84 protein-coding genes, 3 tRNA genes and 3 pseudogenes are annotated in these 98,621 nt (G+C 71.2%); 47 read left to right on the forward strand and 43 right to left on the reverse strand.

The genetic code is table 11. The features are described from left to right. The first annotated feature begins 58 nt into the window (after positions 1-58). From ACZ4V1_RS10635 to ACZ4V1_RS10650, 4 genes are all read left to right on the forward strand, one after another. A complete protein-coding gene (locus tag ACZ4V1_RS10635; protein WP_468332512.1) occupies positions 59-235 on the forward strand; it encodes a hypothetical protein in 177 nt (58 codons plus the stop codon). After that, the gene (locus tag ACZ4V1_RS10640; RefSeq protein WP_468332515.1) at positions 235-528 is read left to right on the forward strand and encodes a Dabb family protein; all 294 of its coding nucleotides are present in this window, start codon (positions 235-237) and stop codon (positions 526-528) included. Before ACZ4V1_RS10635 ends, ACZ4V1_RS10640 begins: the two co-directional genes overlap by 1 nt. A 216-nt stretch (positions 529-744) precedes the next feature. Continuing rightward, positions 745-1,614 carry an RNA polymerase sigma factor SigF gene (locus tag ACZ4V1_RS10645; protein ID WP_468332518.1) on the forward strand — a complete coding sequence of 290 codons (870 nt, stop codon included), beginning with the start codon at positions 745-747 and terminating at the stop codon, positions 1,612-1,614. A 293-nt stretch (positions 1,615-1,907) separates the two neighbouring features. Next, complete coding sequence (locus ACZ4V1_RS10650; protein WP_468332521.1) at positions 1,908-2,828, forward strand: RNA polymerase sigma factor SigF; 921 nt, start codon at positions 1,908-1,910, stop codon at positions 2,826-2,828. Positions 2,829-3,027: 199 nt separating this feature from the next. Here ACZ4V1_RS10650 and ACZ4V1_RS10655 read toward each other — a convergent pair whose 3' ends face one another. Beyond that, complete coding sequence (locus tag ACZ4V1_RS10655; RefSeq protein WP_468332524.1) at positions 3,028-3,225, reverse strand: hypothetical protein; 198 nt, start codon at positions 3,223-3,225, stop codon at positions 3,028-3,030. Between the two features lie 274 nt (positions 3,226-3,499). Here ACZ4V1_RS10655 and ACZ4V1_RS10660 point away from each other — a divergent pair, with 274 nt between their 5' ends. The 3 genes from ACZ4V1_RS10660 (at position 3,500) to ACZ4V1_RS10670 (ending at position 7,581) form a co-directional block, all read left to right on the forward strand. Continuing rightward, on the forward strand, positions 3,500-4,042 hold the full coding sequence (locus tag ACZ4V1_RS10660; RefSeq protein WP_468332527.1) for a MarR family winged helix-turn-helix transcriptional regulator: 543 nt from the start codon (positions 3,500-3,502) through the stop codon (positions 4,040-4,042). Positions 4,043-4,127: 85 nt separating this feature from the next. Further along, positions 4,128-6,650, forward strand: coding sequence for an MFS transporter (locus ACZ4V1_RS10665; protein WP_468332531.1), 2,523 nt, complete (start codon positions 4,128-4,130; stop codon positions 6,648-6,650). A gap of 109 nt (positions 6,651-6,759) precedes the next feature. Beyond that, entirely contained in the window at positions 6,760-7,581 is an 822-nt protein-coding gene (locus ACZ4V1_RS10670; protein ID WP_468332534.1) for a YceI family protein, read from the forward strand. On the opposite strand, the gene ACZ4V1_RS10675 is transcribed toward ACZ4V1_RS10670, so the two are convergent. Together ACZ4V1_RS10675 and ACZ4V1_RS10680 are read right to left on the reverse strand one after the other, a co-directional pair. After that, positions 7,564-8,265, reverse strand: coding sequence for a GAF and ANTAR domain-containing protein (locus ACZ4V1_RS10675; protein ID WP_468332537.1), 702 nt, complete (start codon positions 8,263-8,265; stop codon positions 7,564-7,566). The two genes, ACZ4V1_RS10670 and ACZ4V1_RS10675, sit on opposite strands and share 18 nt — an antisense overlap. A 57-nt stretch (positions 8,266-8,322) precedes the next feature. Continuing rightward, on the reverse strand, positions 8,323-9,057 hold the full coding sequence (locus tag ACZ4V1_RS10680; protein ID WP_468333506.1) for an ANTAR domain-containing protein: 735 nt from the start codon (positions 9,055-9,057) through the stop codon (positions 8,323-8,325). 217 nt (positions 9,058-9,274) lie between these two features. Here ACZ4V1_RS10680 and ACZ4V1_RS10685 point away from each other — a divergent pair, with 217 nt between their 5' ends. After that, positions 9,275-9,718 (forward strand): STAS domain-containing protein, encoded by a 444-nt coding sequence (locus ACZ4V1_RS10685; RefSeq protein WP_468332540.1) that lies wholly within the window; start codon positions 9,275-9,277, stop codon positions 9,716-9,718. Between the two features lie 9 nt (positions 9,719-9,727). Further along, positions 9,728-10,198 carry a PPOX class F420-dependent oxidoreductase gene (locus ACZ4V1_RS10690; RefSeq protein WP_468332543.1) on the forward strand — a complete coding sequence of 157 codons (471 nt, stop codon included), beginning with the start codon at positions 9,728-9,730 and terminating at the stop codon, positions 10,196-10,198. 127 nt (positions 10,199-10,325) lie between these two features. Here ACZ4V1_RS10690 and ACZ4V1_RS10695 read toward each other — a convergent pair whose 3' ends face one another. The 8 genes from ACZ4V1_RS10695 to ACZ4V1_RS10730 all read right to left on the reverse strand — a co-directional run bounded on the left by ACZ4V1_RS10695 (position 10,326) and on the right by ACZ4V1_RS10730 (position 20,882). After that, positions 10,326-11,084 (reverse strand): TetR/AcrR family transcriptional regulator, encoded by a 759-nt coding sequence (locus tag ACZ4V1_RS10695; RefSeq protein ID WP_468332546.1) that lies wholly within the window; start codon positions 11,082-11,084, stop codon positions 10,326-10,328. A 144-nt stretch (positions 11,085-11,228) separates the two neighbouring features. Then, positions 11,229-12,719 (reverse strand): MFS transporter, encoded by a 1,491-nt coding sequence (locus tag ACZ4V1_RS10700; protein WP_468332551.1) that lies wholly within the window; start codon positions 12,717-12,719, stop codon positions 11,229-11,231. 55 nt (positions 12,720-12,774) lie between these two features. Then, on the reverse strand, positions 12,775-14,970 hold the full coding sequence (locus ACZ4V1_RS10705) for an ArnT family glycosyltransferase (protein ID WP_468332554.1): 2,196 nt from the start codon (positions 14,968-14,970) through the stop codon (positions 12,775-12,777). After that, on the reverse strand, positions 14,967-16,403 hold the full coding sequence (locus ACZ4V1_RS10710) for a bifunctional glycosyltransferase family 2/GtrA family protein (protein ID WP_468332557.1): 1,437 nt from the start codon (positions 16,401-16,403) through the stop codon (positions 14,967-14,969). The genes ACZ4V1_RS10705 and ACZ4V1_RS10710 overlap by 4 nt, the downstream gene beginning before the upstream one ends. A 14-nt stretch (positions 16,404-16,417) precedes the next feature. Continuing rightward, positions 16,418-17,989, reverse strand: a complete 1,572-nt coding sequence (locus ACZ4V1_RS10715) for an ATP-binding protein (protein ID WP_468332560.1) — start codon at positions 17,987-17,989, stop codon at positions 16,418-16,420. Next, positions 17,986-18,723 carry a response regulator transcription factor gene (locus ACZ4V1_RS10720; RefSeq protein WP_468332563.1) on the reverse strand — a complete coding sequence of 246 codons (738 nt, stop codon included), beginning with the start codon at positions 18,721-18,723 and terminating at the stop codon, positions 17,986-17,988. Before ACZ4V1_RS10720 ends, ACZ4V1_RS10715 begins: the two co-directional genes overlap by 4 nt. A 144-nt stretch (positions 18,724-18,867) precedes the next feature. Further along, positions 18,868-19,773: an amidohydrolase family protein gene (locus tag ACZ4V1_RS10725; protein WP_468332565.1), complete on the reverse strand. Its 906-nt coding sequence runs from the start codon at positions 19,771-19,773 to the stop codon at positions 18,868-18,870. Positions 19,774-20,000: 227 nt separating this feature from the next. After that, positions 20,001-20,882, reverse strand: coding sequence for a DUF2797 domain-containing protein (locus tag ACZ4V1_RS10730; protein WP_468332567.1), 882 nt, complete (start codon positions 20,880-20,882; stop codon positions 20,001-20,003). An 80-nt stretch (positions 20,883-20,962) separates the two neighbouring features. On the opposite strand from ACZ4V1_RS10730, the gene ACZ4V1_RS10735 reads away from it, so the two are divergent. Beyond that, on the forward strand, positions 20,963-21,322 hold the full coding sequence (locus tag ACZ4V1_RS10735) for a winged helix-turn-helix transcriptional regulator (protein WP_468332570.1): 360 nt from the start codon (positions 20,963-20,965) through the stop codon (positions 21,320-21,322). 82 nt (positions 21,323-21,404) lie between these two features. Here the strand turns inward: ACZ4V1_RS10735 and ACZ4V1_RS10740 are convergent, their stop codons facing one another. The 3 genes from ACZ4V1_RS10740 to ACZ4V1_RS10750 all read right to left on the reverse strand — a co-directional run bounded on the left by ACZ4V1_RS10740 (position 21,405) and on the right by ACZ4V1_RS10750 (position 23,468). Further along, positions 21,405-22,892, reverse strand: a complete 1,488-nt coding sequence (locus ACZ4V1_RS10740; RefSeq protein ID WP_468332572.1) for a peptidoglycan D,D-transpeptidase FtsI family protein — start codon at positions 22,890-22,892, stop codon at positions 21,405-21,407. A gap of 162 nt (positions 22,893-23,054) precedes the next feature. Next, positions 23,055-23,127, reverse strand: a tRNA-Arg gene (locus ACZ4V1_RS10745). 250 nt (positions 23,128-23,377) lie between these two features. Continuing rightward, a tRNA-Ser gene (locus tag ACZ4V1_RS10750) sits at positions 23,378-23,468 on the reverse strand. A 168-nt stretch (positions 23,469-23,636) separates the two neighbouring features. Between ACZ4V1_RS10750 and ACZ4V1_RS10755 the strand changes: the two genes are divergently transcribed. Together ACZ4V1_RS10755 and ACZ4V1_RS10760 are read left to right on the forward strand one after the other, a co-directional pair. Next, positions 23,637-24,116, forward strand: a complete 480-nt coding sequence (locus tag ACZ4V1_RS10755) for an SSI family serine proteinase inhibitor (protein WP_468332574.1) — start codon at positions 23,637-23,639, stop codon at positions 24,114-24,116. Between the two features lie 248 nt (positions 24,117-24,364). Next, the gene (locus ACZ4V1_RS10760; RefSeq protein WP_468332577.1) at positions 24,365-29,023 is read left to right on the forward strand and encodes a response regulator; all 4,659 of its coding nucleotides are present in this window, start codon (positions 24,365-24,367) and stop codon (positions 29,021-29,023) included. 108 nt (positions 29,024-29,131) lie between these two features. Here ACZ4V1_RS10760 and ACZ4V1_RS10765 read toward each other — a convergent pair whose 3' ends face one another. Next, on the reverse strand, positions 29,132-29,716 hold the full coding sequence (locus ACZ4V1_RS10765) for a TetR/AcrR family transcriptional regulator (RefSeq protein WP_468332579.1): 585 nt from the start codon (positions 29,714-29,716) through the stop codon (positions 29,132-29,134). Between the two features lie 148 nt (positions 29,717-29,864). Between ACZ4V1_RS10765 and ACZ4V1_RS10770 the strand changes: the two genes are divergently transcribed. Further along, entirely contained in the window at positions 29,865-31,109 is a 1,245-nt protein-coding gene (locus ACZ4V1_RS10770) for an MFS transporter (RefSeq protein WP_468332582.1), read from the forward strand. A 184-nt stretch (positions 31,110-31,293) separates the two neighbouring features. Here ACZ4V1_RS10770 and ACZ4V1_RS10775 read toward each other — a convergent pair whose 3' ends face one another. From ACZ4V1_RS10775 to ACZ4V1_RS10785, 3 genes are all read right to left on the reverse strand, one after another. Beyond that, a complete protein-coding gene (locus tag ACZ4V1_RS10775) occupies positions 31,294-32,970 on the reverse strand; it encodes a long-chain fatty acid--CoA ligase (protein WP_468332585.1) in 1,677 nt (558 codons plus the stop codon). 140 nt (positions 32,971-33,110) lie between these two features. Beyond that, positions 33,111-33,683, reverse strand: coding sequence for a SigE family RNA polymerase sigma factor (locus ACZ4V1_RS10780; protein ID WP_468332588.1), 573 nt, complete (start codon positions 33,681-33,683; stop codon positions 33,111-33,113). A 399-nt stretch (positions 33,684-34,082) separates the two neighbouring features. Further along, positions 34,083-34,409, reverse strand: coding sequence for a hypothetical protein (locus tag ACZ4V1_RS10785; protein WP_468332591.1), 327 nt, complete (start codon positions 34,407-34,409; stop codon positions 34,083-34,085). A 384-nt stretch (positions 34,410-34,793) separates the two neighbouring features. Here ACZ4V1_RS10785 and ACZ4V1_RS10790 point away from each other — a divergent pair, with 384 nt between their 5' ends. Continuing rightward, positions 34,794-35,660: a bifunctional DNA primase/polymerase gene (locus ACZ4V1_RS10790; RefSeq protein WP_468332594.1), complete on the forward strand. Its 867-nt coding sequence runs from the start codon at positions 34,794-34,796 to the stop codon at positions 35,658-35,660. Between the two features lie 409 nt (positions 35,661-36,069). Here the strand turns inward: ACZ4V1_RS10790 and ACZ4V1_RS10795 are convergent, their stop codons facing one another. From ACZ4V1_RS10795 to ACZ4V1_RS10805, 3 genes are all read right to left on the reverse strand, one after another. Beyond that, the gene (locus ACZ4V1_RS10795) at positions 36,070-36,621 is read right to left on the reverse strand and encodes a hypothetical protein (RefSeq protein WP_468332597.1); all 552 of its coding nucleotides are present in this window, start codon (positions 36,619-36,621) and stop codon (positions 36,070-36,072) included. Positions 36,622-37,219: 598 nt separating this feature from the next. Next, a tRNA-Ser gene (locus ACZ4V1_RS10800) sits at positions 37,220-37,304 on the reverse strand. Positions 37,305-37,374: 70 nt separating this feature from the next. Then, positions 37,375-38,886 carry a S1C family serine protease gene (locus tag ACZ4V1_RS10805; protein ID WP_468332599.1) on the reverse strand — a complete coding sequence of 504 codons (1,512 nt, stop codon included), beginning with the start codon at positions 38,884-38,886 and terminating at the stop codon, positions 37,375-37,377. Between the two features lie 268 nt (positions 38,887-39,154). Here ACZ4V1_RS10805 and ACZ4V1_RS10810 point away from each other — a divergent pair, with 268 nt between their 5' ends. The 3 genes from ACZ4V1_RS10810 (at position 39,155) to ACZ4V1_RS10820 (ending at position 42,250) form a co-directional block, all read left to right on the forward strand. Continuing rightward, on the forward strand, positions 39,155-39,982 hold the full coding sequence (locus tag ACZ4V1_RS10810) for a glycerophosphodiester phosphodiesterase (RefSeq protein WP_468332602.1): 828 nt from the start codon (positions 39,155-39,157) through the stop codon (positions 39,980-39,982). A 327-nt stretch (positions 39,983-40,309) separates the two neighbouring features. Beyond that, a complete protein-coding gene (locus tag ACZ4V1_RS10815) occupies positions 40,310-40,861 on the forward strand; it encodes an ATP-binding protein (RefSeq protein WP_310872454.1) in 552 nt (183 codons plus the stop codon). 399 nt (positions 40,862-41,260) lie between these two features. Beyond that, a complete protein-coding gene (locus tag ACZ4V1_RS10820; protein WP_468332605.1) occupies positions 41,261-42,250 on the forward strand; it encodes a DUF5926 family protein in 990 nt (329 codons plus the stop codon). 150 nt (positions 42,251-42,400) lie between these two features. Here the strand turns inward: ACZ4V1_RS10820 and ACZ4V1_RS10825 are convergent, their stop codons facing one another. Further along, entirely contained in the window at positions 42,401-43,486 is a 1,086-nt protein-coding gene (locus ACZ4V1_RS10825) for a hypothetical protein (protein WP_468332608.1), read from the reverse strand. Between the two features lie 55 nt (positions 43,487-43,541). Next, positions 43,542-44,207 carry a bifunctional DNA primase/polymerase gene (locus ACZ4V1_RS10830; RefSeq protein ID WP_468332611.1) on the reverse strand — a complete coding sequence of 222 codons (666 nt, stop codon included), beginning with the start codon at positions 44,205-44,207 and terminating at the stop codon, positions 43,542-43,544. 680 nt (positions 44,208-44,887) lie between these two features. On the opposite strand from ACZ4V1_RS10830, the gene ACZ4V1_RS10835 reads away from it, so the two are divergent. After that, complete coding sequence (locus ACZ4V1_RS10835) at positions 44,888-46,333, forward strand: PP2C family protein-serine/threonine phosphatase (protein WP_468332614.1); 1,446 nt, start codon at positions 44,888-44,890, stop codon at positions 46,331-46,333. A 132-nt stretch (positions 46,334-46,465) separates the two neighbouring features. Beyond that, positions 46,466-47,953: an aminopeptidase P family protein gene (locus tag ACZ4V1_RS10840; protein WP_468332617.1), complete on the forward strand. Its 1,488-nt coding sequence runs from the start codon at positions 46,466-46,468 to the stop codon at positions 47,951-47,953. A gap of 147 nt (positions 47,954-48,100) precedes the next feature. On the opposite strand, the gene ACZ4V1_RS10845 is transcribed toward ACZ4V1_RS10840, so the two are convergent. After that, positions 48,101-48,565 carry an ATP-binding protein gene (locus ACZ4V1_RS10845; RefSeq protein WP_468332620.1) on the reverse strand — a complete coding sequence of 155 codons (465 nt, stop codon included), beginning with the start codon at positions 48,563-48,565 and terminating at the stop codon, positions 48,101-48,103. A gap of 425 nt (positions 48,566-48,990) precedes the next feature. On the opposite strand from ACZ4V1_RS10845, the gene ACZ4V1_RS10850 reads away from it, so the two are divergent. The 9 genes from ACZ4V1_RS10850 (at position 48,991) to ACZ4V1_RS10890 (ending at position 59,116) form a co-directional block, all read left to right on the forward strand. Further along, a complete protein-coding gene (locus ACZ4V1_RS10850; protein ID WP_468332623.1) occupies positions 48,991-49,839 on the forward strand; it encodes a hypothetical protein in 849 nt (282 codons plus the stop codon). Between the two features lie 153 nt (positions 49,840-49,992). Further along, positions 49,993-50,745 carry a YcnI family copper-binding membrane protein gene (locus ACZ4V1_RS10855; RefSeq protein WP_468332627.1) on the forward strand — a complete coding sequence of 251 codons (753 nt, stop codon included), beginning with the start codon at positions 49,993-49,995 and terminating at the stop codon, positions 50,743-50,745. A 129-nt stretch (positions 50,746-50,874) separates the two neighbouring features. Further along, the gene (locus tag ACZ4V1_RS10860) at positions 50,875-51,525 is read left to right on the forward strand and encodes an SCO family protein (RefSeq protein ID WP_468332629.1); all 651 of its coding nucleotides are present in this window, start codon (positions 50,875-50,877) and stop codon (positions 51,523-51,525) included. After that, on the forward strand, positions 51,522-52,028 hold the full coding sequence (locus ACZ4V1_RS10865) for a copper chaperone PCu(A)C (RefSeq protein ID WP_468332632.1): 507 nt from the start codon (positions 51,522-51,524) through the stop codon (positions 52,026-52,028). Before ACZ4V1_RS10860 ends, ACZ4V1_RS10865 begins: the two co-directional genes overlap by 4 nt. Positions 52,029-52,041: 13 nt before the next feature. After that, entirely contained in the window at positions 52,042-54,075 is a 2,034-nt protein-coding gene (locus ACZ4V1_RS10870; protein ID WP_468332635.1) for a copper resistance CopC/CopD family protein, read from the forward strand. Positions 54,076-54,083: 8 nt separating this feature from the next. Then, the gene (gene efeB, locus ACZ4V1_RS10875) at positions 54,084-55,415 is read left to right on the forward strand and encodes an iron uptake transporter deferrochelatase/peroxidase subunit (protein ID WP_468332638.1); all 1,332 of its coding nucleotides are present in this window, start codon (positions 54,084-54,086) and stop codon (positions 55,413-55,415) included. Between the two features lie 79 nt (positions 55,416-55,494). Continuing rightward, positions 55,495-56,427, forward strand: coding sequence for a prephenate dehydratase (gene pheA, locus ACZ4V1_RS10880; RefSeq protein ID WP_468332641.1), 933 nt, complete (start codon positions 55,495-55,497; stop codon positions 56,425-56,427). A gap of 572 nt (positions 56,428-56,999) precedes the next feature. After that, positions 57,000-58,277, forward strand: coding sequence for a serine--tRNA ligase (gene serS, locus ACZ4V1_RS10885; RefSeq protein WP_468332644.1), 1,278 nt, complete (start codon positions 57,000-57,002; stop codon positions 58,275-58,277). Beyond that, entirely contained in the window at positions 58,274-59,116 is an 843-nt protein-coding gene (locus ACZ4V1_RS10890; RefSeq protein WP_468332647.1) for an HAD family hydrolase, read from the forward strand. The genes serS and ACZ4V1_RS10890 overlap by 4 nt, the downstream gene beginning before the upstream one ends. Positions 59,117-59,340: 224 nt before the next feature. On the opposite strand, the pseudogene ACZ4V1_RS10895 reads toward ACZ4V1_RS10890, so the two are convergent. The 5 genes and pseudogenes from ACZ4V1_RS10895 to ACZ4V1_RS10915 all read right to left on the reverse strand — a co-directional run. Beyond that, a pseudogene (locus ACZ4V1_RS10895) lies at positions 59,341-59,544 on the reverse strand (SGM_3592 family protein); the annotation flags it as partial. Positions 59,545-59,787: 243 nt separating this feature from the next. Further along, on the reverse strand, positions 59,788-60,507 hold the full coding sequence (locus ACZ4V1_RS10900; RefSeq protein WP_055422078.1) for an ABC transporter permease subunit: 720 nt from the start codon (positions 60,505-60,507) through the stop codon (positions 59,788-59,790). Between the two features lie 11 nt (positions 60,508-60,518). Next, complete coding sequence (locus tag ACZ4V1_RS10905) at positions 60,519-61,430, reverse strand: ABC transporter ATP-binding protein (protein WP_468332651.1); 912 nt, start codon at positions 61,428-61,430, stop codon at positions 60,519-60,521. After that, the gene (locus tag ACZ4V1_RS10910; protein ID WP_468332654.1) at positions 61,427-62,335 is read right to left on the reverse strand and encodes an ABC transporter permease; all 909 of its coding nucleotides are present in this window, start codon (positions 62,333-62,335) and stop codon (positions 61,427-61,429) included. Before ACZ4V1_RS10910 ends, ACZ4V1_RS10905 begins: the two co-directional genes overlap by 4 nt. Beyond that, positions 62,325-63,299 carry an ABC transporter ATP-binding protein gene (locus tag ACZ4V1_RS10915; RefSeq protein WP_468332656.1) on the reverse strand — a complete coding sequence of 325 codons (975 nt, stop codon included), beginning with the start codon at positions 63,297-63,299 and terminating at the stop codon, positions 62,325-62,327. Before ACZ4V1_RS10915 ends, ACZ4V1_RS10910 begins: the two co-directional genes overlap by 11 nt. A gap of 296 nt (positions 63,300-63,595) precedes the next feature. Here ACZ4V1_RS10915 and ACZ4V1_RS10920 point away from each other — a divergent pair, with 296 nt between their 5' ends. The 6 genes and pseudogenes from ACZ4V1_RS10920 to ACZ4V1_RS10945 all read left to right on the forward strand — a co-directional run bounded on the left by ACZ4V1_RS10920 (position 63,596) and on the right by ACZ4V1_RS10945 (position 68,844). Then, positions 63,596-64,438 (forward strand): M24 family metallopeptidase, encoded by an 843-nt coding sequence (locus tag ACZ4V1_RS10920; protein ID WP_468332659.1) that lies wholly within the window; start codon positions 63,596-63,598, stop codon positions 64,436-64,438. Next, positions 64,435-66,192, forward strand: coding sequence for an SDR family oxidoreductase (locus ACZ4V1_RS10925; RefSeq protein ID WP_468332662.1), 1,758 nt, complete (start codon positions 64,435-64,437; stop codon positions 66,190-66,192). Before ACZ4V1_RS10920 ends, ACZ4V1_RS10925 begins: the two co-directional genes overlap by 4 nt. Positions 66,193-66,354: 162 nt before the next feature. Further along, positions 66,355-66,447, forward strand: a pseudogene (locus ACZ4V1_RS10930) (RNA 2'-phosphotransferase); the annotation flags it as partial. Between the two features lie 44 nt (positions 66,448-66,491). Continuing rightward, a complete protein-coding gene (locus ACZ4V1_RS10935) occupies positions 66,492-66,950 on the forward strand; it encodes a hypothetical protein (RefSeq protein WP_468332665.1) in 459 nt (152 codons plus the stop codon). 52 nt (positions 66,951-67,002) lie between these two features. Continuing rightward, the gene (locus ACZ4V1_RS10940) at positions 67,003-67,908 is read left to right on the forward strand and encodes an LLM class flavin-dependent oxidoreductase (RefSeq protein ID WP_468332668.1); all 906 of its coding nucleotides are present in this window, start codon (positions 67,003-67,005) and stop codon (positions 67,906-67,908) included. A gap of 48 nt (positions 67,909-67,956) precedes the next feature. After that, the gene (locus ACZ4V1_RS10945) at positions 67,957-68,844 is read left to right on the forward strand and encodes an HAD family hydrolase (protein ID WP_468332671.1); all 888 of its coding nucleotides are present in this window, start codon (positions 67,957-67,959) and stop codon (positions 68,842-68,844) included. A 74-nt stretch (positions 68,845-68,918) separates the two neighbouring features. Here ACZ4V1_RS10945 and ACZ4V1_RS10950 read toward each other — a convergent pair whose 3' ends face one another. The 5 genes and pseudogenes from ACZ4V1_RS10950 to ACZ4V1_RS10970 all read right to left on the reverse strand — a co-directional run bounded on the left by ACZ4V1_RS10950 (position 68,919) and on the right by ACZ4V1_RS10970 (position 77,344). Further along, entirely contained in the window at positions 68,919-69,968 is a 1,050-nt protein-coding gene (locus ACZ4V1_RS10950) for a M23 family metallopeptidase (RefSeq protein ID WP_468332674.1), read from the reverse strand. Positions 69,969-70,179: 211 nt separating this feature from the next. Next, positions 70,180-71,152 (reverse strand): annotated as a pseudogene (locus ACZ4V1_RS10955) (GAF domain-containing protein); the annotation flags it as partial. A gap of 82 nt (positions 71,153-71,234) precedes the next feature. Next, positions 71,235-74,732: a thiol reductant ABC exporter subunit CydD gene (cydD, locus tag ACZ4V1_RS10960; protein WP_468333509.1), complete on the reverse strand. Its 3,498-nt coding sequence runs from the start codon at positions 74,730-74,732 to the stop codon at positions 71,235-71,237. 81 nt (positions 74,733-74,813) lie between these two features. Continuing rightward, positions 74,814-75,818, reverse strand: coding sequence for a cytochrome d ubiquinol oxidase subunit II (cydB, locus tag ACZ4V1_RS10965; protein WP_468332677.1), 1,005 nt, complete (start codon positions 75,816-75,818; stop codon positions 74,814-74,816). Between the two features lie 20 nt (positions 75,819-75,838). Next, on the reverse strand, positions 75,839-77,344 hold the full coding sequence (locus ACZ4V1_RS10970) for a cytochrome ubiquinol oxidase subunit I (protein WP_468332680.1): 1,506 nt from the start codon (positions 77,342-77,344) through the stop codon (positions 75,839-75,841). Between the two features lie 210 nt (positions 77,345-77,554). Between ACZ4V1_RS10970 and ACZ4V1_RS10975 the strand changes: the two genes are divergently transcribed. Further along, complete coding sequence (locus ACZ4V1_RS10975) at positions 77,555-77,929, forward strand: cyclophilin-like fold protein (protein WP_468332683.1); 375 nt, start codon at positions 77,555-77,557, stop codon at positions 77,927-77,929. Between the two features lie 25 nt (positions 77,930-77,954). On the opposite strand, the gene hisC is transcribed toward ACZ4V1_RS10975, so the two are convergent. Next, positions 77,955-79,034 (reverse strand): histidinol-phosphate transaminase, encoded by a 1,080-nt coding sequence (hisC, locus tag ACZ4V1_RS10980; RefSeq protein WP_468332686.1) that lies wholly within the window; start codon positions 79,032-79,034, stop codon positions 77,955-77,957. Between the two features lie 401 nt (positions 79,035-79,435). Between hisC and ACZ4V1_RS10985 the strand changes: the two genes are divergently transcribed. From ACZ4V1_RS10985 to ACZ4V1_RS10995, 3 genes are all read left to right on the forward strand, one after another. Then, entirely contained in the window at positions 79,436-80,551 is a 1,116-nt protein-coding gene (locus ACZ4V1_RS10985) for a LacI family DNA-binding transcriptional regulator (protein ID WP_468332689.1), read from the forward strand. 501 nt (positions 80,552-81,052) lie between these two features. After that, positions 81,053-82,159, forward strand: a complete 1,107-nt coding sequence (locus ACZ4V1_RS10990; protein ID WP_468332692.1) for a metallophosphoesterase family protein — start codon at positions 81,053-81,055, stop codon at positions 82,157-82,159. 181 nt (positions 82,160-82,340) lie between these two features. Then, on the forward strand, positions 82,341-83,210 hold the full coding sequence (locus ACZ4V1_RS10995) for a hypothetical protein (RefSeq protein WP_468332695.1): 870 nt from the start codon (positions 82,341-82,343) through the stop codon (positions 83,208-83,210). A gap of 24 nt (positions 83,211-83,234) precedes the next feature. Here ACZ4V1_RS10995 and ACZ4V1_RS11000 read toward each other — a convergent pair whose 3' ends face one another. Next, a complete protein-coding gene (locus tag ACZ4V1_RS11000; RefSeq protein WP_468332698.1) occupies positions 83,235-84,761 on the reverse strand; it encodes a VWA domain-containing protein in 1,527 nt (508 codons plus the stop codon). Positions 84,762-84,891: 130 nt separating this feature from the next. Next, positions 84,892-86,685: a phosphomethylpyrimidine synthase ThiC gene (gene thiC, locus ACZ4V1_RS11005; protein WP_468332701.1), complete on the reverse strand. Its 1,794-nt coding sequence runs from the start codon at positions 86,683-86,685 to the stop codon at positions 84,892-84,894. A gap of 253 nt (positions 86,686-86,938) precedes the next feature. On the opposite strand from thiC, the gene ACZ4V1_RS11010 reads away from it, so the two are divergent. Continuing rightward, a complete protein-coding gene (locus ACZ4V1_RS11010; protein WP_468332704.1) occupies positions 86,939-88,465 on the forward strand; it encodes a YibE/F family protein in 1,527 nt (508 codons plus the stop codon). A 59-nt stretch (positions 88,466-88,524) separates the two neighbouring features. Here ACZ4V1_RS11010 and ACZ4V1_RS11015 read toward each other — a convergent pair whose 3' ends face one another. The 4 genes from ACZ4V1_RS11015 to ACZ4V1_RS11030 all read right to left on the reverse strand — a co-directional run bounded on the left by ACZ4V1_RS11015 (position 88,525) and on the right by ACZ4V1_RS11030 (position 90,798). Continuing rightward, complete coding sequence (locus tag ACZ4V1_RS11015) at positions 88,525-88,962, reverse strand: SsgA family sporulation/cell division regulator (RefSeq protein WP_055422101.1); 438 nt, start codon at positions 88,960-88,962, stop codon at positions 88,525-88,527. A gap of 99 nt (positions 88,963-89,061) precedes the next feature. Next, positions 89,062-89,775: an IclR family transcriptional regulator gene (locus ACZ4V1_RS11020; RefSeq protein ID WP_468333512.1), complete on the reverse strand. Its 714-nt coding sequence runs from the start codon at positions 89,773-89,775 to the stop codon at positions 89,062-89,064. Between the two features lie 318 nt (positions 89,776-90,093). Continuing rightward, positions 90,094-90,306, reverse strand: coding sequence for a DUF5326 family protein (locus ACZ4V1_RS11025; RefSeq protein ID WP_104633763.1), 213 nt, complete (start codon positions 90,304-90,306; stop codon positions 90,094-90,096). Positions 90,307-90,480: 174 nt separating this feature from the next. Then, entirely contained in the window at positions 90,481-90,798 is a 318-nt protein-coding gene (locus ACZ4V1_RS11030) for a cupin domain-containing protein (protein WP_053133839.1), read from the reverse strand. A 59-nt stretch (positions 90,799-90,857) separates the two neighbouring features. Between ACZ4V1_RS11030 and ACZ4V1_RS11035 the strand changes: the two genes are divergently transcribed. The 6 genes from ACZ4V1_RS11035 to ACZ4V1_RS11060 all read left to right on the forward strand — a co-directional run bounded on the left by ACZ4V1_RS11035 (position 90,858) and on the right by ACZ4V1_RS11060 (position 95,592). After that, on the forward strand, positions 90,858-91,235 hold the full coding sequence (locus ACZ4V1_RS11035) for a phage holin family protein (RefSeq protein ID WP_468332709.1): 378 nt from the start codon (positions 90,858-90,860) through the stop codon (positions 91,233-91,235). Positions 91,236-91,240: 5 nt separating this feature from the next. Then, positions 91,241-91,738 carry a low molecular weight protein-tyrosine-phosphatase gene (locus tag ACZ4V1_RS11040; protein ID WP_468332712.1) on the forward strand — a complete coding sequence of 166 codons (498 nt, stop codon included), beginning with the start codon at positions 91,241-91,243 and terminating at the stop codon, positions 91,736-91,738. After that, positions 91,735-92,913 (forward strand): cystathionine gamma-lyase, encoded by a 1,179-nt coding sequence (locus ACZ4V1_RS11045; protein WP_468332715.1) that lies wholly within the window; start codon positions 91,735-91,737, stop codon positions 92,911-92,913. Before ACZ4V1_RS11040 ends, ACZ4V1_RS11045 begins: the two co-directional genes overlap by 4 nt. A 212-nt stretch (positions 92,914-93,125) precedes the next feature. Continuing rightward, on the forward strand, positions 93,126-94,031 hold the full coding sequence (locus ACZ4V1_RS11050) for a LysR family transcriptional regulator (RefSeq protein ID WP_468332718.1): 906 nt from the start codon (positions 93,126-93,128) through the stop codon (positions 94,029-94,031). 67 nt (positions 94,032-94,098) lie between these two features. Next, positions 94,099-94,581 (forward strand): NUDIX hydrolase, encoded by a 483-nt coding sequence (locus tag ACZ4V1_RS11055; protein ID WP_468332721.1) that lies wholly within the window; start codon positions 94,099-94,101, stop codon positions 94,579-94,581. A gap of 144 nt (positions 94,582-94,725) precedes the next feature. After that, on the forward strand, positions 94,726-95,592 hold the full coding sequence (locus tag ACZ4V1_RS11060; RefSeq protein WP_468332724.1) for a GNAT family N-acetyltransferase: 867 nt from the start codon (positions 94,726-94,728) through the stop codon (positions 95,590-95,592). A 102-nt stretch (positions 95,593-95,694) separates the two neighbouring features. Here the strand turns inward: ACZ4V1_RS11060 and ACZ4V1_RS11065 are convergent, their stop codons facing one another. Further along, complete coding sequence (locus ACZ4V1_RS11065) at positions 95,695-96,114, reverse strand: GlcG/HbpS family heme-binding protein (protein ID WP_468332727.1); 420 nt, start codon at positions 96,112-96,114, stop codon at positions 95,695-95,697. A gap of 117 nt (positions 96,115-96,231) precedes the next feature. Further along, positions 96,232-97,443: an MFS transporter gene (locus ACZ4V1_RS11070; RefSeq protein WP_468332730.1), complete on the reverse strand. Its 1,212-nt coding sequence runs from the start codon at positions 97,441-97,443 to the stop codon at positions 96,232-96,234. 139 nt (positions 97,444-97,582) lie between these two features. Here ACZ4V1_RS11070 and ACZ4V1_RS11075 point away from each other — a divergent pair, with 139 nt between their 5' ends. After that, on the forward strand, positions 97,583-98,047 hold the full coding sequence (locus ACZ4V1_RS11075) for a MarR family winged helix-turn-helix transcriptional regulator (protein ID WP_468332733.1): 465 nt from the start codon (positions 97,583-97,585) through the stop codon (positions 98,045-98,047). 57 nt (positions 98,048-98,104) lie between these two features. Then, positions 98,105-98,557: a GNAT family N-acetyltransferase gene (locus ACZ4V1_RS11080; protein ID WP_468332736.1), complete on the forward strand. Its 453-nt coding sequence runs from the start codon at positions 98,105-98,107 to the stop codon at positions 98,555-98,557. Positions 98,558-98,621: the final 64 nt, after the last annotated feature.

Below are 98,621 nucleotides of genomic sequence, written 5' to 3' on the forward strand. Positions count from 1 at the left end.
CCTTCGTGCGATCATGAGCGACCGAAAGGCGTGCATCGGAGGGACAGGGGAGGCCGCGGTGGCGGTGAATGCGAAGAAGATCGCCGTCTACGTACTCGTGGTCTTCGTGCTGTACGTGATCATCACCGATCCGGCGAAGGCCGCCGACTACGTCCAGATAGGGTTCCAGGGCATCTCCGACGCCGCGAGCGCCGTCGGCGACTTCATGACCTGGGCCGCCAACGGAGGAGAGTGATGATCCGCCACCTGGTGCTGTTCAAGCTGAACGAGGGCGTGCGGCGCGACGACCCGCGCGTCGTGGAGGGCGTCGAGGCCTTCCGCGCGCTCGGCGACCGGATCGAGGAACTGCGCTTCTGGGAATGCGCCTGGAACATCAGCGACCGGCCCATCGCCTACGACTTCGCCATCAACTCGGCCGTGGACGACACCGACGCCCTCAGGCGCTACGTGGACCACCCGGCACACCAGGCGGGCGTCGCGCTGTGGCGTGAGTTCGCCACCTGGGTGATCGCCGACTACGAGTTCTAGCCCGGCCACGCCGCTCCGGCCACCTGTCCGGCCACCCTTCCGGCCCCGCACCCGCACGGTGCGGGGCCGCTTCGCGTTCGCGTCCGGACCCCTCCTTCATTCACTCAACACGACGTTATGAGGTGCTTGCACACAGTGCACATGTCTTGTGATGCTATGACCGCTTTTGACGGATGAGTTACGGAAGAGTTGACGGATCACGAGGTGGAGTTGACCGTGCCGGCCAGTACTGCGCCTCAAGCACCGCCCGCACAGCCCGCACAGCCCGTACCGCCCGCACAGGCCCAGGAGCCGCCCGCGCGGGAACAGACGCCGCAGCGGAGCCGGGGCGCCGACACCCGGGCCCTGACCCAGGTGCTCTTCGGCGAACTGAAGGGCCTCACGCCGGGCACACCGGAGCACGACCGGGTACGCGCGGCGCTCATCGAGGCCAACCTCCCGCTGGTGCGCTACGCCGCCGCCCGCTTCCGCTCCCGCAACGAGCCGATGGAGGACGTCGTCCAGGTCGGCACCATCGGACTCATCAACGCCATCGACCGGTTCGACCCGGAGCGCGGCGTGCAGTTCCCGACGTTCGCGATGCCGACCGTCGTCGGCGAGATCAAGCGCTACTTCCGCGACAACGTCCGCACGGTGCACGTACCGCGCCGGCTGCACGAGCTGTGGGTGCAGGTCAACAGCGCGACCGAGGACCTGACCACCGCCTTCGGACGCTCCCCGACGACCGCCGAGATCGCCGAGCGGCTGCGCATCTCCGAGGAGGAGGTGCTGTCCTGCATCGAGGCGGGACGGTCGTACCACGCCACCTCGCTGGAGGCCGCCCAGGAGGGAGACGGGCTCCCCGGGCTGCTCGACCGGCTCGGCTACGAGGACCCCGCCCTGGACGGCGTCGAGCACCGCGACCTGGTCCGGCACCTGCTCGTCCAGCTCCCGGAACGGGAACAGCGCATCCTGCTGCTGCGCTACTACAGCAACCTCACCCAGTCGCAGATCAGTGCGGAACTCGGCGTCTCCCAGATGCACGTCTCCCGGCTACTGGCCCGTAGCTTCCAGCGATTGAGGTCCTCGAACCGGATCGACGCGTAGTCTCTGCACACGGCCCCTCCGCATATCGAAAGCGCGTGCCAGGTATCACCGGGGCGAGCGAATCGCTCACCAGGGCCGTTGCGGGCGGAATCGGGCCGATAGACCGTCAGACCGCCTTTTTCCAGGGGGAATTCGCGTCTCGGATGTCGACATGTCACTACAGCGCGTTGCCGACATGTGACATTCTGCCGGAGACGCGTTTGCCGGAGCTTCGGCTCCGGTATTCAGGTGGAGGCTGCGTTCCCGGCATGGGAGCGTGCGCCGTGACCGTCCCGCGACCCAAAGGGGGTGGCATGTCCGCAGACCAGGGCAGCTCGAAGGTGCTCGCGCTCGCGGAGAGCGAGACCGCGCCCGACACGCTCGAGGCGCTCGGCCCCGTCGATGACGTCCAGGCCATCGAAGCCGTACCGACCCTCGACGCCGTGCCGGCCCAGGCCGTTCCGGCCACGGAGGCCATCGACACCCGCACCCTGTCCCGCTCCCTGTTCCTGCGGCTCGCCGCCCTCGACCAGGACAGCCCCGAGCGTGCCTACGTCCGGGACACCCTGATCGAGCTCAATCTCCCGCTGGTGCGCTACGCCGCCGCGCGCTTCCGCTCCCGCAACGAGCCGATGGAGGACATCGTCCAGGTCGGCACCATCGGCCTGATCAAGGCGATCGACCGCTTCGACTGCGAACGGGGCGTGGAGTTCCCGACGTTCGCGATGCCGACGGTGGTCGGGGAGATCAAGCGGTTCTTCCGCGACACCTCGTGGTCGGTGCGCGTCCCGCGCCGGCTCCAGGAGCTGCGCCTGGCCCTGACGAAGGCCAGCGACGAGCTCTCCCAGAAGCTGGACCGCTCCCCGACGGTCGGCGAGCTGGCCGCCGTGCTGGGCGTCTCCGAGGAGGACGTCGTCGACGGCCTCGCGGTCGGCAACGCGTACACCGCCTCCTCGCTGGACTCCCCGGCCCCGGAGGACGACGGCGGCGAGGGCTCCCTGGCGGACCGCCTGGGCTACGAGGACACGGCGCTGGAAGGTGTGGAGTACCGCGAGTCCCTCAAGCCGCTGCTGGCCAAACTGCCGCCCCGGGAGCGGCGGATCATCATGCTGCGCTTCTTCGCCAACATGACCCAGTCGCAGATCGGCGAGGAGGTCGGCATCTCGCAGATGCACGTCTCCCGGCTGCTGACCCGGACGCTGTCGCAGCTGCGCGAGGGCCTCATCTCCGACTAGGTCCCGCCACGGCAGACCGGCGGATCCGGCCTGCGGACCGGCCTACGGACAGACCCGCGGACCGGCCTACGGACCGGCCTACGGACCGGCCTACGGACAGACCCGCGGACCGGCCTACGACCGCCGCGGTACCTCGGGGGTGCCGCGGCGGTCGCCGTCGTATGCGCCTGTGCGGTGCCGGTCCCGTCCGGCGCCGGTGCTACTTCAGTGCCAGCCAGGCCACGGCCGCGACGATCACCACGGCGGCCACGATGCCGACGATCAGGCCGATACGGGGACCGGAGGAGGCGGCGGGGGCCGCCTGCCGGGACTGGGGGGCGTCGTCGACGAACGCGCGGAACATCTGGGTGCTGCCTGCGGGGTCGTGATTGCCCTGGGGACCCTGGTTGTTAGCCATGGGCCGAGACACTAGCGAATCCGCGGGAGCGGCCCAAGTGCGGGGCTCCCCAGCACCTTTGCCGCGGCTCGCCGCCCACCCGTCGCCCACCCGTCGCCCACCCGTCACCCAACCCGTCACCCACTCACCGCCGACCCCACGGCCATCACCTGCACGTTTACTATCGCAATACTTGCCTTTGCCAACTTTTTATGACCTGATGCCCGTTTTTATTTGCCTGTAGCAACCAACCGATCCTATGGTTGCCCTAAGCAACGAAAAACGGGAGGTGCGCATGGCCGAGAAGGCTCAGTACGAGGAGCTGATCCGCCAGTTCAGCGCCTTCGGCGCCGTGAAGCGGGAGATGGGACGGCTGCTGCCGGCCGACTGCCCCGGCGGATCCGCCGCCGTACTGACGCTGCTCGGCCGCCACGGGGACATGCGCATGAGCAAGCTCGCGGAGCTGCTCGCCGTGGACATGTCGGTGACCAGCCGCCACGTCGCACACGTCGCCGAGCGGGGCTGGATCGAACGCTCCCCCGACCCCGCGGACAAGCGCTCGCGCATCCTGCGCCTGACGTCCCGGGGCCAGGGCCGGCTCGACGAGATCGCCGAACGGACCACCCAGTTGCTCGCCCACCGGCTGAGCGACTGGTCCGACGACGAGGTCGGCCAGCTCTCCCGGCTCATGGCCCGCCTCAGGGCCAGCTTCGACGACTGCCGGGCCCCGGCGGCCCGGCCACCCGCACCGTCCGGGGACGAACGGCACCCGTCCGGGGACGAACGGCTCCCCTCCGGGGACGAACAGTCCACCCGTACACCCGCGATCACCACGTAAGCAAAGGAAGTCCATGGCAACGACCACACCAGCCGGTGTGCGGGCTCATGCCAAGCACGGGGGAGGCTCCAACGGAGACGCTCCGATGACGCACCGGCAGATCATGGAAGCGCTGTCCGGGCTGCTGCTCGGCATGTTCTGCGCCATCCTGTCCTCGACCATCGTCACCAACGCCCTGCCCGAGATCATCGGCGACCTCGGGGGCGGCCAGAGCGCCTACACCTGGGTCGTCACCGCCTCGCTGCTGACGATGACCGCCTCCACCCCCCTGTGGGGCAAGCTCGCGGACTTGGTCAGCAAGAAGGCCCTGGTTCAGATAGCCCTGGTCGTCTTCGTCATCGGCTCCGTCGTGGCCGGTCTGTCGCAGAACCCCGGGATGCTGATCACCGCGCGCGGCATCCAGGGCCTGGGCGCCGGCGGTCTGGCCGCTCTGGCGCAGATCATCATGGCCGCGATGATCTCCCCGCGTGAGCGCGGTCGCTACTCCGGCTACCTCGGCGCCACCTTTGCCGTCGCGACCGTCGGCGGTCCGCTGCTCGGCGGTGTCATCACCGACACCAGCTGGCTCGGCTGGCGCTGGTGCCTCTACGTCGGCGTTCCCTTCGCGCTCCTGGCGCTGGTCGTGCTGCAGAAGACGCTGCACCTGCCCGTGGTGAAGCGGAAGGTCAAGGTCGACTGGGCCGGCGCCTTCTTCGTCACCGCGGCCGTCTCCCTGCTGCTCGTATGGGTCACCTTCGCCGACGACAAGTACGCGTGGATGTCCTGGCAGACCGGCGCCATGGTCGGCGGCGCGATCGTGCTGACGCTGATCTTCCTCTTCGTCGAGTCGAAGGCCAGCGAGCCGATCATCCCGCTGCGCCTGTTCAGGAACCGCACCATCACGCTGGCCTCGCTGGCCTCGCTGTTCGTCGGTATCGCGATGTTCGCGGGCACCGTCTACTTCAGCCAGTACTTCCAGCTCGCCCGGGACAAGTCCCCCACCATGTCGGGCGTCATGACCATCCCGATGATCGGCGGCCTGTTCGTCTCGTCGACGGTCTCCGGCATCATCATCACCAAGACCGGCAGGTGGAAGCGCTGGCTGCTGGCCGGCGGCGTGCTGCTGACGGCGGGCCTGGGCCTGCTCGGCACGATGCGGTACGACACCCCGTACTGGCATGTCGGCATCTTCATGGCGCTGATGGGCCTCGGCGTCGGCATGATGATGCAGAACCTGGTCCTGTGCACGCAGAACCAGGTGGCGCCCAGCGACCTGGGCGCGGCCTCCTCCGTCGTGACCTTCTTCCGGTCCCTCGGCGGCGCGGTGGGCGTCTCGGTGCTCGGCTCCGTGATGTCCAGCCGGATCAGCCACTACGCCACCGACACCGTCGGGCAGCTCGCCCCCCAGGACCGGGCGGCGGCCGGCCAGGCCATGGGCTCCGGGCAGATCCCCGACATGGATCTGCTGCCCGCGCCCATCCGCACCTGGCTGGAGAGCGCGTACGGGCACGGCATCGCCGACATCTTCCTGTACGTCGCGCCGATCGCCCTGCTCGGCTTCCTGGTGACGCTGTTCATCAAGGAGGTCCCGCTGCGCACCTCGGGCGCCCTGGCCCAGGCGGCGGAGGCCGCCTCCGAGACCGCCTCCCCGGTGGCTCCGGCCCCGGCCGAGGCCACCCGGGTCGCCCCCGAGCCGGTTCCCGCCGGTGGGTCGGCGGCCGCGTCGGCGGCGCCCTCGGCCGGCTCGGCCACGTCGGCCGGCTCGGCCACCTCGGTCGCCGAGCCGGGTCCGCGGCCCGAGGCCACGCAGCGGCTCGCCGCCGTCGCCACGGCGACCGGCTCCGGTGGGCCGGGGGCGCCCGCCCCCGCCGGCATCGCGGTCCGCGGCTTCGTCCGCGGCGCCGAGTCCGCCCCGGTCCCGCAGGCCGCGGTCACGCTGATCTCGCTGGGCGGCCGGCAGCTGGGCCGCTCGGTCGCCCAGGCCGACGGCTCCTACGTCCTCGACGCGCCGAGCGCGGGATCGTACGTGCTGATCGCCTCCGCCGACGGCTTCCAGCCGCAGGCCTCGACGATCGTCGTCAACGACGAGCCGGTCGCGTACGACATCCTGCTCAGCGGCACCAGCGGGCTGAACGGCCTGGTCCGGGCCGTGGAGAGCGGGCTGCCGGTCAAGGACGCGATGGTGATCGTGACCGATGTGCGCGGGGACCTGCTGGCCACCGCCGCCACCGGCGAGGCGGGCGAGTTCTCCTTCGCCGAACTGGTGCCGGGCACGGTGACCGTCGCGGTCAACGCCGCCGGCTACCGGCCGCGCGCCCTGCCCGTCGAGGTCGGCGGCACCGGGACCACCCGCGTGGAGGTCGACCTCCAGGCCGGGGCACAGGTCCAGGGCGTCGTGCGGGCACCGCACGGTCCGCTGGCCGACGCCCGCGTCACGCTGGTCGACGCGGCGGGCAACGTGGTCGGCACGGCCACGACCGGCGCGGACGGGGCGTACGCCTTCACCGACCTGGACGCCGGTGAGTACACCGTCATCGCGACCGGCTACCCGCCGGTGGCGACTTCCCTGACGGTCGCCGGCCCGGGTGCCGACGGCCACGACATCGAGCTCGCCCACCCCGGCGAGTAGCGAGTCCCCGGCCCGTGGTGGCGTGCGCGCTCTGAGCGGAGGTGCGCCCGCCCACCACGGGCCGGCTTCTTCACGACCACTTTCTGAGCCTTTGCAGGGAGAAAACGGGATGGGACTGACCGCGAGGATCCGGACGCGGGACGGATGGGCCGTGTCGCACGCGGTCGTCACGGTGACCGACATGACCGGCACCCAGGTGCTGCGCGCCGAGGCGGACCCCGAGGGCGCCGTGCGGGATACCACCCCGCTGACGCCGGGGGCGTACACCGTCATCGTCGCGGCCGTCGGCTACGCGCCCGCGGCGTCCAGTGCGATCGTCACCGCGAGCGGCCGGGCCGAGGTCGGCACCGTGACGCTGGCCCGCCAGGGCGGCACCGAGCTGCCGCCGCCGGGGCCCTGGACGGTCGACCCGGCGCACTCCAGCGTGGCGGCCGTCGCCCAGCACCTGGGCATCTCCAGCGTGCACGGCCGGTTCACGGAGTTCTCCGGCACCGTCGAGATCGCGCCGGACGACGTCACCAAGTCCCGGGTGGAGGCGGTGATCCGGGCGGCCTCCATCGACACCGGCAACGGCATGCGCGACACCCACCTGCGCTCCGCCGACTTCCTGGACGTCGAACGGTTCCCGGAGATCACCTACCGCTCCACCGGCGTGACGCAGGCCGGCCAAGACCGCTGGACCGTCCACGGCGAGCTGGGCCTGCACGGTGTCGTCCGCCAGGTCGACCTGGACCTGGCCTACCTCGGCACCGGCGCCGACCCGTGGGGCGGCACCCGGGCGGCGTTCCGCGCGACGACGGAGCTGCGCCGCGAGGACTTCGCCATGAACTACAACCAGGTCCTCCAGGCGGGCATCGCCGCCATCGGTACGACGCTCAGGGTCGAGCTGGACATCCAGGCGGTCCAGGGCGAGTCACTGCCGGCCGCCTGAATCGCCGCCGGACACCCGGGCCACCAGCTCGCCGCACAGGTCCCGGAGCTTGACGTTCCGGTGCTGCGAGGCCCGGCGCAGCCGCTCGAGGGCCCGGTGCGCGTCGATCCGCTCCCGAGCCATGAGCATGCCGACCGCCTGGTCGATGACGCTGCGGGAGAGCAGGGCGGTGCGCACGTCGGCCGCCGACGCCTGCTGCCGCTCCAGGCGCAGGGCCTCGTTCACGGCGTCCGCGGCCCGCTCCGCGAAGGCGCGGGCCGCCTCGCGTCCCGCGGCCAGCGAATCCGGTTCGACGCCGTAGAAGTTGAGCGCGGCGCCGGTCTCGCCCGCGACGGCCAGCGGCAGCGCCAGCACACAGCGCACGCCGGTGGCCAGCGCGTACTCCGTGTACGCGGGCCAGCGGGTCTCCGTGGCCAGGTCCGGGGAGTACCGGGGGCTCTCCGTCTCGGCGGCGTCCACACAGGGGCCCGAGCCGTTCTCGTACTGCCGCAGATCCAGGCCGCTGGGCAGACCGGAGCTGCCCGCCAGGGTCATCAGCCGGTCGGCGCGGCGCACCGTGACCGAGCAGGCGACGGCCCCCGGCACCTGGCCGACCGCGCGGTCGGTCAGGTCGCGCAGCAGGGTGTCGAGGCCCTGGCTGCGCGCTATCGCACGATCGAGCGTGTCAGGTGTCTCCGAGGTCATGCCCGTACGGATATCCCGTCACCGCTCGCCCAAGCCTCGTCACTCCGCGGCCGGTGTTCACGACCCCGCGCCGGTGTTCGCGGCGACGATGCGGCGGGCGAGGTCGCGCAGCTTCACGTTCTCCCGCTGCGAGGCCTTCACCAGGGAGTCGAAGGCGCCGGCCGCGTCGATGTCCAGCCGCTCCATGAGGATGCCGGTGGCCTGGCCGATCAGGTCACGGGTGCGCATGGCCTCGGTGAGCTGCTCGCGCACGGTCGCCGAGTTCAGGGCGAGGGAGACGTGCGCGGTGAACAGCCGGCCGATACGGGTGGCGTCCTCGCCGAAGGCCTGCGGCTTGCGGGCGTACGCCGTCAGCACGGTCAGGCGGCGCCGGTCGGCGCGCAGCCGCAGAGACAGCGCGGAACGCAGACCGAGGTCGGAGAAGACGTTGCCGCCGCCGTCGGCCTCGCTGTCGTCTATCCGCACCACGGGCGTGCTCCACAGGCGCTCCCAGTCCGGGTGCGGTTCACGGCCGCCGCCGTGCCGGGACTCGGCGGGGAACCGTACGGCGTCGTCGGTCCAGGCCAGGGTGCGGAGCCGGCCGCCGCGCTGGATCTCCGAGATACCCGCGTGCTCCGCGCCGGGCAGCAGACGCACCGCCAGCTCGACCGCGGCGTTCATGGTGTCGTCCGCAGTGCCCGTCCCGTGCAGTTGCCGAGCCGCCGACGTCAGGGCTTCGGCCAGCTCGAAGCCCGCCGGAAAACGCGGCAAATCAGTAAATTCGGACGCAGCCACCACGAACCTCTTCGGCATGCGCGGCCAAACGGCCGTGCGCAGGAGAGCTCCGCAGCACATTCCCGACTGCGAGCACAGGACGAACAGCACTTTAGCTGCTTGGTTGCGAGCCGGTGACGCCCGGCCGAAGGACCGGCGGGCGCCTTCCCCACGCCGTCGGAGGCGTGGTGGAATGGGTGGCGGGTCAGGAAGCGGCCTCGACCGGAAGCCGGCTGACGTCTGTCAGGTGAGTGACGTGACCTTCCTCCCACAACCGTGCGAACCGTGCGATCCGCCCGGCTACGCCGTACTCGCGCTGCCCTGCGAGATCGACTTCTGCAACGCCGAGGGCCTGCTGCCCCTGATCATGGCCGCGGTGGACCACCACTCCGACGGCCTGCGCGTTCTCGTCCTCGACCTGACCGCGACCCGCTTCATGGACTCCCAGGGCGTCCGCCTCATCGACGAGGTACGCCGCCACGCCCACCGGCACACCCGTCTGCGGTTGGTGGCCGCCCCGGAGGGCGTACCGAGCCGCGTCCTGGAACTCTCCGGACTGCGCCGGGACGTGCCCGTGTACGACAACCTCGCGGAGGCGCTGGGTCCGGAGTGCGGGCCGGACGACGGGCCGGACAGCGGGCCGGACAGCGGGCCAGGCGAGGGGCCGGACAGCGGGCCGGACGACGAACGCGCCTCCTAGGCTGGTGGCATGACACCGAACATCGCGACGAACACCCGTGTGTCCCTGGCCGATCTGCTGGACTTCGTGCGCCCCCGGCACCGGGCGATCCTGCTGACCCGGCGAGCCGACGGCGGCCCACAGGGTTCGCCGCTGACCTGCGGGGTCGACGACTCCGGCCGGATCGTGGTCTCCACGTACCCCGAACGGGCCAAGACCCGCAACGCACACCGCGACCCGCGGGTCAGCCTCATCGTGCTCAGCGACGAGTGGAACGGCCCCTGGGTCCAGATCGACGGCACCGCGGAGGTCATCGGCTCCCCCGACTCCGTGGAGCCGCTCGTGGAGTACTACCGCAACATCGCGGGCGAGCACCCCGACTGGGACGAGTACCGGCGGGCCATGGTGGAGCAGGGCAAATCGATCATTCGAGTGACACCGGAGAAGTGGGGGCCGGTGGCGACAGGGGGCTTCCCGGCGCGACTGACGGCGGACGACTGACCCGGGAACTCTGGACCGGCCACAGGGCCAGGCACGGGACGCGGCACAGGACCGGCCACAGAACCAGGCACAGGACCGGCCACGAGACCACGCGCAGGACCGGCCACGGGCCCCGCCGCAGGACCGGTCACCCTCGCTCGACCATCGCCTCGATGCCCGCCACGAGCAGGTCCAGCGCGAACTCGAAGTCCCGGTCCAGCATCTCCCCGACCGTGTCGCCGCCGCGGGCCGACATGATCTCCCGGGACTCCTGGATCACGTCCGCGGTGTCCGGCGACTCGGCCACCGCGCTCATGGCGGCCTGGAAGTAGTCGTCCACGCTCAGGCCGCTGTCCGCCGCCCGGGCCAGGAAGTGGCCCTCGATGGTGCCGTAGCCGTAGACGAACTGGAAGACGGCGGAGATGGCTCCGGTCAATCGGTGCGCGGGCAGACCGCTGCGGCGCATGACGCCCTGCACCGCCCGGGAGAAGGCCAGCGAGTGGGGCCCGATGTTGAGGTAGGTGCCGGTCAGCTGGGACAGCCAGGGGTGGCGCACCAGCAGCCTGCGGTTCTCCCGGGCCAGCGTGCGCAGCTGCCCGCGCCAGTCCTCGCCGGTCTCCGGGGCGGGGTGGCGCAGCTCGCCGAAGACGGCGTCCAGGGCGAGTTCGAGCAGCTCGTCCTTGGTGTCGACGTACCAGTAGACGGACATCGCGGTGACGTCCAGCTCGGCGGCCAGACGGCGCATGGAGAACCCGGCCAGGCCCTCCGCGTCCAGCAGCCGGACGGTGGCCTCGGTGATCCGCTCCCGGTCCAGCCCGGACGGCTGCCCACCGCGCCGCCCGCTCCGACGGCCCTCGCCCGCCAGCCAAACACTGGCCCGCGGCCCCTGCCGCCCCTCCTTCGCCATGCGCACCTACCTCGGTATCTCGATTGCCGGTCATGCCTGACGCCCCCGAAAGGGGCACGGGCCGCATCGACGTGCGCTCCGCCGCCGGGGCGCGACCAGCCACGGACGGCACGCACTCACGCGGCGGCGCGATCCCTGCGGGCTTCAGCCGCCCGCCTTCTCCGCTCTGCGCAACAACACCGCCGCGACGACTCCGCCGAGCAGCACGGCCACCGCTCCCACCAACTGACTGCTCTCCAGACCGGAGGAGAACGCGTCGATCACCCGATCCCGCTCCGCCTCACCCTCCGCCGAAGCCAGCGCCGCCGGCAACGAGGCCGCCGACACCGGCACCAGCGCCGCGAACCGGGAGTTCAGCACCGCGCCCAGCACGGCCACGCCCAGCCCGTTGCCGAACTCCGCCAACGTACCGTTGATGCCCGCGCCGACCCCCGCCTTGGCCGGCGGAATCGCGCTCATGATCGCGTGTGCCATGGCCGGGTTGCCGAGCGCGCAGCCCACGCCGATCAGCAGCAGGCCCAGCAGCGTGCCGGCGTAGCCCCCGCCGGTGAGCGTGGCGATGGCCACCAGGCCCGCCGACATCAGCACCATGCTGAGCAGCACCGCCACCGGCGTGCCCAGCCTGTCCAGCCACTTCGCCGCCACCCCGGAGAAGTTCAGCACCACCACCGTCATGGCCAGGGGCGCGGTCGCCACCCCCGCCTCCAGCGGGCCGTACCCGAGCACGAACTGCAGGTGCTGGGTGAGCAGGAAGAGCGCACCGCCCATGCCGAAGGTGATCAGCGTGAGTCCGGCGACCGCTCCCGTGAACCGCTGGTTGCGGAAGAAGGCGAGGTCGAGCATGGGATACGGGATACGGCTCTCCCAGTACGCGAAGAGGGCGAGCACGCCGACCGCCACGGCCGCCGTGGCCGTCACCCGGGCGGACGTCCAGCCGTACTCGGGGCCGGAGATGATCGCGTAGACCAGCGCGGTCATGCCTATCGTGGAGAGTACGGCGCCGAGCAGGTCGGGGCGGTCGCCCTGGCGGTTCTTCGACTCCGGGACCAGGGTCACGACCGCGACCAGACCGAGCGCCACGACCGGCAGGTTGATCAGGAAGATCGCGCCCCACCAGAAGTGGTCCAGCACGAAACCGCCGATCAACGGCCCGCAGGCGAAGCCGAGTGCGCTCACCGCGCTCCAGATGCCGATCGCCTTCGCGTGTTCCGCGGGCGCGAAGATCTGCATGACCACGGCGAGCGTGGTGGTCAGCAGCAGCGCGCCGCCGACGCCCATCCCGGCCCGCGCCGCGATCAACTGCCCGGTGCTCTCCGCGAGACCCGCCGCCAGCGAGCCCAGGCCGAACAGGGCGAGGCCCGCGGTCAGCATCTTCTTGCGGCCGTACCGGTCGGCCGCGCTGCCCGCGGTGAGCAGCAGGCCGGACTGCACCAGCGAGTATGCGTTGATCATCCACTGGATGTCCGAGGTGGCCGCGCCCAGCTCGTCGGTGAGCGAGGGGATGGCCACGTTCAGCACGGTGTTGTCCAGCACCACGGTCAGCTGGGCGAGGCTGATGACGCCGAGGATCAGCCAGCGCTGCGGGTGGCCCTGGACCGTGGGGGCGGCTTTCCGTTCCCGGGAGGACGTCGTCATGCTGTACAGCGTATAGGGGCCCTATACGCTGTACAGCGCGGGGGCGTGCGGCCGGTCAGTCCGTCGGCTGCGTGAGGTCGTAGAGGGTGGCCGAACCGGCCGTGACCTCCTTGAAGTTGGCCTCGACCCACGACGTGATCTGCGACGAGGTGCCGGAGTCGCCGCCCATGCCGCCCGTGCCCGCGCCCCCGACGAAGTAGTGGATCCTTCCGTCCGCCACGTACTCCTTGAACTGGGCCAGGGTCGGTGACGGGTCGGTGCCGTTGAAGCCGCCGATCGCCATCACCGGCTCGCCGGTGCCGAGCTGGTAGCTCGCGGCGTTCTGCGCGCCGATCGCGGCGCCGGCCCAGGTGTACCGGTCGGCGTCGGCCTCCAGCAGCTTCTTGGCCTCGGCGCCGACCTGGGCGCCGTTGAGCAGACCGCCCATGCCGGCGCCTCCGCCCGCGCGACCGCCGCCCTCGCCGGTCTGGCCGTTCGGGGCCGTCTGGCCGTTCGGGGCCGTCTGGCCGTTCCGGCCCGGTGCGCCCTGGGGGAATCCGCCGGTGCCGGGCCCGCCCTGCCCCTGGCTCTGGCCCTGGCCCTGGCCCTGGCCGGGTGCGTTCCCGCCGCCGGGGAAGCCGCCGCCCCCGGGGCCACCGCCTTGGCCGCCGCCTCCCGGGCCGCCCATCACGCTCGCGCCGGACGGACCGGCCGTGACGATGGAACCGCTGTGCCCCTCTCGCAAGGTGCTCACCGTGTACGCGGTGGGCGCGGCCAGCGACGCGGCGAGGCCCAGCCCCGCCACCGCGAGCGCGGTCCGGCGCCCCAGCCGCCCGGCGAAGACGAAGCCGAGCGCGGCGGCCAGGCCGCCGACGAGGACCAGCCACTTCAGCCAGGGCAGGTAATCGGGCGTGCGGTTGAGCAGGACGTACCCCCAGGCCGCGGTCGCCGTGACGGCGGCGGCGAGGGCGAGGGACGCCCAGATCCGCTCGCGCCGCTCCCACAGCGTCGCCGCTCCCATGCCGACCACGGCGGCCAGGTAGGGCGCGAGGGCCACCGTGTAGTACTGGTGGAAGATGCCCGCCATGTAGCTGAAGACGGCCATCGTCATCAGCAGCGAGCCGCCCCAGACGAGGAGGGACGCGCGAGCCGTGTCGGTACGCCCGCCGCGCCGCGTGGCGACCAGTCCCGCGACGAGCAGGACGAGAGCGGCCGGGAGCAGCCAGGAGATCTGGCCGCCGATCTCGGAGTTGAACATCCGGTCCCAGCCGGTCTCGCCCCACTGCCCGCCACCACCGCCCATGCCACCGCCCATGCCACCGCCACCGCCACCGCCGCCTCCGACGCTGCCGGTCTCCTCGCCGTTGAGGCGGCCGAGGCCGTTGTAGCCGAAGGTGAGCTCCAGGAAGCTGTTGTTCTGCGAACCGCCGATGTACGGGCGCGACGACGCCGGCCACAGCTCCACGACCGCGACCCACCAGCCGCCGGAGACGACGATCGCGGCGGTCGCCAGTGCCAGCTGCCCCAGCCGCCTCTTCAGCCGCACCGGCGCGCAGACGCCGTAGACGAGGGCCAGGGCGGGCAGGATCAGGAAGGCCTGGAGGGTCTTCGCCAGGAAGGCGAGGCCGATCGCGACGCCCGCCCACACCAGCCACTTGGTCCGGCCGTCCTCGAGCGCGCGGACGACGAGGTAGCAGGCTACGGACATCAGCAGCGCCAGCAGCGCGTCCGGGTTGTTGAAGCGGAACATCAGCGCCGCGACCGGCGTCAGAGCCAGCACGGCACCGGCGATCAGCCCGGCCGCCGGATGGAACCGTCGGCGTACGGCCGCGTACACGACGGCGACCGTCGCGACGCCCATCAGCACCTCGGGGACGAGGACCGACCACGAGTTCAGCCCGAAGATCCGCACCGCCAGCGCCATCGGCCACAGCGCGGCCGGGGGCTTGTCGACGGTGATGGCATTGGCGGCGTCGAGCGAGCCGAAGAAGAACGCCTTCCAGGACTGACTGCCCGCCTGCGCGGCGGCCGAGTAGAAGGAGTTGGCGTAGCCCGAGGCGCTCAGGTTGCAGAGGTAGAGCAGGGCGGTGGCCGGCAGCAGACCGAGGAAGGCCGGGCGCGCCCAGCGGGGGTCCTCGGGCCGGCCCCGCCACAGTCCGCGCAGGCGGGACTGCCGTGTCCGCGCGGGCACGGGCGCGGGCGGCGGCGGTCCCCCGTCCTTCGGGGGACGTGTGTCCCCCGCTTGCGTCGGCCGGTCGTCATACGTCGTCATCGTCCGTCCCTCGGGTCGGTGTCGGCGTGTGGCACCGGTGGCACCGGCTGCAGGCGCAACGTGGCGGGATCGCGGGTGCGGTCGGGATACGGGAGCCGTGGCTCAGCCGTGTACGCGGTGGGCGGCATGTCCGCTGCGGGCGACGCGTCCGCAGCGGGCGACGCGTCCGCAGCGGGCGGCGCGTCCGCTGCGGGCGGCGCGTCCGGGAACACCCAGGCGCGGAAGAGCAGGAAGCGCAGCACGGTGGCCGCGAGGTTGGCGGCGATCAGCACCGCCAGCTCGGTCGAGTGGTCCGGGTCCGCGCTCGCCGCGTGCAGGGCGGCGAGCGAGCCGCTGGTCAGCGCGAGACCGATGCCGAAGACGACCAGCCCCTGCGCCTGGTGCCGCACGGCACCGCCCCGGCCTCGCACGGCGAAGGTCAGCCGCCGGTTGGCGGCGGTGTTGGCGACCGCCGAGACCAGCAGGGCGAGCGCGTTGGCGAGCTGCGCGCCGGCGAGGACGCGGAAGCCGCTGTAGAGCAGCAGGTAGCAGAGGGTGGACAGGGCTCCGACGACGCAGAAGCCGACGAGCTGCCGGGCCAGCCCCTGCGGTACGCCGGCCAGGTCCCGGTCGCGCGGGTCGTCACCGAAGGGCCGGGCCAGCCGGTCCAGCGGCAGCGAACCGGTGGCCAGGGCCTTGCCCACCCGCCACACGCCCTTGAGGTCGTCGGTCGCCGTCCGCACGATGTGCACGGTCGAGTCCGGGTCGTCGACCCAGTCGACCGGCACCTCGTGGATCCGGCACCCGGCGCGTTCGGCGAGCACCAGCATCTCGGTGTCGAAGAACCAGCCGGTGTCCTCCACCAGCGGCAGCAGCACCTGGGCCACGTCCCGGCGGATCGCCTTGAAGCCGCACTGGGCGTCGGAGAAGCGGGCCTGGAGGGAGCCGCGCAGGATGAGGTTGTAGGAGCGGGAGAAGAACTCCCGCTTGGCGCCGCGCACCACCCGGGAGCTACGGTCGAGCCGGGAGCCGATCGCGAGGTCCGAGTGACCGGATATCAGCGGGGCCACCAGTGGCAGCAGCGCGTTCAGGTCGGTGGACAGGTCGACGTCCATGTAGGCGAGGACGGGGGCGTCGGAGGCCGACCAGACGGCCCGCAGGGCCCGGCCGCGCCCCTTCTGCTCCAGCCGGAAGGACGTGACCTCGGCGATCTCCGCCGCCAGGCGTGCCGCGACGTGCGGGGTGGCGTCCGTGGAGGCGTTGTCCGCGACCGTGATGCGGAAGGCGTACGGAAACGTCCGCGTCAGGTGATCGTGCAGTCTCAGGACGCACGGCCGGAGGTCCTTCTCCTCGTTGTAGACGGGGATCACTACGTCCAGGACAGGCGTACCGGCTCCTGCGGCCGGGAGATGCTCCCGCGCCGGCAGGGAGCCGGGAGAAGAGTCGGTTCGCATGGGACCGACTCTTCTCAAGTCCCCTGTCGCGTCCGTGTGGTGACGCTGTGCCGTGCCTGTGAGTGCGGTTGCCACCGCGCCTCGCCGGCCGGGAGCGCCGGCAGGTGCAGCGTGAAGACCGTGCGCCCCGGCACACTGTCGACGGTCACGGCACCGCCGTGCGCGGTCGCCACCGCCTGCACGATGGCGAGCCCGAGCCCCGTCGAACCGGTCGTGCGGGACCGCGCGGAGTCGCCGCGCGCGAACCGTTCGAAGACGTGCGGCAGCAACCCGGCCGGGACGCCCGGGCCGTTGTCCTCGACGTCCACGCACAGCTGCGGCCCGCTGAGCCGCACGCGCGCGGTGACGGTCGTGCCGGGCGGGGTGTGGGTGCGGGCGTTGCCCAGCAGGTTGACCAGCACCTGCTGGAGCCGCGCGGCGTCCGCCGACACCAGCGCCGGTTCCTCGGGCAGGTCGAGCCGCCAGTTGTGGTCGAGCCCGGCCGCGCGGGCGTCGCTGACGGTGTCCACGACGAGCGGTACGAGGTCGGTCCGTTCGAACCGCAACGGCCGCCCGGCGTCCAGGCGCGCGAGCAGCAGCAGGTCCTCGACCAGCAGCGTCATCCGACCGGCCTCGGACTCGATGCGGCCCAGCGCGTGCCGGGTGTCGGGGCCCACCTGTTCCCGGCCCCTGCGGGTGAGTTCGGCGTAGCCGCGGATGGAGGCGAGCGGCGTACGCAGTTCATGGCTGGCGTCCGCGACGAACTGCCGGACCCGCGTCTCGCTCGCCTGCCGTGCGTGCAGCGCCCCGTGCACGTGGTTCAGCATCCGGTTGAGCGCGGCACCGACCCGGCCGACCTCGGTGTGCGGGTCGCACTCGGACTCCGGGACCCGTTCGTCGAGATTCACCTCGCCCGCGTGCAGGGGCAGTTCGGACACCCGGGTGGCGGTGGCGGCGACCCTGCGCAGGGGGCGGGTGGCGACGCCGACGATGACGGTCCCGGCGAGGGAGGCGGCGATGAGACCGGCGGCGGTGACGCTCACCTCGATGAGGATCAGCGTGTTGAGGGTGCCGTCCACGTCCTCGGTCGGTACGGCCACGTAGTAGTCGCCGTCGTCACCGGAGGCGTACTGGACGCGGTACTCGCCCAGGCCGGGCAGGTCCACGGTGTGCCGGTGACCGTCCCGGGCGACGGCCTCCAGCGCCGACACCTGCGCGCCGGTGAGCGACTTGGCGTCCACCAGGAAGTCCTCGTCGGACTTGTCCCCGACCTTGGCCTCCGTGACGGTGCCGTCCTCGACCTTCGCGGCGAGGGTGCCGACCGGCTGCGGTCCCTTGGTGACGAACTCGGTGAGGTCGATGGCCCTGGCCCGCTGCTGCTCCGGCGGCACCGCGTCGTCCTTGCCCGCGCCGGGCGGCCCGAACTGCCCCGAGGCACGGGCCGCGACCTCCCCCAACTGCCCGTCCAGCTGCTCGTACAGGTGCGACCGCAACGCCACCGTCGTCACCGTCCCGATCACCGCGCACACCACCGCGATCAGCGCCACCGACGCGACGACGAGCCGTGTCCGCAGGGTCCGCGGTCGCGGTCGTCGCCGTCCGTTCATGCCGCGGGCTTGATCAGGTAACCGGCGCCGCGCCGGGTGTGGATCATCGGCTCGCGACCGGCGTCGATCTTCCGGCGCAGGTAGGAGATGTACAGCTCGACGACGTTGGCCTGTCCGCCGAAGTCGTACGACCACACGCGGTCGAGGATCTGCGCCTTGCTCAGCACGCGCCGGGGATTGCGCATCAGGAAGCGCAGCAGCTCGAACTCGGTGGCGGTGAGGTGGATGCCGTCGCCGCCCCGGGTGACCTCGTGGCTGTCCTCGTCGAGGGTGAGGTCGCCGACGACGAGGACGGACTCGGAGCGCCGGTCGGCGGCGCCGGTACGCCGGATCAGACCGCGCAGCCGGGCGACGACCTCCTCCAGGCTGAACGGCTTGGTGACGTAGTCGTCCCCGCCGGCGGTCAGCCCGGCGATACGGTCCTCGACCGCGTCCTTGGCGGTCAGGAACAGCACCGGCACGTCCGGCAGATCGCGGCGCAGCCGCCCCAGCGCGCTCAGCCCGTCCATGTCGGGCAGCATCATGTCCAGCACGACGGCGTCGGGCCGGAACTCGCGCGCGGCCTGAACGGCACCCTGTCCGTCCCCGGCACTGCGGATCTGCCAGCCCTCGTAGCGCAGGGCCATGGACAGCAGCTCGGTGATGGACAGCTCGTCGTCCACCACGAGCACCCGGACGGGGCTCCCGTCCGGCCTCAGCAGTTCGGTGCGCCCCTGGGGCGAGGTCGTGGTCATACCGGACACGATGTCGGGGCGCTCTGAGAACACCCTTTCCCCAAGCTGTGATTTCTCTGAGAAACCCACAGTGGGCCTCTCGGGACCGCCCTCAGGAACCGCCCTCAGGGACCCGCCCTCAGGGACCCGCCCTCGGGACCGCCCTCAGGAACCGCCCTCAGTACTGCCCGGCAGTCCGAACAACCGGGCCGCGTTGTCGTGGCACACGCCCCGCAGCCACGCGTCACCCAGCTCCAGCCGCTCCAGCGCGCGCAACTGATGCAGGTAGGGATACGGGATGTTGGGGAAGTCCGACCCGAGCAGGACGCGGTCGCCGAGGCCGGCCAGCCGGGGCAGCGCCCGCCGGGGGAAGGGGGCGAGACGCTCGCTGAAGTCGGTGAACGCCATCGTCGTGTCCAGCCGTACCTCGCCGTACCGGTCGGCGAGGTCCAGGAAGTCCTCGTACTCGGGCATCCCGAGGTGCGCGACGACCAGCCGCAGCCGGGGGTGCCGCGCCAGCACCCGAGCGATCGGCTCGGGCCCGGTGTGCTTGCCGGGTGCGGGCCCGGACCCGCAGTGGATGACGACCGGCACCCCCGCCTCCGCGAGCACCCCCCAGGCCGCGTCGAGCAGCTCGTCGGCCGGATCGTACGCCCCCACCTGCACATGCGCCTTGAAGACCCGGGCCCCCGCCTCGACCGCCTCGCGGACGTACGTCTCGACGCCCGGCTCCGGGAAGAGGGTGGAGGTGTGCAGGCAGTCGGGGGTCCGGCGGGCGAAGTCCACCGCCCAGCCGTTCAGCCACCGGGCCATGCCCGCCTTGTGCGGATAGAGCATGGCCGTGAAGGCGCGCACTCCGAACCGCCGTAGCAGCGCCGCGCGTTCGCCCTCCTGGTGCCGATAGGTGATCGGCCATTCCACTCCGCCGGTCAGCGGCCCGAGGGCGTCGAAGTAGCCCCAGACCTTGCGCAGTACCCGCTCGGGCATGAAGTGCGTGTGCACGTCGACCAGTCCGGGCAGCCCGAGTCCCTCCCAGAACCGGCGGACCTGCCCGGCCTCGTGATCACTCATGCGGCCACGATCGCGCCCAATGCGCCCGCGGACAAGGGGGCGGGGCGCCGGGGCGGGGATGAGGTGGAGGCGGGGAGGAGGAAGGGGATGGGGAAGGAGCAGAGGGGAAAGGGGAAAGGAGAAAGCGGAGGCAGCGGGGGGGGCAGCGGAGGCCGCGGAGGCGGAGGGGCTGCGGAGGCCGATGGGCAGAGTGGGGGCAGCGGGAGCAGGAGGGGGCCGCGGCCAGGTCAGAACAGCCCGTCCTGTACTCCGGCCGCTCGTTTGAGCTGTCGCACGGGCACGGCGCACGGCTCGCCCTCGGCGGGCACCAGCTCCCAGCCCGTCATCAGCCGCGTATCCAGCACGACGACCCCGCGCTCCGTCGCCAGGTGCAGATCCGGCCCGGCGACCGCCACCAACTCGCCCCCGATCGCCCCGCCCGCCACCAGCTCGGCCACCTCGCCCACGGCGGCCGGCCCGCGGCCCGCTCCCTCGATCCCGAAGACGCCCGCGTGGTCCACGCCCCGGAACGGCTCCGGCGCCAGCGATTCCGGCCAGCCGCCGAGCGCCACCGCCCGCGCGTGCAACTCCGCGATCTCGGCCGCCCGCGCCGCCTCCGAGCCCGGCAACCCGGCCCGCACCGCGCGCTTGTGGGCGTACGGAATCCGGTCGGGCACACCCAGGGCGGCCCGCAGCAGCTCCTCGGTCCGGCGCGCGGCCATCAGGGGCCCGCAGCCCAGCCAGCTGAAACAGACGGCGCCCTGCTCCAGCAGCCGGGCGGCTCCCCGCTCGTGTGCGGTGATCCCCACCTTGACGAGCCCGGGCCCGAACCACGCCAGATAGACGCGGTACGGCCGCGGATCGTCCGCGATCGTGTCGGCGGCCACGGAGTGCGCCCGGTCCAGCCGCGCGCACTCCTCGCACCGCGCCCCCGTACTCCGCCCCGTCACACCGGCCCGCACCGGGCAGGCGGTCCCCCGCGCTCCCACGCATGTCCGCACACCTCCCCCGGCGACCCCGAAGGCCACCCGCCTTCCCCGGGCCAGCGCGCTGCGCCGTCCCCCGACCCATGTCAGCACGGGACCGTCCGCCGCCCACCGCAGCCCCGAGCACTTCCACGCCTGTGCCATCGCTCTCGAGAGTAGAGGGCACCACTGACAACGCCGGGGCGTGCACTAACTCGCAGTTAGTGCACGCCCCGGCGTACGGTATGCGTATGAAGGCGAGCGAGTCGATGTGCCCGGAACGGCTGGTCATGGAACACATCACCAGCCGCTGGGGCACCCTGGCCCTGGTCGCGCTGCTGGACCGTTCGTACCGCTTCAGCGAACTGCGCCGCGAGATCGGCGCCGTCAGCGAGAAGATGCTGGCCCAGACCCTGCGGACGCTGGAGCGCGACGGCCTGGTCCGGCGGGACGCCAAGCCCGTGATCCCGCCCCGCGTGGACTACTCCCTCACGGACCTCGGCCGGGAGGCCGCCGAACAGGTCCGTGACCTCGCGCGGTGGACGGAGCGGCGGATGACGGCGGTCGAGCAGGCCCGCGAGGCGTACGACGCGGCGAAGGCCTGACGCGCCGCCACCCATTCCACTACTCCGGTCCGGATGCCCTCACTTGCGTACCGGAAGGCCTCACCGCTTCCTCAGCCCTTCCTCACGGCTTGAGAACCGCCTCCATGACGCTCTTGGCGATGGGCGCGCCCAGACCGCCACCGGAGATGTCCTCACGCGAGATGTCCATGTCGGTCGGGTCGATGAAGACGGCCACGGCGACGGAGGACCCGTCGTCCTTCTTCCCGTACGAGACGAACCAGCCGTACGGCACCTTGTCGTTCACGTCGACACCGCGCTGCGCGGTACCGGTCTTGCCGCCGACCGTGATGCCGTCGATCTGGGCGCGGCGGGCGCTGCCCTCCTTGGCGGTGAACTCCATCATCTGCTGGACCTTCTGCGCGGTCTCGGCGGACACCGCCTCGCTCATCACCGCGGGCTCGGTCTTCTCCAGCGTGCCGAGGTCCGGGCCCTTGACCTCGTCGACGATGTAGGGCTGCATCACCTTGCCGTCGTTGGCCAGCCCGGCGGTGACCATGGCCATCTGCATCGGCGTACTGGTGAGGCTGCCCTGGCCCATGCCGGTGAGCGCGGTGCCGGGCGCGTCGAGGTCCTCCGGGTAGAGGCTCTTGGTGGCGAGCAGGTCGCCGAAGTCGTCGGAGTAGACGTTCTCGTTGAAGCCGAACTTCTCCGCCGTCTCGCGCAGCTTGTCCTGCCCCAGCTTGGACGCGGCGTCCAGGAAGACGTTGTTGCAGGAGTACTGCATCGCGGTCTTCATCGAGGCCTTGTCGCAGACCGCGTCGCCGGCCTCGCTGCCGATCTTGTTGGTGGACTGCGGCAGCGGGTACGGGGAGACGGCGTCGGTACGGGCGTCGACGTCGGTCACGACCTCGTGCTCCAGCGCGGCGGCCGCGGTGAGGATCTTGAAGGTGGATCCCGGCGGGTAGGTCTCCCGCAGCGCGCGGTTGGCCAGCGGCTTGTTCTTCTTCTTGTCGAGCGCCACGAAGCGGTCGGACTCCTTGAAGGTGCTGCCCGCGAACACCGACGGGTCGTAGGAGGGGGCCGACACCAGGGCCAGCACCTTCCCCGTCGCCGGATCCAGCGCGACCACGGCGCCCCGCGCGCCCTTCAGGCCGGTCAGCCCTTTCCAGGCGGCCTTCTGCGCCTTCGGGTCGATGGTGGTGACCACCGACCCGGCCCGCCGGCCCTCACCGCTGACGACGTCGGCGAACCGCTGGAACGCCAGCCGGTCGTCCTTGCCGGTCAGGATGCCGTCGTAGGTCTTCTCCAGCAGCGTCATGCCCTGCGCCTGCGACGCGTACCCCGTCACGGGCGCGTACATCGGCCCGTCGACGTAGGTGCGCTTGAACTTGAGGTCGGTGCCCTCCGTCTCGGTGGAGCCGGTGACGGCCCGGCCACCGACGACGATGTCTCCACGCGGGGTGGCGAACTGCTCGATCTGCACCCGCCGGTTCTTCGTGTCGGAGGCGAGCTCCGGTGCCCGGACGTACTGCAGCCAGTTCGCGCGGATCAGCAGGCCGAGCACCAGCAGCCCGCAGAAGATCGCCACGGCCCTCAGCGGCTTGTTCACGGCCGTCCTCCGTCGAGGCTCGGCCGGATGGATATCCGGATGGATATGAAGACGCGTCCTCGCAACATGGGCACACCCTAGACACAGTCGCGAACGGCGATCACCTCGACGGTGGAACGCCGAAGGCTCCGTCGATTACTCGACGGAGCCTTCGGCCTGCTGTGCACTCGGCAGGATTCGAACCTGCAACCTTCTGATCCGTAGTCAGATGCTCTATCCGTTAAGCTACGAGTGCTTGTCTTGTTCAGTTCTTCCGCCGCTCCCGGCCCTTTCGGCCCGCTCGCGGCGACAGGAAGAACATTACATGACTGCCGCCGCCATGTGAAATCCATTGGCCACGCCCCTTGTGACCTGCGGAAACGAGCTATCGAGCCCAGAGATGCCGGGGGCGGCCGGGAGCGGCCGGAAGTGATCGGGAGTGATCGGGAGCGGCCCGGACAACACCGAAGCCCCGGCCGGGTGGGCCGGGGCTTCGGTGATCCGTGCGGAGGCGGAGGGATTTGAACCCTCGATGGGCTTTAAGACCCAAACCGCATTAGCAGTGCGGCGCCATAGACCGGACTAGGCGACGCCTCCAGACAACATCACCTCTCGCGGGCGAGCGCGAGTGGTGCGTGCCGATGATGACACAGTTGAGCGCGCTGTCACCAATCGACGCCTACGGTACTAGGCGGGCAGGCCACAGGGCAAAGCCCTTACCGCCCGGTCGCGCAACGTCCGGCAGGCCGGCGCGTTAGTCAGGTCATGTTCCAGGTCACCCGCACCCCCGCCGCCCGCCTCCTCGGCGCCGCCGCGCTGTCCGTCGCCTCCCTCGCCTCCCTGTCCGCCGCGCACCCGGCCGCGGCCGCCGGTACCGGGGCCGCCGGTACCGGGGCGCCGAACGCTGATCACCTGACGGTCACCGTCCGGGACGCGGGCGCGGACGCCGACGGCACGTACGAGCTGTACTGCCACCCCCACGGCGGCAGCCACCCCGACCCGGACGGCGCCTGTGCCGTCGTCGAGCGCGACACGCGGTGGGGGCAGGACACCTTCGCCCCCGTCCCGGAGGGCAGCGTCTGCACCATGCAGTACGGCGGTCCCGCCACCGCGCATGTCACGGGCACCTGGGCCGGACGCCCCGTCGACGTGACATACGACCGCAGCGACGGCTGCGAGATCTCCCGCTGGGACCGCATGGTGCCGCTGCTGCCCGACGTGGGGCCGCAGGCGCGGGGGCGGTAGCAGGCGGCCCGGTACCGCGCCCGGAAGGTGGTCCGACGGCACCGGGCGGGCGCTCCGGTACCGCGCCGGGAGGGTGTCGCGCGGACACTCGGTCACACGTTCTACGTCACTTCCTCGTGCGACCTCCGTCCCATCCCGCGCCGCCCGCCGGGCCCCAACCCTTAGACTCCCTCGCGTGACACGCTGCGGGCCGATTGGCAAGATGGCCCAGGCGGTCGGCAAGTGCGGTAACAGGAGGGAAGCGTCTCGTGAGCAGCAGGCCATCCCGAGGCGCTGCTCGCCTCGCAGCCATACTGGACGCGCTACCGGACGCGTTGGTACTGGTCAACGCCAACGGCACCGTCGTGAACGCCAACACCATCGCGCTGGAGGCCTTCGAGACTCCGGGCACCGCGCTGGTCGGGCGCGGGCTGCTGGATCTGCTGCCGCAGTTCGACTCGCGGCTCATCCCCGGCTCCATGCGGCGGCCGGACCACATCGACCCGCGGGCGCGCACCAAGCCGACGCGGATGGTCGCCCGGCGCACCGACGGGACCGAGTTCCCGGTCGAGGTCACCAGCGCCAACCTGGAAACCGGCCACCAGGCCTACGACAACTACGGCTACACCGGCGACGAACTGCTGATGCTCGTCGTCCGCGACCTCTCCGGCACCGTCGACACCGAGGCCGAGCTGGCGCGTTCGCAACGGCAGACCGAGATGATCCTGCGGGCCGCGTCCGAGGGCGTCGTCGGGACCGACACCGACGGGCGGATCGTCCTCGTCAACCCGGCCGCCGCTCAGATACTGGGTTACCGGGCCAGTGACCTCGGCGGCCGTGAGCTGCACACCCTCGTCCTGCACTCGCGGGCCGACGGCTCGCCCTTCCCCTACGACGAGTCCCCGCTCGCCGACACCCTGCGCTCGGGCCGCAAGCACCGGGTGCGCGGGCAGGTGGTGTTCTCCAAGAACGGCGACCAGCTGCCGGTCGACCTGACGACCGCGCCCGTGCGCGACGGCGACCAGCTCGTCGGCGCCGTGATGACCTTCACCGACCGGCGCCCCTACGACGCACTCGTCAAGGAGCACGAGGAGGCGGAGCAGCGGCACGCCGAGGAGCTGGAGCGGCTCGCCGAGGAGCACGCCTCCGAGCTGACCGCGCTGCGCCAGCAGCATGTGGCCGAGCTGGAGGAGCTGCGGGAGCAGCACGCGGAGGAGATCGCCGCGGACGCCGACCGCTACGCCGCGCTCGGAGAGCGGGAGAAGGACCGCTACGAGGCGCTCGCCGCCCGGCACGAGCAGTTGCTCACCCTCCTCGGGGGCTCCCTGCGCGGCCCCCTGGACGAGTTGCGGCAGGAGCTCGCCGCCCTGGCCGCGGACGACGCCGGGCAGCTGTGGCCCGAGGCGAATCAGGTGCTGCACCACCTCTCGGCCGGTTACTCGCGCATCACCACCCTCATCGACAACGTCCTCGGCTACCAGCGTCTCGACGTCGGCAACGAGAACGTCTCCCGTACGAAGGTGATGCTCGACGCCGTCGTCGCGGCCGGTGTCGACGGCGCCGTGGAACTGATCGGGCCGGGACGCGTGCAGTTCGCCGTGCACGCGCCGCCCATCGAGGCCGAGGTCGACGCCCGGCTGCTGGCGACCGCGCTCGCGCATCTCGTCGCGGACGTGGCGGGCGTCGACGCCACCGGCAACTCGCCCGTGTCGGCGACCGGCGGCTACCTGGACAACACCGTCGTGGTCGCGGCGGCGCAGCGCGGCGAGGTCGTACGCATCGAAGTGCGCGGCCCGTACACCGGGGGAGATCCGGTGCACGAGCCGATCGTGCGGGGAATCGTGCGGGCACACGGAGGCGTGCTGCAGACCCACGAGGTGCCGGGCATGAGCGGCAGCGCGTACGTGCTGGAGGTGCCGATCGGTGGCGGGGCGGGAGCCGTCGAGTCCGAGGCTCCGGACCAGGCCCAAGTCCAGGCACAGGCACAGGCACAGGCACAGGGTGCCGAGGTCGCGGGTGCCGCGGGTGCCGCGGGTACGGGCAGCGCCCTGGCCGTTCAGGAGCCGGCCGCCGGTGGCGGGCGGCGGCGCGCTCGGCGGGCGTCCGTCGACGCGTTCCTCGAGAGCGAGGTCGCGGGCGCGGCGGGTGAACGCGCCGATGAGGCCGCCGCCGGTGCCGAAGGCGACGGTGCCGCCCCGACCGGGCGGCGCAGGCGGCGGGCGGCGGCCCGGACTCAGGAGCAGCAGGGGCACGGGCACGGTTCGCCGGAACAGGTCCCGGCGCCCGCCCCTCTTCCGGTTCCCGCGCAGGCGGCGCCGGGCGAGGGGTCCGGCGGTACCGGACGCCGGCGCGGGCGGCCCGCTGAGGCCGCCGGTGCCGCGGTCGAGGGCCGGCCCCAGGGACTGCCCGCCGGAGTGTCCGAGGGTGCCGTCGTCATGGCCGGCGAGCACGGCGGAGCGGCCGCGGCCTCCAATACCGGTCTGGGCGGGACCGTACCGCCGCAGGGTGTGCCCGCGCCCAGCGGCCGGCACGGTGGCGAGCAGCAGGCGCTGCCTCCGGCCCTGCCCGCGCAGGCCGGCGAGTCGGACCCGGCCGACGAGTCCCACCCGACCGGGCGCCGGCGCCGTGCCCTGGCCTCCGCGAACGAGCGTGCCGCCGCGCAAGAGGCGGCCCCGCGTCAGGTGTTCGCACTTCCGCCCGCCGACGCCGACCGACCGTCCGACGGAACGGCGGAGCCGCACGGAGCCCCGCAGCCTCATGGGACAGCCCAGCCGCATGGGACAGCCCAGCCGCATGGGACGGCTCAGTCGCACGAGACCGCTCAGTCGCATGGGACCGCTCAGTCGCATGCGACCGCCCAGCCGCATGGGAGGCGGGAGCTTCACGGGGCGCCCCAGCAGCACGGGACGGTGGGCGCCGTAGCGCCCTCGACGGCACCCGCGGGCCAGATGCGGGTGCCCGGCCCGGCCGCTCCCGAGGACGCCCTGCTCGGCGACGGCCGGCACGACGCCGTACCGCACGACCAGTCCGAGGACCACACCCCGCCGCAGCCGCACCCGGCCGAGGCGCCCACCGGACGACGCCGCCGGGCCGGTGCTGCCGCCCAGCAGGCCGACGAAGCAGTGCCGGCACCGGCACCGGCTGGCCACCCGGTTCAAGGTGGCCCACCGGCGCAGAGCGGTCCGGCACAGAGCAGCCCACCGGCGCAGAGCGGTCAGGCACAGGAAGCTCCCGTGCACGGAGCGCCCGCGCACGGAGCCCCCATGCCTCCGCAGAACACCGCCGCGCAGAGCAGGGCCACGCAGAACACCGCCGCGCAGGCCGCACCCGCGCAGGCCGCACCGGCGCCCGAGCCCGCGCCCGCGCCTGCCGCGCACCCCGAGGCGCCACAGCAGCCCGTCGACGCCGTCGACGCCGCCGATGCCGCCGACGCGCAGCCCGCTGCCGCCGGTCAGCCCGCCCCGCAGCCGTGGCCCGCCGCCGCGGACGCCACGGGCGCCGGCGCCCCCGTGCCGCCGGGCGGCGTTACCGGGCCCGCACCGGCGAACGTCCCCGACACCACCGGCCCCGCTCCTGCCACCCTCCCGGCCGCGACGCCCCCGCAGGGCGTCCCCGCCACCACGCCGAGCCAGGGCACCCCGCTGCCGCCCGAGAACGCGCCCGCTCCGCGCGCGGCGCAGCCCCTGCCCGCCGAGGCGTCCGCGCCCGTCGACCCGAACTCGACGCAGGGTCGGTCGATCAGCGTGCGGACGCTGGGCCAGGGGGTGCCGTTCAACCGGCAGGCGGTCCAGGTGCAGCAGCCGTCGGCCACACCCGCCCCGCACCAGCCGGGCGGCTCGGGCCGACGCCGCAAGCTGGGTACGCCGCCCGACCCGGACCCCACACGCTCGGACCAGTCGGCCCGCCCGCATCCGTCGGCCGAACAGCCGCACACCGCCACCGCGCAGCCGAAGCCGCAGGGCCAGGGCCAGGGGCAGGCGGGTCAGCGGCAGGGGCGGGGGCAAGAGCAGGAGCAGGAGCAACCGTCCCTGGCCGGCGGGCAGCCCCGGCGCGCGCCGCTCACCGAGGGCGCCGGGCGGTCGTACGCCATAGGGGCGCCGGACAAGAACGCCGCCGAGGGACCCGAGCCGCTGGACGGGCCCGGCGGTGCCGTGGAGGTGGCGGACCCGCCGCGTCCGCAGCCGATGGACGACGAGCTGCCGCCCGAGCCACTGGACAACCCGCGCCGGCTGCTGGTGTGGCCCGCGCCGGACGTCTCCACGCAGCAGGCGCTCAGTGACCGCGGCTACCGGCCGGTGATCGTGCACTCGCGCGAGGAGGTCGACGCGCAGATCGCGGCGTTCCCGGCCGCGCTGTTCGTGGACCCGCTGACCGGGCCGATCACCCGTACGGCGCTCCAGTCGCTGCGCCAGGCCGCGGTGGCCGCCGAGGTTCCGGTGCTGGTCACGGCCGGGCTCGGACAGGCCTCGCGCGACGCCGCCTACGGCGCCGATCCGGCCGTACTGCTGAAGGCGCTCGCGCCCCGGGATAGCGAGCAGCACCCGCCGCGCGTGCTGCTCATCGAGGAGCACGCGGAGATCGCGCTGGCGCTCACCACGACGCTGGAGCGGCGCGGGATGCAGGTGGCGCGGGCGGCGAGCGACGCCGACGCGGTGACGCTGGCCGGGCAGTTCCGGCCGAACCTGGTCGTGATGGACCTGATGCAGGTGCAGCGGGGCCAGGCCGGGTACGCCGGGATCATCGACTGGCTGCGCGCGAACGGACAGCTCAACCGCACCCCGCTCGTCGTCTACACCGCCGCCGTCGACCAGGCCGACCTGCCTCGGCTGGCCTCGGGGGAGACTGTGCTGTTCCTGGCGGAGCGTTCCACGAGCGGTGAGGTGCAGTCCCGGATCGTCGAACTGCTCTCGCGGATCGGGACCAACTGACGCGCCGGCGCTCCCGCGCCACCCTCCCCCGCTCCCCGCTCCCCGCTCCCCGCCAGCCGCCAGCCGCCAGCCGCCAGCCGCCAGCCGCCAGCCGCCAGCCGCTAGCCGCTAGCCGCTAGCCGTCACGATCCTGCGCGCCGCCGTCTTGATCGAGGCGCGCAGGCGGTCGGCGTCCGTGTCCTCGCCGCCGACCAGGATGCGCTTCATCTGCGGCACGACGGACGCCCAGTTGGTCATCGCGACCAGCAGGAAGAGGAGGTCGGGCGCCGGGATGGCGTCGGTGATCACGCCGCGCGCCTGGCCGTCCCGTACGGCGGCGACCTTGCGGGCGTAGTGGTCCTGGCGTTCGGCCTCGTGGGGCAGCTCGGCGGTGCCGTACTCCATGCCCTCCCAGAAGAGGAGCCGCAGCAGCTCGGGGTTGGCTGCGTGGTAGTCCAGCAGGCGGTCGACCCAGCCCTCGACGTCGTCCGGGTCGAAGGGGACGGAGCTCGCGAGGTCGAGCATCTTCTTCTCGAGGACCGAGGCGAACAGCTCGCCCTTGTTGCCGTAGTAGGCGTAGATGAGCTGCTTGTTGGCCTTGGCCTCGGCCGCGATGCGGTCGATGCGGGCGCCGGCGATGCCGTAGCGGGCGAATTCGGCGACCGCGGCCTCGAAGATCCGGGCCTTGGTGGCCTCGGGGTCCCTTGCTGCCATGAGCACAGGGTAGCCCGACGGGGGGGGTAACCAACTGTTTGGTTGACAGGACCCGGGAATGCGGACGAGACTCCCGGAGTTGTTTCCAACCAACCAGTTAGTTGTTAGCTGTTACTTGCCAGTGCGCACTCGAAGGAGTCGCCCTCCCATGCCGTCACCGTCAGCAGCCACTCCGGCCACGCCCCGGAGTGCGGACCGCACCGCGCACCCGTCGCGGAAGAGGCCGTCCCCCTCCTCCCGTCTCTTCCTCCCCCTGATCGCCGTCTGCACCGCCGTCACGGCCGCCAACATCTACCTCGCGGCGCCCCTGCTCCCCCTCATCGCCCACGACTTCGGCTCCACGCCCTCGGCGGTCGCCTGGCTCGCCTCGGTCGCGCAGTTCGGGTACGCGGCCGGCCTGCTCTTCTTCGCCCCGCTCGGGGACAGCGTGAACCGGCGCCGCCTGGTCGCCGTCCTCGCGCTGGTCGCCGCGGCGGCCCTGGTCGTCGGCGCCGCCTCGGCCGGGACCGGCGCGCTCGCGGGCGCCGTACTGGTCGCCTCGGCCGCGACCGTCGTCCCACAGCTCCTGGTCCCGCTGGTCGCCGAGCGCGCACCCGCCGACCGCCGGGCCCGGCACGTGGCGGCCGTCATCGCCGGGCTGTTCACCGGCGTGGTGGCGGCCCGCGTGCTCGGCGGGCTGGTCGGACAGGCCTTCGGCTGGCGCGTGGTGTTCGTGGGCGCGGCCGTCCTGACCGCCGTTCTGGGCCTGGCGACCGCGTACGTACTGCCCGCGGAACGGCGCCGTCGCGAGGGATCGCTCTTCGCCGGGCTCGCCGCGCTGCCCGGCGTGGTGCGCCGCTCGCCGGACCTGTGGCGCGCCTGCGTGCGCCAGGCGGGGATGTACGGCGCCTGGAGCGCCCTGTGGACCTCGCTGGCGCTGCTCCTGGCCGGGGACGACGGGTACGGCATGACCACCGCCGCGGCCGGGCTGTTCGGCCTGTTCGGGCTCGCGGCGAGTGTCGTCGCGCCGCTCGCGGGCGGCCTGGTCGACCGGTTCGGCGCCGCGAAGGTCGTACGGTCCGCATATCTGCTCGCCGCCGTGTCGGTGCCGCTGTTCTGGCTGGGCGGACAGGCGATGGCCGCCCTGTGCGCGGCGGCGGTCCTGGTGCACGCCGCCCTGGTCGCCTCCCACGTCGCCAACCAGACTCTCGCCCTGACCACCACGTCCGCTCCGGCCACCGCCAACACGGCGTACGTCGTGTCCGGCTTCGCGGGCGGCGCCCTGTCCTCGGCCCTCGCGGGACCCGCGTACGGCCACTGGGGCTGGGGCGGGGTCTGCGCGGTGGCGGGGACGTGGCTGGTGCTGGGGTGGGCGGCGACCGCAGTACGAAGCGGTGAACGCGGGAAGCGGTGAACGCGGGAACGCGGCGGACGCGGGGAACGGTGGCCCGGAAGCCGGGCGCTCGTATGCCGGGCGGGGGGGGCGCCACCCGGCATACGAGCACCTGCCGCATCGGCTGCGTCGGCGGCGTCAGTCGCGTCAGTCGCGTCGGTTGAGACGCTTGAGACGGTCGAGACGGTTGAGTCGTTCGCGCCGCTCAGAGCCGCGTGACGTCCAGCCCGCCGTCGGCGTACTGCCTGCGCAGCACCTTCTTGTCGAACTTGCCGACGCTCGTCTTGGGCACCGCCTCGATCACCGTCCAGCGTTCCGGGAGCTGCCACTTGGCGATCTTGCCGTCCTCGGCGAGGAAGGTCCGCAGCTCCTCGAAGCCGACGCTCGCGCCCTCCTTGAGGACGACGGTGGCCAGCGGGCGCTCGCCCCACTTGTCGTCGGGAACGGCGACCACGGCGGCCTCGGCGACGTCCGGGTGGGACATGAGGGCGTTCTCCAGCTCGACGGAGGAGATCCACTCGCCGCCGGACTTGATGACGTCCTTGGCACGGTCGGTGAGGGTGAGGAAGCCGTCGGGGGAGATGGTGCCGACGTCGCCGGTCTTCAGCCAGCCGTCCGCGCTGAACTTGTCGTCGGGGCGCAGCGGCTCGGCGCCCGGACCGTTGTAGTAGGCGCCGGCGATCCAGTTGCCGCGGACCTCCAGCTCACCGGCGGACTCTCCGTCCCAGGGCAGGCGCTCGCCGCCGGGCCCGGTGAGGCGGGCCTCGACGCCGGCCGGGAAGCGGCCCTGGGTGAGGCGGTACGCGAACTCCTCCGGCGTACCGACGGCGTGGGCCGGCGGGCGGGCGACCGTACCGAGCGGGGACGTCTCCGTCATGCCCCAGGCGTGGCAGACCCGCATGCCGAGTGCGTCGAACGCCTCCATCAGGGAGGGCGGACAGGCGGAGCCGCCGATGGTGACCTGGGTGAGGGACGAGACGTCCCGGGGCTTCGCGGTCAGCTCGGCGAGCAGGCCCTGCCAGATGGTGGGGACGGCAGCGGCGTGCGTCGGCTTCTCGTTCTCGATCATCTCGGCGAGCGGGGCCGGCTGGAGGAAGCGGTCCGGCATCAGCATGTTCACGCCGGTCATGAAGGTGGCGTGCGGCAGCCCCCAGGCGTTGACGTGGAACTGCGGGACCACGACCAGCGAGGTGTCCTCGTCGGTCAGGCCCATCGACTGGGCCATGTTGACCTGCATGGAGTGCAGGTAGATGGACCGGTGGCTGTAGACCACGCCCTTGGGGTCGCCGGTGGTGCCGGAGGTGTAGCACATGGCTGCCGCGGCACGTTCGTCCAGCTCGGGCCAGTCGTACGTGGTCGGCTTCCCGGCGATCAGATGCTCGTACTCGTGCACCTGGACGGACGCCCCGGCCAGCAGGGAGCGGTCGCCCGGGCCGGTGACGACCACGTGCTCGACCGACTTCAGGTGCGGCAGCAGCGGGGCGAGCAGGGGGAGCAGGGAGCCGTTGGCGATCACGACGCGGTCGGCCGCGTGGTTCACGATCCAGACGAGCTGCTCGGGCGGGAGGCGGAGATTGAGGGTGTGGAGGACCGCGCCCATGGACGGGATCGCGAAGTAGGCCTCGACATGCTCCGCGTTGTTCCAGGCGAGCGTCGCGACCCGTTCGTCGCCCCGGACCTCGAGGTCCTCGCGCAGGGCGTGCGCCAGTTGCGCGGCGCGGGCGCCGATCTCGGCGAAGGAGCGGCGGTGCGGCTCGTCCTCACCGGTCCAGGTGGTCACCTGCGAGCTGCCGTGGATCGTGGACCCGTGGGTCAGGATCCTCGATATCAGCAGCGGTACGTCCTGCATCGTGCTCAGCACGGTGTCCTCCCGGGGCGACATTGCCTACGCGGCGGTAAGGGTTGCGCTGATTCTGCGCACATACCGCGCGGTATGTCACTACTCCCGGGTGATCGATCAGTGCGGGTCGCCCGGCAAACCGTCCGGCGGGAGCACCCGACGACGGCCCTCAGACTGGTTCGTCACCGCACAAACCCCAGCTCAGGGTCCTCCCGGAGCTTGCCGAGCGCCCGCGACACCGCCGACTTCACCGTGCCGACGGAAACTCCGAGCACTTCGGCCGTCTGGACCTCGCTGAGGTCCTCGTAGTACCTGAGGACGACCATCGCGCGCTGCCGGGCAGGCAGCTTCATGATCGCCCGCCACATCGCGTCGTGCAGGGCCTGCCGCTCCGCCGGATCGTCGCCGCCGGAGGGGACGGGCTCCGGCTCCGGCAGCTCGTCGCAGGCGAACTCGTCGACCTTGCGCTTGCGCCACTGCGACGTCCGGGTGTTCAGCAGCGCCCGGCGCACATAGCCGTCCAGCGCCCGATGGTCCTCGATGCGCTCCCAGGCCACGTACGTCTTGGTGAGCGCGGTCTGCAGCAGGTCCTCCGCGTCGCACGGGTTCGCGGTCAGCGACCGGGCGGTACGCAGCAGCACCGGCTGGCGGGCCTTCACGTACGACGAGAACGACGGATACGGGAAGGTCTGCGTCCTTGCCGTGGCCGTGGCTGTGGCGGCGTTCGAAGCGCTGGTGCAGACGGGTGTGGTCATGACTCAACGCTATGAGCGAGGGGCGTCCGGCGGATCGGCCGCAGGTCCCGAAGGCGAGTCCGCCTCAGGTTGTAGGGGTGGTGCCGGCTGCACCTCCTGTAGGTGGACGAGGGGAGGAGAGGTACTGCGGGTTCACCCCTGGGGGCCGGCCGCGGCCTCTCCCCGGGAAACTTCCCGGGGCTCCCCCGGGGAGGTGGGGCCCTGGGGAGGCGGAGCCCCGGAGGCGGAGCTCTGGAGGCGGAGCCCCCCGGGACGTGCGCACGCGAAAACACCTGGGCGGCGATACCGAAGTACCGCCGCCCAGGCGCCTTGCGACCTTGCGACCTTGCGACCCCATGAAGCACACCCGCACAGAGACTGGGGGCCGGCGCGGAAGCGGACCCGCGCCGGTCCCTCAGCTCACCACCACAGCGGGGAGAAGCTGACGGCCACGTTCTCGTTGCCCTGATTGATCGCCGTGAACGCGGAGCCGTCGACCTGCGCGGTGTTGCTCTGGTTCGAGGCTCCCGAACCGACCGCCTGCTGCTGCGTGGTGGACGAGTTGCCGTTGTTGTCCCCGCCGACGCCGCTGCCGATGATGCCCGCGAAGGCCTCCGAAGCGGTCGCGTTCGATCCGTCGTCCGCGAGGGCGCCGTTGTCCGCCGTCGCCGCGCCGCCGAAGAGAGCGGCGGCGAGCGGGAGGGCGGCGACAGCGGCGACGACGCGGGCGGTACGGATGCTTGCCATGTTGTTCCTCCAGAACATGCGCCGGCTTGCGGCCGACAACGCGAGAAGTACGTGAAGTAGAGCTGCCGTAGGGCTGTGAAGTGGAGCTTTTGCCAAAGCAGTTGGCCGACTGCCTCGACGCTGTGCACGACGTCGCGTGATCAGAATTGCCCACCGAATCCCCGGCGAACCACCCCGGAAGCCCTGATTCGCCCTCAAGCGTGATGACAAGTCGATAAACCCCTTTGGTTCCCTTCCGCCCCAGCTCTGGACAGTGCGGACAGCTCCTCCCCAAGTGCCGCAAGAGGTGAAGCGTTACGGCACTTTTTCCGCGCAGGGCTCCTCCCCGGCGCGTCGTACGCAATCACCCTTCCCTTTTTCGAACACACGTACGAACATGGAGTCATGGCCACCACCGACCGGCAGGCCACGACGCTGGCCCTCGCACACGCCCTGTCAGCCGCCGAACGCGGGCTGGCCGTCATCCCCCTGTCCCGGACGAAGCTCCCGGCCCTGCGCTCACCCCATCGCGACGGCCCGGCACCGACCCGCTGCCACGGTGAGTGCGGCCGCTTCGGCCACGGGGTCTACGACGCCTCCACCGATCCCGCCCGCATCCGCGAACTGTTCGCCGCCGCACCCTGGGCGACGGGCTACGGCATCGCCTGCGGTCTGCCGCCGCACCACCTGATCGGCGTCGACCTGGACACGAAATCGGAGACGGACTCCTCGACCGCCCTGCGCGAACTCGCCCTGCGCCACCTGTTCACGATCCCGCCCACCGTCGTCGTACTGACCCCGAGCGGAGGGCGCCATCTCTGGCTGTGCGGCCCGCCCGACCGCGTCGTCCCCAACTCGGCCGGCCGTCTCGCCCCCGGCATCGACATCCGCGGCGCCGGCGGCTACCTGGTCGGCCCCGGCTCCCGCACCCGCCACGGCGCGTACGCCGCCGCGCCCGGCACGGCCCACCTCGCCCCCGCGTCCTGCCCGCCCGCCCTCCTGCGCCTCCTGCTCCCGCCGCAGCGCACGCACCAGTCGGCCCTCGCCCCGACGGAGGCGCACGGCCAGGGACTCGTCCAGTTCGTCCTCGGCGCCCACGAGGGCCAGCGCAACACCCGCCTGTTCTGGGCCGCCTGCCGCGCCTACGAGGGCGGCATCGGCCCCGCCCTGGTCGCCCCTCTGGTCGAGGCGGCCCTCGACACCGGCCTGAGCGAACGCGAGGCCCGGGCGACGATCGCGTCAGCGGCCCGCATGACGGGCCACCACCCCTGACCCACCCTTCCAGAGCCGCCGCGAGACCACGGCCGGCCCCTCGTCCCCTTGCCTTTCACCCCTCACCCCTCACCCCTCGCCCCTCGGAACGAAGCCTGAGATCCGGAAACTCGACGGACAGAGCCGAGCGGGGAAACGGCGGGCACATGGGAACCGGTGATCCCCCGCACAGCGGCGGCCCCACCGAAAGCAGGGGTGGGCGGCGAGACCACCGGTCCGTGTCCCCGAACTTGTCAGCACCCGGGGCAACCGCAGGTCAGCCCGCGCACGGACACCTCTGTCGGCCAGCCGGTGATCGGTACTCTCACCGTGGCAGGCACTCGTCCAGGCCTGCCAGGAGGCGACACCTTTCAGCACCGTCCGATCACCGACGTCGACCGCGACGGGAATCCGGCTCCATGCGGCGGGCTCAGCTCGCGTCCCATATGAGGGCGTCGAACGTGTTGCGGTCATCGCTGCCGATGCCGTCGGAGCCGAGCGCGGTGAGCTTGAGCCGGGCGATGTTCCCGGCGCTGGTGCGTACACACAGCACCGTGTTCTCGGTCAGTTGCTGCTTTTTGGTTCCTTCGGCACCAACCGTGTTCAAGCACTCCTCGTAGCTCGGCAGACTGGTCGTGCCACCCGACCAGAGAGAGATTACGGTGCCGTTCCAACCCTCGATCTCGTTCCCGGGCAGCGTGTACACATCCCCTTCGCCGCCATAGGCGTCAGCGACGGGTTGTCCTGCGTCCAGGTCCTTGGGCTCGTGGCCGAGCAGCAATGAGCCCCGCCAGAGTTCGCTGCCTGCGGGCGAAGGACTGTCGTCCGGGGCGGACGTCTCGGCCTGCTCCGACGGCGAGCCGGAGACGGGGGTGGAGGCGGGTGCGGAGGCGGACGCCGAGGCGGGAGCCGAAAGAGTGGGGGCAACGGTCGGGGCGCCGTCGCCCTTGTCGTCGCCGGAGGAGCTGAGAATCGGCACCACGACCGTGATCAGCGTGCCGAGGAGCGTAGCTCCGGCACCGATCCAGGCCGCCCGATAATGTCTGCTGAACCAGCCTCCACCCGCACCATCCCCCTGTGCCCCGTCCGGCGTCGGCGGGTCCGCGTCCGCCTGCGATGGGGGCGGCGATGCGGGCGTCCGTGCACCATCCCCATGGTTGGCCCCCTGGCCAGGCGTGTTTGCATCAGGCCGATCGTCTGCCACCGCGCTGAGCACCCCCACTGCTGCCGCCGGTCCACACATGCGCCGCGCCGAGGCTAGAACAGCCCGCCCGGGCCACGCCAGCAACACACGGCACCTGCACAGCAGTTGAGGTATACCCCGGCGCCGGCATCGGGCCGTCGTCAGGCGGCAGTCAACGGGTGCCTCCGGCCACGCTCGTCGATGAGTCACGCAGGCGCGGCAACCAGACCTCCCGCACCGCCGGTCCAAGAGATCACGTCCCCACGGTCAGCCATGCCCTGGGGGCCCTGGCGTGCCCGTTCGACCGGTAGATCGCGGAGACCGGCGGTGATCGGCAGGTAGCGCGCACGACGACGGCCCCCGACCATAACGCCTGGTCAGGGGCCGTAGCTCTCTGCGGTGGGTGTGGGATTTGAACCCACGGTGACTTGCGCCACGACGGTTTTCAAGACCGTTCCCTTAGGCCGCTCGGGCAACCCACCCGCGCGCCGGTCGTGATCGGCGGCGCGGGACAAGGGTAGCGGGTCGGCGCGGAGATGCGCGATGCGTGGGTCAGTCGTCGCCGATCTTGGAACCCAGGGTGAGTTCGGTCGTGCGCTGCTTGCCGGCGCGCTCGTAGGTGACCGTGACCTCGTCGCCGGGCTTGTGGGTCCAGATCTCGCCGATCAGGGTCGGGCCGCTGTCGATCACCCGGTCGTCGAGCTTGGTGATGACATCGCCTGGCTTGAGACCGGCGTCGGCGGCGGGGCCGCCCGGTTCGACGGGCTCGGAGCCGCCCACACCCTGCTCGGTGAGCTTGGCGCCGTTCGTCGTCTCCTCCAGGGAGACGGAGGCACCGATCTTCGCGTACACCGGCTTGCCGGTCTTGATGAGCTGCTTGGCGACGAACTCGGCCTGGTTGATGGGGATGGCGAAGCCGAGGCCGATCGAGCCGGCCTGGCCGGTGCCGAAGCCGCCGTTGCTCGTGGACTGGATCGCGGAGTTGATCCCGATGACGTTGCCCTGTGCATCCAGCAGCGGACCGCCGGAGTTGCCCGGGTTGATCGACGCGTCGGTCTGCAGGGCACTCATGTAGGACGCCTTGTTGCTGCCGCTGCCGTCGCTGGAGGCCACAGGGCGGTTCTTGGCGCTGATGATGCCCGTCGTCACCGTGTTGGACAGGCCGAAGGGCGCGCCGATGGCGATCGTGGAGTCGCCGACGGCGACCTTGTCGGAGTTGCCGAGGGGCAGCGGGTTCAGGTCCGAGGGGGTGTTCTCCAGCTTGATGACCGCCACGTCGTAGCCCTGGGCGTGGCCGACCACCTCGGCGGCGTACTTCTTGCCGTTGGGGAACGTCGCACTGAGCTTCCCCCCGTCGACCGCCTCCGCCACCACGTGGTTGTTGGTGACGATGTGGCCCTGCTTGTCGAAGACGAACCCGGTGCCGGTGCCGCCCTCGCCGTTGCTGCCCTCGGCCTGGATGGTGACCGTGCTGGGCAGTGCCTTGCCCGCCACTCCGGCGACCGTGCCCGCGTCACGCTTGACGGAGCCGCCGGTGTCGGAGGCGGAGACCGTCGTGGAGCCGGATTCGTCGTTGTTCTTGGCCAGGCTGTAGCCGAGACCGCCGCCCAGGCCGCCCGCGACCAGCGCGGCGATCAGGAGCGCGGCGACCACACCACCACGACCGCGGCCGGACTTCGGCGCGGGCGGCTGGTACGACGCGCCCCAGCCGCTGGAGCCGTCGCCGCCTCCGCCCCCGCCTCCGCCCCCGCCTGGGTAGGACGGGGTGCCCGGCGGCGGGGGTGGCGGCCAGGAGGCGTCGGGAGCGGAGTGTCCGTGCCCCTGAGGCGCGGCCGGGCCGGGCGCGCCGGCCGGGTCATGGGCGGCGGCTTGGTGCGGGGCGTGGTGGGGGGTGGCGGCCGGTCCGAAGCCGTCGTGCGGCTGTGGGTCCGCGGGCGGGTGGGACGGCGGCTGGTCCGGATGCTGTGGCGCGGCCGACTGGGGGGAGGCTGCGGGAGATTCCACCGGCACGGGAGGCGCGGAGGGGGCCGGGGGTACCGCGGTGCCCTCGTTCTCGGTGCTCACAGCTTTTCTCCTCGTTCCACGGCTGCTTGTCGGTCACACTTCACACTGGTCGCGCTCAGCGACGCTCACGCGCTGCTCCACGGTCCGACGCGACGCAGATGTGCAGTGTTTTCGTATGCCATCAGCTTTTCCCACGGGCCGTCAGAGCACCATAAGCGGTTGCTGTGGGTCCACGGTCGACCTTTATATGGGTCATCCAAGACTAAACGGACGCGTGGCCGATGACTCCGGTGGCACGTCTACCCGCCTACGGTGGCACCATGACGCGGTGACCCACGTACGACAGCACCCGACCCAGGTCGTCGCCCACCGGGGAGCCTCCGAAGAGGCGCCCGAACACACCCTGGCCGCGTACCGGAAGGCGATCGAGGACGGGGCGGACGCCCTCGAGTGCGATGTGCGCCTGACCGCCGACGGTCATCTCGTCTGCGTGCACGACTGGCGCGTCAACCGTACGTCCAACGGACGCGGAGCGGTGTCGGCGCTGGAGTTGGCCGATCTCGCCGCGCTCGACTTCGGCGCCCGCAGGACCCGGGAGTTCTGGCGGACGCGCGATGAACAGCCCGACTGGGAGCACCGGCCCGAGGACCGGGAGGAGACCTCCGTGCTGACCCTGGAACGGCTGCTCCAGTTGGTGTCGGACGCCGGGCGGCGGGTGGAGCTGGCCATCGAGACCAAGCACCCCACGCGGTGGGCGGGGCAGGTGGAGGAGCGGCTGCTGATACTCCTGAAGCGGTTCGGACTCGACTCCCCGGCCTCGGCAGCCGAGTCCCCGGTGCGTGTGATGAGCTTCTCGGCCCGCTCACTGCACCGGGTGCGGGCCGCTTCGCCGACCCTGCCGACTGTCTACCTGATGCAGTTCGTCTCGCCCCGGCTGCGGGACGGGCGGCTGCCAGCGGGCGTCCGGATCGCGGGCCCCTCGATGCGGATCGTGCGAAACCACCCCGCCTACATCGAGCGCCTGAAACGGGCCGGCCACCAGGTGCACGTGTGGACCGTGAACGAGACGGCAGACGTGGATCTCTGCGCTGACCTGGGCGTCGACGCCATCATCACCAACCGGCCCCGCGCGGTACTGGACCACCTGGGCCGCTGATTCGTCCGTGAATCGCCCATGAATCATCCGCGATTCGGCCGTGATTCGTCCGTGATTCGTCCGCAGTACGTCCGCAGTACGTCCGTGATTCATTCCCGCCCCGCCCGTGAACCCTGGTCCGCGCACCTTGACCGGGCGGCCCGCCTGCCGCATTCTCACCTCTCGGCCACACCGACGAGATCCAGCCACACGGTTACGGGGAGTGCTCCGGCGCGTTCGGTACGTGTTCGACCGTGTCGAATGCGTCACTGGGCGGGGACCGGCCGGTTTCCGGTTCAGGCCAGAGGGGCATCCACACCGTGGCGTGGGGCGAAGGAGGTCTCGGGGGTGGCGTTGGTGGTGGCACAGGAGGTGCCCACGTCGTCGAGCATGGCCGTTCCCCATGGCCCTGCGGGCGTGGGGAAAGCAAGGCACCGGATGCGGGAGCAGTTGCGCAGCGGCGGTGTCGCGGAATCGGTCATCGACGACGCCGTACTGGTTCTTTCCGAACTCTTGAGCAACGCGTGCAAACACGGCCGTCCGCTGGGCGACGCCCTCGCCGGGGACGGCGACGTGCGCGCCGCATGGCAGGTGGACGCGGGCGGCAGGCTGGTCGTGGAGGTCACGGACGGCGGCGGACCGACCCGCCCGGCCCCGGCGACCCCTTCGGTCACGGCGCACGGCGGCCGCGGGCTGAACATCATCACCGCGCTCGCCGACGACTGGGGAGTACGGGACGACGCGCGCGGCGAGGTCACGGTGTGGGTCGTCGTCCACGACGACGTGCACGACCCGGACGCCGGGCACCGGCGCGACGACTTCGCCACCCGGATCACGGCACCGGCGGTGTCGGAGATCCCAGGCCTGGACTTCGCGGAGGCATTCGAGGACCTCGGCTGACCGGACGGGCCCGCGCGCGTTGCTCTCGGCGACCCCGCACACAGTGCGTGTGACGCCCTGCGTCGCGAGCCCTGCGCCGCGAGCCCTGCGCCGCGAGCCCTGCGCGCTGCGCCCTCGGCTACCCCGTGAGCGCCAGCCGACAGGTCGCGTCTGCCGACCCGGCGGACCCCGGGCACGCCGGCCCGGCAGATCCCCACGGTCCGGCTCTGCGCAGCCGCGCGGGTCCGACCTGGCACACCCGCGTGGTCCGACCTGCCAGCCGCCGCACGCCGATCCGCCAGACCAGGAGCGCTACCCGGGCCCGCGGAAGGCCGGTTGTCCACAGGGTCCCGTCGCCCAGGGCGTGAACGGCTAGGCTCGCGCCCGTACGAGATGAGCCGCAACCGGGAGACACCCACGATGGCCAAGAAGCGACCCCAGACGAAGGCCAAGCACCCGCAGCCCGCCGGCGGTGCCCGCGCCGCAGGCGCTGACGGCAACTTCCCGGTCGTCGGTGCCCGCGAGCCCTGTCCCTGCGGCAGTGGCCGCCGCTACAAGGCCTGCCACGGCCGGGCCGCCGCCCAGGCCACTACCGAGTTGGTGCAGCGCCCGTTCGAGGGACTGCCCGGCGAGTGCGACTGGGTGGCCCTGCGCGAGCTGGTGCCGGCGGCCACGGTCGGGCTGACCCTGAAGGACGGTCTGCCCGACGGCGTCCCCTCCGTCACTCTGGCCACGGTGCTGCCGATGGCCTGGCCGGCCCTGCGCCGCGACGACGGCTCGGTCCTGCTCGGCCTGCAGAACGACACGGCGTCGGGCGACATCAGCCGCGACCTCGCCGACACCCTCCAGCGCGCGCTGACCGCCGGACCGGGTACGCCGGTGCAGGGCCGCCGCGCGCCGGCCGACGGTCCGCGGCTGCAGGACCTGCTCGACCCCGAGGGAGCGTTCGAGCCGACCGTCCACGAGGGCTTCGAGTTCTGGGTCCCGGACCCGGAGAACGCCACGCCGGAGGTGACCGCCTCCCTGGAGCGGGCCAACGCCGCGGCCATCCCGACCGTCCGGCTCCAGGGTGTGGACTCCGCCTACTGGTGCGAGACGCCGGAGAAGAACCACCTGCGCTGGGTCATGCCGCACGAGGAGGAGCGGCTTCTGGACGCTCTTGCCCGGCTGCACGCCTCAGGCCGGTCGTCCCTCGGCGAGGGCACCCGGCTCGTCGGTTCCTTCCGCGCTCACGGGCTCACCGTCCCGGTGTGGGACCTGCCGAGCGAGGTCACCGCGCAGGACGTCGAGAAGCCGGCGGCCGAGTTCGCCGAGCGTCTCGCGGAGGCCCTGGCCACGGACGCCCCGCTGACCCACGACGAGCGCCGGGCACGCGGTGGACTGACCAACCGACAGGTAACCCTCAGCTGACGCACAGCCGTGGGAGTCGCTCCGGCTGACCGACCGGTCAGCCGGAGCCCCGGTCCGGGGACGCGTGACTCCGGTCACAACTCCCGCCAAAGACAGGCCAGTCGGTGACCGGAAAACTAGAGACCGAATTTGCTAACCGCCGATCTCTTGTTACCGTTCGAGTAGCCCGGTTGCTGGTGCATCCCCCGTCGCCAGCAACCGGGTCTTTCCATGCGCCCGGTCGCTCACGCACCGAAAGCGCTCGTCAACTCCCCGTTCCCACAGGTGAGTTGCTCCCCTTGCCGCCGACGCGCCCGGCACCCCGGCGCCGCCACTGCCGCCACTGCCGCCACTGAGCCAGTCACTCACGTCGCTCCCGCCGCCCTCGTCACTCCGAGGGCTCCTGGCCGCTGCGTCGCTTGCGCCACTGACCCCGTTTGCACTACTTACCCCGCTTGCGTCGCTACGGTTGCTGCCGGTACGCAGCAGCAGCGGCCCGTACCCGGCCCGGGCCGCGAACTCCGCGACCGCGGTGTACGCCGTCGGCCCGCCCCGGGTGCGCTTCCTGGGCGTCTCGCAGGTGCCCGGCGCGTCCTCCGCGCCCACCGCGCAGCGCGTCCGCACACTGCGCCCGTCGGGCCCGATGAGGCTCAGGACGGTTTCGAGCGGGTCACCGGTCGCGTTGCGGTAGTAGGTCCGCGCCCAGGTCTCCGTCTCCTGCGACACGACGCAGGTCTGCGCCTCGACGCCCTCGGGCGAGTTGAGTTCGGGACCACAGCGCACGGCGGTGGCCGGGCCCGGGGGCAGCGGGGAACGGGTGGGCGCGGCCGGGGCAGCACGGCCGACGTCTTCGGGTGCCTTTCCGTCTCCGCCCTGGGAGAGGAGACGGACGGCCGGAGGGTTCTCCTCGCCCCCGCCGCCCGGAGGCCCCGCGGACGCCACGGCGAACGGCAGCACGACCGCGCACACCACGACACCGGCGAGCCCGTACAGGCGGGCCCGCCGGAGGTCCGGCCTGCCGCGGCGCGGTCCTGAGCGGTCCAGCCCGGCGGTGCGGTCCGGCCCGGCGGTGCGGTCCGGCCCGGCGGTGCGGTCCGGCCCGACGGTGCGGTCCAGCCCGACGGTGCGATCCAGCCCGGCGGTGCGATCCAGCCCGGCGGCGCGGTCCGGACCGGCGGCGCGGTCCGGACCGGCGGCGCGGTGTGCCCTGGCGGCACGGTGCTGCCCGGCGCGGTGCTCCCCAGCATGAAGCGGCATGGGGCGGACGATAACGACACGGGCGGGCGCCGACTTCCGCGCGCGCCGCAGACCCCTACAACTCGGGCGCGCTCACACCCGTACGAGTGAGGGCGTCGACCACCGCGTCCACCACGGCCTCCACGTCGGGCACCCAGGGCGAGGCGGAGCCGGGCAACGGCGCCCGCTCCCAGCGCACGGCGCCTCCACCGGTCTCGGACGGGGGCAGCGCGAGGTAGCCGCCCTCGCCGTGGAAGCGCAGGGAGCCGGGGACGAAGTCCTTGGCGTAGAGCAGCTCGCCCAGCTGCTCCATCGAGTACGGCCTCACCAGCAACGACCAGCGGGTGGGCGAGGCGACCACCGGCCCGAGCCGCAGTCCCGCGCGGTCGAGCGCCGCAAGGGCGTGGGCGGCCGGCAGCGCGGGCAGGGAGACGGCGCACGGGGCGCCGCCCCCGGTGGCCAGGACGATCGGCGCGGTGGGGCGATTGGTCCACCACCAGCGGACCATACGCCCGTCGGTGGTGGCGGCGAGGAGGCCGGGGTCGAAGGGGTGTGCGCCGGGCACCGTGCACTCCGGGTCGGGGCAGGCGCAGCGCGACCGCGCCCGCGGGTCCGCCGCCACGCCCGGGAGTACGGGCCACTGCCATTGCGTCGCGTAGGTCAGAGCCGCACCGATCAGCTCAGGCCGCCCGTCGTCGTGCTGGGACAAGAGCCTGCGTCGCCTTCCGAGGATCTCGCGCATGAGCGCTCGTTCCTTTCCGTTGCACGCCTGGCAACACCGTGGTCACATCACACCATGTGTCGATCTCTTCGCTGTGCGTAGCTGGTGGCGCGTCACACCCCTGCCGAGAGACATCCCGGCTCGGCCACCTCCGTAAAGAGGCGTCGCCGCCAAGGACATCACTGCCAAGGGCAAGGAAAACCCCTGTGGGTCGAGCACTGACTGCGTCCGCGGCGGTTCCGTCCACACTGCGTCTGGCAAAAGCATGGGCGTGGCGCGGGGGTGGCGAAGTCTGGCGTTTGCCGTCCCGCGTATTTCTGTCCGCCTCCGCCACGGGAGGATGGGGCACGGTCGTCGGTGGATAGGACGCCCGGGTCCGCCGCCAGGTTCCGGGTGGTCCCCAACCACCCCTGGCCTTCTCCGAGTACGTACCCATCACGACCGCTGTGACGCTCCGTAAAGCACCCCCAGTCGACCGCAACAAGGCGTCCTCTAGGGCAGTTTCAAGCCAATTTCGCATTTTCGCAAGAGGCCGGGAGGAAGGTCACTCACACCTCACGGACACCAGGAATCCCGGCAGGACAATGCTGGACATCTCCTAACGAGTGCGTGTACATGTGGAGACACTGCTAGCGGCGCAGAATGACATGGGGGTTTGCGATGCTTTTGAGCAGTAAGCGCCGGTCGGAAGGCCGGACGCCATGAACGCCCCGCACGCTGCGAAAGTGGCCGGAATCGATTCAACGGTTCCGTCCCCCGCACACACTGTCGCGTCCACGGCCCCGGGTACCTCCTCGGCCGCCGCGCCAAACGCCACGGACGCCGCAAACGCCGCAGAGGTCACGGATGCCCCGGAAGCCCCCTGTGCCGCCCCCGGCGCCCTGCTCCAGGACCGGCTGGCCGGCTGGGTGTCGGACCTCACGACCCTGCACGAGCTGACCGAACGCCTGGTCCGTACGGGCACCCTTTCCGAAGGTCTGGGGGAAGTACTGCGCGCCGGAGCCGCCCTGGTGGGCGCCCGACGCGGTCTCGTCGTCCTGGAACCGGCCGGCGGCCTCGGCCCGGACACCACCGTCGGCCTCGGCCTCTCCCGCGCCGACCTCGGCCACATCGAGACCGTCCCCCGAAGCGCCCTGTCCTACGGGCGCACCCTGGACGGACTGCCGGTCGGCGAGAACGGGCTCGCCGAGCCCGACCTGTTCGCCGAGCAGGGCCTCGACCCGCGCCACCGCGAGGTCGCCGCCCGCCTCGGCTACGCCGCCAGCTACGCGCTGCCGCTGTCCACCGAGGGCACCGGGCGCCTGGGAGCCGCCGTATGGCTCTACGACGAACCCGCCGAGCCGGGTGAGCGGCAACGCCACCTCGCCGGCCTGTACGCCCGCTACGCCGCCCAGCACCTGGCCCGCCTCGTGGAAATCGAGCGCACGCGCGCGTGCATGTCGACGATGGCCGAGGAACTGCTCCCCTCACGCCTGCCGCGCGTGCCCGGCGTCCAGCTCGCCGCCCGGCACCGCACGGGCCCGCGCGGCGGCGGCGACTGGTACGACGCGCTGCCCCTGCCGGACGCCGCACTCGGCCTCACCGTCGGGTCCGTCACCGGCGCCGGGGCCGGCGCCGTCGCCGCGATGGGACGGCTGCGCGCCTCCCTGCGGGCGTACGCCGTGATGGAGGGCGAGGACCCGGTCGCCGTCCTGTCCGACCTCGAGCTGCTGCTGCGCCTCACCGAGCCCGCCCGCTCCGCCACCGCGCTGTTCGCGTACTGCGAACCCGCGCTGCGCCGGATCACGCTGGCCGGCGCCGGGCACAGCCCGCCACTGCTGATCGGGGAGCGGCGCACGGAGTTCGTCGAGACCTCCGTCTCCGCACCGCTCGGCATGCTCGCCTGCTGGGAGGCGCCCAGCGTGGAGCTCCAGGCCGAAGCCGGAGAGACGGTCCTGCTCTACACCGACGGACTGCTGCACCGCACCGGCGACCCGGCCGACCACGCCTTCGCCCGGCTGCGGGCGGCCGCGGCCGGTGTACCGCGGGCCAAGCGCCAGGACCCGGACGCCATCGCCGAGCACGTCCTGCGCACGGTGCTGCCCGACGGGAAGGCGGACGCGGACTCCGAAGAGGACGTCGCGCTACTGGCCATCCGGTTCGAATAACGGACGCTGACACCGGGTGCGCCGCACATAACGGACAGTCGCGCCTGTGTGTAACAGGCCCTTCGGCCCTGGGCCCCCTTCCGCACGACCGTACGATGGGGGTGGTCCAGTGCCGTATATAGGAGGATGACCGTGGCGGAGGAGCTCACCCCGGCAGTATCCGATCCTGCTGCTGACGCAGCGGGCCCGGAGGACGAGACCGAGGAGCCGATCAAGCAGCGCAAGAACGGCCTGTACCCGGGCGTGTCCGACGAGCTGGCCGAGAACATGAAGTCCGGCTGGGCCGACACCGAGCTGCGCGACCTGGAGCCCGTAGCCCAGGCCGCCGAGACCGCCGCCCGCCGTGCCGCCCTGTCCGCCCGCTTCCCGGGCGAGCGCCTGGTGATCCCCGCGGGCAACCTCAAGACCCGCTCGAACGACACGGAGTACTCTTTCCGCGCCTCCGTCGAGTACGCCTACCTCACCGGCAACCAGACCGAGGACGGCGTCCTGGTCCTGGAGCCCAAGGGCGACGGCCACACCGCGACGATCTACCTCCTGCCCCGCTCGGACCGCGAGAACGGCGAGTTCTGGCTCGACGGCCAGGGCGAGCTGTGGGTCGGCCGCCGCCACTCCCTCACCGAGGCGGAGAAGCGGTACGGCATCCCCGCCTCCGACGTACGCGAGCTGGCCGACAGCCTGCGCGAGGCCACCGGCCCGGTGCGCGTCGTGCGCGGCCACGACGCCGGCATCGAGGGGGCACTGACCGACAAGGTCACCGCCGAGCGCGACGAGGAACTGCGCGTGTTCCTCTCCGAAGCCCGCCTGGTCAAGGACGAGTTCGAGATCGGCGAGCTGCAGAAGGCCGTCGACTCCACCGTGCGCGGCTTCGAGGACGTCGTGAAGGTCCTCGACAAGGCCGAGGCGACCAGCGAGCGCTACATCGAGGGCACCTTCTTCCTCCGCGCGCGTGTGGAGGGCAACGACGTCGGCTACGGCTCGATCTGCGCCGCGGGACCGCACGCCTGCACGCTGCACTGGGTGCGCAACGACGGCCCGGTCCGCTCCGGCGACCTGCTGCTGCTCGACGCCGGCGTGGAGACGCACACGTACTACACCGCCGACGTCACGCGCACGCTGCCGATCAACGGCCGCTACAGCGAGTTGCAGAAGAAGATCTACGACGCCGTGTACGACGCCCAGGAGGCCGGCATCGCGGCGGTGCGGCCAGGCGCCAAGTACCGCGACTTCCACGACGCCTCCCAGCGCGTACTGGCCGAACGGCTCGTCGAGTGGGGCCTGGTCGAGGGCCCCGTGGAGCGAGTGCTGGAGCTGGGTCTGCAGCGCCGCTGGACGCTGCACGGCACCGGCCACATGCTCGGCATGGACGTCCACGACTGCGCGGCCGCGCGCGTGGAGTCGTACGTCGACGGCACGCTGGAGCCCGGCATGGTACTCACCGTCGAGCCGGGCCTGTACTTCCAGGCCGACGACCTGACCGTGCCCGAGGAGTACCGGGGCATCGGCGTCCGCATCGAGGACGACATCCTCGTCACCGCGGACGGCAACCGGAACCTGTCCGCCGGGCTGCCGCGCCGGTCGGACGAGGTCGAGGAGTGGATGGCAGCGCTGAAGGGCTGACCTTCGCACGCGATGGCCGGGCACCCGAGGGTGCCCGGCCATCGGCATGTCCACCGGCCCGCGGAGAGGCCCCCGGGGCCCCCGGGCCTCACGGGTCACACGGGTCACAGGGTCACACGAGTCACAGGGGCACACGGGCCTCACGGGTCACACCGCCACCAGCGGAGTGCCCTCACGCCACTTGAGGATCTTGTCGAAGCTCACCACGGCACCGGCCCGGCCCGGCGTGCTGCCGATGTGCACGTGGTCGGCGAGCTCCCGGATGAGACACAGGCCGCGGCCGTCCTCGGCGTCCGCGGACACCGGCCGGGCCGCTCCCCCCGGTCGGCCCCGCACGGCCGCGGGAAAGCCCGGGCCCGTGTCGGCGACCTCGATACGGCACCGTTCCCCGTCGAGGTAGGCCGTCACGCGGTACGCCTCCGAGGGGCCGCCGGGTGCGTCGTCCCCACCGTGCTCCACCGCGTTGGCACAGGCCTCACTCAGCGCTACGGAAAGGTCGAAGGAGATGTCGGGGTCGACGCCCGCGGTCTCCATGGTGCCGATCAGCAGGCGGCGGGCCAGTGGCACGCTCGCAGCCTCGCGCCGCAAATGGAGTGACCACCAGATGCTCATGCTCCAGCCTCCCGGCCGCGGCTCGACATACCGTTACGTATTGCCCCCTGTGCCCGGGCGTAAGCGCGGTGTTCGCGTGAGACCGCCCATATGGCGGATGCGTGCGTGCCGCCGATCGGTGTATGCGGGACGGCCGGCGCCAGAAAATGATCTTCCCTTCTTCCCTTTCCGTTCCGCGCTTTCCCTTCCTATCCCTCCTCTTCCGCCACCTTCCCTCCTCTTCCGCCGCTTCCCCTCCTCTTCCATCGTGTTACCTCCTCTTCCGTCGCGTCCCCTCTCTTCCGTCTCATCCGTCTCTTCCGTCGCCTCCTTCCTCTTTCGTCGCCTCTCCTTCCTTCCCTCCCCTTTCCTCCTCTTCCGGCCGTAGGGCATCTTGTGGACCTGCCGTACGGCGCGGGGGGTGCCAGTGCGATGATGGGCCGGCCATGACTGCCCCCCACCCGCCTACGGCGCGCTCCGGGAACGACCTCCGGATCCTGCGGGCCGCGGTGTTCGCCGCGGTCTGTGTCGTGCTGGCCGCGGCCGGGCACACCCTCGCCTCCTGCGCCACCGTTCCGCTGTGGTCGCTGGGCGCGGGATTCCTCGGGGCGGTCGTGGTCGCCGCGCCCCTGGCCGGACGCGAGCGCTCGCTGCCCGGCATCGCGGTGCTGCTCGCCATCGGGCAGACCGCACTGCACGCCCTGTTCGGACTGGGCCAGCACGGTGCCACGGCGGTCACGGCGTCCGGTACGGCCGTCGCGTCCACCGGCGGGTCGGGCGCACTGTCCGACGCCTCGCTGGTCCAGCAGGCCGCACGGCTGGTGTGCGGGACCACCGCGGCGGCGATCAGCCCGGCCCAGGCCCAGCGGATCCTCACCGACGCGCGCATCGCCCCGGACGTCCACACCGGCGTCGCGCACCACCCCGCCGACGCCCTGTCCACCGGCGGGTCCTCGGCCTCTCTGCTGCCGTCCCTGCCGATGCTGCTCGGCCACGTGCTCGCGGCCCTGGCCGCCGGCTGGCTGCTGCGGCGCGGGGACCTGGCCCTGGCCCGGCTCGTCGAACTGTCGTCGCACTCGGCCCACTCGGTTGCCGAGGCCGCGTTCGTACGTGCCCTGCGCGCGGCGCTCTCGCTGGTCCGCGCCCTGCACGCCGGGCTCGCCGGTGTGCCCGGAACGGGCCCGCGCCTGCCGCACACCGCCCGGCTCGTGCCGCCCCGGCCCCGCACCACCGCACTCCAGCACACCGTGATCAGGCGTGGCCCACCGAGCGACTCGTTCGTCCTCGCCGCCTGACACGACGCGACCACCACTCCGCTTCGGCCCATCGGCCGCCGCCCGGAGGGGCCGCCGTCGTGCGGCACGCGCGCGTGCGCGCATTCCTCCCGTCACCCGTCACCCGTCACCGGCTCAGCACCGGTGACCCACTCGAAGCGGAGTGCTCCGTCCATGAAGGCTTCTCGTATCGCCGCCGCCGGCGCCGTCTCCGGCATCGCCGTCCTCGCCCTGTCCGCGCCCGCCTTCGCGCACGTCAGCGTGCAGCCGGAGGGTACGGCCGCCAAGGGCGGCTACGCGGTCGTCGACTTCAAGGTCCCCAACGAACGCGACAACGCCTCCACCACCAAGCTGGAGGTCAGCTTGCCCACCGACCACCCGCTGGCGTCCGTGATGCCGCAGCCGGTCCCCGGCTGGAAGGCGGAGGTCACCAAGTCCAAGCCGGCCAAGCCGCTGGAGTCGCACGGCAAGCAGCTCACCGAGGTCGTCACCAAGGTGACCTGGACCGCCGACGGCAAGGGGATCGAGCCCGGCTACTTCCAGAAGTTCCCGGTCTCCGTCGGCGCGCTGCCCGAGGACACCGACGAGCTGGTGTTCAAGGCCATCCAGACGTACGACAACAAGGAGGTCGTGCGCTGGATCGAGGTGCCGCAGGAGGGCCAGGAGGAGCCCGAGAACCCGGCACCCGTGCTGGAGCTGGCCGCCGCCGAGGACGACGCCCACGGATCGTCGGGCGCGAAGGCCGGGGACGACACCGAGGCGGCCGCGCGGAACACCGCCGCCGACACGGCCGCCTCGTCCGGCTCCGGTGACAGCAGCGACACGACCGCCCGTGTCCTCGGCATCGTCGGCATCGTCGTCGGCGCCGCGGGCGTCGCCTACGGCGTGCTGGCGGGACGCCGGCGCGACTCCGGTGCGGCGGCGTAACAACGCCCCTGCCGGTGCGGCGGCGTAGCAACGCCGCCGCATCCTCTCGTCCGGTGCGCGCCGGACACACTCCGTCGGTCCGACGGACCCGGTGCGCACCGGAGTACCTCACATCTGGGACATTTTTCTATGCGCAAGAAGACGTTCGCCGCGGCCGCACTGCTCGCTGCCGCCTCCCTGACCCTGTCCGCATGCGGCAGTGGCGCCGACAGCGACAAGCCCGTCACCGTGGTGTCGGAGGACAACAGCCAGCAGGCCGCCACCGTCCTCGACAAGCCGTTCGAGAAGCCCGACCTGGTCCTCACCGACACCCAGGGCAAGAAGTACGACCTTCGCGAGCGGACCGCCGGCAAACCCACCCTGGTCTACTTCGGCTACACCCACTGCCCCGACGTCTGCCCTCTGACCATGAACAACATCGCCGTGGCCAAGAAGCAGCTGTCCCAGGCCGAGCAGGACGAGCTCCAGATCGTGTTCGTCACCACCGACCCGGAGCGCGACACCCCGGCCGCGCTCGGCAAGTGGCTCAAGGGCATCGACCCGAAGATCGTCGGTCTGACCGGCGACTTCGACACCGTCCAGGCCGGCGCCCGCACGCTGGGCATCTCCATCGACCCGCCTACCAAGGACAAGGACGGCAAGATCGTGTCGACGCACGGCACCCAGGTCGTCGCCTTCTCGCCGAAGTCCGACGCGGGCTACGTCCTCTACGGCGAGGACGCCACCGTCGAGGACTACACCAAGGACCTCCCGAAGCTCGTCAAGGGGGAGAACCCGTGAGAGGCCGTCCCGTTCTCGCCGCCGCGACGGTGATCGGCGCCCTGGTCCTCGCGGGCTGCGGCGACTCGGACTCCGGCTCCGACTCCTCGGCTTCCTCGGCCTCCTCAGCCTCCTCGGCCTCCGGTGCCGCACTCTCCGTCGACGCCGCCTACATACCGCAGCCGGTCTCCGACTCGATGGCGGCGGGCTTCCTCACCATCACCAACAAGGGCGACGCCAGGGACGAACTGACCTCCGTCACCAGCGCGGCCGGTGACGTCACCGTGCACGAGACCGTCGACGGGACGATGAAGGAGGTCGACCGCCTCCCGATCCCCGCCCACGGTCAACTCGTGTTCAAAAGCGGCGGCAACCACCTGATGTTCGAGAAGCTGAAGCAGCGGCCGGAGGAGGGACAGACGGTCTCCGTCGAACTGCACTTCGCCCACTCCGACCCCGTCACGGTCAAGCTGCCCGTGAAGGCGGCCACCTACCAGCCCGCCAACCGGCACTCCGGACACTGAGGGAGGGACCACCTTGACGCAGACCATCGCCCCGCGCGTCCGGACCCTGGTGCTGCTGTTCCTGGCCGCGGCCTGCGCGCTGCTCGCCGGCGCCGGACCGGCCTCCGCGCACGCCGCGCTGACCGGCAGCGATCCCCGGCAGGGGGCGGTGGTCGACAAGGCTCCGGCCCAGGTGTCGCTCACCTTCTCCGAGTCGGTCTCCATGGACGACGACTCGCTGCGTGTCCTCGACCCCAAGGGCAAGCGCGTCGACGACGGCAGGCCGTCCGGCACAGACGGCACGAAGTACACCGTGAAACTGTACGCGGGGCTGCCCGACGGCACCTACACGGTGACCTATCAGGTCGTCTCCGCCGACAGCCACCCCGTCGCCGGCGCCTACACCTTCTCCATCGGCGCCCCGTCCGAGACCTCCGTGTCCGTCTACGGCACGGAAGCGGGCGGCGGGACCGTCGGCTGGCTGTACGGCCTCGGCCGGTACCTGTCGTACGCCGGATTCACCGTGCTGGTGGGCGGTGCCGCCTTCGTCCTCGCCTGCTGGCCGCGCGGCTCCGGCATCCGGGCCGTGCAGCGACTCGTCGTCTCCGGATGGCTCGTGCTCACCGCCGCCACCCTCATGCTGCTCCTGCTGCGAGGCTCCTACACACGCTCCGGGAAGCTCGGCGACGTCTTCAATCTGAATCTGCTCGGCGAGGAGCTGCAGACCAAGACCGGCGCCGCGCTGGTCTCCCGGCTGCTGCTGCTCGCGGCGGCCGCGCTGTTCGTCGCCGTACTCTTCGGCGCCTATGACAAGCGGGAGGACGAGGAGAAGCGGGACCTCACCTTCGGACTCGCGGTCGGCGGGGCCGTCGTGGCGGCCGGACTCGCAGCGACCTGGGCGATGTCCGAGCACGCCTCCGTCGGCCTCCAGGCCGGCCTCGCCATGCCCGTCGACGTCGTCCACCTGCTCGCCGTCGCCACCTGGCTCGGCGGGCTCACCACCCTGCTCGTCGCCCTGTACCGGGCACCCGGGGACACACCCGTCACCGCCTCAGCGGTGCGGCGGTTCTCGCGCGTCGCCTTCGGCAGCGTGATCACCTTGGTGGTGACCGGCACCTACCAGTCCTGGCGCCAGCTCGGTTCCTGGACGGCCTTCACCGACACCCGCTACGGGCAGCTGCTCCTTGTCAAGATCGGGCTCGTGGCGGTATTGGTCGGCATCGCCTACCTCTCGCGACGGTGGACGGCCCAGCTGGCCGAAGCGGTACCCGCCATCGCCCGCCAGCGGGAGAAGGAGCAGGGCGGGGCGTTCGGCAGCCGTACGACCGAGAAGGCGACGACCGGCGAGAAGGCGACCGCCGGAAACGAGACGACGACCGCCGGAAACGAGAAGGCGACCGCCGGGAAGGTGACGGCCGGCGTGAGGTCGTCCGGGGCGGGGAACGGCTCCGACGGTGCCTCCGGCGCGGCGAAGGGCTCCGGCGCTTCCCAGCGCGCCGCACAGCTCGCCCGGCAGCGCGCCGCCGTCGACGCCGCCCGGCGGAAACGGCAACGGGACGCCGACCCCCACCGCTTCGGGCTGCGCCGCTCCGTGCTCGCCGAGGCGGGAGTCGCCGTCCTCGTGCTCACCGTCACCACCATCCTGACCCAGACCGAGCCCGGCCGTACCGAGGAGGAGGCCAAGGCCGCCAACTCGTCCTCCGCGTCCACGTCCGCCCCCTCCACCGGAGCGGTCACCCTGGACATGCCGTTCGACACCGGCGGCCAGAACGGCAAGGGCGTCGTACGGGTCGAGCTCGACCCGGCACGGGTGGGCGCCAACGACATGCACCTCTACGTCGAGCGCCCGAACGGAAACGCCTTCGACCTCCCCGAGGTGAAGGTCGCCTTCACCCAGGAGGCCGCGGACATCGGGCCGCTGCCCGTCCTACCCGACCACATCACCACCGGTCACTGGTCGGCGAGCGGGGTGCAGATCCCGATGGCCGGCGACTGGGAGGTCGCCGTGACCGTACGGACCTCCGACATCGACCAGGTGACCGTTTCCAAGAACGCGCAGATCGGCTGAACCGCACCATGGCTGACCAATCCATCCCGGAGGCCCGTACCCGCGAGGCGACCCGCACGGCGCCCGGCGGCCCCGAGCCGCTCGACACCGAGAGCGCCACCGCCCGCGAGGGCGTCTCGCGGCGGCGGCTGCTCGGTACCGCCGGCGCCACCGGGCTCGTGCTCGGCGCGGCGGGCGGCACGGCGGGTTACGCCGCAGCGCCCTCCTCCGCGGCCACCCCGCTCACGTCGCTGGGCAGCGAGCAGGTGATGTTTCACGGGAAACATCAGCCCGGCATCACCACCCCGATGCAGGCCTGCGGACATCTCGTCGCCTTCGACCTGGCGGCGGGCGCCGGGCGCAAGGAGGCGACCGCGCTGCTGCGCCGCTGGTCCGACACCGCTCGTCGGCTGATGGCGGGGGAGCCCGCCGGTACCCGTGACACGAGCGTGGCCCGGGACGCGGGGCCCTCCTCGCTGACCGTCACCTTCGGGTTCGGGCACAGCTTCTTCGGCCGGACAGGTCTGGACGAGCGGCGCCCGGTCGCTCTAGATCCGCTGCCCGACTTCTCCTCGGACCACCTCGACAAGAACCGCAGCAACGGCGACCTGTGGGTGCAGATCGGCGCCGATGACGCCCTCGTCGCCTTCCACGCCCTGCGTGCGATCCAGCAGGACGCCGGATCGGCCGCCCGCGTCCGCTGGCAGATGAACGGCTTCAACCGCTCTCCGGGCGCCACCGCGCACCCCATGACCGCCCGCAACCTGATGGGCCAGGTCGACGGCACCCGCAACCCGAAGCCGGCCGACGCCGACTTCGAGCAGCGGATCTTCGTACCCGAGAAGCCCGAAAAACCGGGGAAGAACGACCAGGCATGGATGGCGAACGGCTCCTACGCCGTCGTACGCCGTATCCGCATGCTGCTCGACGACTGGGAGAAACTGTCGGTCAAGGCCCAGGAGGGCGTCATCGGGCGCCGCAAGTCCGACGGAGCGCCGCTGTCCGGGGGAACCGAGACGACCGAGATGGACCTGGAGAAGACGGACAAGGCCGGGAACCTGGTCGTCCCGATCAACGCCCACGCCCGCATCACCCGCCCCGACCAGAACGGCGGCGCGGCCATGGTCCGGCGTCCCTTCTCGTACCACGACGGCTTCGACGCGGACGGCGTCCCCGACGCGGGACTGCTCTTCATCTGCTGGCAGGCCGATCCGCTGCGCGGCTTCGTGCCGGTGCAGCGCAAGCTGGACCGGGGCGACGCACTGTCGCAGTTCATCCGGCACGAGGCGAGCGGTCTGTTCGCGGTGCCGGGCGGGGCGGCGGAGGGAGAATACGTGGGACAGCGGCTGCTGGAGGGGTGAAACCGGCGGGGAGTCACCCGGTGAGGGGCATGTGCGAGGCACGCGAGCCCCTTCTCCCCGGGCCCATTAGGGTGAGGACATGCCAGCCAGTTACGCGTATCTCGGCCCCGAAGGCACCTTCACCGAAGTCGCTCTGCGCACACTTCCGGAGACGGCGACCCGTGAGCTGGTCCCGTACGTTTCCGTCCAGTCCGCACTCGACGCGGTGCGCACCGGTGAGGCCGAGGCCGCGTTCGTGCCGATCGAGAACTCCGTCGAGGGCGGCATCACCACCACCCTCGACGAACTGGTCGCCGGCCAGCCGCTGATGATCTACCGCGAGGTGCTGCTGTCCATCACGTTCGCGCTGCTGGTCCGCCCAGGCACCAAGCTGTCGGACGTCAAGACGGTCACCGCCCACCCGGCCGCCCAGCCGCAGGTGCGCAACTGGATCAAGAAGCACCTCCCGGACGTCGCCTGGGAGTCGGCCGCCTCCAACGCCGATGGTGCCCGCCTGGTACAGGAAGGCCGATACGACGCGGCCTTCGCCGGCGAATTCGCCGCGGCCCGCTACGGCCTGGAGGTCCTGGAGTCCGACATCCACGACGCGGAGAACGCGCAGACACGCTTCGTGCTGGTCGGCCGGCCAGCCCGGCCCGCGGCACCGACCGGCGCGGACAAGACGTCCGTGGTGCTCTGGCAGCGCGACGACCACCCCGGCGGCCTGCGCGACCTGTTGGGCGAGTTCGCCACCCGGGGCATCAACCTCATGCTGCTGCAGTCGCGACCCACCGGTGCCGGCATCGGCAACTACTGCTTCTGCATCGACGCCGAGGGGCACATCTCCGACCGCCGGGTCGCCGATGCTCTGATGGGCCTGAAGCGGACCTGCCTCCAGGTCCGCTACCTGGGCTCGTACCCGCGCGCGGAGGTGGAACCGGCGGACGTGGGCGCACTGCGGCCGGGCACCTCGGACGAGGCGTTCGTCGCGGCGGCGGACTGGGTGGCGCGCTGCCAGGACGGCCGTTTCTGACGGCGGAAACCGGCCAGTCCTACCTGCTGATTTTCGTTGTCCACAGGGTCCTCAGAGTTATCCACAGGTCCGCTTCTCGACCTGGGGACAAGTCGACAACCAAGGGGGACGCAGTCGACAAATCCCCCTACAGCCCCCTACTTCCTCCACAGGCGCCCAGGTCACCCTTCGTCCACCTGTTTCCCGCCCTCCATTCTACGGAGTGACACCGAGTGTCCTGTTTCCACTCGAAAGTGGGGACGTGAAGGGTTTGAGTGGCCCGCTGCAAGAATTGGGAATGATCACTTCCGTGAGTCCACAGATCTTTCGCACAGCCTGTGGATAACTTTTCCGGATGCGGGGATCCCTGTGGACGGACGAGCGCGCTCCGCACCTCAACTTCCGGTCTCCACAAGGAAATCCGGTCAACCTGCCCCCCGTCGGCCACCTCGTTCCGGGGAATGGGCCGTCTTTCATTGACATGCCGGAACCCAGAAGCGCACATGCCGCAATCCCCTCATAACGGAACGTGAGAGCCGTGTTCGGCAATAGTGAGTCGAGAGCCGTCACCGCACACCGGTAGCCTTGACCGCGTGATTGACCTTCGCCTGCTCCGTGAGGACCCCGACCGTGTGCGCGCGTCGCAGCGCGCCCGTGGAGAGGATGTCGCGCTCGTCGACTCCCTCCTGTCTGCCGACGAGCGGCGCAGGTCGTCCGGCGTCCGCTTCGACGAGCTGCGCGCCGAGCAGAAGGGCCTCGGCAAGCTCATCGGCAAGGCCTCCGGAGACGAGAAGGCCGAACTGCTGAAGCGGGCGAGCGGGCTCGCCGCCGACGTCAAGGCGGCCGATGCCGAGCGCGACGCCGCCGACGCCGAGACGCAGGAACTGCTCCAGCGGCTCAGCAACCTCGTCCACCCCGACGTGCCCGTCGGCGGCGAGGAGGACTTCGTCACGCTGGAGACGCACGGCACGCACCGCGACTTCGCGGCCGAGGGCTTCGAGCCCAGGGACCACCTGGAGCTGGGCCAGCTGCTCGGCGCCATCGACGTCGAGCGCGGCGCCAAGGTCTCCGGTTCGCGTTTCTACTTCCTGACCGGCGTCGGCGCGCTCCTGGAGCTCGCCCTCGTCAACGCGGCGATCGCCCAGGCCACGGCGGCAGGCTTCACGCCGATGCTGACCCCGGCGCTGGTGCGCCCGCAGTCCATGGCGGGCACCGGCTTCCTCGGCCAGGCCGCCCAGGACGTGTACCACCTCGACAAGGACGACCTGTACCTGGTCGGCACGTCCGAGGTGCCACTGGCGGCCTACCACATGGACGAAATCCTCGACGCCGACCGCCTGCCCCTGCGCTACGCCGGGTTCTCGCCCTGCTTCCGCCGCGAGGCGGGCTCGCACGGCAAGGACACCAAGGGCATCTTCCGCGTCCACCAGTTCGACAAGGTCGAGATGTTCTCCTACGTCCTCCCCGAGGACTCGCAGGCCGAGCACCAGCGCCTGCTGGAGTGGGAGAAGCAGTGGCTGACGTCGCTGGAGCTGCCGTTCCGGGTCATCGACGTCGCCTCGGCCGACCTGGGCTCCTCGGCCGCGCGCAAGTACGACTGCGAGGCGTGGATCCCGACCCAGGGCAAGTACCGCGAGCTGACCTCGACCTCGGACTGCACCGAGTTCCAGTCGCGCCGGCTGTCGATCCGGGTGCGTGAGGACAAGAAGGTCCGCCCGCTGGCCACGCTCAACGGCACGCTGTGCGCCGTACCACGCACGATCGTGGCGATCCTGGAGAACCACCAGCAGGCCGACGGCTCGGTGCGCGTGCCCGAGATGCTGCGCCCGTATCTGGGCGGCCGGGAGGTCCTGGAGCCGGTGGCCAAGTGACTGACAACGGCTCCGCCGCGGGTCTCGACGGCGGTTCGGCCGGGAGTTTCCCGTACCGGCTGATCGCGACCGACCTCGACGGCACACTGCTGCGCGGTGACGACTCGATCTCGCCGCGTACCCGTGAGGCGCTCGCCGCGGCCACCGCGGCGGGTGCGGCCCACATCGTGGTCACCGGCCGCGCCGTCCCGTGGACCCGGCACATCCTCGACGACCTCGGTTACGAGGGACTGGCCGTCTGCGGTCAAGGCGCGCAGGTCTACCACGCCGGAGAGCACCGGCTGCTGACCTCGGTCACGCTGGACCGCCAGCTGGCCGGGGTGGCGCTGGCCAAGATCGAGGCGGAGACCGGCCCGCTGTACCTGGCGGCGAGCCGTGACGGTCTGGACGGCGACGTCCTGGTCGGCCCGGGCTACGCGGTCGGGGGCGACCTCCCGGCAGTGCCCTTCACCGACGCCTCGGACCTCTGGTCGGCGCCGCTGAACAAGATCTACATCCAGCACCCGACCCTCTCGGACGACGAGCTGGCCGAGGCTGCCCGGCGCACCGCGGGCGGCTTCGTCACGGTGACCATGGCCGGCGCGGGCGTCGTCGAGCTGCTCCCCCTCGGCCTGTCGAAGGCCACGGGCCTGTCGCTGGCGGCGCGTCGGCTCGGTCTGAGGGCCGCGGACACGATCGCGTTCGGCGACATGCCCAACGATGTCCCGATGTTCGGCTGGGCCGCCCACGGCGTGGCGATGGCCAACGCGCACGAGGAGCTGAAGGCCGTGGCCGACGAGGTGACGTCCTCGAATGACGAGGACGGTATCGCGGTGGTGCTGGAGCGGCTGGCGGCCTGATCCCGCCGCCCCGGAAGAGACGGGAAGCCCCCGTAAATCTGGGGGCTTGGGACTTCGGCCGTGCGGTCCGGACGGCACCGGCGTCCCCGTCGGCCGGCCCACGCGAGGGTCTCGCGTGCTCGAAGCGGCCGCCCGATGCACCGACGCCGTCCGGCCTGGTGCACCCCCCACAGTGCCGGTACGGAAAGCCGGGCGCCACCGATTAAAAGCGGACGTAGGCCGCTTTACCGTCGGCGCCACCTGCGACGGCGGCCCTTGCTGAAGAACCATCCGGCGGGCGGCTCGTCGGAGCGCCACGGCTGCGGCTCGGGCTGCTCGCGGCTCCATCGGGCGGCGAGCATCCGGGCGCGGGCCGACGGCTCGGAGGTTCCGGCGTCCCGTACGAACTCCTCGTCCAGGACGAGGCCGTCCCAGGCGTCGTCACCGGCGCCGTCCGTGGTGCCTGACCCGGTGACGTTGCCGGCGCCGTGCCCGGTGGCGTCCCCGGTGCCGTGCCCGGTGGCGTCCCCGGCATCGTCCTCCGGCTGTCCGCGGCCGTTCTGCTGAGGTGTCTGACCCGCCATCCCGGTTCCTCCCAGCCCTGCGGTCCCCCGTGTCTCCCCCATGCGTTTCCCGGCCCAGTGTGCCCGCGCCGGGGTGAAGGCCCCGTCAGGAACGGGGCCTTGACCGCGTCACTCCTCCCCGGCGAGCGTGAGCGACCGCAGCTTCTGGCCCGCGTACCAGGTCGCGAGCACGGTGACCCCGGCGAGCAGCACCGTCGCGGTGGGCAGGCCGACATCGGAGGTCACCAGGTTCCCGTCGGCGACCTTCTGGGCCACCGCCAGCGACCACTGCTGGACGCTCAGGGTGCGGGCGCCGGGCACCAGGGAGCCGAACAGGGCCTCCCAGACGAGGGCGTAGACCAGGCCGAAGACCACCGCGTGCCGGGACACCGTGCCCAGCAGCAGGAACAGCGCGGCGTAGGCGATGGAGGCGACCAGCGCGGCGATGGTGTAGGCGACGGCGACCTGCTGGCCGTTGCCGTTGAGGATCAGGCCGGCGAGCAGGGTGGGCACGGCGGAGAAGACCATCGTCACGGCGATGGCGACGATGAGCTTGGTGAAGATGATCGTCGGTCGCTTGATCGGCTTGGACAGCAGGTACACCACCGAGCCGTCGTCGATCTCGGGGCCGATGGCACCGGTGCCGGCGATCACGCCGATGATCGGCACCATGGTGGCCAGGGCGAATCCGCCCAGCACGTCCGCCGCGGTCTGGTCGTCGGCGCCGGCGAGGGCGCGCACCGCCACGGCGATGACGAGCAGCAGCAGGGGCAGCGCGCCCAGGATGAGGGCCCGGCGGCGGCCGAGCAGGGCTCGGTAGGTGAGCCTGGCGACTGTGGGGTCGTACATTCTTCGGCCTCCTACGCCGCGACGAGATACGAGAAGACGGACTCGAGGGACTCGTCGGACGGCGAGACCGTGAGCAGCCGGATGCCGTGGTCGCGGGCGACCTGCGGCAGCAGGGCCGTGAACCGGCCGAAGTCGACGGCCTGGACGCGCAGTGCGCCTTCGGCGAGGTCGACCTCGATGCCGGACGTCGACGGATCGGCGATGAGCGCCGCCGCGAGGGCCCGGTCGTCGCTGGAGCGCACCAGGTAGCGGTGCGGCCGGTCGGTCATCAGGCGGCGGATCTTGCGGAAGTCGCCGCTGGCCGCGTGCCGTCCGGCGACGATGACCTCGATGTGCCAGGCGAGCTGTTCGACCTCCTCGAGGATGTGCGAGGAGAACAGCACTGTGCGGCCCTCGTCGCCCATGCGCCGCAACAGGTCCATCAGCTGCATGCGCTGGCGCGGGTCCATGCCGTTGAACGGCTCGTCCAGCAGGAGCAGCGAGGGGCTGTGGACGAGGGCGCTCGCCATCTTCACGCGCTGCCGCATGCCCTTGGAGTACGTGGCGATCTTCCGGTCCTGCGCGTACTCCATCTCGACCGTGGCGAGCGCTTCGTGGGCCGCCTTGGCGCCGAGGCCGTGCAGTTCGGCGTTGGCGAGGACGAACTCGCGGCCGGTGAGGAAGTCGTACATCGCCTCGCGCTCGGGGACGATGCCGATGTGCTTGTAGATGGCCTCGTTGCGCCAGGTCGGCTGTCCGTCGAGGGTGACGGTGCCGGTGGAGGGGGCGAGGAAGCCGCCCATCATGTTGATGAGGGTGGACTTTCCCGCGCCGTTGGGGCCGAGGAGGCCGGTGACGCCGGGGCCGATCGTCATGGTGATGTCGTTGACGGCGACCACGTTGCCGAACCAGCGGGAGACGTGGTCGATGTTCAGCGTGGTCACAGTCCCACCTTCTTGTAGCGGCGCACCAGCAGGCCGTAGGCGCCGGCGATGAGGCCCAGGGTGACGAGGACGTAGACCGCGCCCTCGCCGTTGCTCGGGCCGACCCCGCCGGGAAAGGCCGAGGTGGCGCCCAGGAAGGCGGACTGCACGCCGTCGATGAGGGTGATCGGCGAGAACAGTCCGATCCAGGCGACGGACCCGGAGCTGCCCTGGACGTCCGCGATGGCCTGGAGTGTGGAGACCGCGCCGTAGGTGATGGTGAGGACGGCGATGACGGCCGCGATGCCGAAGCCGCGGCGCGGGGTGACCGACGCGACGACCAGGCCGAGGCCGGCGAAGAGCAGCGAGAGCAGTGCCACGGAGACGAGTCCCTGTGCGAACCCCTTGGTCTGGTCCGCGAAGTCGAGTTTGGCGAGCAGCGCGCCCACATAGAGCACCAGCAGGGGTGCGGCGGTGAGGATGAACAGGGCCGAGGCCAGTGACGCGAACTTGGCGCGGACGTAGTCGGCCGTCTCGATCGGCCGCGAGAAGTACAGCGGCACGGTCTTGAAGCGCAGGTCGCGGGAGACCGACTGGGGGGCCTGCGAGGCGACGTAGAGGCTGATGACGGCCTGCAGGACGATCGCGTAGCGCGTGTAGTCCAGGGGCAGGTCGTTCGCCTTGGTGGCGACGGCGACGGCGACCATGATGGCCGCGGGCAGGCACATCACGACGAAGAGCAGCATCGGCAGCACCTTGGACTTGGCCGAGCGGCCGAGGCCGTAGGCGCCGCGCAGGGACTGCGAGTACAGCGAGCGGCGGGCGTAGGCGCGGCCGAGGCGGGGGCCGTCGTAGCTGCGGTAGCCGATATTGTGGATGCGGGTCTGGTCGCCCGGGACCGTGGCTGTGGGCTGTTCAGCTGCCATGGCCGACCGCCTCCTTCCGTTCTGCGTCGCTGTCCTGGAAGACCTCCGAGATGTGGTGCCGGCGCTGCTCCATGCGCACCAGGCCGAGGCCGAGGTCGGCGATGACGTCTCTGACCAGGTCGTAGGTTTCTTCGCCCGCCGCGGTGAGCAGCAGGACGTGGCCGGCGCCGGGCAGGCCGCTGCCGTCCTGGACGGTGACCCCGCGCGCGTCGAGCGCCTCGCGCACCGCGCGGGTGCCGTCGGGGTGCGCGTCGGTGTCGGTGACCTCGATCGCGAGGGTCGTGGTGCTCTGGGTGAAGTCCGTGGTGGAGCTGGAGCGCAGCAGCTTGCCGCCGTCCACGACGACGACGTGGTCGCAGGTGCGTTCCAATTCGCCCAGTAGGTGCGAGGTGACCAGGACCGAGATGCCGAAGTCGGTGTGGATGCGGCGGATGAGGCCGAGCATCTCGTCGCGGCCGACCGGGTCGAGACCGTTGGTCGGCTCGTCGAGGAAGACCAGCTGCGGGTCGTGCACGAGGGCCTGCGCGAGCTTCACGCGCTGCTTCATGCCGGTCGAGTAGCCGCCGATGGGCCGGTAGCGCTCCTCGTACAGGCCGACGTGGCGCAGGGTGTCGGCCGTGCGTTCGCGGGCGGCGGTGGGCGGCAGGCCGGACATGCGTGCCATGTGGACGACGAACTCGGTGGCCGAGACGTCGGGCGGCAGGCAGTCGTGTTCCGGCATGTAGCCGACTCGCTCGCGGATGTCGGCGCCCTTGGTGGCGACATCGAGTCCGAGCACTTCGGCCCGGCCCTCGGTAGCGGGAGACAGACCCAGCAGGATCTTGATCAGGGTGGATTTGCCGGCGCCGTTGGCACCGACGAGTCCGGTCACACCGGGTCCGACGTCCACGGAGAGCCGGTCGAGCGCGGTCACCCGGGGGAACCGCTTGCTCAGGCTTTCGGTCGCGATCACAGTCACACCCATGACAGTAGTGACGGGCGCCACTGCGGTCGTCAGACCGGAGAGCCGTCTTGGAGTCAGACTCGAGTAGTACGGGCCCGTAGGGGATGCCGTGCCTGAGAGCTACGGAAGGGTCTTCCGGGATCCTGTGCCCGCCCCTGCGCCCGCCCCTGCGCCCGCCCCTGTGTCCCACCCTATTGACGCGGGGTCTAACAACTGGGAGATTCGGCGACGTCACGTTACGGGTGAGTAGCCCGGTCGGCACGGACCGCGCCCGACTCGAGGGCGGGTGGACGGACCGACGGGCGGAACGGGGTGGCATGACGACGGCAGTGACAGCGGAACTCCGCACGGAACTGCGGGGATTCCGGCGGGTGCAGCGTCTCGCCTACGGGTGCGCCGAGGCCGTGGCGGCCCGGCTGGAGCCGGGGGTGACCGAGCGCGAGGCGGCCCGCATGCAGCGCGAGTGGCTGCGGGAGCGCGGTGTACGGGACTGGTTCCACCTGCCCTTCGCCTGGTTCGGCGACCGCACCGCGTTCACGGACTTCCGCGTTCCGCTGCAGTTCTTTCCCACGGGACGCCGACTGGAGCCGGGCATGCCGTTCATCCTGGACCTGGCCCCGGTGTACGAGGGTTTCACCGCCGACGTCGGCTACTCCGGTTCGCTCGGCCCCAACCCCGTGCAGCGGCGGCTGATGGCCGACCTGGAGGCGCACCGCGAGCTGATCCTGCGCGAGGTGCGCGAACGCCGTCCGCTGCGGGAGATCTACGAGGACGTGGACCGGCTCATGGTCCGCCAGGGCTATGCGAACCGGCACCGCGCCTACCCCTTCGGCGTGATCGCCCACAAGGTGGACCGGGTCCGGGAGCGACGCCTGTCGCCACGACTGTTCGGATTCGGCACGCAGTCACTGAAGGGCCTGGCGAGCGACGCGCTGCACGGTCACCGCGAGGGCTGGTCTCCGCTGTGGTCGCCGTACCGCTTCTCCGACCACCCGCCCCGGCCGGGCCTGTGGGCGGTCGAACCCCACCTCGGTTTCCGGGGCACGGGTGCCAAGTTCGAGGAGATCCTGGTCGTCACCGACTCCACGGATCCCGAGCAGAGCGCCTTCTGGCTGGACGACGATCTGCCGCACGTGCGGCACTGGGCGGAGGAGAAATGACGGTGCTGGACGGTGCGCGGGAGCGCTGGGTGCGCACGGGCGGGGTCGAGCTGTGCGTGGCCGAACTGGGCGACCCGCAGCAGCCCACGGTCGTCCTGGTGCACGGGTACCCGGACAGCAAGGAGGTCTGGTCCGAGGTCGCCACCCGTCTCGCCGACCGCTTCCACGTGGTCCTCTACGACGTCCGGGGCCACGGCCGGTCCACCGCGCCGAGCCCGTTGCGCGGCGGGTTCACGCTGGAGAAGCTGACGGACGACTTCCTGGCAGTGGCGGACGCCGTCAGCCCCGGTCGGCCCGTACACCTGGTGGGCCACGACTGGGGCTCGGTGCAGGCCTGGGAGTTCGTCACGGTCAGGCGCACCGAGGGGCGCATCGCCTCCTTCACCTCGATGTCGGGGCCGTCCCTCGACCACTTCGGGCACTGGATCAACAAACGTCTCAAGCGCCCCACCCCGCGCCGGATCGGACAGCTCCTCGGGCAAGGGGCCAAGTCCTGGTACGTCTACCTGCTGCACACGCCCGTGCTGCCCGAACTGGCCTGGCGCGGCCCCCTGGGGAAGCGCTGGCCGGGCATCCTGCGACGCGTCGAGAAGGTGCCCGGCGGTGACTACCCGACCCCGTCCCTGCCGTCGGACGCCGCGCACGGGGCGTGGCTGTACCGGGACAACGTCCGGCCCCGGCTGCGCCGACCGCGCCAGGACGCCTACGCGCACGCGCCCGTACAGCTCGTCACGCCGCTCGGCGACGCGTTTCTGTCGGAGCGGCTCTACGACGAGCTGGAGCTGTGGGCACCGCGACTGACCCGCCGCACGCTGCCGGCCAAGCACTGGGTGCCGCGCACCCGGCCGGACCGGCTGGCGGACTGGATCACGGAGTTCGTCACCGCCGTCGACGGCGGGCGGTCCGAGGTCGCCGCCGGCGGGAAGCACGCCGACCGCTTCGGTGGACAGCTGGTGCTGGTCACCGGCGCGGGCAACGGCATCGGGCGGGCTACGGCGTTCGCGTTCGCCGAGGCCGGTGCGCGCGTGGTGGCCGTCGACCGGGACGCCGAGGCCGCCGCCCGCACCGCGGAACTGTCCCGGCTGATCGGTGCGCCGGCGGCCTGGGCGGAGACCGTCGACGTCTCCGACGAGCAGGCCATGGAGAAGCTCGCGGCCAAGGTCGCCGCCGAGTACGGCGTGGTGGACGTCCTGGTGAACAACGCCGGGATCGGCATGTCCGGGTCCTTCTTCGACACCACTCCGGAGGACTGGAAGAGGGTTCTCGATGTCAATCTGTGGGGCGTGATCCACGGGTGCCGCCTGTTCGGCAGGCAGATGGCCGAACGCGGGCAGGGCGGCCACATCGTCAACACCGCCTCGGCGGCGGCCTTCCAGCCCTCCAGAGCGCTGCCCGCCTACAGCACGTCCAAGGCGGCCGTGCTGATGCTGAGCGAGTGTCTGCGCGCGGAGCTGGCCGGGCAGGGGATCGGTGTCACGGCGATCTGCCCCGGTCTCGTCAACACCAACATCACCTCCACGGCGCACTTCGCGGGGGCCGACGCCGACGAGGAGAAGCGCCGGCAGCGCCGCACGGCGCGGTTGTACGGGCTGCGCAACTACCCGCCGGAGAAGGTGGCCGACGCCGTCCTGGAAGCGGTCGTCCGCGACAGGGCCCTGGTCCCGGTGACGCCGGAGGCACGGGGCGCCCACCTCATGTCCCGCTTCTTCCCGTGGGCGTTGAGGCGGCTCGCACGTGTGAAGCCACCGCTTTAGTTTCCACAGAAGGACCCAACCAGCCTGTGGATAACTCCACTTGACTGTGGATCAAACCTCGACGGCAAAACCGATCGCGTGACGCGTGTCTCTCTCGGCAGGCTTGCTCCATGCAACAGGAACACGGGCCGGAACACGGGCAGCGCCATCTGGACGACAGACGCTGCCGCCACGCACGGCTTCCGCTTCACCCGCGCGGAGCTCGACCACATGGTCGCCACGAACGACAAACGGCGCTTCGCGATCGAGGGAACGTGCCGTCACGGTACCTGCGCTTTCCCGTTCGCCACTGAGCCTGCATGATCGGTGGCATGGAGCAGTTGCCCAGCACTCAGGCCGCCGTCACCGCTCTCCGCGCCATCGCCACGGAGTACGCGCTGGAGATCGAGGTCACCGACGACATCGGCGCCGACCAGACCTCCCGCCGGAGCGCTGTGGGCGTTGGGGTGATCACCGACGCCGACGGCTCCCTCCCTCACGAGGCCTTCGTCGAGTTCGGCGGAGTGCCCCGGGTGAGCGTCCGGCTCTTCCCCGAGGGCGATGCCTTGATCACCGTCGAGGGCGTGGAGTGCCCAGACGTCCCGCGCGAGGACGTACCCGCCTTCCTGCGCTCCGTCTTCGGCGGCCTCGCCTTCGTCAAGGGCCGCCGCTTTCCGCCCGGCTACCGTCTGATCGTGCCGCTGCCGGGCGATCGCGCGCACAAGGAGTTCGTGCCGATGACCTTCCTCTCCCCGTGGCTGAGCAGTCGCGTGCGGTGACGGCGGTGGCCGTTTCACGTGAAACCGGAGTCGGCGGCATAGGCTCGGAGGCATGAGTCTGCGTCTGAGCACCGTGATCCTCCCGTACCGCCGTTGGCACGAAGGCGGCCGTTCGACCTGGATGCGTGCCGAGCAGCTCGGTTTCCACACCGCGTACACCTACGACCACCTGTCCTGGCGCAGCTTCCGGGACGGCCCGTGGTTCGGTGCCGTGCCAACGCTCACCGCTGCCGCGGCCGTCACCGATCGGCTGCGCCTGGGCACACTGGTGACTTCCCCGAACTTCCGGCACCCGGTGACACTCGCCAAGGAGTTGATCTCCCTCGACGACATCTCCGGCGGTCGGATCACGCTCGGTATAGGAGCCGGCGGCACCGGCTTCGACGCCACCGCCCTCGGCCAGGAGCCGTGGACGCCGCGCGAGCGGGCCGACCGGCTCGCCGAGTTCCTCCCGCTGCTCGACCGATTGCTGACCGAGGACGCCGTGTCGTACGAGGGCGACTACTACTCGGCGCACGAGGCGCGCAACATCCCGGGCTGTGTACAGCGGCCCCGACTGCCGTTCGCCGTGGCCGCGACCGGTCCGCGCGGGCTGCGGCTCGCCGCGCGGTACGGACAGGCGTGGGTGACCACCGGCGACCCGAAGCTGTACGAGAACGGCACACCCGAGCAGTCGGACCGGGCCCTTCGGGAGCAGAGCGACAAACTGGCCGACGCCTGCGCCGCGATCGGCCGCGAGGCGAGTGAGCTGGACAGGGTCCTGCTCACCGGCTTCACACCGGACCGCAGCCGGCCACTGGAGTCCGTGAACGCGTTCGTGGACTTCGCGGGCCGACACCGCGATCTGGGCTTCACGGAACTCGTCGTCCACTGGCCGATCCCCGACTCGGACTTCACGGCGGACGAGAAGATCTTCGAGCGGATCGCCATGGAGGCACTGGCGCAACTGAAGCAATGAGAGCCGTAACTCACAGATGTGCAGACTCGCGCACGATCGTGCAGGCATATGCGTGACAATGACCGGGTGACCTCAGCGACCCGACAGCCCGAGCCCCCGGCCGCCGCCACCCGCCCGCGGCTCATCGCCACCGACCTCGACGGCACGCTCCTGCGCGACGACAAGTCGGTCTCACCTCGCACGGTCGCCGCGCTCGCCGCCGCCGAGAAGGCGGGCATCGAGGTCTTCTTCGTCACCGGCCGCCCCGCCCGCTGGATGGACGTCGTCAGTGCCCATGTCCACGGTCACGGCCTCGCCATCTGCGGTAACGGCGCCGCCGTCGTCGACCTGCACGGCGGCCCCGGCACCCACCGGTTCGTGAAGGTCCGGGAGCTGGCCCGGGACAACGCGCTCGACGCGGTACGGCTGCTGCGCGAGGCGGCGCCCGGCACGGTGTACGCGGTCGAGCAGACGTACGGCTTCCACCAGGAGCCTGCGTATCCCAAAATGCACATGGAGGTCCCCGACGGCCTTCTGCCCGCCGAGGAGCTCTTGGCGCCGGGCGGTCGTGCCGCCACCGAGCCGGTCCTCAAGATCCTGGCCTTCCATCCCGAGCTGGACCCCGACGGCTTCCTCACGGTGGCCCGCCTAGCGATCGGCGACCGCGCCAACGTCACCCGCTCCAGCCCGAGCGCCCTGCTGGAGATCAGCGGTCCGGAGGTATCCAAGGCCAGCACGCTCGCCCTGTGCTGCGCCGAGCGCGGTATCTCGCACGAGGAGGTCGTCGCCTTCGGTGACATGCCGAACGACGTCGAGATGCTCACCTGGGCGGGGCGGTCGTACGCGATGGGCAACGCTCACCCGGACGTGATCGCCGCCGCGTCGGGGCGGACGGTCGCCAACAACGACGACGGGGTGGCGGTCGTGATCGAGCGGATGCTCACGGACCTCCCCTAGGGACGCCCCGCGGTCCCAGGCCCGGCAGCGCGTCCCGGCCCCCCGGAGCACACTCCCACAGGACTCCTGGCCCGTCAGAGCGGCACTCCGCGCTGTGACAGCCACGGCACCGGGTCCAGCGCCGAGCCCGTCTCCGGAGTGATCCGTACCTCGAAGTGCAGGTGCGGGCCGGTGGAGTTGCCGGTGCTGCCCGACTGTCCGACCCACTGGCCGGGGCGGACCCGGTCACCCTGGTCGACGGCGACAGCGGCGAGATGGGCGTACTGCGTGTAGTAGCCGCCCGCGTGCTGGATCACGACCTGGATGCCGAAGGCGCCGCCGCACGACACCTTCACCACCCGGCCCGTACCGACCGACCGCACCGGTGTCCCGACCGGCACCGCGAAGTCCTGGCCGGTGTGCCGGTTCGCCCACCGCGTCCCACCGCTGCCGAAGGACGCCGACAGCTCGTACGCATCCACCGGCGCCACCCAGGACCGGCTGCGGCGCACGTCCGGCTGGTCGGGACGGACCGCGCCGGGACACGAACCAGCCGCGACCGAGGCGTCCGCCTGTCCTTCCAGCCGCGACCGTGCCGCCTCCAGCTTCTTCTCGATCTTCTTCTTCAGCTCCGCCAGACCGACGTTGCGCTCCTCCAGCGCCTGCCAGGCCGCCTGTGCCTCGGCCTCGTCGGCGGCGAGCCGCGCCTCGGCCCGCAGGCTCCTGCCGATGGCGTTGTTCACGGCCAGGTCCGCGCGGGAGACCGCCCGCTGACCACGCATCAGCTCGTCGGGGTCGTCGGCGAGGATCATCTGCGCGGTGAGCGGAAGCCCGCCGCCGCTGCGGTACTGGGCGCGGGCGATCCGCCCCAGGTCCTCGTGCATGGTGTCGATCTTCTGCCGCTGCCGGTCGAGTCGCCTCTCGTACTCGAGGGCCTTGGACCGCTGGGCCTCGGCCTCGCGCCGTCCGTCCTCGTACTGCTGGGTGGCCTTGGCCGCGTCCTCGTACAGCCGCGCCACCTGCGGGCCGAGTGCGGACCCGGAGCCGCCGTCCTCGTGCGTGCCGCCGGCGGGCCGGGCCGCGAGCACGGCGAGTGCGCACAGCAACACCGGGACAAGCAGCGGACGGCGGCGAGGTGAGCGCATGTCAGCGATCGTGGACCGGACGGGGGCGCACGGTCTTGTCCAGGTCGTACGAGTGGGGGACCGGTTGCTGCACTCGGCTCAGTGCGGCTGCTGCACATGGGGCAACGCCGCGCGTCGGCAGCGCTCAGTACGGTGCCTCCCACAACACCGTCGTGCCGGTGCCGTCCGCCCCGATGCCCGGGCCGAGCCGGCTGGTGCCGCCGACGGTCTCGGCGCGGCGCTCGCGGTCCTCGGCACCGCGAGTCGCTCCCGGTCGCGCTGGGCGTCGGCCATCATCAGCGCCAGCGCGGCCTGCGAGGCGAACCGGTCGCCGAGCGCGCGCTCCGTCCTCGTGAACGGGCGCTCCCCCCGGGCGCGGGGCATGACGAGGCTCCCGAGGACCCGCCCGTCCCGGCGCAGGGGCAGGGGCAGGGGCAGGGGCAGGGGCAGGATCGGTCCGTACGCGCGCACCGGTCCGGCCTCCAGGCGCGGGTCGGACGCGGCGTCGTCCAGGAACACGGGTCGGCCTGCGAGGAGTTCGGCGGCGATGCCGTTCTCGGGCGGGATGACCATGCCCAGAGCCTTCGTGGGACGCTCCGCCGCCACGGCCGCGATCTCCAGGCCGCCCCCGTCGGCCGGCAGCAGCACGATGCCGGCGGTCGCCCCGGAGAGCCGGCGGGCCTGGTCGGCGACGACCTGGAGGGCGTCGTCGACGTCGCCGCCGGACAGCAGCGCGGTGGTCACGGCGACCGACCCGTCGATCCAGCGCTCCCGCTGCTGGGCGGCCTCGTACAAACGCGCGTTGCCGATGGCGATACCGGCTTCCGTGGCCAGGACGCGGACCATGGCCAGGTCGTAGTCGTTGAACGGCTCTCCCGCGTGCTTGTCCGTCAGGTAGAGGTTGCCGCAGACCTCGCCCTGTACGTGGATGGGGACGCCGAGCAAGCCGCGCATCGGCGGGTGGTGCTCGGGGAACCCGCACGAGCGCGGGTCTTCCCTCAGGTCCGTGAGCCGGACCGGCTCCGGGTCTCGGATGAGGGCGCCCAGGAGGCCTTTGCGGCCGTCGGGCAGGTGGCCGATGTGTCGCGCTCCAGTCCGCTGCCGACGGACCGCATCGCGTCCAGCAGTTTCGGCGCCCGTGCCAGGAACTCGGCCGAGACCCCCTCGCGGTGCGGCGGGGGGCCGGGAAGCGGTGCTGGGGGCATGACCCGAGCCTAATGAGACCTTTTCATCAGGGAAAGTCTGATTCGCGGAGTAATTCACAAGGCCTCAGCACGGTTCTGCCGGTCACCGTGCTCCCACCAGCAGCTCCGACGCGGCCTCCCGCTCCGCCATCGCCCGCAGCGGCCCCGGCACCGCGGCCAGCTCCGCGTACGTTCCCCGCTGCGCGACCCGGCCCTCGTCCAGGACGATCACCTCGTCCACGGCCGCCAGACCCGCCAGCCTGTGCGTGATCAGCAGGGTGGTCCGGCCCTCGGTGACGGCCAGCAGATCGGCGGTGAGCGCGTCGGCGGTCGGCAGGTCGAGGTGCTCCGCGGGCTCGTCGAGCACCAGGACGGGGAAGTCGGCGAGCAGCGCCCGGGCGAGTGCCAGCCGCTGCCGCTGCCCGCCGGACAACCGTGCCCCGTGCTCCCCGACCAACGTGTCCAGGCCGTTGGGCAGGCTGTCGGCCCAGTCCAGCAGCCGGGCCCGCCCCAGCGCGTCGCGCAGCTCGCCCTCGGTGGCGTCCTTCCTGGCCAGGAGCAGATTCTCGCGCACCGAACTGTCGAACAGGTGCGCGTCCTGGGCACACAGCCCGACGAGCCGCCGTACGTCGTCGCCGGCCAGGGCATAGGCGTCCACACCCGCCAGCGTGTAGGAACCCGCCCCCGCGTCGAGGAATCGCAGCAGTACCTGGGCCAGTGTCGTCTTGCCGGACCCGGACGGCCCGACCACGGCGATGCGGCGGCCCTCCGCCAGCGTCAGGTCGAATCCCGCAAGGGCGTCCCGGCCCTGCCCGGCGTGCCGGGCGGCCATTCCCTTGAGAACGACCGGGAACGGCGACGCGGGCGCCTGCCGGGGCGTCTCCGGCTCCCTTACGGGCTCGGAGGCGTCGAGCACCTCGTACACCCGCTCGGCGCTCCTGTGCACGCGCTGGCGGTACTGCACGGCCGACGGCAGCCCGAGCACGGCCTCGAAGGCCGCCAGCGGGGTGAGCACGACGACGGCCATGGCCACGCCGGCGAGCCTGCCGTCGGCGACCGCCTGGATCCCGACGAGGGCGGCCCCGGCGACGGTCAGGCCGGAGATCAGCGCGGTGAGCCCGTCACCCAACGCGGTGGCGGTGGCCGCGCGCGAAGCGATCCAGGTGAGCGTGCCGTCGGCCCGGCGCGCCTCGGCGGCCCGCGCGGGCAGAGCGCCGGCGACGGTCAGTTCGGCGGTGCCGGTGAGCAGGTCGGTCACCCTGGTGGCGAGCACGCCTCGGGCGGGGGCCAGCCTGCGCTCGGCCCGCCGTGCCACCGCGCCGGTGACCAGCGGGACCCCGACTCCGGCCGCCAGCAGACCGACCGCGAGCACGACGCCGGCCTCCGGCAGCAGCCAGGCCGTGAATCCGACCGACGCGGCGGAGACGACGACTGCGGACGCGGCGGGCAGCAACCACCGCAGCCAGTAGTCCTGCAGGGCGTCGACGTCGGCGACGAGCCGGGAGAGAAGGTCGCCCCGGCGGCTGCGGCGAAGCCCCGCGGGTGCCAGCCGCTCGAGGCGCCGGTACACGGCGACCCGGGAGTCGGCCAGCATCCGCAGCACGGCGTCGTGCGACACGAGCCGCTCGGCGTAGCGGAACACGGCCCGCCCGATCCCGAAGGCGCGCGTCGCCGTCACGGCCATCATCAGATACAGCACCGGCGGCTGCTCGGAGGCCCGCGAGATGAGGTATCCGGAAGTGGCCATCAGACCGACGGCGCTGCCGAGCGCCAGGCTGCTGAGCAGCAGCGCGAGGACGAGCCGCCCGCGCCGGGCGCCGGACATCGCCCGCACCCTGGCGAGGGCGCCTCCTCCGGCGTGCGCCGAGGGGGCCGGGTCCTCAAGGGGAGCCTGAGCAGCGGCTCCAACGTCGTCGAGGGGGCGGGCAGCGGGCGCCACGGACCTACCGTCGGCCGCGGCAACGGGCGCCGGCTCCTCCAGCCGCACCACCCGGTCGGCCACCTCCAGCAGCGCGGGACGGTGAACCACCAGCAGCACCGTCCGCCCCTCCGCCAGCCTTCGCACGGCCGCCACGACCTCTGCCTCGGTGGCCCCGTCCAGGGCGGCCGTCGGCTCGTCGAGCAGCAGCACCGGCCGGTCCGCGAGGAACGCCCGGGCCAGCGCCAGCCGCTGCCGCTGACCGGCGGACAGCCCGGCACCGTCCTCCCCGAGCACGGTCCCCGTCGCCTCGGGCAGCGCGTCGACGAACTCCAGCGCGCCCGCGTCCCGCAGCGCCCGCCGTACGGCGGTGTCGTCGGCGTCGGGCCGGGCCAGCCGTACGTTCTCGGCAATGGTGCCGGCGTACAGGTGCGGGTGCTGCGGCACCCAGGCGACGCCGGCGTGCCACTGCGTCAGGTCGAGGGAGTCGAGGTCGGCTCCCCCGATACGCACTCGTCCGCCGGCCGGACGCACGAAGCCCAGGAGGGCGTTGAGGAGCGTCGACTTGCCCGCCCCGCTCGGGCCGACGAGCGCGACCGTCTCGCCGGGCTCGACGGTGAAGCTCACGTCCGTCACGGCGTCCGCCGCGCGGCCGGGATAGCGGACGGTCACGCCCTCGAAGGACAGCGCACCGTCCGTCGGCAGCGGGCCGGTCCCCGAGGCAGGTACGGGCCGCTCCAGCACCTCGAAGATCTCCTCGGCGGCGGCAAGCCCCTCTGCCGCCGCGTGGTACTGCGCCCCCACCTGTCGCAGCGGTAGATAGGCCTCGGGTGCCAGCACTAGGACCACCAGACCGTCGTACAGGGCCATGTCACCGTGGACGAGCCGCATACCGATGGTGACCGCGACGAGCGCCACGGAGAGCGTGGCGAGCAGTTCCAGCGCGAAGGACGACAGGAAGGCGATCCGCAGCGTCCGCATGGTCGCCTGCCGGTACTCGCCGGTGATGCGCTTGATCGACTCGGCCTGCGCCTTGGCCCGCCCGAAGACCTTCAGCGTCGGCAGACCCGCGACCACGTCCAGGAAGTGCCCGGACAGCCGGGACAGCAGCCGCCACTGGCGGTCCATCCGGGACTGTGTGGCCCAGCCGATCAACACCATGAAGATGGGGATGAGGGGCAGGGTGCCGACGATGATGGCCGCCGAGACCCAGTCCTCGGTGACGATACGGGCCAGCACCGCCACGGGTACGACCACCGCGAGACCCAACTGCGGCAGATAGCGCGAGAAGTAGTCGTCGAGGGCGTCGACTCCCCGGGTGGCCAGCGCAACCAGCGACCCGGTCCGCTGACCGCTGAGCCAGCCGGGACCGAGCGCGGTCGCCTTCTCCAGCAGCCGCCCCCGCAACTCCGACTTCACTGCCGCGCTCGCCCGGTGTGCGGCCAGCTCGGTGAGCCAGCCGACCAGCGCGCGGCCGCACGCGACAGCCACCAACAGCAGCAGGGGGGTGCGGAGTTCGGTGGTCGCCATACCGTGCTGGAAGGCACCCACCACCACCTCGGCGATGAGCATCGCCTGTGCGACGAGCAGCCCGGCGCCGACGGCGCCCAGGACGACGACCGCCGTCAGGAAGAACCTGGTGGCGCGGGCGTACCGCAGGAGACGTGGATCGATGGGTTTCACGTGAAACATGCCCTCCCGTCCGGAGGGTGTGTTTCACGTGGAACTTGATGCTGTTTCACGTGAAACACACCTTGCCCGGACTCAGTGCGCGGGTTCGGCGATGTGCTGGGTACCGATCCGCTTGCGGAACACCCAGTACGTCCAGCCCTGGTAGAGCACGACGACCGGCGTGGCAACCGCGGCCAGCCAGGTCATGATCTTGAGTGTGTAAGGGCTGGACGAGGCGTTGGTGACGGTGAGGCTCCAGTCCGCGTCGAGCGTGGACGGCATGACGTTCGGGAAGAGCGTCAGGAAGAGCATGGCCACGGCGGCCACGATGGTGACGCCGGACAGGGCGAACGACCACCCCTCCCGCCCGGCCTGGTTCGCCACCAGGGCGATCACCAGCGCGGCGACGGCCACCACGAGGGCGACCAGACTCGTGCCGTCCCCGCTGTCGACCTGCGTCCAGACCAGGAAGACCAGGGCGAGGACGGCGGTGACGAGACCTACGCGCATTGCCATGGTCCGGGCCCGCTCGCGAATCTCACCGACGGTCTTGAGCGCCGTGAACACCGTTCCGTGGAAGGTGAACAGCGTCAGCGTGACCAGGCCACCGAGAAGGGCGTACGGGTTGAGCAGGTCCCAGACGGAGCCGACGTACTCCAGGTCCCGGTCGATCTTCACGCCATGGACGATGTTGCCGAAGGCCACGCCCCACAGGAACGCGGGGATCAGCGAGGTCCAGAAGATCGCAGTCTCCCAGTTGCGCTGCCAGCGCTCCTCGGGCCGCTTCACGCGGTACTCGAACGCGACACCCCGGACGATCAGACAGACCAGGATGACGAGCAGAGGCAGGTAGAAGCCGGAGAAGAGTGTGGCGTACCACTCGGGGAAGGCGGCGAAGGTCGCACCGCCGGCCGTGAGCAGCCACACCTCGTTGCCGTCCCACACGGGGCCGATGGTGTTGATCAGCACCCGCTTCTCGGCCCGGTTCCGGGCGAGCAGCTTGGTGAGTACACCGACCCCGAAGTCGAAGCCCTCCAGGAAGAAGTAGCCGGTCCACAGGACGGCGATGAGAACGAACCAGACGTCGTGCAGTTCCATGACTGTGCAGCTCCCTCGGCCTAGTACGAGAAGGCCATCGGCTTGTCGGCGTCACGGAGGTCGCCGCCGATCTTCGTGGGCGGGTTGAGATCGGCCTCGGTGAGCTCGGGCGGGCCCGCCTTGACGTACTTGGCGAGCAGCCTGACCTCGATGACGGCGAGGATGGCGTAGAGGGTGGTGAAGACGACCATCGACGTGATGACCTCCGCCTGGGAGACACCGGGGGAGACCGCGTCGCGGGTCTGCATGACGCCGTAGACGACCCAGGGCTGCCGGCCCATCTCGGTGAAGATCCAGCCCCAGGAGTTGGCGATCAGCGGGAACGCCATCGTCCACAGGGCCAGCAGCCAGTACAGGCGGGTGAGTCTGGTGCCGAGCGGATTGCGCAGCAGCACCAGGTGCGGCACCTCGTCCTCACCGGTTCGCAGAGCGGGCGGGAGCAGGAACTTCTTCCGCGTCAGCCACAGGCCCACCAGGCCCAGGGAGAAGGACGCCATTCCGAAGCCGATCATCCACCGGAAGCCCCAGTAGGCGACGGGAACGATGGGCTTGTAGTCACCGGGGCCGAACTTCTCCTGCAGCGCCTTGTTGGTGTCGTTGATGCCGGGCACATACGAGTCGAAGTCGCTGTGGGCGAGGAAGGACAGCAGCCCGGGGATCTCCAGGGCGACCTTGTTGTGGCCCTTGTCGACGTCCCCGTAGGCGAAGACCGAGAAGGGCGCCGGTTCCTCGCCGTCCCACAGGGCCTCGGCGGCGGCCATCTTCATCGGCTGCTGCTCGTACATGACCTTGCCGAGAGTATCGCCGCTGACCGCGGTGAGCACGCCACCGACCGCCAGCGTGACCAGGCCGAGCCGGAGCGAGGTCCGCATCACCGGGATGTGCTTCTTGCGCATCAGGTGGAAGGCGGCGATGCCCACCATGAAGGCGCCGCCCGTCAGGAAGGCCGCCGAGAAGCTGTGGAAGACCTGGTTGAGCGTGGTGTTCTGGGTCAGGACCGCCCAGAAGTCGGTCAGCTCGGCGCGGCCCTTCTCCTCGTTGATCCGGTAGCCGACGGGGTGCTGCATCCAGGAGTTGGCCGCGAGGATGAAGTACGCCGACAGCAGGGTGCCGATCGAGACCATCCAGATGCAGGCCAGGTGGATCTTCTTGGGCAGCTTGTCCCAGCCGAAGATCCACAGGCCGATGAAGGTGGACTCGAAGAAGAAGGCGATCAACGCCTCGAAGGCGAGCGGCGCGCCGAAGACATCGCCTACGAAGCGGGAGTAGTCGGACCAGTTCATGCCGAACTGGAACTCCTGGACGATGCCGGTGACGACACCCATCGCGATGTTGATCAGGAAGAGCTTGCCCCAGAACTTGGTCGCTCTGAGGTACTTCTCCTTCTCCGTGCGGACCCAGGCGGTCTGCAGTCCGGCCGTGAGGGCGGCCAGTGAGATCGTCAGCGGGACGAACAGGAAGTGGTAGACGGTCGTGATGCCGAACTGCCATCGCGCCAGCGTCTCCGGCGCCAGAGCCAAGTCCACGTCGTCAGTCTCCTTACATCGCCACATCGCCGTGGTCAGCGGCGCTTTGAGCGTGTACGTCACACCCATCTCGGGCGCAACCGGGACACGCTTGTGAACGCGTTCACATTCACAAGCAATTATGACCTACAGCTTTTCGACACCGGAAGGGGGGTCCCCTGTGACGTCAACCCCTTGGCAGGCCCTTCAACAAGTTGTTGAATTCACCGCATGAAGATACGGATCTCATGGCCTGCCGGACACCTCACCGCAGCGCTCGACGACACCCCGACCACGCAGGCGCTCCTCAAGGCCCTGCCATTCACCTCGTCGGCCCACACATGGGGCGAGGAGGTGTACTTCGACACGGGCGTGTCCGTTTCACGTGAAACGGACGCCCGGCAGGTCGTCGAACCGGGCACGGTCGCCTTCTGGACCGACGGCGACGCGCTTGCGCTGCCGTACGGACCCACGCCGATCTCGCGAGGCGAGGAATGCCGCCTCGCGAGTCCCTGCAACGTCCTGGGGCGCCTCGACGGCGACCCGCGCTCGCTGGCGACGGTGCGCGACGGCGACCCGGTACGCGTCGAGCGCGTCGACACGTAGGACCACTACAGCGGCCCTGTACTGCTTAGAGCTCCTTGCGGAACTCCTCCGTCACCTTGAGGAAGATGTCGTTCGCCTCGCTCTCCCCGACCGTCACCCGCACACCCTCGCCCGGGAACGGTCGGATGACCACGCCGGCCCGCTCGCAGGCCTCGGCGAAGGCGACCGTGCGCTCCCCCAGGCGCAGCCACACGAAGTTGGCCTGGGTCTCGGGCACCGTCCAGCCCTGCGCACGCAGCGCGTCGACCACGCGCGTGCGCTCGCACACCAGCGAACCGACCCGGCCGATCAACTCGTCCTCGGCGCGCAGAGAGGCGATCGCCGCCTCCTGCGCGATCTGGCTGACCCCGAAGGGCACCGCCGTCTTGCGCAGCGCCGCCGCCACCGGCTCATGGCCGATCGCGAACCCGACCCGCAGGCCGGCGAGGCCGTACGCCTTGGAAAAGGTACGCAGGACACAGACGTTCGGCCGCTCACGGTAGATCTCCACGCCGTCCGGTACCTCGGGGTCGCGGATGAACTCGCGGTAGGCCTCGTCGAGCACCACCAGCACATCGCTCGGCACCCGATCGAGGAAGCGCTCCAGTTCGGCCCGCCGCACCACTGTGCCCGTCGGGTTGTTGGGGTTGCAGACGAAGATCAGCCGGGTCCGGTCGGTGATCGCGGCCGCCATCGCGTCCAGGTCGTGCACGTCCCCCGGCGTCAGAGGCACCTTGACGGACGTCGCGCCGCTGATCTGCGTGATGATCGGGTACGCCTCGAACGACCGCCAGGCGTAGATCACCTCGTCGCCCGGACCGGAGGTCGCCTGGATCAGTTGCTGGGCCACGCCGACCGAGCCGGTGCCGGTGGCCAGATGAGAGAGGGGCACACCGAACCGGTCCGACAGCTCGCTCATCAGAGCCGTACAAGCCATGTCCGGGTACCGGTTGAACGACGAGGCCGCGGCCGTCACCGTCTCCATCACGCCCGGCAGGGGCGGATAGGGGTTCTCGTTGGAGGACAGCTTGTAGGCCACCGGACCGTCGGCCGCGGCGGGCTTTCCCGGCTTGTAGGTGGGAATACCCTCCAGCTCGGCGCGCAGCTTGGGGCTCGTCTCGCTCACCGCAGTCCTCCTCGTGACCACCACCGGCATCGAATACTTCTCACCTTATGAGGATTCGGCGCCGCTGCGTATAGGTGAGGCCAGACCTCCTCAGTCACACTGGCATCAGGGGCAACAGCACACGAAGGCGCACGATTCGGGGGGCGCGCCGCACATATATCTACGCGCCGGTGGCTCGCGCCGTGGCGCGCATCCCTCGTGCAGGTGAGTTGAGACCTCTTCGCAACATGCGCCACTTGGCAGGCCCTCACTGGTCGACACGTCAGGTAGTGGGCTGCACGTCGTCAACTACCTTACTTTCCTAGGCAGTTAGCGCTTAATGATCATGCAGAAACGTGACTGTCAACGCGTGCATATGCGTCCGCCCTACCCCACCCCATGAGCCCTACTATCGGCTCGCCATGACAGCAGCAGGGAAGCACCAGGTGAGCCGCGCGGAAACCTCACGTCGAGGCAGCCGGCCGGGCCGGGCGGGTATCAGGGACGTGGCCGCCGCCGCCGGAGTATCCATCACTACCGTCTCCGATGCCCTCAACGGCAAGGGCCGACTCCCGGATGCCACCCGGCGCCATGTGCGCGAGGTCGCCGACCGACTGGGCTACCGGCCCTCGGCCGCCGCCCGGACGCTCCGCACCGGCAAGTCCGGACTCATCGGCCTGACCGTGACGACTTACGGGGATGAACCTTTCACCTTCACCGAGTTCGCGTACTTCGCCGAGATGGCGCGCGCCGCCACGTCCGCCGCGCTCGCCCGCGGCTACGCCCTCGTCATCCTCCCGGCGACCTCCCGTCACGACGTGTGGTCCAACGTCGCGCTCGACGGCACGGTCGTCATCGACCCCTCGGACCACGACCCGGTCGTCAGCGAACTGGTACGCCAGGGTTTACCGGTCGTCTCCGACGGCCGCCCGGCCGGGACGCTCCCCGTGACCGCCTGGGTCGACAACGACCACGAGGCCGCCGTACTCGGCATCCTCGACCACCTGGCCGACGCCGGTGCCCGCAGGATCGGCCTGCTCACCGGCACCACGACCGACACGTACACCCACCTGTCGACCACCGCCTACCTGCGCTGGTGCGAGCGCGTCGGCCAGGATCCGGTCTACGAGGCCTACCCGGCACACGATCCGTGCGCCGGCGCCGTCGCCGCCGACCGGCTGCTCGCCCGCCCCGACCGGCCCGACGCCGTCTACGGCCTGTTCGACCCGAACGGCACCGACCTGCTCGCCGCCGCCCGCCGCTACGGGCTGCGCGTCCCGGAGGACCTGTTGCTGGTCTGCTGCAGCGAGTCCACCGTGTACGCCAGCACCGAGCCGCCCATCACCACCCTGTCGCTGAAGCCGCGCCGCATCGGCACGGCGGTGATCCAGGTCCTCATCGACGCCATCGAGGGGCTCGACTCGGACCAGCCGGTCGAGCAGGTGATACCGACCGAACTGATCGTGCGTACGTCGTCGCAGCGTCGTCGCCCACCCCGGACGACGGTCAGCCCGCCGCGGTCACCGGAGGGCGAGTAGGCCCGTCGCGCTCACCGGAAGGCGGTGGACCCGTCACGGTCGCCGGAAACCGAGTTTGGCCGGCGCCCGGGAGCGGGGAGGCGGGCCCGGCCGACGCGCCCGCGTGGGAGTGGCGGCAGCCCCGCGGGCGCGACGCCACCCAGAGGGCATGGCGGCAGCTCAGCGGGGCGGGACGCCGCCCTGGGCGGGAGCGGCGGCGGCTCAGCTAGCACGACGCCGGACGGACGGAAACAGCGGAAGCCCGGCGAGCCGACGCCCCCTCCGGACGGAAGCGGCGGCAAGGGCGGCCGAGACGGCACCGGCACGTTCGAGGGATGATCACATCGCCGTTACGGACGGACGAAGCCAGGCAGAATCGGGACGAAAGCCACGGTGAACCGGAGTCCTGTTCTGATTCACCACCCCTGGGTCATCACACAGCGCGATCCGCATTCCTATGATGGGCCCACACACCGCGGGCCGCTGCGACCAGGCAGTCCGAAGCGGTGCAGATGCGGCGCGATGGTGGAGGGGTCGATGACTCAGGGGGCCGGTCAGGGACCCGAGGTGGAGCGGACGGCGACGGTGCGCGACTTCCGGGTGCCCGCGTACGTCCACGAGACCGCTCCGTACGCCGCCACCGGCCCGCACCCGGGCGACGCCGCGCCGCCCTCCGAGGAGGAGTACGAGGAGGTCCTTCCGGACGGGTACACACCCACTCAGCGGGATCTGCCCGTCATCCGTCGGGGTGACACGGTCCAGGTGACCGTCGACCCCGAACCGGCCCCGGTACAGCAGCCCGCCACGGGCCAGGGCCCGCTGTTCGTCGTCGGCGACGTGCACGGCTACCTCGACGAGCTGATGGCCGCCCTGAAGGACAAGGGCCTCATCGACGCCGCGGGCCAGTGGTGCGCCGGCACCTCCCGCCTCTGGTTCCTCGGCGACTTCACGGACCGCGGCCCGGACGGCATCGGGGTCATCGACCTGGTGATGCGGCTGTCCGCCGAGGCCGCGGCGGCGGGCGGCTACTGCAAGGCCCTGATGGGCAACCACGAGCTGCTTCTGCTCGGCGCCAAACGGTTCGGCGACACGCCCGTCAACTCCGGCGCGGGCACCGCCACCTTCCAGGCGGCCTGGCTGCTGAACGGCGGACAGAAGACCGACATGGACCGACTGCAGGACCACCACCTGCAGTGGATGGCCCGCCTCGACGCCCTCGAAGCGGTCGACGGCCACCTCCTGGTCCACTCCGACACCACCACCTACCTCGACTACGGCCGCTCCATCGAGGAGGTCAACGACACCGTCCGCGAGACGCTCACGCGCAACGACGCGGAAGAGGTGTGGGACCTGTTCCGCAAGTTCACCAAGCGCTTCTCCTTCCGCGACGAGGGCGGCGCCGACGCCGTGCGCTCCCTGCTGGACACGTACGGCGGAACCCGGATCGTGCACGGCCACAGCCCCATCCCCTACCTGCTGGGCGAGGTCGGCTCCGAGGACGGCGAGGACGACACGCGCACCGCGGTCGAGGGCCCTCACGTCTACGCGGACGGGCTGGCCATCGCGATGGACGGCGGCGTGACCATGGCCGGAAAACTGCTGGTCCAGCAACTTCCGCTCGACGCCTGACCGTTCGCCGGCCGGTTTACACACGACGGCGTACGTACAGCTCGGGACCCAATTTCCGGAAACCCCCTGTCACCCCCCACCGTCACCGCTCTACCATCGGCTTATCCGTAGCAGGCTCCCCTCCGTTTCTGCCCGACGGCTCGTTGGCATGCGAGCCCCAAGCCCTACGGAGCATCGGGGGATGCACATGAACAGCGTTCCGCAGTACCTGTCGAACGAGGACCGCCAAGAGTACGAGCGGGTCCTCGAAGAGGCGCTGCGCTCCGCACCACACCGCCCGGAACTGGCCGCTGTCGGACAGCGGCTCAACTCCGAACAACTGCGCACCATGGCACTCAGCGCCACCGCCCTCATCACCGCTGCGGCCGCGACCGAGTACCAGCACTACGTGAAGGTCCGCGAGGAACTGCGCCACCCGGCACCGCCCGCACAGGTGTCGTCCACGCGCGAATCCGGCTCCGACGAGCCGAGTACGGGAGCGGCGGGACTCGCCGCCACCATGGGCGAAGTCGCCGAGGCGACCGGCGCGGGCGCCGTCGCCGTCGTCGCCGTCCTGGCACCGGTGCTGGCCGGCACCGCCGCGGCGATCTTCCTGCTCGTCGGCTACCTCCTGAAGATGCTCGACCCGGGGCAGACCTTCGCGCAGACCATGCTCACGACCGGCTGGGTGTTCGGCGCCGTGACCGCGGTGGCGATCCTCGTCGCCGCGGTGGGACTGCTGCTCACCGCGCTGCGCAACCGCCCCTCCGCCGAGTCCGGCCGCTACGGCGAACTCGACGAGGAAATGGTCCGGGCCCGGGAAGCCTGGCACGACGCCCTGCTGGAACGCGGCATCCTGCCCTTCCTGCGGGAGGCACTCGCCGACCCGGGCACGACGGCACTGCACCGGACGGCACCGGCGGCGCCTGCCAGCCGAATGCCGCACCTCGGTTACGGCCGCCCCGGGTTCACCAGCCCGGACGGCGGCCCGGAGGCGGGCCCGCGTCCGCGTTACTCGAGTCCGGACTACAGCAGTCCGGACTTCGGGGGCCCGGAACACCGGGCCGAGTAGCCACCGGTTCGGGCGGGCGGCGGATCAGAGGATGCCCGCCCGGCCGGCGGCAGCGATCCAGGACGGGAACTCGGACAGCAGGCGGTCGTACAGCTCCGGGTCCGGGACGGTGCTGATGTCGTCGACGGCGAAGAAGCCGACGTTGTCGACCCGCCGGCCCGGCAGGGTGTCGAAACGCTCGAGCACCCCGTAGTTCGACCGGCCGAGCCCCACGAACTGCCAGAAGACGGGTTCCTCCACCGCCTCCCGCAACTCCCGCTCGATCTCGGCGTTGCGGTAGACACCGCCGTCGGAGAAGAACAGGACCAGGGTCGGAGCAGACGCCGGGTTGTCCCGGACGTAGGTCCGGACCTCGGCGATCACCTTCTGCTCCTCGTTCTGGATGCCGACGGCCCGCATGTCGACCTGCTCGGGGTGCAGGCCCTTCTTCCTGCCGCGGCGGAAGAGGCTGATCTCCCCAACGCGTACGTGCAGCCGCAGCCACTCTGGGAGGTCGCCCAGGCGGAGATCGGGCAGACGCGCCGGGTTCGAGGCGAAGGTCCAGGCCTGCATCTCACCGTCGTCGTCCAACTGCGCGGCGACGGCGGCCATCCGCTCCACGACGTCCGCGACCACGCCCTTGGAGTAGAGGAAGGACATGGACCCGGAGGCGTCGAGGACCAGGATGACGCGCGCGGTGACACCGGCCGCCCCGTGCTTGCGCAGGCTGACCGCTACCTGCTCCTTACGCAGGGACAGGCGCTTGCGCATGTCGACGGGCAGGTGTTCCTCGCCCTTGGTGAGGCGAGGGCCACCACCGGTGGCCGCCGACGGCGGAGCCGGTGCCGCGGGCCGGACCGGTGCTGCCGGTACTCCCGGTACTCCCGATGCGGCAGGCGTGGCCGACGCTGCAGGCCCGGCCGGCGGGGCCGCTGGGGCCGTCGGCATGGGCGCCGCGGGAGCCGGAGGAGCGGCCGGGGCGGCCGGGGCGGCCGGGGCGGCGGACCCGGCCGCCGGGGGAGCGTCGTCCACGGTGATGCCGAAGTCGGTGGCCAGCCCGGCGAGTCCGGAGGCGTACCCCTGCCCGACCGCGCGGAACTTCCACTTCCCCTGGCGCCGGTACAGCTCGCCGCCGAGCAGGGCGGTCTCCGTCCCGGCCGTCATGTCGAACCGGGCCAGCTCGGTACGGGTCCCGGCGTCCAGCAGCCGCAGTGACAGCCCCGGGACCCGGCCGAACGTGCCGCCGTCCGCCGAGGCGCACAAGACGATGCGGTCGATGGCCGGTTCCACCGAACGCAGGTCCACCTCGACGGTGTCGGTCGTGAAACCCGCTCCGGCACCGGAGCCGGAGCCGCCCTGCTTGCCCAGGTGCCCCACCGCGTCGGACGCGTGACGGGGCTGGTTGTAGAAGACGAAGTCGCCGTCGTCCCGCACCCGCCCCTCCGAGGTGAGCAGCAACGCGGAGGCATCGACCTCGGGCACGCCCGGTCCTGCGGACCAGTGGAGTTCGACTCGCACCGCGGGGGAGTCGACGGCGAGGTTGGCGCCCTTGCTCAGGGAGGTGGCTGTCATGCGCCCAGTCTGCCGAGCGGGCCCCTCCGTGGGGAGGGGGCAGGCCCGGCGGCCCGCCCCCGGAGAGCACTCGTTCCCGTCGCCCCGCACCCTGCGCAGGACCGCTCAGCGTGAGTCCCGGGGCAGGGACTCAGTCGGCCAGCGGCAGGTACACCCGGTTCCCGTGTGCGGCGAACTCCTTCGACTTCTGAGCCATGCCCTCCTCGATCTCGGACTTGCCGCTCCCGTGCTCCCGCCGGATGTCCTGTGAGATCTTCATCGAACAGAACTTCGGCCCGCACATCGAGCAGAAGTGGGCCGTCTTGGCGGGCTCGGCCGGCAGTGTCTCGTCGTGGAACTCCCGTGCCGTGTCCGGGTCGAGAGCCAGGTTGAACTGGTCCTCCCACCGGAATTCGAAACGGGCATCCGACAGGGCGTCGTCCCACTCCTGCGCACCTGGGTGACCCTTGGCGAGGTCGGCGGCATGGGCGGCGATCTTGTAGGTGATGACGCCGGTCTTCACGTCGTCACGGTTGGGCAGGCCCAGATGCTCCTTGGGCGTGACGTAGCAGAGCATGGCCGTGCCCCACCAGGCGATCATCGCGGCACCGATACCGGAGGTGATGTGGTCGTACGCCGGGGCGACGTCCGTCGTCAGCGGTCCGAGCGTATAGAACGGAGCTTCATCGCAGATCTCCTGCTGAAGGTCGATGTTCTCCTTGATCTTGTGCATCGGGACATGGCCCGGGCCTTCGATCATGGTCTGTACGTTGAAACGCTTGGCGATCGAGTTGAGTTCCCCGAGCGTGCGCAACTCCGCGAACTGCGCCTCGTCGTTGGCGTCCGCGATGGAGCCCGGCCGCAGGCCGTCGCCGAGCGAGTAGGTGACGTCGTAGGCGGCGAGGATCTCGCAGAGTTCCTCGAAGTTCTCGTACAGGAACGACTCTTTGTGGTGCGCCAGGCACCACGCCGCCATGATCGAGCCGCCGCGCGAGACGATGCCCGTCTTGCGGTTGGCGGTCAGCGGTACGTACGCCAGGCGCACGCCCGCGTGGACCGTCATGTAGTCCACACCCTGTTCGGCCTGCTCGATGACGGTGTCCTTGTAGACCTCCCAGGTCAGCTCCTCCGCCCGGCCGTCGACCTTCTCCAGGGCCTGGTAGAGCGGCACGGTGCCGATGGGGACGGGGGAGTTGCGCAGCACCCACTCGCGGGTGGTGTGGATGTTGCGGCCGGTGGACAGGTCCATGACCGTGTCGGCGCCCCACCGGGTCGCCCAGGTCATCTTGTCGACCTCCTCCTCGATGGAGGACGTCACGGCCGAGTTGCCGATGTTGGCGTTGACCTTCACCAGGAACCGCTTGCCGATGATCATCGGCTCGATCTCCGGGTGGTTGACGTTCGCGGGCAGTACGGCACGGCCCGCCGCGATCTCCTCCCGGACCACTTCCGGTGAGACGTTCTCCCGGACGGCCACGTACTCCATCTCCGGCGTGACCTCACCCCGACGGGCGTACGCGAGCTGCGTGACCGCGTTGCCGTCCCTTCCGCGGCGCGGCTGGCGGGGCCGTCCGGGGAAGACGGCGTCGAGGTTGCGCAGACCGCCGCGCGGAGAGGTGTGCTTGATTCCGTCGTCCTCGGGACGGACGGGGCGTCCCGCGTACTCCTCGGTGTCGCCGCGGGCGATGATCCAGTTCTCCCGCAGCGGCGGCAGGCCCCTGCGGACATCGGTGTCGACGAGCGGATCGGTGTACGGGCCCGAAGTGTCGTACAGCGTGACCGACTGCCCGTTGGTGAGATGCACCTGGCGGACCGGCACCCGCAGGTCGGGGCGTGAACCCTCGACGTACGCCTTGTGCCAGCCGATGGACTTCCCGGCCTCCGCGGACTCCTCCTGGGCGGAGTTCTGCGTGGAGGCAGACGTGCGTGCGTCCTTGATGGTCATGAGACCTACTCCCTACGCCGGCATTACCCGGTAACAGGTTCGGCGGTCGACGCAGCGGCTTCCGTCTGCCGACGCTTCGTGGGAAACATCACTCGGATTCTGTGACGTTTCCCGTGAAACATCGCTGGGACGGAGGTCAGCGCCCTCTCAGCCCGGTGCTCCGAGCTCCCGCGTGTACAAAGGTGCCCCCACGCTAGCGTCAATTCGGGCGCGGTGAACAGAGGGCCCCCCTCGTTCTTGCGATGATCGGGCGGTGACCACACCGCAGCATCCCCCGTTTCCGCCGCACGAGCCCCGCCGCGGACCGGGCACCGAGGACGGCAACGGCCGTGGAGCCGGCCCCGCTCCTTCCGGCGCTCAGGGCGCGAGCGGTGGCAGACATGACGCGGGCGGCGGGCACGGCGGTTCCGGCGGGCACGGCGGTTCCGAGGGCCACGGCGGTTCCGGCGGGCACGGAGACGGCCACGGACACTCGCACGCCCACAGTCACGGACCGGCGGCGCCCGTCTCCCGGCATCTGCGGAAGGTCATCGCCGCGGTCCTCATCCCGTTCGCCGCGGCGGTACTGGTCGGGCTCGCGCTGCTGTGGCCGGGCGGTGCACCACCGCACGAACGCACCGGGGTCGGCTTCGACCGGCAGACGCAGGATGCCACCGTCACGAAGGTGGTCGAACTGAGCTGCCAGGCCGTCAACGCCTCGGGCGTCCCCCCGACCGGCGACACCTCCACCGCCGAGGGCTCCTCCGCGGTGCAGCAGGCCAACGGCGACTGCAAGCGGGCGACGATCCGCGTCGACAGCGGCAAGGACAAGGGCCGTACGTTCACCGAGATCGTGCAGCCGGACCAGTCACGGCAGTTGCACGAGGGCCAGAAGGTGGTGGTCGCCTACGAGCCCTCCGCACCGAAGGACCTGCAGTACTCGGTGACCGACATCAACCGCGGGCTGCCGATGGCTCTGCTCGCCGGCATCTTCGCGCTCGCCGTCGTGGTGGTCGGGCGGCTGCGGGGCCTCATGGCCCTGGTCTCACTGGCCATCAGCTTCCTGCTGCTGAACTTCTTCATCCTGCCCGCGATTCTGCAGGGGTCGAACCCGCTGGCCGTGGCGGTGGTGGGGTCCAGCGCGATCATGCTGATCGCGCTGTATCTGTGCCACGGTCTGTCGGCCCGTACGTCCGTGGCGGTGCTCGGCACCCTGATCTCGTTGTTGCTCATCGGCGTGCTCGGATCGCTGTTCATCGGCTGGGCCGCGCTCACCGGCAACACGGACGACAACACCGGCCTCATCCACGGCCTGTATCCGACGATCGACATGAGCGGCCTGCTCCTCGCCGGGGTCATCATCGGTTCGCTCGGTGTCCTCGACGACGTGACGGTCACCCAGACGTCGGCCGTCTGGGAACTCCACGAGGCCAACCCGACGATGGGCTGGCGCGGCCTGTACCGCGCGGGCATCCGGATCGGCCGCGACCACATCGCCTCGGTCGTCAACACGCTCGTCCTCGCCTACGCGGGCGCCGCGCTGCCCCTTCTGCTGCTGTTCTCGATCGCGCAGAGCGGGGTGGGTACGGTCGCCAACAGCGAGTTGGTGGCGGAGGAGATCGTGCGCACGCTGGTCGGCTCGATCGGCCTGGTGGCGTCCGTTCCGGTGACCACGGCCCTCGCGGCCCTCGTCGTATCGGCCGATCGCCCGGCAGGCCTCCCGGCGGCACAGGCCCCCGGGGTGGCGCCGGGCGCCGGTACGGCGCCCGTACGCGGGCGGGGCCGTCGGCGTAAGCGCTGATCCACCGGCAGCCACCGCGGCGAAGCGTTACGCCACCGCCGTGGAACTGCCGTAACGGTTCAGCCCGCGCTCTGCTCCTCCGCCAGGATGCGGTCCAGAGCCTCGTCGAGGTGCGCGTCGAAGTCGGCGAGCGCGCCCTCCTGTCCCAGAGGCACCAGCTTGTCGGTCCGGTCGAGGAACGCCACCAGAGGCGCCGCCGACGAACGGAACAGCGCCTGGTCGCTGCCGACCTGAAGCCGGATCAGCACCTCGGCCAGCGGTTCGGGATCGACCGGGGCGATACGCACATCGCCGTCCCCGCACGGGCGGCCCACCCCGTCGACCAGCAGCTCCCGGCCGAAGGCCCAGGTCACCGGTGCATCCCCCGGCAGGTGGAAGGTCAGTCGCACGGCATAGGGATCACAGGTCTCGTAGCGCAGCTCCACCGGAATGCGGAACGAGAGCTCCTCGGACACGAGAAAGCTCATCATGACCTCTGCCTGTACGGACTCGCCCATCGTCTACCCCGTCATTCGCCGTCGACTGGCCGGGAATCAAACCTCTAACACTGGTGGCATCTTGCTTAACGTACACACCAGATCACAAGGAGTGAGTTTTCAGATACTGATAGAGATCGCGAGCGACCCCAGAAGCCGGCCCACCTCGTCCTGCAACCGCTCCGCCGCGACCAGCAGCCGGTCGGCCTGTTGGAGGGGCAGGGAGATGGCCATCGTGGCGGCCGTGGTGCCGACGGTGATCGGAATCGCCGCGCAGACCGTCCCCAGCGCGTACTCCTGGCGCTCGGTCACCGGCGTCATCCGCCGCATGCGTTCCAGACGCTTCAGCAGGGCATCGCCATCACGCACCGTGTACGGCGTCACGGGCTGCACCGGGTAGCGGTCCAGGTGGTCGCGGCGGGCGTCCTCGCCCAGCTGCGACAGCAGGCACTGCCCGATCGCGTGCGCGTGCCCGGTCTCGCGGAAGTCCGCCCACTCCTCGACCGCCGGGGTGCCCGGTGTGTCGGAGACACACATGATCTCGATGTCGCCGTCGCGGTACATGGCGTAGTACACGGGAACACCGATCGCGTCCCGCACGTGCGCCAGCGCGTCGACCACGGTGCTGCGACGTTTCTGCTCGGCTCCGCTGCTGCTCAGCCGCTCGGCTGCCTCGCCGAGGAAGAACAAGCCCTTGTCTCGGCGCAGATATCCCTCGTGCACCAGAGTGCGCAGCAGGTGGTACGCCGTGGGCAGTGCCAGCCGTGTCTCACGGGCCAGTTGCTTGGCGGGAGCTCCGTACTCGTGTTCGGCGACGCACTCCAGAAGGCGCATCGCCCGCTGCACGGAGCCGATGAGCGTCGCGGACGGCGGGTCCGTGGAGGGTGTCCGGGACGTCGAACGGGGCTGCACGGGTAGTGCGTGCAGGGGAACGAATGCGGTGTCAGCCGTGGCCAAGGGTCACTCCCGGAACGCGAGGGGGCTGCCCGTGCGGGGAACACGGGTGGGGGTGTACGCCACTCGCGGGGTGGCCCCCGCGTGGAGTTCCGGACTCTAACCGCCGGTCACCGCTCGCCGACGGCCCGTCCAGGAAACTTCCCTCGCGCGAGGGAACCGGTGATTCCTGTTACCGCCACCGGTGCCCCACGGCTCTCACCAGTCGCTGCGTGACGACGAACTCGACATGAACTTGCGTACGACGTAGACCAGTCCGCCGACGAGCGCGACGAAGACCAGCAGCTTGAACAGCAGTCCGATCACGAAGCCGACCACACTGGCGATCAGCCCGCCGAACACGACCAGGGCGATGACCGGCACCGCGATCCACTTCACCCACCACGGCAGTCCCGTGAAGATCTCTCGCATCGCCCTCGTCCTTACCTTTCCGCCCTCGAGTGCCGGGTCCTCAGACGGCCCGGGAACCCTTGGGGAATCTTCCGATGTCCTGCACCCGATGCTAGGGCCGCGAGGGCCCCGGCAGGGCCCTCGAACCCCTTGTCTCCCCCTGACCGATCCCCTAGGGAACCCCGAGGTCGCGGCTCAGCTCTCGGGCGGAGAGAACACCACCAGAACCCGCAGGTCCTCGCTGATGTGGTGGAACTTGTGGGCGACCCCGGCCGGCACGTAGACCACGCTGCCGCGGGCGACCTGAGTGGTCTCCATCCCCACGGTGATCGCGGCCCGACCGCTCACCACGAAGTACACCTCGTCCTGCGCGTGCGGCTTCTGCGGGTCGGCCGTGCCCGCGTCAAGGGCGTACAGGCCGACCGACATGTTCCGCTCGCGCAGGAACTGCAGGTAGGCACCGTCATTGGCGGCGCGCTCCGCCTCCAGTTCGTCCAGCCGGAATGCCTTCATCGCCTCGTCCGCCCCTGCCTCACCGTTCGTTTCCGATCGCGTCTGCCACGATCAGACACATGAAGAATTTCCTAGTCAAGACGATCGCCAACGCGGGCGCCCTGGCGGTCGCCGTGTGGCTGCTCGACAAGATCACCCTGACCGGGGGCAGCACCGGCGAGAAGGCACTCACGCTGATCGTGGTCGCCCTGGTGTTCGGCGTGGTGAACCTGCTGGTGAAGCCGATCGTGCAGGTGCTGACCTTCCCCCTGTTCATCCTGACCCTCGGCCTGTTCACACTGGTGGTCAACGCGCTGATGCTGTTGCTCACGTCGTGGCTGGCCGACAAGCTCGACCTGAGTTTCCACGTCGACGGGTTCTGGACCGCCGTCCTGGGCGGTCTGATCATCTCGGTCGTCTCCTGGGCCCTCAACGCGTTCCTGCCCGACGAGGACTGATCCCGATGACCTACCGCGTCTGCTTCGTGTGCACGGGCAACATCTGCCGCTCTCCGATGGCCGAGGCCGTCTTCCACGCGCGCGTGGCGGATGCCGGGCTGGACGGTCTGGTCGAGGCCGACAGCGCCGGCACGGGCGGCTGGCACGAGGGCGAGGGCGCAGACCCGCGCGCCGTGGCCGTCCTGGAGGAGAACGGCTACGGTCTCGACGACCACACGGCCCGCCGGTTCCAGCCGTCCTGGTTCTCCCGCCTGGACCTCGTCGTCGCCCTGGACGCCGGCCACCTGCGGGCACTGCGCCGCCTCGCCCCAACGGAGCAGGACGCGGCCAAGGTGCGGCTGCTGCGGTCCTACGACCCCGCCGCTGACGGCGCAGACCTGGACGTACCGGACCCCTACTACGGGGGCGTGGACGGCTTCGAGGAATGCCTTGAGATGGTGGAGGCGGCGAGCAGCGGACTGCTCGCCGCGGTACGCGAGCAAGTGGAAGGACGGGCGGCATGAGTGTTTCCGCTACGAACGACGGGTCCGGAACGGGCGCCGAGAGGATCCGTTCCGGCTCCGGTGACGGCACGCGCGCGGTGCGGGCCGGGCTGCCCGAGCCGGTCAAGCACGAGCCGACGCTGCCCGGCCCCGTGTTCGCCGCCCACTTCCACCTGCCGGGCGAGCCGACCGGCCCGTACACCTACGGCCGCGACGAGAACCCGACCTGGACCCACCTCGAGCGTGCCATCGGTGAGCTGGAGGCGCCCGGGCAGGACGATGTCGAGACGCTCGTGTTCGCCTCCGGCATGGCCGCGATCTCCTCGGTGCTCTTCTCCCAGCTGCGCGCCGGTGACACGGCCGTCCTGCCCGACGACGGCTATCAGGCGCTGCCGCTGGTCCGCGCCCAGCTGGAGGCGTACGGCATCGAGGTGCGCACCGCGCCGACCGGCGGGGACGCCCAGCTGGGCGTCCTGGACGGGGCGAAACTGCTGTGGATCGAGACACCGTCCAATCCCGGGCTCGACGTGTGCGACGTCCGGCGGCTCGTCGAGGCGGCACACGCGCGTGGCGCCCTCGTCGCCGTCGACAACACACTCGCCACGCCGCTGGGGCAGCGCCCGCTGGAGCTCGGCGCCGACTTCTCCGTGGCCAGCGGCACCAAGCAGCTCACCGGCCACGGCGACGTCCTGCTGGGCTACGTGACCGGCCGCGACGCCGGGACGATGACCGCCGTACGGCGCTGGCGCAAGATCGTCGGGGCGATTCCCGGCCCCATGGAGGCCTGGCTCGCACATCGCTCGATCGCCACCCTCCAACTGCGCGTGGACCGGCAGAACGCCACCGCGCTCAAGGTGGCCGAAGCCCTCCGGGCGCGGCCCGAGGTCACCGGCCTGCGCTACCCCGGGCTGCCCGACGACCCCTCCCACAAGATCGCCGCGCAGCAGATGCTGCGCTACGGGTGCGTCGTCTCCTTCACGCTGTCCACGCGTGCGCGTGCCGATCGTTTCCTCGACGCACTGCGGCTCGTGGAGGGTGCGACGAGCTTCGGTGGGGTGCGGTCAACGGCCGAACGGCGCGGACGCTGGGGCGGCGACGCGGTACCCGAGGGCTTCGTCCGGCTCTCGGTCGGCGCGGAGGATCCCGAGGACCTGGTGGCGGACCTGCTGCGGGCGCTGGAGGAGTCGGCGGACTGACCGCCGCCTTGATGTTTCCGGACCAGTACGACGGACGGTCCGAGCCTCCCCCCTCGTGGCTCGGACCGTCCTCCGGTTCCGCGGGCGAAGAACCGCGCGATTAAGGCTAGTTGACTCTGTGTCAGTGTCCAATCACAGTAGCGACAGCGACCTATCGACATATTTATAGTTGGCGCGTCCGGTGGGCTGGAGGAGAACAGAAGAGGGGGGCCATGGACCTGGCCTTGCTGCGCACCTTCGTGACCGTGCACCGAGCCGGCTCCTTCACCCGCGCCGCGGCCCTGCTCGGCCTCTCCCAGCCGGCCGTCACCTCACAGATCCGCACCCTGGAGCGGCAACTGGGACGACCCCTGTTCTTGCGGCAGGCCCGGGGCGTCACGCCGACGACCATCGGCGACGAACTCGCCCACAAGGCCGCACCGCATCTCGACGCCCTGGTGGAGATCGCCGAGATCGGCGTGGATGACGACTCCTTGCTCAGAACCCTGCATCTCGCCGGACCGCCCGAGTTCACCGCCGAGCGAGCGCTTCCCGTACTCACGGAACTCACCGGCGAATACGGACAGGGCTTCGCCCTGCGCGCCTCGTTCGGAAACGCCGAGGAGACCCTGGAGGGATTGGCCGCAGGACATCACGATCTGGCCATCGGCACGGCACGGCCGCGCGGCGCGCTGCTCACGGCGACTCCGCTCTGCGACGAGGAGCATGTCCTGGTCGCCGCGCCCGACTGGGCGGAGCGGGCCGGCTCCGAAAAGCTCCGGCACTCCGCCGCACCCGCTCTGGAACACGTTCCCGTGGTCGAGGTGCACGAGTCGCTGCCCTTTGTCGCCCGTTACTGGGCATCCGTGTTCGACGCCCGCCCGGCCGCTCCGGGCACGGTCGTCGCCCCCGACCTGCGTGCGGTACTCGCCTGTACGGTCGCGGGCGCAGGGCTCGCCGTACTGCCCCGCTATCTGTGTGCCGAGGCACTGGAGCGCGGTGACGTGGTCGCCCTGCATGAACCGGCGATACCGCCGCTGCGGACGTACTTCCTGGTGGTGCGTACCGGCACGCTGGCGATGCCGCACATTGCCCGTGCCCATGAGGGGCTGCTGCGTGCCGCCGCCGACTGGAACTGAACCGGCGATCTTGCGGCTGGGCATGCCGCGATGTTTCACGTGGAACCAGCCGGGCCACATTTCTCCCATGACCGTCCGACCCGTGGTCAAGCGCACCGCCCGCGCCGTCCTCCTGGACGGCGACCACTTGATCCTGATCAAGCGCACCAAGCCCGGTGTCGACCCCTACTGGATCACTCCGGGAGGCGGGGTCGAGCCGGACGACACCACCGTCGTGGACGCCCTGCACCGCGAGGTCTACGAGGAACTCGGCGCCAAGATCGTCGATGTGGTCCCGTGCTTCGTGGACACGGTGGAACACATCGGCGAGGACGCCGGCACTACCGGCGTGAAGGTGCAGCACTTCTTCGTCTGCCGCCTGGAGTCCATGGACCCGGCACTGCGGCATGGCCCCGAAATCGACGAGCCCGCTGGTGAGTACGAGATCGTCCGGATCCCGTTCACTCGGGTCGGGATCGCCTCCGTCCACCTCGTACCGCTGTCGCTGCGGCACTATCTGGACGGGAATATCGAGGGCGTGCGCGCCATGCACGCTCCCGACCTCGGCTGACACCGACGGCAGCCGGCCTCCCGGCCTCACAGCGTCCAGCGGATGACGGCTCCCTGTGCGCTCGGCCACCACGTGGCCAAAAGCTCGTGTGTTCCCGCGGAAAGTGGTGGACGCGGGTGGCCCCCGTCGGACAGCCTGACCTGCGTGCCGACACCTTCCCTCGCCTCTCTGCCGATCCGCCGTCTGACGCTGCGCGATCTCACCGCCTGCGCCGACCTGTCCGAGAACCGGGGGTGGCCGCGCGAAGAACACAAGTGGGGCTTCCTCCTGACAGCCGGGAAGGGGTACGGCATCGACGACCCCCAAGGCGGACTCGTCAGCGCCTGCACGGTTACCGAGTACGGGCCACCCGAGCATCCCTCCCTCGCCGCCATCGGCATGATGCTGGTCGCCGGTCGGCACGCCCGTCAGGGAATCGGACGCCGGCTGATGCGTCACGTCGTCGCCGCCCTGGGCACCACCCCCCTGGCCCTGCACGCGACGCCGTACGGCCGGCCGCTCTACGAGGAACTCGGCTTCAAGACCACCGGCCGGGCGGAGATGCTGCGTGGGTGTTTCATTCCGGGCGGACCAGAGCCCAGGATCACCACGCGCGCGGCCACTGCCGAGGACCTCACCGCGATTCTCCGCCTCGACGGGGAGGTCTTCGGGACCGACCGCACCCACATCATCACGCGGCTGCCCGCCTTCGCCGACCAGCTGCGCGTCGCCGAGGAAGACGGTCGGCTCATCGGGTACGCCGCGGCTTGGCCCAACATGGAAACCCACGTCGTGGGCCCTCTGATCGCCCGCGACACCGAGACGGCCAAGGCACTGCTCGGTTCCCTCGCCGCCCGCACCGACCGCCCGCTGCGCACGGATATCGACGCACGGCACGTGGAGCTGCTGGCCTGGGCGAAGGAGCGCGGCCTCGCCTTCGTCGCCTCCAACATGATCATGACGTACGGGATCACGGAGCTGCCCGGGGACTGGAACCGGCGGTTTGCTCCGCTGACGGTGGCGGCGGGCTGACCCCGCGCGGCGGACCGACCAGCGGTACGGCGGCGCCCGGGTACGACGAAGCCGGTTCCCGGCGGAAACCCGGAAACCGGCTTCGCGGAACGGCGGCCGACGTCAGGCGAGGGCATCCACGGCGGCCCTGGCGAAGGCGTGGTCCTGCTCGGGCGCGCCGCCACCGACCCCGATCGCGCCGATCAACCGGCCGTCGCGGTGGACGGGCACGCCGCCCGCGATGAACAGAAGCGGCCGGTCGAGCGCCGTGGGAAGGGTGTGGAAGAGGCCTCCGGGCTGGACGGCGTCGACGAGGTCGGCGGTCGGGGCGTTCAGCTGGAGCGATGTGTAGGCCTTGCGGGTACTGGTCTCGCCGGAGATCAGCACGGCCCGGTCGTCGCGCCGGAAGGCGAGGAGGTGCCCGCCGGCGTCGAGGACGGTGACGCTGACGGTGACTTCGGCGGCTTCGGCCGCGCGGTGGGCCGCGGCGACGAGAGCCTCGGCGTTCTGGATGGTGAGCGGTGCGACAGCGGTGGTGCTCATGGGAGCGTTCTCCTTGGTTGCTGCTGAGTGGTGCGGTGCTTCAGTGGTGCTCGAGACGGGAGGGGCCGCAGAGGTCGGGGGTCGGCTCTGGCCCACCGACCTCGCGGCCGGGATCGTTCAGTGGTGTGCGGCGACGGCCTGCTCCTCGGCGGGTACGGAGCCCGCGACACCCACGCCGGGAGCGCCGTCGCGCCGTTCGAGAGCCGCCGAGAGGAAGGCGAGGACCAGCGCGGCCGCGGCGAGCACGGCACCGACCCAGTTCGGGGCGGTGTAGCCGAGGCCGGCGGCGATGACGACGCCCCCGAGCCAGGCGGAGAGCGCGTTGCCGAGGTTGAAGGCACCGATGTTCACGGCCGAGGCCAGCGTCGGTGCACCCTGCGCGTGGTCCAGGACGCGCTTCTGCAGCGGCGGCACAGTGGCGAAGCCCAGGGCGCCGATCAGGACGATGGTCACGGCCGAGGCGATCTTGTTGTGCGCGCTGAGCGTGAACAGGGCGAGCACGACGGCCAGGGAGCCCAGGGAGATGTACAGCATCGGCATCAGGGCGCGGTCGGCGAACCTTCCGCCGACGAGGTTGCCGCCGACCATACCGAGGCCGAAAAGGACCAGCAGCCAGGTGACCGAGCCGTCGGCGAAACCCGCGACATGAGTCATCATCGGCGCGATGTACGTGATGGCCGCGAAGACCCCGCCGAAGCCGAGGACGGTCATGGCCATCGCGAGCAGGACCTGGACGTTCTTGAACGCGGCCAGTTCATGTCGCAGTTGCACGCCTTCGGCCTTGGGTACGTCGGGCACCAGCTTGGCGATACCGGCCAGACCCACGACACCGAGCACGGCCACGGCCGCGAAGGTGACCCGCCAGCCGACGGACTGTCCGACGAGCGTCCCCAGCGGGACGCCGACGACGTTGGCAACGGTCAGTCCGGTGAACATCATCGCGATCGCGCCCGCCTTCTTTTGCGGGGCGACCAATTCGGCCGCGACGACCGCGCCGATGCCGAAGAAGGCGCCGTGCGCCAGGGAGGCGACCACACGGCCGGTCAGCATGACGGAGAAGGCCGGGGCCAGGGCGGAGAGCAGGTTGCCGACGATGAACAGCCCCATCAGCAGCATCAGCATCCGCTTCCGCGGAACCTTGGTGCCTAGCACGGTCATCAGCGGGGCGCCGAACATCACGCCGAGCGCGTAGCCGGTCACCAGGAAGCCGGCGGTGGGGATGGAGACCCCGTAGTCGCTCGCGACTTCGGGCAGCAAGCCCATGATCACGAACTCTGTCGTTCCGATTCCGAAGGCCCCGATCGCGAGGGCCAGAAGCGCGAGAGGCATGGAGGGGTTACCTTCCCAGAAGATTGCAGGTGCGCTTTACGTGCCTTCACAATAGTTGCAGACGCGGGCTACATGCAAATGCTGGCAATTGCGGACCTGGGCTACCCTGGCCTGAACCGCTCCGGGACGGAGGAAACACATGACAGCGACGGACCCCGCGCTCACCGCCCTCTCCCAGGGCTGGTGCGCTCTCTCCCTGCTGCACGGGAGGATCGAGGCCCACATCGAGCGCGCCCTGCAGGCCGGACACGACCTGAGCGTGCGCGAGTACTCCCTGCTCGACGTACTCAGCCGACAGCACGACGGCGACGGTGGACATCTGCAGATGAAGCAGGTCGCCGATGCCGTCGTCCTCAGCCAGAGCGCCACCACCCGCCTGGTCACCCGGCTCGAGGACCGTGGGCTGCTCGAGCGATACCTGTGCCCCACCGACCGGCGCGGCATCTACACCAATGTCACGACGGCCGGCCTCGAACTGCTGGACGAGGCACGGCCCACCAACGACGCCGCACTGCGCGAGGCCCTGGACGAAGCGGCGGAGAACCCCGACCTCGCCCCGCTGGTCCGGGCCGTTGAGACCCTCAAGACGCCGGTGCCCGCCTAGCCGGTGATGCCTGACTACGCCGTGACCCGCCCTGCCGCCTCTGCGTAGGGTGCGGTCATGGGAGATCTTGAAATACGCCCCACCGCCCAGGACGACATCCCCGCGGTCGTCGCGATGCTCGCCGACGACCCCCTGGGCGCCCAGCGCGAGTCACCGAACGACATGAGCCCCTACCTGGCAGCGTTCGAACGGCTCAGCGCCGACCCGAACCAGCACCTGGTGGTCGCCGTCCGCGACGACCGCGTCGTCGGCACACTCCAACTGACGATCATCCCCGGCCTGTCCCGGCGCGGTGCCACCCGCTCGATCATCGAAGGTGTCCGCATCCACGCCGACGAACGCGGCAGCGGCCTGGGCACACAGCTCATCGAATGGGCGGTCGACGAGTCCCGCCGGCAGGGCTGTCACCTGGTGCAGCTCACCTCCGACCGAACCCGTACCGACGCCCACCGCTTCTACGAGCGCCTCGGCTTCACGGCCTCGCACACGGGCTTCAAGCTCCAGCTCTGACCGGACGCTCGCGCGAAGCGCCCCGGCGTCGGAGCGGGCCCTGTTTCACGTGAAACAGGGCCCG

It is taken from the genome of Streptomyces sp. NPDC028991, from assembly GCF_055564775.1.

What these genes read in the sequence shown, in the direction of transcription:
- ACZ4V1_RS10640 (WP_468332515.1), top strand. Translation starts at nt 235, where the DNA reads ATGATCCGCCACCTGGTGCTGTTCAAGCTGAACGAGGGCGTGCGGCGC.
- ACZ4V1_RS10650 (WP_468332521.1), top strand. Translation starts at nt 1,908, where the DNA reads ATGTCCGCAGACCAGGGCAGCTCGAAGGTGCTCGCGCTCGCGGAGAGC.
- ACZ4V1_RS10655 (WP_468332524.1), bottom strand. Translation starts at nt 3,225, where the DNA reads ATGGCTAACAACCAGGGTCCCCAGGGCAATCACGACCCCGCAGGCAGC.
- ACZ4V1_RS10660 (WP_468332527.1), top strand. Translation starts at nt 3,500, where the DNA reads ATGGCCGAGAAGGCTCAGTACGAGGAGCTGATCCGCCAGTTCAGCGCC.
- ACZ4V1_RS10665 (WP_468332531.1), top strand. Translation starts at nt 4,128, where the DNA reads ATGACGCACCGGCAGATCATGGAAGCGCTGTCCGGGCTGCTGCTCGGC.
- ACZ4V1_RS10670 (WP_468332534.1), top strand. Translation starts at nt 6,760, where the DNA reads ATGGGACTGACCGCGAGGATCCGGACGCGGGACGGATGGGCCGTGTCG.
- ACZ4V1_RS10675 (WP_468332537.1), bottom strand. Translation starts at nt 8,265, where the DNA reads ATGACCTCGGAGACACCTGACACGCTCGATCGTGCGATAGCGCGCAGC.
- ACZ4V1_RS10680 (WP_468333506.1), bottom strand. Translation starts at nt 9,057, where the DNA reads ATGCCGAAGAGGTTCGTGGTGGCTGCGTCCGAATTTACTGATTTGCCG.
- ACZ4V1_RS10690 (WP_468332543.1), top strand. Translation starts at nt 9,728, where the DNA reads ATGACACCGAACATCGCGACGAACACCCGTGTGTCCCTGGCCGATCTG.
- ACZ4V1_RS10695 (WP_468332546.1), bottom strand. Translation starts at nt 11,084, where the DNA reads ATGGCGAAGGAGGGGCGGCAGGGGCCGCGGGCCAGTGTTTGGCTGGCG.
- ACZ4V1_RS10700 (WP_468332551.1), bottom strand. Translation starts at nt 12,719, where the DNA reads ATGACGACGTCCTCCCGGGAACGGAAAGCCGCCCCCACGGTCCAGGGC.
- ACZ4V1_RS10705 (WP_468332554.1), bottom strand. Translation starts at nt 14,970, where the DNA reads ATGACGACGTATGACGACCGGCCGACGCAAGCGGGGGACACACGTCCC.
- ACZ4V1_RS10710 (WP_468332557.1), bottom strand. Translation starts at nt 16,403, where the DNA reads ATGCGAACCGACTCTTCTCCCGGCTCCCTGCCGGCGCGGGAGCATCTC.
- ACZ4V1_RS10715 (WP_468332560.1), bottom strand. Translation starts at nt 17,989, where the DNA reads ATGAACGGACGGCGACGACCGCGACCGCGGACCCTGCGGACACGGCTC.
- ACZ4V1_RS10720 (WP_468332563.1), bottom strand. Translation starts at nt 18,723, where the DNA reads ATGACCACGACCTCGCCCCAGGGGCGCACCGAACTGCTGAGGCCGGAC.
- ACZ4V1_RS10725 (WP_468332565.1), bottom strand. Translation starts at nt 19,773, where the DNA reads ATGAGTGATCACGAGGCCGGGCAGGTCCGCCGGTTCTGGGAGGGACTC.
- ACZ4V1_RS10730 (WP_468332567.1), bottom strand. Translation starts at nt 20,882, where the DNA reads ATGGCACAGGCGTGGAAGTGCTCGGGGCTGCGGTGGGCGGCGGACGGT.
- ACZ4V1_RS10735 (WP_468332570.1), top strand. Translation starts at nt 20,963, where the DNA reads ATGCGTATGAAGGCGAGCGAGTCGATGTGCCCGGAACGGCTGGTCATG.
- ACZ4V1_RS10755 (WP_468332574.1), top strand. Translation starts at nt 23,637, where the DNA reads ATGTTCCAGGTCACCCGCACCCCCGCCGCCCGCCTCCTCGGCGCCGCC.
- ACZ4V1_RS10765 (WP_468332579.1), bottom strand. Translation starts at nt 29,716, where the DNA reads ATGGCAGCAAGGGACCCCGAGGCCACCAAGGCCCGGATCTTCGAGGCC.
- ACZ4V1_RS10770 (WP_468332582.1), top strand. Translation starts at nt 29,865, where the DNA reads ATGCCGTCACCGTCAGCAGCCACTCCGGCCACGCCCCGGAGTGCGGAC.
- ACZ4V1_RS10775 (WP_468332585.1), bottom strand. Translation starts at nt 32,970, where the DNA reads ATGTCGCCCCGGGAGGACACCGTGCTGAGCACGATGCAGGACGTACCG.
- ACZ4V1_RS10780 (WP_468332588.1), bottom strand. Translation starts at nt 33,683, where the DNA reads ATGACCACACCCGTCTGCACCAGCGCTTCGAACGCCGCCACAGCCACG.
- ACZ4V1_RS10785 (WP_468332591.1), bottom strand. Translation starts at nt 34,409, where the DNA reads ATGGCAAGCATCCGTACCGCCCGCGTCGTCGCCGCTGTCGCCGCCCTC.
- ACZ4V1_RS10790 (WP_468332594.1), top strand. Translation starts at nt 34,794, where the DNA reads ATGGCCACCACCGACCGGCAGGCCACGACGCTGGCCCTCGCACACGCC.
- ACZ4V1_RS10820 (WP_468332605.1), top strand. Translation starts at nt 41,261, where the DNA reads ATGGCCAAGAAGCGACCCCAGACGAAGGCCAAGCACCCGCAGCCCGCC.
- ACZ4V1_RS10825 (WP_468332608.1), bottom strand. Translation starts at nt 43,486, where the DNA reads ATGCCGCTTCATGCTGGGGAGCACCGCGCCGGGCAGCACCGTGCCGCC.
- ACZ4V1_RS10830 (WP_468332611.1), bottom strand. Translation starts at nt 44,207, where the DNA reads ATGCGCGAGATCCTCGGAAGGCGACGCAGGCTCTTGTCCCAGCACGAC.
- ACZ4V1_RS10835 (WP_468332614.1), top strand. Translation starts at nt 44,888, where the DNA reads ATGAACGCCCCGCACGCTGCGAAAGTGGCCGGAATCGATTCAACGGTT.
- ACZ4V1_RS10845 (WP_468332620.1), bottom strand. Translation starts at nt 48,565, where the DNA reads ATGAGCATCTGGTGGTCACTCCATTTGCGGCGCGAGGCTGCGAGCGTG.
- ACZ4V1_RS10850 (WP_468332623.1), top strand. Translation starts at nt 48,991, where the DNA reads ATGACTGCCCCCCACCCGCCTACGGCGCGCTCCGGGAACGACCTCCGG.
- ACZ4V1_RS10855 (WP_468332627.1), top strand. Translation starts at nt 49,993, where the DNA reads ATGAAGGCTTCTCGTATCGCCGCCGCCGGCGCCGTCTCCGGCATCGCC.
- ACZ4V1_RS10860 (WP_468332629.1), top strand. Translation starts at nt 50,875, where the DNA reads ATGCGCAAGAAGACGTTCGCCGCGGCCGCACTGCTCGCTGCCGCCTCC.
- efeB (WP_468332638.1), top strand. Translation starts at nt 54,084, where the DNA reads ATGGCTGACCAATCCATCCCGGAGGCCCGTACCCGCGAGGCGACCCGC.
- pheA (WP_468332641.1), top strand. Translation starts at nt 55,495, where the DNA reads ATGCCAGCCAGTTACGCGTATCTCGGCCCCGAAGGCACCTTCACCGAA.
- ACZ4V1_RS10900 (WP_055422078.1), bottom strand. Translation starts at nt 60,507, where the DNA reads ATGTACGACCCCACAGTCGCCAGGCTCACCTACCGAGCCCTGCTCGGC.
- ACZ4V1_RS10910 (WP_468332654.1), bottom strand. Translation starts at nt 62,335, where the DNA reads ATGGCAGCTGAACAGCCCACAGCCACGGTCCCGGGCGACCAGACCCGC.
- ACZ4V1_RS10915 (WP_468332656.1), bottom strand. Translation starts at nt 63,299, where the DNA reads ATGGGTGTGACTGTGATCGCGACCGAAAGCCTGAGCAAGCGGTTCCCC.
- ACZ4V1_RS10920 (WP_468332659.1), top strand. Translation starts at nt 63,596, where the DNA reads ATGACGACGGCAGTGACAGCGGAACTCCGCACGGAACTGCGGGGATTC.
- ACZ4V1_RS10925 (WP_468332662.1), top strand. Translation starts at nt 64,435, where the DNA reads ATGACGGTGCTGGACGGTGCGCGGGAGCGCTGGGTGCGCACGGGCGGG.
- ACZ4V1_RS10935 (WP_468332665.1), top strand. Translation starts at nt 66,492, where the DNA reads ATGATCGGTGGCATGGAGCAGTTGCCCAGCACTCAGGCCGCCGTCACC.
- ACZ4V1_RS10940 (WP_468332668.1), top strand. Translation starts at nt 67,003, where the DNA reads ATGAGTCTGCGTCTGAGCACCGTGATCCTCCCGTACCGCCGTTGGCAC.
- ACZ4V1_RS10945 (WP_468332671.1), top strand. Translation starts at nt 67,957, where the DNA reads ATGCGTGACAATGACCGGGTGACCTCAGCGACCCGACAGCCCGAGCCC.
- ACZ4V1_RS10950 (WP_468332674.1), bottom strand. Translation starts at nt 69,968, where the DNA reads ATGCGCTCACCTCGCCGCCGTCCGCTGCTTGTCCCGGTGTTGCTGTGC.
- cydB (WP_468332677.1), bottom strand. Translation starts at nt 75,818, where the DNA reads ATGGAACTGCACGACGTCTGGTTCGTTCTCATCGCCGTCCTGTGGACC.
- ACZ4V1_RS10975 (WP_468332683.1), top strand. Translation starts at nt 77,555, where the DNA reads ATGAAGATACGGATCTCATGGCCTGCCGGACACCTCACCGCAGCGCTC.
- ACZ4V1_RS10985 (WP_468332689.1), top strand. Translation starts at nt 79,436, where the DNA reads ATGACAGCAGCAGGGAAGCACCAGGTGAGCCGCGCGGAAACCTCACGT.
- ACZ4V1_RS10990 (WP_468332692.1), top strand. Translation starts at nt 81,053, where the DNA reads ATGGTGGAGGGGTCGATGACTCAGGGGGCCGGTCAGGGACCCGAGGTG.
- ACZ4V1_RS10995 (WP_468332695.1), top strand. Translation starts at nt 82,341, where the DNA reads ATGCACATGAACAGCGTTCCGCAGTACCTGTCGAACGAGGACCGCCAA.
- ACZ4V1_RS11000 (WP_468332698.1), bottom strand. Translation starts at nt 84,761, where the DNA reads ATGACAGCCACCTCCCTGAGCAAGGGCGCCAACCTCGCCGTCGACTCC.
- thiC (WP_468332701.1), bottom strand. Translation starts at nt 86,685, where the DNA reads ATGACCATCAAGGACGCACGCACGTCTGCCTCCACGCAGAACTCCGCC.
- ACZ4V1_RS11015 (WP_055422101.1), bottom strand. Translation starts at nt 88,962, where the DNA reads ATGGGCGAGTCCGTACAGGCAGAGGTCATGATGAGCTTTCTCGTGTCC.
- ACZ4V1_RS11020 (WP_468333512.1), bottom strand. Translation starts at nt 89,775, where the DNA reads ATGCGCCTTCTGGAGTGCGTCGCCGAACACGAGTACGGAGCTCCCGCC.
- ACZ4V1_RS11025 (WP_104633763.1), bottom strand. Translation starts at nt 90,306, where the DNA reads ATGCGAGAGATCTTCACGGGACTGCCGTGGTGGGTGAAGTGGATCGCG.
- ACZ4V1_RS11030 (WP_053133839.1), bottom strand. Translation starts at nt 90,798, where the DNA reads ATGAAGGCATTCCGGCTGGACGAACTGGAGGCGGAGCGCGCCGCCAAT.
- ACZ4V1_RS11035 (WP_468332709.1), top strand. Translation starts at nt 90,858, where the DNA reads ATGAAGAATTTCCTAGTCAAGACGATCGCCAACGCGGGCGCCCTGGCG.
- ACZ4V1_RS11040 (WP_468332712.1), top strand. Translation starts at nt 91,241, where the DNA reads ATGACCTACCGCGTCTGCTTCGTGTGCACGGGCAACATCTGCCGCTCT.
- ACZ4V1_RS11045 (WP_468332715.1), top strand. Translation starts at nt 91,735, where the DNA reads ATGAGTGTTTCCGCTACGAACGACGGGTCCGGAACGGGCGCCGAGAGG.
- ACZ4V1_RS11050 (WP_468332718.1), top strand. Translation starts at nt 93,126, where the DNA reads ATGGACCTGGCCTTGCTGCGCACCTTCGTGACCGTGCACCGAGCCGGC.
- ACZ4V1_RS11055 (WP_468332721.1), top strand. Translation starts at nt 94,099, where the DNA reads ATGACCGTCCGACCCGTGGTCAAGCGCACCGCCCGCGCCGTCCTCCTG.
- ACZ4V1_RS11065 (WP_468332727.1), bottom strand. Translation starts at nt 96,114, where the DNA reads ATGAGCACCACCGCTGTCGCACCGCTCACCATCCAGAACGCCGAGGCT.
- ACZ4V1_RS11070 (WP_468332730.1), bottom strand. Translation starts at nt 97,443, where the DNA reads ATGCCTCTCGCGCTTCTGGCCCTCGCGATCGGGGCCTTCGGAATCGGA.
- ACZ4V1_RS11075 (WP_468332733.1), top strand. Translation starts at nt 97,583, where the DNA reads ATGACAGCGACGGACCCCGCGCTCACCGCCCTCTCCCAGGGCTGGTGC.
- ACZ4V1_RS11080 (WP_468332736.1), top strand. Translation starts at nt 98,105, where the DNA reads ATGGGAGATCTTGAAATACGCCCCACCGCCCAGGACGACATCCCCGCG.